Raw genomic sequence first — 112115 nt, forward strand, 5'->3', positions numbered from 1 at the left:
GCGCCGAAACCGTCAAGGCAGCCGATGCCATCCGCGAGGAACTGGCGCAGAGCTTGGCCGCCGATCCCAAGATCGCCGAGGGACTGTCGGTCGTTGCTGGGGAAAAGGGCGTCGTGATTTCCGTGACCGACCAGTTCGACTTCGGCATGTTCGAGATCGGCTCGGCCCTGCCGCGCCGGGAACTCGTGCTTGCCATGGAAAAGATCGGCAAGACGCTGGCCGAGCAGAAGGGAACGCTCACCATCAATGGCCATACCGACGCACGTCCGTTCCGCAGCGCCGACTATGACAACTGGCGGCTGTCGAGCGCGCGCGCACACTCGGCCTACTACATGCTGGTCCGCGGCGGCCTCGACGAGACACGCATCACCGAGGTGTCCGGCCATGCCGACCGCGAACTGAAAGACACGAACGATCCGTTCGGCGCCAGCAACCGCCGCATCGAGATCCTGCTGGACGTCGACGGATGAAACCGCTCCGCGCACTCTGCCGGTTGGCGGGCGCCGCGGGTTTCGTGGCCGCTTCGGCCAATGGTCTGCTGGCCGAAGAGGCCCAGCTTCAACCCTACCAGATGGTGCGGTCGCTCGAACTGGTTCAGGACCGCATTGCCGGCGGCGATCATGCCGCCATGCCCATGCAGCGCAAGCTGCTCGAGATGATCGACGCGCGCTTTGCGGCAGACGACGGAACCCGCTTCGACAACATACTGAACCGCCGCGCCCTTCTCGTCTACGCGATGAGCGGCGGCAACCCGAGAACCGTCGAGTACGCCCTGACGAAGCTTGGCCAGGACGACCCCGTCGTCCAGCTCGGCGACGGTATCCTGGCCTATATCCGGGGCGAACCGCTGGCCGCGCGCACTGCACTCGGCGGCGTCGACCCCATGGCCTACACGCCCGATCTCGGCGCCTCCCTGGCGCTGGTCAAGGCATCGGTGCTTGCCGAGCAGGAGCCGGAGGCCGCGCTCGCCCTGCTCGACAAGGCGCGCCTGCTCAGCCCCGGCACGCTTGTCGAGGAGGCGGCGCTCCGCCGGTCAATCGCCATCGCGACCGGGCTTGGCGACATCAGGCGATTCCTGTTCCTTTCTGAAGAATATGTCCGCCGCTACCTGAGATCGCCATACGCCAGCCAGTTCGCCGACACTTTCGTGGCCGGCGTCATCGCGCTCCATGTCGGGCTGGACCTTGCCGAGGTCACCACCATCGCGGGGCTGATGGAGCCCGAGCAGGAGAAGGTCATCTACCTGCGCATCGCCCGCCAAGCCGCCATCGACGGTCTGACCGAACTCTCGGCCTTCGCGTCGGGGCGCGCTGAGGGCCGCGACGAGGATGCGCGCACGCTTCTCTATTCGAGCCTGTCCGGCGTGACCTCGGGCACGGTCGGCGACGTGCTCGCCAGGCTTTCGAAGATCGATCGCGACCAGCTGTCCGAAAGCGACAGGGAACTGCTCGACGCGGCAAGTGCCATCGCCACAGGGATGACCGCGGTGCCGGAAGGCCTGCCGGAGCAGGTGATCAAGGCTCGGGCCAACCCGGTTCGCGAGGTTGGTCCTGAACCCGTTCCTGCCGCGGCTGCGCCGGCTGACGACCATAGCCAGGAACCCGTTGCGGCGCCGGCCGCGGGCCACGGCCAGGAACCTGTCCAGCAGGCTGCGGTACAATCGCATTCGCCGGCGCCGCTGAATGGTCCGGCGCGCAGCATCGATGCCGCGGCCGACGAGACAGACGCCATGATGGCCGCGACGCGTGCCAAGCTGACAGACATCGACAAGTTGCTCGGGGAGATGCCGGAATGACGAACGGGGTGGATCAGGCGCTGCCAAGGATCCTGATGCCGAGGACCGGCGCAGACCGGCAAACGTCTCGCGACGCTGAGGCTGGTCCCGGCTTCGACGAGGCGTTGGGCAACGCCTTGAAGTCGAGGCCTGGCGCCGGGGCCGAGCAGGCCGACGCCGACCGCGATGCTCCGCGTTTTGGCGCACGGTTCGGCGCTGCCATCCAGCGCATCGAAAGCTTCGGGCGCAGGTTCGAGTTCCGTTTGCCGGATCGCGGTCAGGACGATGCACCGGACGCCCCCCTGCCCGACGGGTCTGCCCCGTCCGCCGATGAAACGGCAGAAGCTGATGCACCGACTCATCCCCGCAAGACGGCGAAAGCTCCGAAGGAAGAACCCGAGGTGGATGCCTCGCCTGCGCTCGTGTCAGCTGACGTCCCTGAACAGCCCGAACCCGCCGAAGCAACTGCCGTGAAGACCGCGCCGGATGAAACCGATCCGCCACAAGCCCAGGCGGCCGCCGGTGCAATGCGCCCCGACGTCGCGGCCACCCGTAGCGGCGAGTCCGCGCGTCGCGCGGCGCCGGCTGCTCCCGTTGCCCGCACGGGAACTGATTCCGTCAGCAGCGAGGTAGCCGAGGACGGCGAGGCGGATTCGGGAACCGCCGATGGCGTCGAGCCGCGAGCCCGCACGGTACAACCGGCCGCCGCTCCGCGCCGCGAGACCGCCGAGACCGAATTGCCACCGACCGGCGTCCGCTCCCGATCGAGTTCGGCAAATGCAGACGCGTCGTCCGACAGGACGGCGCCAAAGTCGGTCAACTCTGCCGCCGACAACGGACGCTCCACGTCGCGGGTCACCGTGATTTCCGAACAGATGATGCCGGCGCCCGCCCAGTCGACGTCGCTTTCGCTCGCAACGACGCTTGCCGCGAGCGGCGTGCTAAAGCCCGAATCGATCCGGATTACAGCCGAGGCGCTGCCCATCGGCACGACACCAGCCCACTCGCTTTCCATTCAATTGCACCCGGCCGAGCTCGGCATGGTCACCGCCAGCCTCAAATTCGTGGGCGACCAGCTCTCGATCGAGCTGCAGGTCGAAAGCAACGAGGCGTATCGTGCCCTCCAGACCGACTCCGAGAGCTTGGTCAAGTCGCTGCGCGGCATGGGCTATGAGATCGACCGCGTCACGATATTGCAACCTGCAGCTGCTTCTTCAACCCAGGCGCGTCCGGACGGCGCCGGGGCCGGAGCTCAGCAATTTACTGGCAGCGGCCAGCAGTCGAACGCCGGCTCATCGGCCAGTGGCGGCGGAGGAACCAACGGTCAGCAGCCTGGAGGAGCACAGTCGCATGCCCGTCAAACCGGCCAGAAAGGCCCTGCTGGCAACAATGATCGCGGTTCTGGCGGCGTGTATATCTAGCGCCGGCAAGGCACAGGCTGTCGAACCCGAAAATCCCTGCGAACCCGAGATCCTGCGGGCGTCCGAGCACTATGACATTCCGCTCGGCATCCTCTACGCCGTCGGGCTGGCCGAGACAGGCCGAAGCGGCAGCTTGCAGCCTAACGCACTGAATATTGGAGGGAAAGTCGTCTACCCGCGAACCCGACGCGAGGCACTGAAGGCATTCGAGGCGGCCCGCGCCTCAGGCGTGAAGTGGATCGACGTCGGCTGCATGCAGGTCAACCACCACTACCACGGCCGCGAGTTCAAGAGCGTTGCGGAGATGCTCGACCCCCGCCGAAACGTCGACTATGCGGCCCGCTTTCTGCTCACCCTGCACGCCCGCCACGATACCTGGTCGATGGCCGTTGCACGCTACCATGCCGGCCCCGACAACGACCCGGCGCAGAAAAAATATGTCTGCCGCGTCATCGCCAACATGGTTGCGACCGGCTTCGGAAAATGGACCGATAACGCCAGGAATTTTTGCAACCCAGCGTAGAGTTCAGCATCATCGCCCCAGAGCCGCTCCCGCCCGCCCGCAAGCCGGGACAGCCGCGGCGCCGCCCACGGTAACGTGCCGACTCGCAAGAAATTACCTGTAAGAAATCACGGTTGTTCAGGATTAATGACAGGAGCTAACTCTTCGTAATCAGTTGAAAACTTCTGATTCGGAGGGCGGGCCGGTGATCGTAATTGTGGACGAGCGAGAGCTCGTACAAGAGGGATATCATTCACTTTTTGACAGAGAGGGCGTGGCTACGGCCTCGTTTCGATCTAACGAATTCGGCGAATGGGTTACATCGGTCGCCGATGAGGACCTGAGATCGGTCCAGGCGTTCCTGATCGGCGATTGCGGCGACAGTGCCGTATCTCCCCGCACGATCCGTGACCGGACCGGCGCGCCGGTCATCGCACTCAGCGAGCATCATTCGCTCGAAAACACCCTGATGCTTTTCGAGTCCGGCGTCGACGACGTCATCCGCAAGCCGGTTCACATCCGCGAGATACTCGCCCGCATTTCCGCGATCCGGCGCCGGGTTCAGGACGAGCAGGAGCACACCGAGATCGGTCCGATGCGCGTCTTCATGGATGGCCGCGAGCCCGAGATCAACGGCGAACCGCTTCCCCTGCCCCGGCGCGAGCGCCGCATTCTCGAATATCTTGCGAGCAATCGCGGTCGTCGCGTCACCAAGTCCCAGGTCTTCAACGCGATCTACGGCATCTTCGACGACGAGGTCGAGGAGAACGTCGTGGAGAGCCACATCAGCAAGCTGCGCAAGAAGCTGCGGGAACGGTTAGGTTTCGACCCGATCGATTCCAAGCGCTTCCTCGGCTACCGGCTGGTTGCCTGATGTTCCCCGACCGGTCGGGCTCCACCTTGCTGGACCCGATCGTCGGCGCGCCAGCTTCGCGCAAGTCCATGGGCCTATGATCGCGGTTGGTCACATGGGAACTGGGGAAACGCCTCGATGAGCCTTTATGGAATGATGCGGACCGGCGTGTCCGGAATGAACGCCCAGGCTAACCGCCTGTCCACGGTCGCCGACAACATCGCCAACTCCGGTACCACCGGCTACAAGCGGTCGAGCACCGAATTCTCCTCGCTGATCATCCCCACCACCGCCGGCAGCTACACCTCGGGCGGCGTCACCACCACGGTGCGCCACGCGGTCTCGCAGCAGGGTGACCTGAAGTACACGACATCAGGGAGCGACCTCGCGATCAACGGCGAAGGCTTCTTCGTCGTGCAGAGTCCGAGCGGCAGCCCGGTGCTGACCCGCGCCGGCTCCTTCGTTCCCGATGGCGAAGGCCGCCTGGTCAATGCGGCCGGCTTCTACCTGATGGGCTACAGCTTCGCCAACGGCATCCCGAGCGCCGTCGCCAACGGGTTTGGCGGGCTTGAGCAGATCCGCATCTCGCAGGTCGAACTGACGGCCACACCGACCACGGCCGGCTCGCTCGTCGCCAACCTGCCGAACAATTCGACGGCGCCAGCGGCCGCCAACCTGCCCTCGGCCAACGCGCCAACCGCGGAAGCCGGCGGCAAGTCCTCGCTGGTCGTTTACGACAATCTCGGCACCGAGGTGGTGCTCGACGTCTACTTTACAAAGACCGGCACCAACACCTGGGAAGTCGCCGTCTACAATCAGGCCGATGCCGCGCCGTCGACCTCGTTCCCCTATTCCTCCGGTCCGCTGCAGACGCAGTCGCTCAGCTTCGATCCGGCAACCGGCAAGCTTTCCGGCGCCAGCGCCAACAACATCGTCATCCCGGTTCCGGGCGGCGCCTCGTTCGACCTCGACCTGACCCAGACAACGCAGCTTGCGCTGAACTACACGGTGCTCGATGCCAAGGTAAACGGCGATGCGCCGAGTGCGGTCGCCGGCGTCGAAATCTCCAACGACGGCACCGTCTACGCCCAGTACGAGAACGGCAGCTACTTGGCTCTCTACAAGATCCCCATCGCTACGGTTCAGAGCCCCGACCAGCTGACCAACCTGCCTGGCAACGTGTTCACGCAGAGCGCCGATTCCGGCGGGGTCGAGATCGGCTTCGCCAACGAAGGCGGCCGCGGCAGCATCGTTGCGGGCGCACTCGAGAATTCCAACGTCGATATCGCCGAGGAACTGACCAACATGATCGAATCGCAGCGCAGCTACACTGCGAATTCGAAAGTGTTCCAGACCGGAGCCGATCTCATGGACGTCCTTGTCAACCTCAAGAGGTAGCCTGAAGCTGCCGAGATAAAGCATGTCGCTGTCATCCGCGCTGAGCACTGCACAATCGTCGATCAGGAATGTCGGGCGCCAGACCAGCATCGTTTCGCGCAATGTGCTCGAAGCCAACAACCCCGACTACAATCGCCGCACGGCGGTCGTCGCCAGCACGGCGCCGGGCGCCCACGTTGTCCAGGTCCAGCGCGCGACAAGCGACCAGCTGTTTCGCCAGAATCTCGGCGCCTTGTCGCAGTGGAGCGGCCAGAGCGCACTCTACTCCGGCATGGAACGGCTCGGCATATCGGTAAACGGCATCGACAATGCCTCGTCTCCGGCCACCGCCATCGGCCGGCTGCAGGAGGCGATGCAGCTCTATTCGTCTGCGCCTTCCAACCAGAACCTCGCCGAGAACGCGCTCGACGCGGCCCGCCAGGTGGTGCGCTCACTCAACGACGGCACCGCGGCAATCCAGTCCTTCCGCTCGCAGGCCGATGTCGAGATCGCCGGCGCGGTTGGCGAGTTGAACACCCTGCTCGCCGATTTCAAGAATTCGAACGACTTGGTGATCGCCGGCACGCGCGCCGGTCGCGACGTCTCGGACCAGCTCGACCAGCGCGATGCGACGCTGAAGAAGATCGCCGAATACCTGCCGGTGACCACCTTCACCCGCGGCGACAACGACATGGTCGTGATGACCAATGACGGCACGATGCTGTTCGAGGCCATACCGCGCGCCGTGACCTTCACGCCGTCGAGCGTGCTTGCTGCCGGCGTGCCCGGCAATTCCGTCTATGTCGACGGCGTCGCCGTCCGCGGCACCAATCCCGCGTCCGGCAAGCTCGCCGGGCTGACACAGCTGCGCGACAGCGTCACCACCACCATGCAGAGCCAGCTCGACGAAGTCGCGCGCGGCCTGATCACCGCCTTCTCCGAGACCGCGCCCGCACAGCCCGACGCGCCGGGTCTCTTCACCTGGCCCGGCGCACCCGGCATGCCGGCGGCCGGCACCCTGGTCAGCGGTCTGGCCGGCTCGATTTCGCTCAACGCCGCCATGGATTCCGCGCAGGGCGGCAACCCCAGCCTGTTGCGTGATGGCGGTGCCAATGGTGCGGCCTATGTCGTCAACACCCTCGGCGGCTCCTCCTATTCCAACCTGCTGATCGCCTACAGCGACCGAATGACCACGCCGATGGCCTTCGATCCCGCCGCCGGCATCAACCCCAACACCAGCCTGTCCGATTTTTCGACCAATGCCATCGGCTGGTTCGAGGGCTTGCGGCAGACCGCCTCGACGACGCTGCAGAACAGCGAGGCTCTGGCGGTGCGCACCGCCGAGGCGCTGTCCAACGACACCGGCGTCAATGTCGACATGGAAATGTCGCTGCTGCTCGACCTCGAACATTCCTACCAGGCCTCGGCGCGTCTGATCTCGACCATCGACGAGATGCTCACGGCTCTGCTGGCGGCGGTGAGGTAGCGCCATGAAGGCATCCTTCGTCTCGACCTCCGCTGTTTCCCAGGCCCTGCGCTATTCCATGCAGCGCACGCAGAGCAGCCTGGTCACGGCCCAGAAGGAGGTCGCATCCGGCAAGGTCGCCGACACCGGTCTGGCGCTCGGCGCCCAGACCGCTCAGGTCGTCAGCTTCGCCCGCGATTTCGACCGCCTCAACGGCATCGTCGATTCCAACTCGATGGCTTCCTCGCGCCTGTCGGCAACGCAGATGGCGCTCGGCAAGCTGTCGGAGACCGCGCAAAATTTCCTGGCCACGCTGACAGCAACGGCCAATGGCGACGCCGGGGCCACGGTCACGCGCAGCGGCGCCGACACCGCACTGCAGGAACTCAATTCGATCCTCAACACCAGCCTGAACGGCGAATACCTGTTTGCCGGCGTCAACACGGACGTCCGCCCGGTCAACGGCTTCAACGAAGCTGGCTCACCGTCCAAGGCCGCCTTCGACGCTGCTTTCCTCGGTCATTTCGGCTTCGCGCAAAACGACCCGGCCGCCGCCAACATCACGGCGGCGCAGATGGATACCTTCATCACCTCGGCCCTCGAGCCGCAATTCCTAGGCGCCGGGTGGCAGGCCAACTGGTCGAATGCCACCGACCAGAAGATCGTCAGCCGCATCGCGCTCAACCAGACGACCGAAACGTCGGTCGGCGCCAACGAGGAAGGCATGCGCAAGCTGGCGATGGCAGCCGCCACGATCAGCGACCTGTTCGACAGCAACCTCAGTGTCGCCGGCAAGAAGCAGCTGATCGAGCGCGCCGTCTCCATGGTCGGCGAGGCCATCGCCGGACTTGCCGACCTGCAATCGCAGACCGGCATCGTCGAGAAGCGCGTCTCCGACGCCAGTGAACGCATCAAGATGCAGGCCAGCCTGTTCGAGAAGAACATTCTCGATATGGAAGGCGTCGATCCCTACGAGGCTTCGACGCGCGTGGCCGACCTGCTTTCGAGCATCGAGACTTCCTACGCGCTGACCGCGCGCATCCAGCAACTGAGCCTGCTTCGATTCCTGGGCTAACGGCAACACCAGCGGCGACGCCAGACGGACACGACATGTATCAATTCTCTTACGCCGACATCCAGACCGACTCCGTCGCCGATGCCAAGGATCGCGAACGCCAGCTGCTGACGCGCTCGATCGACATGCTGATCGCCGCACGAGCCGTCGGCACGGACTCGATGGAGGCCATCGAAGCCCTCCACTTCATGAACCGCGTATGGACCTCCTTCGTCGAGGACCTCGGCAGCCCCGACAACGCACTGCCCAAGGAGCTGCGCGCCAACCTGATCTCCATCGGCCTGTGGCTGTTGCGCGAGGCCGAGGAGGTGCGCCAGGGCCGATCCGACAATTTCGAAGGCCTGATCGAGGTCTCCCAGATCATCCGGGATGGAATCCAATGAAGAACACTTTGAAGATATCGCTCAAGCCGAACGAGAAGATCTATCTCAACGGCGCCGTCATCCGCGTCGACCGCAAGGTGACGCTCGAACTGCTAAACGACGTGCAATTCCTGCTCGAGAGTCACGTGCTGCAGATCGACGAAGCGTCGACGCCGCTGCGCCAGCTCTATTTCATCCTGCAGGTCATGCTGATGAATCCGAGCGGTGCGGGCGACGCCTATGAGATGTTCCGCCGCTCGCTGCCGCTGATGCTGGCAAGCTTCAGCGATCCCGAGATCACCGGTACGCTCAAGCACATCGACCAGATGGTCGGCGAGGGCCATGTCTATGAGGCCCTGAAGGCGATCCGCTCGCTCTATCCGATCGAGAGGAAGGCCCTGAGCGACAATGACGACCAGCCATCGAGCGAGCCGAAGATGATGGCCCAGGGGGGAAAGAGATGAACGTCACCAGCGCAACCAGTGCACCGCCGACGGCAGCGACTGACGCTGCCTCCAAGACCCAGGTCGACTACCAGTCCTTCCTCAAGCTGCTGGTCGCCCAGATGAAGAACCAGGATCCGACGGATCCCATGGACTCCACCCAGTACATGGCCCAGCTTGCCGCCTTCAGCCAGGTCGAGCAGTCGGTCCAGATGAACAGCAAGCTCGACCAGATGCTGCAGTCTTCCGTGCTTGGCCAGGCCGACGCGCTCATCGGGCGCACCGTCACCTCAGCCGATGGCAAGGTCAGCGGCAAGGTCGAGGAAGTGCGCCTGACGTCCAACGGCATGGTCGCCGTGCTCGAAGGCGGCAAGGAGATCACGGTCGGCACCGGCATCACCATCTCGGGCACGCCGGCGTGAACGAGGCCGATGCCCTCGATATCGTCCAGTTCGCTATCTGGACGGTACTGACGGCATGCGGCCCCGCGGTCGCTGCGGCAATGCTCGTCGGCGTCGGCATCGCACTTGTCCAGGCGCTGACGCAGATTCAGGAAATCACGCTCACCTTCGTGCCGAAGATCATCGCCATCATGCTGGTGGTTGCCTTCACCGGCCCCTTCATGGGCAGCCAGATCTCGGCCTTCGCCAACGTCATCTTCGAGCGCATCGAAACCGGCTTCTAGACCGCCCGCAGGGCCGGCTGGCGGACACGGCTGGTTTCCGTCGCAAAGGGGCTGAGCCCCAGCCAGCTCTGCATCGCGCCGGATATTGTCGGATCGCCGTCGATCTCGAGATTGCCGTTCTCGATCTCATGGCGCAGTTTCGCTATTCCCATCCAGATCGCGGTCATCGTCCTCAGGGGCGTACGAACCAGCAGGTCGACCTCGAATCCCGGGTCGAAGGCGCACAGGTCGACTGTGCCTTCTTCGACGACCAGCCAGAAATTCTGTCTTGTCGCCGGCAATTCGGGATACTGAAACTGTATCGTGCATTTCCGGCGCGGCAACGGCTCGATGACCAGGTTGCGGCGCATGTCCCACATCAGCAGCGACGGATCGAGATTGCGCAGCGAAAGCTGCGATTCAACCCAGCGTGTGCCCCAGAAACCCAGGCCCATCACGATCTCGCGCAGGTCTTCCCCGGCCGGTGTCAGCGTGTATTCGACGCCGCTGCCATCGCGCGACACGGACACGATGCCGGCCTTTTCCAGATCCTTCAGCCGTTTCGAAAGAAGCGCCGGCGACATGCGCGGCACGCCGCGCCTGAGGTCGTTGAAACGCGTCGTGCCGGCCAGCAATTCCCGCATGACCAGCGGGGTCCAGCGCGCACAGAATATCTCCGCCGCCATGGAAACCGGGCAAAACTGCCCATAACCGCCTCGTTCCATCCTTCCGTCCCCTGCTTCTGACGTAATGCCTCCTGCCACCCGTCCGAGTGTGGACAGCCGGGGTTTCAGGACATTGTCGTCGGGGCGCTCGAGAATGTAACCGCGTCGAGCGCCAGTACAGTTCCGATACTGGACCCTACGTCATTGGAGGCTGATGGTCGAGCGATAGAAACAGGAGGACTACCATCGCCATGACCATCGCAAGCCAGATCTCGAGTCCGAAAACCAACGGATCCGAAAGCGTCGCCGCCATCGCGCGCCGCCTCGCCCCGGACTTCGCCGGGCGGGCGGCAGATTGTGACGAGAACGATCGCTTCGTGGCCGCCAACTACGAAGCTCTGAAGGCGGCAGGCCTGGTCGAGGCGGGCGTGCCCGTCGAATTCGGCGGCAAGGGCGCCGAGCTCGCAGAACTCTGCGACATGCTGCGCGAGATCGCACATGGCTGCAGCTCTACCGCACTCGCCTTTTCCATGCACACCCACCAGGTCGCCATTCCGGCCTGGCGCTGGCGCTATCAGAAGATCGCCGCCGTCGAGCCGCTACTGAAGCGGGTCGCTTCGGAAAAGCTCATCCTGCTGTCGAGCGGCGGTTCCGACTGGATCGCCGGCTCTGGCAAGGCCGTCAAGGTCGACGGCGGCTACAGGGTCACCGCGCGCAAGGTTTTCACCTCGGGCGCGGAGGCCGGCGACCTGCTGATGACGGGCGCCATTCTGGAGGGCGAGGAACCGGCAAAGGTGCTGCACTTTGCCGTGCCGATGAAGGCGCCGGAAGTGAAGGTCGTCGAGACCTGGCGCACCCTCGGCATGCGCGGCACCGGCTCCAACGACGTCGTCATCGAGGACCTCTTCATCCCCGACGCCGGGGTGGCGGTGGCGAGAAACAGCGGCGAGTGGCACCCGCTGTTCCACATCATCGCGACGATCGCCTTTCCGCTGATCTACGCGGCCTATCTCGGCGTCGCCGAGAGCGCCCGCGACATCGCCATCGGGCTGGCCGGCAGGAAGGCCCCCGACCAGCACCTGGTGTCGCTCGCCGGGCGCATGGACACCAGCCTGCGCGCCGCGCAGATGGCGCACCGCCACATGGTCGAGACCGCCAACCAGAACGCCCCCTCGGCAAACTCGATCAACGAGGTGATGATCGGCCGCTCGCTGGTTGCCGAAAACGCCATCCGCACCGTGGAACTGGCGCTGGAACTTGCGGGCGGCGCCGGATTCTACCGTTCGAACGGGCTTGAGCGGCGCTTCCGCGACATCCAGGGCGCCCGCTTCCATCCGCTGCAGCAGGGCCCGCAGGCGACCTACGCCGGCTCGATGGCGCTCGGCCTGTCCGTCGACAAAGTGTTCTGACCTGCGCGGAAGGGCGGCACCGGTCGCCCTTCCGGCCCACCTTCGCACAAGCTTGGCGGCCTAGTCTGGTCGGGCCGGATCGCGCATGGCGCGCGCCGGCTTTCGCAACCGGCCTGGGTGAACATGGCGATCGCAGAAACAATCACGCCGGATCCCGTCGCCAAGAACGCACGCGATGTGTTCTTCGCGCTCGGCATCGTCGTCATCCTTGCGGTGCTGTTCCTGCCGATTCCGGCCTTCCTGATCGACGTCGGCCTCGCCTTCTCGATCGCGCTCTCGGTCCTCATCCTGATGGTCGCGCTGTGGATCCAGCGGCCGCTCGATTTCTCGTCATTCCCCACGATCCTGCTGATCTCGACCATGTTGCGCCTGTCGCTCAACATCGCCACCACGCGCATGATCCTGTCGGAGGGCAATGACGGGACGCACGCGGCCGGCTACGTCATCAGCGGCTTCGCCCAGCTCGTCATGAGCGGCGATTTCGTCATCGGTCTGATCGTCTTCATGATCCTGGTGATCGTCAATTTCATCGTCATCACCAAGGGCGCCACGCGTATCGCCGAGGTTGGCGCGCGCTTCACGCTGGACGCCATTCCCGGCAAGCAGATGTCGATCGACGCCGATCTCTCGGCCGGCATGATCGACGACAAGCAGGCGCAGCACCGCCGCCGCGAACTCGAGGAGGAAAGCTCATTCTTCGGTTCGATGGATGGTGCTTCCAAGTTCGTGCGCGGCGACGCCATCGCCGGTCTGATCATCACCTTCATCAACATCGTCGGCGGCATCACCATCGGCTATTTCCGCCATGACATGTCCATGGGCGAGGCCTCTGACGTCTTCATCAAGCTGTCGGTCGGCGACGGCCTGGTGACGCAGATCCCCGCGCTCATCATCTCGCTTGCCGCAGGCCTGCTGGTCTCCAAGGGCGGCACGCGCGGCTCGACCGACAAGGCCGTCTTCGGCCAGCTCGGCGCCTATCCCCGCGCCCTCTACGTCGCCGGGGCGCTGCTCCTGCTGCTGTCGACCATGCCCGGCCTGCCGATGCTGCCCTTCGTATCGCTTGCCGGCGCCATGGCTGCCATCGGCTACATCATCCCGCAGCGCCGCGAGCAGCGCATCGCTGCTGCCGAGGCCGAGAAGAAGCAGGCCGAGGCCGTCAAGGCCGACGAGGACAAGAACTCGGTCAAGGCCTCCCTGGCCACCGCCGAGATCGAGCTCCTGATCGGCAAGCAGCTCTCGACGAAGCTGATCGTCGCGCACCAGGAACTTGCTTTCCGCATGAGCAAGATGCGCAAGAAGTTCGCCACCCAGTACGGCTTCGTCGTGCCCGAGGTCCGGCTGACCGACGATTTCGCGATCCCCTCGAAGAGCTACCAGATCAAGGTGCACGGCACCGTCGTCGCCGAACACTCGCTGCGCGTCGGCGAAGTGATGGTGCTGCTCGGCAACCGCGAAGTGCCGGACATTCCCGGCGAGGAAGTGCGCGAGCCCGCCTTCGGCATGCGCGCATGGTCGGTGCCCGAAATGTTCTCCGAGGACCTCAAGCGCGAGCAGTATACCTTCGCCGACAACATGTCGGTTCTGCTCACGCACCTTTCCGAGGTGATCCGCAACAACCTGCCGCAGCTCCTCTCCTACAAGGACATGAAGGCGCTGCTCGAGCGCCAGGATCCGGAATACCGCAAGCTCGCCGACGAAATCTGCACCACGCACATCTCCTATCCGGGCCTGCAGGCGGTGCTGAAGCTGCTGCTCGCCGAACGTGTCTCGATCCGCAACCTGCACCTCATCATCGAGGCCATCGCCGAGATCGCTCCGCATGTCCGTCGCACCGAGCAGATCGTCGAGCATGTCCGCGTTCGCATGGCGCAGCAGATCTGCGGCGACCTCACCGAGGGCGGCGTGTTGAAGGTACTGCGCCTCGGCAACCGCTGGGACCTCGCCTTCCACCAGAGCCTGAAGCGGGACGCCAAGGGCGAGATCCGCGAATTCGACATCGACCCGCGCCAGCTCGAGGAATTCGGCCAGGAAGCGACCAAGGCCATCCGAACCCATCTCGATGCCGGCGAGCGGTTCGTGCTGGTCACCGCGCCGGACGCGCGGCCCTATGTGCGGATGATCATCGAGCGCCTCTTCGCCACGCTTCCGGTTCTCAGCCATGTCGAGATCGCAAAGGGCGTCGAGCTGCGCATCCTCGGAACCATATCTTGAACGCAACGCTGGATGGCGTCGTCATCGCGGCGTTTCTCGCCTTCTGCCGCATCGGCGGTTGCTTCATGCTGATGCCGGGCCTGTCGAGCGCCCGCGTACCGATGCAGATAAGGCTCTATGTCGCGATCGCCGCGACCTTCGGCCTGCTCATCCATCTTTCGGACCAGATACTCCCCTTCGTCAGCCGTCGGCCGGACGAACTCGCACCGATGATCATCTCGGAGGTGCTGGTCGGCGCGCTGATTGGCGTGATGGCGAGAATCTACATCATGGCGCTGCAGTTCATGGGATCGGCCATCGCCATGCTGATCGGTTTCAGCGGCGTTGCCGGTCCGAGCATCGAGGAGGGCGAGCCACAGGCAGCCCTCGCCAGCATCATCTCGCTGTCGGCGCTGCTCTTGCTCTTCACCTTCGACTTCCACCACGAGATCATCCGGGCGCTCGTCAATTCCTACCGCGTGGCGCCTATCGACGTGCTGTTCAGGCCGCAGGGCGCGCTCGTCGACATTGCCGACACGGTGTCGGAATCCTTCTTCGTGGTGCTGCGGCTCGGCAGCCCGTTCGTTGCCTATTCGCTGCTGGTCAACCTAACCGTCGGTTTCGTCAACAAGCTGGTGCCGCAGATTCCGGTCTACTTCATCTCGCTGCCCTTCGTCATCGCGGGCGGCCTGATTCTCATCTATTTCGGCCTGGGCACCATGCTCAGCCTGTTCGCCGACGGCTTCGTCGACATCACGATTGGACGCTAGCAACATGACCTCGCGCGTCGAACGGCTGAAGAAACTCCTCGCTGTCCAGCAGCAGCTCAAGGCGCTGCACGAAGTGCGCCGCGCCGGTTTCATTGCCGAGGCCGCGACGGCCAAACAGGACGCCGCCGAACTGGTTGAACGCTTCGATGCCAACGAAACCATGTCGGCACTGTTTCCCGACATCTATCACCGCCGTATCGGCGAGGCGCTGGCGCGCGAGCAGGCGAACCGGACCATGGCCGAGAAGGAGGCAACGCGCCTCGCCACCGCGACGGCCCGCACCAACATGGTCGAGCGCTCCTACCGCGAGGTCCAGATGGAGGACGAGCGCCAGCGGAGCGACCGCGAGCGGCTCGACATCATCGGCCAGCGGCTCGTTCCCCGGGGGCACGGCAAGTAAGGTTGCCGCAAGTTTACCGGTCCATTATCGGCACCTGAAAAGAGGCAAGGAACAGCACTTCTTGGCGATCTCACCACCCAGCGATATCGTACTGGACGTCGCGCGCGCCGCCGATCCGGCCGGCGTCGAGGCGGCCCGTGCGGCGCTTGCGCAACGCGCGGCAAAGACTGGCGCCCCGGCTGAGCCCTTCGCCGTCGCCAGCCGGCACGCGCCCGCCGCGACCGGGAACGATGGCGCCAGGACGCCGACGCCGGAGAGCTTCAAGCGCTTCGAGGCGATGGTGCTGCAGACCTTCATCCAGAACATGCTGCCCCGGGACGGTGAATCCATTTACGGCAAGGGCATAGCCGGTGACATGTGGAAGTCGCAGCTTGCCGAGAAGGTCGCCGACTCGATCGCCGAGCGTGGCGGCATCGGAATCGCCGACCGCGTTCTGGGCGACCGCTACCGGCAGGCCGAAAAGGCAAAGGCCGCCGAACCGGCCACCGGTGCCACTGGCGCAGCGCCGGCGGCGCCTCCGGCTGAACTCTCCCCGGCCCTCATCGACGAAATGCTGCACAGGCTGAACGAGTCGCTCGTCCAGATCCTGTCCGGCCCGGGCCCCAACGGAACCGATCGCGGGTGAACATGATGTATCAGCAAGGCATTCCCGGCCAGGACCTGGCGGTCCGGCCCTCCCACGTAGAGCCGGCGCAGCAGCAGCCCGGCAATCTCGGCGTCCTCATCGGCCGCATCGAGGAAGCAGTGGACGAGGAGACCTCGTCGATCCGCACCGACATCAACTTCGACATCAAGGCGTCGAACGCCCGCAAGAGCCGTTTCCTCTACGAACTGACGCGCGCCCTGAAAGGCGCCGGCGGCATCGCGCCGCCGGTCGAGCACCGCGAGGATCTCGAGCGGTTGCGCGGCAAGCTGGCCACCAACGAGGCCGCCATCCGGGCGCATCTCAACGCCGTCAACGAAATCGCCACGCTGATGCAGAACGCCATCCAGCATGCCGAGACCGACGGCACCTATTCGGCCGGCGAGTTCGGCTACGCGCGATGATCAAGTTCGTCGTCGCAGCCATCTGGGTCTGCGCGGTCGCCATCGGCGCCGTATTCTACTCGTTCCAGATGGCATCGGCGAAGATCGACGCGCCGGCGCCGGCCCCGCTGCTCGGCGGTCTCGACTACGTCAAGACGGACATCGTCTCGGTGCCGGTCCTGCGCGGCGGCCGCATTGGCGGCTACTTCCTGACCCGGCTTGTCTACACCGGCGAGGCGAAGAGCCTCGCCCGGCTCTCTGTGCCGGCGGCCGCGCTCTTCACCGACGAGATCTACAGCTACGTCTACGGCAATCCGCAGCTCGATTTCGTCAACCACGAGACACTCGACCTTGACGCTTTCCGCGCGGGCCTGCGCGACAGCATCAACAAGCGCATCGGCGAGGACGTGGTCAACGAGGTGCTGATCGAGCAGGTCGACTTCCTGTCCAAGGAAGAAATCCGCGACAACACCATCCGTCGCAAGATGCAGGCCGGCGAGACCGCCCGCGAGATGTCGAAGAACTTCAAGGAACACTAGGCCGTCACGGCGCTTCCCCTGCGGACGGTTGCCGTCGTGCATCCGCCGACGCTATATGCGCGTTGACGGGCACGAGCGGCCCTTTCAAACTGCAACTTCGCCTGCGCGCAGCGCGGCAAAACCAGACAGGAGAGCGCAATGGGCATCCAGGCGATCGCGGATCAGATCAGGCCGAAAGTCGAATCCTCGGGCTTCGAGCAATCCGTCAAGTTCGACACCGGTTCGGACGGCGTCCTCGTCATCGACGGCGAGACGGTCTCCACCACCGACGCACCGACCGACTGCACCATCAAACTGTCGCTCGAAGACCTCGAGGGGCTGATCTCTGGCGACCTCAGCCCGACCACCGCCTTCATGACCGGCAAGCTCAAGGTCGAAGGCGACATGTCTGTCGCCATGGCACTCAGCCAGTTCATCGGCTGAACGCGGGGGCAGCGCTCTACGCTGCCCGGCGCATCGTACCGGCCGTCAGCACCCGCGCCTTGCGGCCGGTCGCCTTCAGCGTCCCGCTGGCCGCGCCGATGGCGCCCGGCGCAAGTTCAAGCGCCAGGAACCGCTCTCGCTCAAAGGGGCCCGGCATCGCCAGGTTGCCCGTATTCTGCGCCGAGAATCCGAAGCGCGCATAATAGGCCGCGTCGCCGACGAGCAGGATGACCCTGTGGCCGAGACGTTCCACTTCGGCCACGGCATGCTTCATCAGCGCCGAGCCGACACCGGCGCCCTTAAGCGACGGGTCTACGGCCAAGGGGCCGAGCAGCAGCGCAGCCGGACCACCCGCGCCCATCGAAACGTCCCACAGCCTGACGGTGCCGACGAGCCGGCCCTCCGCGTCACGCGCGACGAAGGACAGGCCTTCGGAGGGGCGGCGGCCGCGCCGGAGCTTCTGCGACGACTTCTTCTTCCACTTTGGGCCCATGGCGCGCGCAAGCAGCAACTCGCGGGCAGCGATGTCGCCCTCGTTTTCGATTGCGATGGTCAGTGCCGGAACGACCGCCGGCTGGCCGAATGCGATTTCCATTTGCGTGATCCTGGTCGTGCGGACACCATCCGCGAACAATGCAACCCGACGCCGGAGGTTCTGTTCCGGCGTCGCGTGACCTTTCGGGCTCTTGCGAGCCGTCAGATCACGTAGGATCGGAGCGGCTCGAAGCCGTTGAAGGCGACCGAGGCATAGGTCGTCGTGTAGGCGCCTGTGCCCTCGATCAGCACCTCGTCGCCGATCGTCAGCGACAGCGGCAGCGGATAGGGCGTCTTCTCGTACATCACGTCAGCCGAATCGCAGGTCGGGCCGGCGAGCACGCATGGCGCCTTCTCGTCCTGGTCGCGCTGCGTCACGATCGGGTAGCGGATCGCCTCGTCCATCGTCTCGGCGAGACCGCCGAACTTGCCGATGTCGAGGAACACCCAGCGCACATTGTCATTGTCGGACTTCTTCGAAATCAGCACGACTTCCGACTTGATGACGCCGGCATTGCCGACCATGCCGCGACCGGGCTCAATGATGGTCTCGGGGATCTGGTTGCCGAAGTGCTTGCGCAGCGCGCCGAAGATCGCCTGGCCATAGGCCTGGGCAACCGGCACGTCGCGCAGGTAGCGGGTCGGGAACCCACCGCCCATGTTGACCATCTTCAGCACGATGCCTTCCTCGGCGAGCGTCGCGAACACCTGCTTGGCGTCGCCGAGCGCACGGTCCCAGGCGGTCAGGTCGCACTGCTGCGAACCGACGTGGAAGGATACGCCATGGGCATCGAGGCCGAGCTTGCGGGCATGGCGCAGCACGTCGACGGCCATCGCCGGCACGCAGCCGAACTTGCGCGAAAGCGGCCACTCGGCGCCCTCGCCGTCGGTCAGCACGCGGCAGAATACGCGGGCACCCTGTGCAACGCGCGCGATCTTCTCGACCTCCTCGACGCAATCGACGGCGAACAGCCGGATGCCGAGTTCGAAGGCGCGCGCGATGTCACGCTCCTTCTTGATGGTGTTGCCGAAGGAGATGCGGTCGGCGGAGGCGCCGGCATCCATCGCCATTTCGATCTCGGCGACCGAGGCGCAGTCGAAGGACGAACCCATCGAGGCAAGAAGGCGCAGGATTTCCGGCGCCGGGTTGGCCTTCACGGCATAGTAGATCTTCGAGTCCGGCAGCGCCTTTTCAAAGGCGCGGAAATTGTCGCCCACGACGTCGAGATCGACGACGAGGCAGGGGCCGGCGGGACGTCGGGTGGCGAGGAAGTCGAGTACGCGCTGGGTGGCCATAGGTCTCTCCATCGCAGGGATTTCTCCATGCGCAATCAGGCTGCGGCGGCGTGCCCTCGGGCTACGCCTGTCCGCGGTGGACAAAGGCGCGGTCGCTTCTCATGAAACCAGCCGGTGGAGACCCCGGATTCACGAGCGCGTATCGCGCGGCGATGAACCTCGGCCTGCCCGGCTCCGGTCCGCTTTGTCTGCCTTGGCTTGGATTGGGAGACCCGTTCCGCACTGCCGGCAATGATGGTGTGCCTCTTCAGTAACCCCGGCTTTTGGACAGCCGGAAGAGAACCAGAAAGGCCCTCACCGTCGTTGCTTCAAGGTGTCCCCGGTTTGGCGGTTGGCCGTCGAACCGGCTGGAGGGGTTAGCTCCAGTTACCTTACCGATTTCCCTCACCATTCGAGGATCGGCGGACACCCACAGGCACGTGCGACTTTGGGCAAGGCGGATATAGAGTCGCTGGCATTCACAATCAATTAAAAACCGACCCTCGCTTGAAAAAAATCCAGGCGCGAACAATGCTGCCGCCATTGTATCCGGATCCTGAACAATGCAGCGCATGCGCGATCGACTGAACGCCTTTCTCAACCTGCCGGACATCGCGGTTCCGCACGCGCCGTCCGGCCCGCTCGCCGGCTTTTCGCTTGGCGTGAAGGACATCTTCGATGTTGCAGGCTACGTCACTGGCTGCGGCAACCCGCAAAAGTCCGCCGAGGCTATGCCGGCGACGGCGACTGCCCCGGCAGTGCAGATGCTGCTGGATGCGGGCGCGCGATTCGCCGGCAAGACGCAGACCGAGGAACTCGCTTTCTCGATGCTCGGCCAGAACGTTCACTTTCCGCACCCCGTGAACCCGGCAGCACCGGGCCGGGTAACCGGCGGTTCTTCGTCGGGTTCGGTCGCTGCGGTTGCCGGCGGCCTTGCCGACATCGCCACCGGTTCCGACACCGGCGGCTCGATACGCATTCCCGCGGCTTTCTGCGGCCTGATTGGGCTGCGCACCACGCAGGGCCGCATCTCGCTCGCCGGCACCATGCCCCTCGCCCCCTCCTTCGACACCTTCGGCTGGTTCGCGCGCGACGCCGCCATGTATGCCAAGGTCGGCGACGTCCTGCTGGGGCCCGACAGCCACGCGACACCGCTTACGCGGCCCCTTGCGCTGGATCGCCTTGATGAACTCGTCCAGGGCTCCGCCGAGACTGAAGAATACCGCCGGCTGACGGATGTCGTCGCCGGCGTCACCGGCCGCCCCTCGCGCCTGCCATCGCCGCCCCATTCGACCGACGAGCTTTACTGGTGCATGCGCAAGATCCAGGCAAAGGAAGCCTGGGCGGCCCATGGCGCATGGATTTCCGGCCGCGAGGACAAGCTCGGCAAGGCTACTCTGGACCGTTTCGCCTTCGGCAGGACCGTCTCGGACGACGAGGTAGCCGCCGAATCGGCGCGCCGGGACGACTTCCGCGCCACCCTGCGCGACATGCTGGGCGACGACGGCTTCATCATTCTGCCCACCGCACCCTGCGTGGCACCAAGGAGCAATGGCACGGCGGACCAGTTTCAGGATTTTCGCGAACGCGCCATCTGCCTTTTGTGCTGGTCCGGACTCTCTGGCTTTCCGCAGATCACGGTTCCGCTCGGAGAAGTGGACGCCGCACCTTTCGGCATCTCGCTGCTCGGCCCGCCCGGCAGCGACCGGGCACTGATCCGGCTGGCCTCCACCATTCTGCAATCAGTCGGGAGGGCATGAGCCGATGGATACGCTGACGCGCATGCGCGCCTTCATCGACGTCGTCGAGGCGGAGGGGTTTTCTGCGGCCGCCCGCAAGATCGGCCGCTCCAAGGCGCTGCTGTCGAAATATGTGCGCGAGCTGGAGGACGACCTCGGCGCCCTGCTGCTCAACCGCACGACGCGCCAGTTCTCGCTCACCGAGACCGGTCACACCTATTTCCAGCGTGCCACCGAGATCATCCGTGAGGTGGACAGCCTTGCCGAGACCGTCAGGGAATCTTCCGGCGACGTTCGCGGCCGCATCAAGCTGTCGGCGCCCCGCACCTTCGGCGACGCGGCGATCGGCCAGTCGCTCATCGACTTCGCTGTCGCGCATCCCGACATCGTGCTCGACATCAACCTTGACGACCGCTTCGTCGATCTGGTCGAGGAAGGCTTCGACCTTGCGATCCGCATCTCGCGGCTCGAGAACTCTTCCCTCATTGCCCGGCGGCTCTCGCCCTTCTCCGTCGGCGTCAGCGGATCGCTGGCCCTGATCGCAAGGCTCGGCACACCCACGCGGCCGCAGGACCTGGCGCACCTGCCCTGCATCGTCGATACCAACGGACGCTGGAAGTCGAACTGGCCCTTTCTCGGCGACGACGGCGACCAGGTCAGCGTCAGCGTGACCGGTCCGATCGAGGTAAACAGCCCGATGGCCGCGCGCGCCGCAGCCGTTGCCGGCCTCGGCTTCGCCATTCTGCCCGACTTCATCGCCGCCCCCGACATAGCGGCCGGAAGGCTGATTCCCCTCCTGACCGACCGCATGCTGCCGGGCGGCGGCATCTTTGCTGTCTACCCTCACCGGCGCTACCTGCCGGCCAAGGTACGGGTCTTCGTCGATTTTCTCGTGCAATGGTTCAAGGACCACGAAAAGGGGTGATTGCACCGCCGGTCCCAATTTCGCCGGGTTTGTGGTAACTGTCGGTCCCGTCCAATCCGAACTCCGTGACACGCGATGCCCTTGACCCGGAAAACCTTAGTCGGCCTGGCAGCCCTTGCTGCATTGTCGTTGCCCGGACCGGCCGGCGCCCATCCGCACGTCTTCGCGGAGGCACGGCTGGACGTCCTCGTCAACGGTGACGGGACGGTCAAGTCGCTCAGACACCTTTGGCGCTTCGACGATCTCTTCTCGAGCACGGTTCTGGTCGAGTTCGACCAGAATGGCGACCTCAAGCTCGACGATGGCGAACTGAAGGAAGTCTCCGACACGATCTTTGCGTCGCTGGCAGAGTTCAACTACTTCCAGCTCGTGTCGGTCGACGGCAAGGACGTGGCCATGAATCCGCCGCCGCAGCTCATGGCCAACTACGACAACGACCAGTTGATCGTCATGTTCGAATCCGAGCCGAAGGCGGCGCTTCCGCTCAGCGGCAAGGTCGATTTCGGCGTCTACGATCCGACCTTCTACACCGCGATCGACTTCACCGAGGACGCCAACATGGCGGTCGCCGACATGCCTGCGGGCTGCACGCGCACCGTCGTCAGGCCCGATCCCGACGAGGCCATCTCCCAGAACCAGGAAAGCCTCACCGACGCCTTCTTCAGCGACCCCTCCGGCACCGATCTCAGCAAGATCTTCGCCACCCGCCTCGAACTCAACTGCCAGGCCCAGGGCTAGCCTCCCGTGAAGAAGACCACCGTCCGTGTCACCTTCGCCATCATTGCGGTCGCCTATGTCGCATCGCACTTCCTCGGCCACGCCCACGCGGCAAGCTCGCTGGGCATCGGCAACAATGATGCGATCACAACGTCTACCGGTCCCTTTGCCCACTGGATGCAGTGGATCAACGTCAGGCAGCAGGAATTCTACCGCTCGCTGACTGACGCCTTGAAGGCGATGCGCGACGACAACGGCAGGCTGTGGCTGATTGTCGGCCTGTCCTTCGCCTACGGCATTTTCCATGCCGCAGGCCCCGGCCACGGCAAGGCGGTGATCTCTTCCTACATGCTCGCCAACGAGGTCGCGCTCCGGCGCGGCATCATGCTTTCCTTCGTCTCCGCCTTCCTGCAGGCGCTGACGGCAATCATCGTCATGGCTCTGGCTTTTTTCGTGCTGCGCGGCACCTCGGTATCGATGACCGATGCCACCGGCTTTCTCGAACTCGCCAGCTTCGCCATGATCACGCTGTTCGGCGCATGGCTGCTTTGGCGCAAGGCCGGACCGCTGGTCCTGGGGCTCTTGGGCATTGGCCCGGGCCACAGCCTGTCGGCTGCACACGCTCATGCCGCCCCTTCGCACGGCCATGACCAACATGGTCACCATGGTCACGCGCACGACCATCATGCCCACGGCCATGCGGCGGGCGAGGTCTGCGACAGCTGCGGCCACAGCCACGCTCCGGACCCGGCCTTGCTGTCGGGCGACCGCTTCAGCTGGAAGACAGCCTGGTCGGCGGTCACCGCCGTCGGGCTGCGCCCCTGCTCCGGTGCGCTGATCGTGCTGAGCTTCGCGTTCCTGAACGGCCTCTGGGCCGGTGGCGTCCTGTCGGTCTTCGCCATGGCGCTCGGCACCGCGATCACGGTTTCGACGCTCGCCACCCTTGCCGTCACCGCCAAGAACTGGGCCGTTGCCTATGCCGGTGATGGGCGTGCCGGCAACCGCGTGCACACCGTCATCGAGATCGCCGGCGCGGCCTTCGTCTTCCTGCTGGGTCTGCTGCTGCTGACGGCAAGCCTCAGCGCGTAGCGGCTCAGCCGTCGTTCCGGTCGTCGCGTCGCTTCTGGCTCCTGCCGCGCAGCCAGAAGACCAGGAAGAATGCCGCGACAAAAACCACCGCGACGACGCCTGCCGCTACGGTGGAAAGGTTGCCGACGGCGATCATGATCGTCGGCAGGAAATAGGCGCCAAAGCCGAACACGGCGAGCAGAACTGCCGCGGCAATCGCCGAACTGCGGTTTTCCGGGGTCATTGCAAAACCGCCCTCACAGCGAAAAGCCGCCATCGACGCTCATCACGGTACCCGTCGTAAAGGCCGCCTCGTCCGAGGCCAGGTAGACCACGATCGGCGCGATCTCTGCCGCGCTGGCGATGCGACCCGTCGGCTGCCGCTGCACGAACATCTCGAGCGCCTTGTCCTTGCTGCCCCATTCCTTGCCGAGCGTCTCGACGCGGTCCTCCCAGGAGGGCGAGCGGAAGGTGCCCGGCGCTACCGCGTTGCAGCGCAGGCCGTCGCGGATGAAGTCGGCAGCCACAGCCTTGGTCAGCCCGATCACCGCCGCCTTGCTGGCGCCGTAGGCATAGCGGTTGGCGATGCCGCGGATCGACGATGCGCCCGATGCGATGTTGACGATGGAACTCGTCCCGCCGCTCGCCTTGGCCCGCTCCAGCATGGCGGGCAGAAATGCCTTGATCGTCCGGTGCATGGACTTCACATTGAGGTCGAAGGAAAAATCCCAGTCCTTCTCGCTCGTGGTCAGCACCGTGCCGTGATGCACGTAGCCGGCGACGTTGACGAGGATATCCACCGCCCCGACCTTGGCCGCATAGGCCTCGACGGCCTTGGTCGACAGCACGTCGAGCTTTGCCTTTTTCGCCTTCGCCAGACCCTCGAGCTTGTCGCGCGAAACGTCGGATGCGTAGACGGTGGCGCCCTCGGCCACCAGGCATTCGGCGATTGCGCGCCCGATGCCCTGCCCCGCCGCCGTCACCACGGCAATCTTGCCCTTCAACCTGCCTGCCATTCCGTCTCCCCCCGAAAATCCCTGAAATGCCGGCCGCCAGCGCGGCCTAATGATGCTCGTGTTCCGGCTTCGCGTCCGCACAGGCGCCGAATTCCGGCTCTACCGTCGCGTGTTCGATGCCGTGGCTCTCGGCCAGCCGCCGCTTGATCGACCGCACCGCCGCGTCGGCGTCGGCGCCTTCGACCAGACAGGCATGCAGCGTTGCCATGTTCTTCGTCCCGTCCATGGACCAGACGTGCATGTGGTGCACTTCGCGCACAGTCGTTACATGCGCTTCGAGATCGCGCGCAATGCCGTCGCGGTCGAGGCTCGCCGGCACGCCCTCGAGCAGCAGATGGCCCGCCTCGCGCGTCAGCGCCCAGGCGCTGCGGAACAGCAGCAGCGCGACGAGACCCGACAGCAACGGATCGATCAGCACCCATCCCGTCGTGATGATGACGATCGCTGCCACGATCGCGGCCACCGAACCGAGCAGGTCGCCCAGCACGTGCAGGATCGCGCCGCGCATGTTGAGGTTCTCGCGGTCGCCGCCATGCAGCACGAAGAACGCCGCGATGTTGACGCCGAGCCCCACCGCGGCGATCACCATCATCGGCCCCCCGAGCACCGGCGACGGTTCGTTGATCCGGTGAAAGGCCTCGACCACGATCCAGAGGCCGATGGCAAAGACGGCGATGCCGTTGGTGTAGGCGACCAGCGTCTTCAGCCGGTCGAAGCCATAGGTCAGGCGCGAGGTCGCAGCCCGCCCGGCGAGATGGAACGCGTACCAGGCGAGCATAAGCGACACCGAATCGGTCAGCATGTGGCCGGCATCGGCCAGCAGCGCCAGCGATCCGGTCAGCAGGCCGCCGGCCGCTTCCGCGAACATGAAGCCGCCGGTCAGGACCGCGGCAATTAGCACGCGCTTCTTGTCTGTCGATCCATGACTGTGGCCTGCATGGCCGTGGCCGGCATGGTCGTGACCATGTCCGCCATGATAGGAAGAAGCTGCCACCTCGACCTCGCTTGTAACGAAATAACCTTTCACGCCAAAGACTTACGAAAGTCCTCCAGGCGCCTCTTCTGGTTTCCGTCACTATCAAAATTGCTCGGGTCGAGCCAGCCCTCATATGCTTTTCGCAGCGCCGGCCACTCGCTGTCGATGATCGAATACCATGCCGTATCGCGGTTTTCGCCCTTCGCGACCATGTGCTGGCGAAAAATCCCCTCGAACGTGAAGCCGAAGCGTTCCGCCGCGCGCTTGGAAGGCTCGTTGCGGTTGTGACACTTCCACTCGTAGCGCCGGTAGCCGAGTTCGTCGAAAACGTAGCGCGCGAAAAGGAACTGCGCCTCCGTCGCGGCCGGCCTGCGCGCCATCGCTGCGCCCCAATGGATGCTGCCGATCTCGATCACGCCATGCGCCGGCTCGATGCGCATCAGCGTCTGTCGCCCGGCGATCTGTCCGGTAGCCTTGTCGATGATGGCGAAGAACAGCGGATCTTCGCTGGCCTCGACTTTCTCGAGCCACGCGTCGAAAGCCGCACGGCTTTCCGGGCGGCTTTCGAACAACCAGAGGAAGCGCTCCTCTGCGTCCGCCGCGGTGGCCACGGCGTAGAGCCCGTCGCCATGCCGCTCGGCGCTCAGCGGCTCCAGCCGCACATGGCTACCTTCCAGAACTTTGCGTTCCGGCCGCGGCCTGGCCTGCCAGTTTTTGAGGTCCTCGCGCACGACCCGACTCCAGTGCAATTGACTTTGTGCCCGCAGGCTCACAGAAACACGCACCCGCTCTTAGCACCAGATGGGGAGGAAAAATGCTCCAAACGATTGCCGCCTTCGACCGGCTCGGCGAAGAAAACGCCTTTGCCGTGCTGGCCCGTGCCACGGCCCTGCAACAGCAGGGCAAGGACATCATCAATCTCGGCATCGGCCAGCCCGACTTCAAGACGCCGCCGCACATCGTCGAGGCCGCGATCAAGGCCCTGCGTGACGGCCATCACGGCTACACGCCAGCCAACGGCCTGCTCGCCACCCGCGAGGCAGTGGTGCGCCGCACGCTGACCACCACAGGCGTCGAGGTCTCGCCCGACTCGGTCATGATCATGCCCGGCGGCAAGCCGACCATGTTCGCCGCGATCCTGATGTTCGGCGAGCCGGGTGCCGAGATCCTCTACCCGGACCCGGGCTTCCCCATCTATCGCTCGATGATCGAGTTCACCGGTGCGGCCCCCATCCCCGTGCCGATGCGCGAGGCCAACGGCTTCGCCTTCTCCGCCGAGGAGACGCTGTCGCTGATCACGCCGAAGACCAGGCTCCTGATCCTCAACTCGCCGGCCAACCCGACCGGCGGTGTCACGCCACGCGCCGAGATCGAGAAGCTGGTTGCCGGGCTGGCGGCGCACCCGCATGTCGCCATCATGTCCGACGAGATCTACGACGTGATGACCTATGACGGCGAGACCGCCTGCTCGCTGCTGCAGTTTCCAGAAATCCGCGACCGGCTGATCGTGCTCAACGGCTGGTCGAAGACCTGGGCGATGACCGGCTGGCGCATGGGCTGGTCGATCTGGCCGAACGGCGAAGCCGGCAATCACCTTTACGACAAGGTGCGCAAGCTCGCCGTCAATTGCTGGTCCTGCGTCAACGCACCGAGCCAGTTCGCCGGCATCGCGGCCATCGACGGCCCGCAGGACGAGGTCGCGACGATGATGAAGGCGTTCGACCGCCGCCGCCAGGTCGTCGTGGAGGGACTGAACGCCCTGCCCGGCGTCTCATGCATCACGCCGAAGGGTGCCTTCTACGCCTTTCCCAACATCTCGGCGACCGGCTGGAAGGCCAAGAAGCTGGCCTCGGCCCTGCTTGAGGAGGCCGGCGTCGCGCTGATCGGCGGGCCCGATTTCGGCATTCTCGGCGAAGGCTATATCCGGCTGTCCTACGCCAATTCCGAGGAGAATATCCTGCGCGCGCTGGAGCGAATCGAGGCTTTCCTCGCCCGCTCGCAGAACCACACCGGCGAGGCTTAGGCAGACTTTAGAGCCGCGCCGTCGCCAGCTTGAAACCGGCGAACAGGAAGAAGCAGCCGAGCCCGTTCTCGATGTAGCGCCGGGCGCGGCCATAGGCGTTGCGCGCCGGGGCGGAGGACAACAGCACGGCATAGGCGCCATGGCCGACGAACGAATTGAGAAAGACAACGGCGACGAACAGCAGCACCACCGGCAGCGGCGCGTCGCCGACGCCGCCGAGGCTGGCGATCGCCAGCCAGAACATGATCGCCTTGGGGTTGGAAACCTGCAGCGCGAAGCCGGCCAGTCCGGTCCGCCAGGCGCTGACGCGCCCGACCGGCTCAACCAGGACCTTCGAGGCCGAGGCGGCGTTGCGGAACGCCTTGAAGGCGAGCCAGGCGAGATAGGCCGCGCCCAGCCAACGCAGGACCGTCATCAGTTCGGCAACCTGCGCCAGGATGGCGGTCAGCCCGATGATTGTCGCCACCGACAGCACGATCGAGCCACAAGCGACCCCGAAGGCGGTGACCAGCGAGGGCAGCCGGCCGCGGCTTGTCGCCACGCCGAGGATCAGCGCCACGCTCGGCCCCGGCGACATGATCCCCACCGCCTGGATCGACCAGGCCAGCACCAGCTGCGGCAGATAGTCGGAAAACATGGTCGTCTCGCTCCCTGACCGTCGCCCCGGTGACGTCGGCACACGTCGCTGTTAGCACGAACATCCTGCCAGCATCATGGCAGTAGCTTCGTGGTCGGCAGACAATTGTCTGGCATACAAGCACAACGCTGAAAGCGTCTTGCCGGCGGGGCAGGTTTGACTATTGATCACCTCTTGAAAAACAGAGGTGATTTCCCATGCACTACGCAATACTGGCGTATCATGTCGAGGGCGCCATTACGGCCATGACGCCCGAGGAGGATGCAGCCCTCATGGTGGAACTGCGCAAGATCGACCGCCGGCTGACCGAGGAGGGCATGCTCGGGCCGGCGGCGCGGCTCGATTTCACCCGGTCCGCCTGTACCCTGCGCGACGGGCTGGTCATCGACGGCCCCTTTGCCGAAACCAAGGAACAGCTTCTCGGCCTTTACCTCGTCGACTGTGCCACCCGCGACGATGCAATCCAGGCCGCCCGCGACCTTGCCCGCGTCAATCCCACTGCCGTCTACGAATCCGCCCGATCATGCTCTACCTGCCGGGCGCGCCCCTTTTTGCTTCGGCCGACTAGCTGCAGTCCGTAATCGGTCGATTTGGCTGGACCGCGTGGCTTCGGCCAAGCCGTCCATTTCTACCGCCCGATCCCACGCTCAGGTTGGCAGCCGCGGGTGTCGGCACTAGATAGGCCGTGCAAGCGAAACCGCCCTCTCCCGAAAAGGACCAGCCATGACCGACACGATCGCGCTCAACGACGGCAACTCGATCCCTCAGCTTGGCCTCGGCGTCTGGCAGGTGGATGCCGCCGAGACGGCGCAGGTCGTCGGATGGGCCATCGAGGCCGGCTACCGGTCCATCGACACAGCCGAGGGCTACAGGAACGAAGAAGGCGTCGGCGAGGCGATCCGAAGCGCCGGCGTGTCGAGGAGCGAACTATACATCACCTCCAAGCTGCGCAACGGCGCGCACAAGCGCGACAGGGCGCTGCGCGAATTCGACGCCACGATGCAGAAACTCGGGCTGGAACAGCTCGACCTGTTCCTGATCCACTGGCCGATGCCCAAGCGCGACGACTATGTCGAGGCCTGGAAGACGCTCATCGAACTCAGGGACGCCGGCCGCATCCGCTCCATCGGCGTGTCGAACTTCAACCAGGACCACCTCGAGCGCATCATTGGTGAAACCGGCGTGACGCCGGTGGTCAACCAGATCGAGCTGCATCCGCGCTTCCAGCAGCGCGACAAGCGCGAATTCCACGCCCGCCACGGCATCGCCATTGAAAGCTGGAGCCCGCTCGGCAGCGGTCGCCTGCTCGACGACCCGACCCTCCGCGCAATCGCAGCCAGGCACGGCAAGTCAATCGCGCAGACCATTATCCGCTGGCACCTCCAGCAGGAACTGATCGTCATCCCGAAATCGGCAAACCGCGACCGCATCGCCGCCAATTTCGATGTCTTCGACTTCGAGCTCGACGCCGAAGACCTCGGGAAGATTGCCGCGATGGATTCAAGCGACGGCCGGACCGGCTCCGATCCGGCCAGAGCGGATTTCGAATTCTGAGGACCTGGCCTAGCCTCGGCCGACAAACGGCATCTTGGTCGCCATCACGGTCATGAACAGCACATTGGTATCGAGAGGCTGGCTGGCCATGTAGGCCACCGCCTCGGCCACCCGCTGCACGTCCATGACCGGCTCGATGGCCGTCGTCAGATTGGCCTGCGGCACGCCCTTCGTCATGGCGGCCGCCATGTCGGTCAGCGCGTTGCCGATGTCGATCTGGCCGCAGGCAATGTCGTAGGGCCTCCCGTCGAGCGCCAGCGTCTTGGTCAGGCCGGTGATGGCGTGCTTCGTCGCAGTATAAGGCACCGAACGCGGCCGCGGCGCATGGGCCGAGATCGAGCCGTTGTTGATGATGCGGCCGCCCATCGGCTGCTGCTTGCGCATCGCGGCAAACGCGCCGCGCGCGACGAGGAAGGAGCCTGTCAGGTTGACGTTGACGACCTCGGTCCACACCTCGACCGGCACTTCGTCGATGGTCGCGGCCTTGAAGCCCATGCCGGCATTGTTGAACAGCAGGTCGACGCGGCCGAACACCTTGTCGATTTCGGCATAGAGGGCGTCGACCTCGGCGGGCTTGGTCACGTCGCAGGCGATGGCAAGTCCCGTGGCACCGGCGGTAGCGGATTTCTGCGCTTCGGCGACCGCCTCATCGAGCAGGTTCTTGCGTCGGCCCACGAACACGGTGTTCCAGCCCGCGGCGAGAAGCGCGCTCGCGCTCGCCTTGCCGATGCCCGTGCCTGCGCCGGTTACGATTGCAGTCTTGCCGCTGGCCATGAACTAGCTCCTCCCGTTAAGAAGCCACGCTTCGCAAATGAGGATGGAGATGGCAAGGCTCGACAAAAAGGGCGGCCATTAGCGACCGCCCCTGATCTGGACCGTGCTTGGGAGGAGGAGAGCCGATCCGACTGATTAAAATGATGCGCCCGAAGGGTTAACGAAACCTTAACGGGATCGGCGGGCTTGGAAGCCGGCCGGCATCGGCCCTACCAGACCGATCCGGCGGGACCCGCGGAGGGCGCGCGCGAGGGAACGGTCTCGACCCCGCCCTTGGCCTGGGACACCGTCGCCTCGACGTGATCGACCAGCGCGTCGGGCAGGTTCAGACGGCCGGCCAGGAGGTCGAGGTAGCCGCGCTCGGCGCGCGAGTTGGGATCGATCGTGAGGCGGGACGCCGTGTAGAGCTCGACCCGCTGTTCCTCGGTGCTGGCCGACGCGACCAGCGCATCGATGTCGAGCGGCCGCTCGAGTTCCTCGCGCAGGAAGCGCTCGGCATCGGCGTCCATGCCCGCGAGGCTCAGCCGGTCGGAAATCTTGCGCCTTTCAGCGTCGTCGATATGGCCGTCGGCCTTGGCGGCGGCTATCATGGCGCGGACGAGCGCCAGCGTGAATTCTGACTCGCCCTGCGGCGCCGCATGCGGGTCGAAAGCGCTGTCGGCCGGCGGCGCCAGCAGCTCAGGTTCGCCAGAAGAATTTGGATTCTCAGGGTTTTTTCCGTTCTGGTAATTCTGGTAGGCCTTGTAGGCGAGACCGCCGATGGCCGCGAGACCGCCCAGCTTCAGCGCCGAACCGGTCACGGCCCGGCCAGTGCCCGTACCCAGGAGTACGGCAACAAGCGCGCCGGCGGCCAGCGGATTGTCCTTCGCAAGCTGCGTCGCCTGGCCGGCCTTGTCGCGCACGGTCGATTCCGTGCCGGGGATTTTCGAGCCGAGCAGGTCGTCGAGCAGTTTCTTGGGATCGAACATGAGGCCTCCAGAAGTGCGGAAATTCAGACAGTTGCGGTCAGGAAGAGGTAGGTGCCGCTAGCGACATTGCAATGACGCGCCACGAATCCAAGCACGTTTCAGCTGCCGATGTGGCGGCCCCTGCCCCGGATTTCGGCCAGTTCCACCTGTTTCTGGCGCTCGGCAAAGCGCTGCCGGTCGGCCTCGCTGCGGCTGTCGAAGCAGCGTTCGCAGGAGATTCCTTCCTGGAATTTCAATGACTTGCGTTCCTCGGGCAGCACCGGATGGCGGCAGGCGCGGCAGAGTTCGGCCGCACCGACTTCCAGCCCGTGGCCGACCGAGACGCGCTCGTCGAAGACGAAACACTCCCCATGCCAGCGGCTCTCCTCCGGCGCAACCTCTTCAAGATACTTGAGAATTCCGCCCTTCAGATGAAACACCTCATCGATGCCGAGCGACTTCACATAGGCAGTCGCCTTTTCGCAGCGGATCCCTCCGGTGCAGAACATCGCGACCTTTTTGCCTTTGAAATCAGGTGCTTGACGCTCGACCCAGTCGGGGAACTCGCTGAAGGTCGCGGTCTGCGGGTTGATCGCCCGCTCGAAGGTGCCGAGCGAGACCTCGTAATCGTTGCGGGTGTCAATGACGATCGTGTCGGGGTCCGAGATCAGCGCGTTCCAGTCGCCGGCCTCGACATAGGCGCCGACGTCCCGCAGCGGATCGATGTCCGGCTTGCCCATGGTGACGATCTCGCGCTTCAGGCGGACCTTCATGCGATGGAACGGCATGTCGTTGGAATTGCTGTATTTTATCTCCATGCCGGCAAGCTCCGGCATGGCCTCCAGATGCGCCACGAGTGCCGCGATCGCCGCTTCCGTACCGGCGACCGTGCCGTTGATGCCCTCGCGCGCCAAGAGCAGGGTGCCCTTGATGCCGCGCGCCGAGCAGAAGGCGGCGAGCGGCTCGCGCAGTTCGGCGAAGCGCACGAGCCGGCAGAAGCGGTAGAGTGCGGCGACGCGAAACTGCGGGGTCCGGTCCATGGGATTCATGCCGGAACGGGTATAGATTCGGTCCATGGATTTCAACTGACGGAAAACTCTGTCGGATTCACAGGGACTTGCGGGCAATCGGGGCCATTCGAGGTCTGAAACTTATACACAGGACCCGTTCTCCCGCGAGAATTGGCTCGAAACAGGATGGGAGCGCCGATGTTCGATGCCAGTACCGAAAAAGAGATCGCGGCGGCTGCCGAAGCCCTCGGCATCGAGCCGGCCGCCCTCATCGCCATCGCCGAAGTGGAAAGCGGCGGACAGGTTTTTGCCGACATCGAGGGACGCGACGAACCGCTGATCCGCTTCGAGGGTCATTACTTCGACAAGCGCCTTTCGGACGCCGACCGGGCACGCGCCCGCGCCGACGGGATCGCCTCGCCGGTGGCGGGCGAGGTCGCCAACCCGGCGAGCCAGGAGGCGCGCTGGCGGCTTCTGCGGCGCGCCGCCGCGATCAACCGGCAGGCAGCCTATGAATCCGTCTCCTGGGGGCTGGGCCAGGTGATGGGCGCGCACTGGCAATGGCTGGGCTTTGCCGACATCGACGCGTTGGTGGCCGAGGCGCGCGAGGGCGCGGCCGGCCAGGCGCGGCTGATGGCCCGCTTCATCGACAAGGCCGGGCTGAAACAGGCGATCGAGCGGCACGACTGGGAGGCCTTTGCGCGCGGCTATAACGGCCCGGGCTTCCGCCGGCACGGCTACGACCAGAAGATCGCCGCGGCCTATGCCAGGCACTCGGGCGGCGCGGCGCCGGCGCCCAAGCCGCGGCGTGCGGGCGGCGGCGAGGAACTGCTCGGCCGCGGCTCGCAGGGAGCGGCGGTGGTGGATCTGCAGCAGATGCTGACGGCGCTCGGCTACCCGCTCGACGACGACGGACAGTTCGGCTCGGCGACGGAACGGGCGGTGAAGGATTTCCAGCGCGAGAAGGGACTGGCGGCCGACGGGCTGGTGGGCCCCGACACGCGGGCCGCTATCCGCAAGGCGTTGCCGCTCGGGCCGACCTTCGGCGAGATCTGGTCGGCGGCCCTCGGCTGGCTAAAGCGTCGCTTTTCGCCGCGCTGAGGCATGAAGAGCCCCGGTTTCGTGGACTTGCCGCAAGGCTTCTGCTAACCGGTCGAGACATTTTCCCGAGACCGTTTCCCGCAGAATAGAGGCGCCCCAAAATGCCAAGCAAGACCGAGAAACTCCTGTCGCTGCTGGGCGGCCAGCCGGTAATCCCGGTGCTTAAGATCGAGGACGCGGCGCATGCCGTGCCGCTGGCCCGGGCGCTGGCCGCCGGCGGGCTGCCGATGATCGAAATCACGCTGCGCACGCCGGCCGCGCTGGAGGCGATCCGCCGCGTCGCGGGGGAAGTCGAGGCGGCCGTGGTCGGCGCCGGCACCATCCTCAATGCGAAACAGTTCGAGGAGGCCGAGAAGGCTGGCTCGACCTTCATCGTCAGCCCCGGCCTGACCAAGGAACTGGTGCAGGCCAACGACGCGAGCGCGGTGCCGCTTCTGCCCGGCACGATCACGCCCGGCGAGATCATGGCCGCCCTCGAGGCGGGCATCGATTTCCTGAAATTCTTTCCGGCCGAGCAGGCCGGCGGCGCAGCTTTCCTGAAGGCCCTGTCCTCGCCCATCGCCGGCGCGAAATTCTGCCCGACGGGCGGCGTGTCGGCCAAGAACGCGATGGACTATCTCAGCCTGCCCAACGTCAATTGCGTCGGCGGCTCTTGGGTGGCGCCGGACGCGATGGTGCAGGGTGGCGACTGGGCCGGCATCGAGGCGCTGGCGCGCGAGGCAAGCAGGCTGGGCAAGGCCTGATCCCGGAGGGCGCATGGGTTCGGCTGGAGCGCGCAAGAGCGGCGGCCTCGTCATCTTCGGCGGCTGGTACCTCGGCCGGGCCGCGGCCGAAGCCGCGGAACTGGTGGGATGGACGGTCGCCGGGTTCGTCGATCCCGAGCCGATGCAACACGTCACTGCGTTGCAAGCTGTTCCGCACGACGCCTCGGTATTCGTCGCGATCGGCGACAACGCCATGCGTGGCTTCGTCTGCGAACGGCTGGCGGATCACGGACGCCGCCTCGTCTCGATCCTTCACCCGACCTGCGTGGTGAGCCCCAGCGCCACCATCGGGGCGGGCTGTTTCCTCTCCGAAAACGCCGTCGTGCGGAGCCATTCGACCGTCGGCCGCGGCGCGATCCTGAGCGCCGGGTCGGTCGTCAGCCATGACTGCCGGGTCGGCGACTTCGTCACGCTCGGACCGAACGCGGCAACGGCCGGCCATGTCATGATCGGCGACAGAACGACACTCGGCGTCGGCGCGAGCGTCCGGCCGCATGTCAGCATCGGCCGCGACTGCGATGTCGGCGCAGGCTCCGGCGTGATGCGCGACCTTGCCGACGGACAGGCCGCGATCGGCGTGCCGGCCCGGACCGTGCCGCGCGCTGCAGGCACCGGAAGGCAGTCGAACTGGAAGGAAAACCCGGTTTGGTAGACGAGTCAGGCCCGCGCGGACAAAACCCCGATTTCTCGACGCTTTTTCCCGACCGGCGGCGGGATGGCGAAACCACACTGCGGCAGTGCCAACTGGTGATGATCAGGATGCTCGGCATTCTCGACCATATCTGCAGGCAAAACGGCATCACCTACTGGCTGACGTCGGGCACGCTGATCGGAGCGCTACGCCACAAGGCCATGATCCCCTGGGATTGCGACATCGACGTCGCCATGCCTGAAGAAGCCTACCTGGCGTTCTGCGACATCGCCTGGCAGTTGCCGCCCGACATCTTCTTCCAGAACCCGCAAACCGACCCGCTGTTCACCCCGACCATCATGGGCAAGCTTCGGGACCGCTACAGCAACTACTACGAATGGGGAGCCGACAATCCGGATTGCAAATGGCACAACGGATTGCAGGTCGATCTCGTCATCTACAAGACCAACGACGAGAACCGGCTGGTGAACCCGTTTCGCGGCACGGCCTACGACCAGGACGACATCTTTCCGCTGCAGGAGGTGGAGTTCGAGAAGATGCAGCTGCTGGCGCCGCGCCGCGCCGCCAGCTACCTCTTCCGCCGCTATGGCGACTTCAGGAAGTTTCCGCCCCCGGAGGCGCGCATTCCGGGCGAAGGCAAGGCCGATCCGTTCTCGCCCTGCGATCATACAGAAAGCCGTCCCTATCCGCATCCCGCCGGGTAGCGGCGGACGGGTCCGCGCCTAGAATTCTCCGGCCCGATGCCGGGCGACGATCCGCTCGATGATGTCGCTCGAATTTACACCGGCGCGGTATGGCAGGCGGTGCATGACCCCGCGCGCCTCCGCCGGCCGGTAGAAATCGGGCGTGGCGTTGCCGGCATAGACAACGGCGCCGATGCCGTGGCGGGACATGATGTCTTCCATGGTCGAGGCAACCAGTGGCGGGCGGATGATGAACGCCTCGTCGACGCAGCGCAACGCGCTGACGACCTGCAGCCGCTCGTCCTCCGTCATCACCGGCCGGCGCTTGTATTCGAGCACGTTCTTGTCCGACACGACGCCGACCACCAGCCTTTCGCCATGGCTTCTCGCCTCTTCCAGGAAGGCGACGTGGTTGGCGTGCAGCAAGTCGAAGACGCCGTCGGTGAAAACAGCGGTGCCCTGATGTCCCGATCCGGTGCCGATGGCTGGTGTCTCCCTGTGCGACGGGTTTGAGGGACGCGTCCGGTAACGCGGCCCTTCTGCTGCATGATTGGCGCGACGGCGCCGTTGTCAATCATTGCTGCCGGACAAAGAGACCTTGGTCGCCGCGACGTCGCGGCTGAGCCCCAGCGTATGCCTCAGGGCAAGCACTGCAACCGGGGCTGATACCTCACCAGCGATCAAACCACCGACGATCTCCGAGGTCCTGCTGGTTGATCAGGAGGCCAGCAATCAAGCCCAGCACGCCGCCGAGCAGCAGCGCGGTCGATACCGTGCCGGGATTTTCCCTCACGGCGCCTGTCACGCCCCTTGCCTGATTGCCCAGCGTCGAGACCGCGCGCGACGCGCGATCTGCAGCGCTTGCGTACCATCCGCCGACCTCGTCGCCCGCCGCTTCGGCCTGCTCGGCAAGTGTCCTGTTGATCTTGCCGATCTCGCGCCGCAACTGGGCGATCTGCTTTTCCATGGCTTCGACGGCACTATCGCCCTGCGACGAAGTCCTGCCGTTGTTTGCGGTTTCGCTTCTGCTCGATGGTGTGGCCATATTCGCCTCCTTGCTGTTCGTGATTCAGCAACGACAAGGCGTTGGAGTAGGTTCCCGCAAGCATCGTACCCAGTTCCGAATGGCACGAGCATCATCCGCACCCGCGGCCGGCGAGATGCCGACGAAATGTCAGTGCAGCGGCAGAGAGTAGACGCCGATCTCTTCGCCCCTGCCGCGCAGCCTGAGGCGACGGACCCGGCAGCCGGGATAGTCGGCCGCGACTTCTGCGAAGGCTGTCTCGCTGACCAGGATTTCGCCCGACCTGGCCTCGGCCTGAAGCCGCGCCGCGACATTTACCGGGTCGCCGAGGGCGGTGAAGTCGACGAGCTGGGCGCCGCCGACATTGCCGACATAGGCGGTGCCGACATCGATGCCGATGCCGACCGGCAGCAGCGGCTCGCTGTGGCCGTCGAAGCCCAGGGCCAGCATCAGCGCCCGGCCGGCATCGACCGCCTTGCGCTTGAAATCCGGCCCGGCAAAGCCCGGCACGAAGAACGCCATCACCTCGTCACCGATCAGCTTGTCGACGGTGCCGTCGCGGCTGATGAGGGTGTCGGTGGCAATGCCGTAGAAGCGGTTGAGGAGATGGGCGTAGAGAGTGGGTCCGAGCCTTTCGGCCAGTTCAGTCGAGCCGCGGACGTCGCAGAACAGGATTGCGGTTTCGACCTCGGCGCCGCCGAGCGGCAGATCCTCGCAGCAGATCGAGCAGATCCTGGGGTTCTTGCGCGACGGGCGGAATCCGACCCAGCGGCAGATCCCGCCGCCGACGCCGCCAAAGGGATTGTTGCAGACCTTGCACCGTGGTGGTCCGGGAAGCACGCGCATTACGCGCCGCATCAGTTTCAGCGACCGAATGGAGTGGCCGCTCTGCAGTGTTTCGCGCCACTGGTCGCTATGGTCGGATGAATCTGCTTCGATGCGTTGAGCCATCGTCGCCTCACCGAGGCAGTATAGCACAAAAACGGTGCCTTGGCGCGGTTCGTCTGACGCGACCGGTCAAGCCCGCCAGGCGGAGGCAAGAGTGGCTACCGGGCGGCCCGTGCGTTTCATCGCACATGCTGACGAAGCCCACCGGCCTGAGCCAATGGGCTTCGCATTCCCTCGCCGGTCGAGGGACGCCAGATCGGCGTGGGAAACTAGCCGCCGCTGTTGGGCGTTGCGGGCGCTTCGACCGCTGGCGCGTCGATCTTGACGTTGATGTCCTTGCCGCCACCGCCGCCGAGGTCGATGACGCCGGTCATGATCAGCAATATGCCGATGCCGATGACCGCCACGACGATGGCGATAGCGGCGCCGCCGCCACCCGAATTAACGACTACCGGTCCGTCTGCCATGTTCTTCTCCATCTTCACGCTGCAATGAGGCCGAGGCCCAGGAATATGAGGCCAAGGCCGACGATGGGTGCCAGAAGCCATCTCGCTTCGAAAATGCTGTTGTCCATCACGTCCTCCCGCCTGTTTGATAGCCAACTAAACAGAATCGGATGGATTCAGTTCCGTGCCCGGAATGATAATGGTGAACGATCGCGAAAAACGTTGTCGGCCGGCGGCTGAGATGGCGTCCTTCAGGTCTGGGCGGCGAGGCTTCTTAGCCCGCGAGCAGCCGCGCGCCTTTCAGGGCGCCTTGCTTCAGCCCCTTGAATTTCGGCAGCTCGGCGAGCGTCGCGACGAGCAGTTTGTCGGGGGCGTGGCGGCGCTTGACGGCGTGGTAGAGCCTCGAGCGGGTCTGACTGCTGCTGACGAGGTAGAGGCCGTCGTCGAGCTCGACCGCGCCCGCGACGGCCGAGAGATCGGTCGAGGGACCGCGCAGATAGACGAGGTAGAGCGTCTCCCGATCGTTTTCCTGCCTGGTGGCCAAGGCTGATCTCCCGAGGTGAGGCATCCCGGTCAAGATGCGTCACGCGGGCCGGCTGGCAAGGGGCCGGAGGTTCTGCAGGCGTCGGGAGGGTCAGGCCGCTTCGGGCGGCGCGGCGATGGCGACCTCGATGGCGCAGCTGTAGGTGGGGCTGGTCTCGACACGGATGGTGCCGGCATGCTTGCGCTCGACCAGCTGGGCGATCAGCTTGCTGCCGAAGCCGGTGCCGGACGGCCGCCTGTTCTCGGCGCAGACGCTGTCGGTCCAGACGAGCGAGAGGCGGCGCGAACCGTCATCGGCCGTCTTTATCGTCCAGGCGATGGTCACCTCGCCCTCGTCCTGCGAGAAGGCGCCGTACTTGGCCGAATTGGTCGACAGCTCGTGCCAGATCAGGCCGATGTCGAAGCACAGGTCGGCCGGCAGCACGACGTCGCGGCCGGAGAGCTTTATGCGGCTCCTGAACGGCTCGAGCACGTCCTCGGCAAGCGTCGTCAGGCCGGTCTTGGCCCAGCCGCCATGCGAGACGGTCATGTTGGTGCGCGCCATCGCCGCCAGCCGCTGCCCGAAGGTCTGCTTGGCGGTCTCCATGTCGGGCGCATAGCGCAGCGTCTGCAGGAAGACAGAGTGGGCAAGCTGCAGCAGGTTGCCGGAACGGTGCGCCATTTCGCGCAGCAGCAAAGTGCGCCGCTCCGCCGCCTCCTCCTGGCGCCAGCGCGCGGCAATCACATGCGCCACCGAACAGAGGAAATCGACGTCGGCCTGCGCGAAGGCCTTCGGCCTGGAGGTGTGCACGCCCAGAACGCCGAAGGGGCGCACCGAGGAGCCGGCGATGGTGACGCTCATGCCGCTGATGACGCCGTGGTCGATGAGCAGCTGCGGGCCGTCGAAGCGCGTCTCCGTGCGCAGGTCCGCGACGACGATCGGTTCGCCGGCCTGCAGCGTGTAGCCGGCCTGCGACGCGCGCTCGATGCCTACGCTCGCCTTGCCGACGATGCCGTCATGCCAGCCGACGCCGGCCTTGAGATCGAGATGGTCGGCATTGTCGGCGAACTGCAGCACCTTGGCCATCGGGCAGCCGGTGGCTTCCGAAAGCAGCTCGACGATCTGCTGCATCGCGGTGTCGAAATCGCCTTCCGAAAGCGCGATAGCGCCGATGGTGGAAAGCGCCTTCTGCTGTGCGAGGCGGGCCGCCATCTCCTGCGCGGCGCGGTCGTGGTCTGTCAGGTCGCGCGACACGACGAGAAAACCCTCCGGCTTGCCGGCGGCGTCGGGCAGCAGGGTCAGCACCTCGTCCCAGACGGTGACGCGGCCCGAGCTGCTCTCGTAGGAGGCGGAGAAGCGCCCCGAGCCGGTGGCGCGCGCCGAAGCCGCGGCAGCGAGCGCCGCCTCGCGGTCGGCACCCTTCCAGAAGTCGAAATAGGACAGGCCGACGGCCCGGTCTGGATCGTCGATCTCAAGGCTGGTGCAGCCGCAGGCGTTGATCGAGCGCAGCCGTCCGTCGAGGCCGATCAGCTTGATGCAGTCCTGGCTGCTCTCGAGCAGATGGCGCGCGAGCACTTCGCTCTGGCTGCGCGCGCGCTCGGCCTCGCGCCGCTCGGTGACGTCGATGACGGTGTTGACGGCGCCGCGCAACTCCCCGTCGGCCGCGACCAGCGGGCGGGGATTGACGACCACCTGGCGGCGCTGGCCGTCGCGGCGCTCGACGACGATCTCGATGTCGGCCAGCGGGCGGTTCTCCAGCACGCAGACGGCCATCGGGCAGGCGTCATGCGGTACCGGCGTGCCGTCGGGCGTGAACATCTTCCAGGAGCCGCACCAGCGGGCTTCGCCGAGCACCGGCCGGTCGCCCCAGAGCGCCACGGCGGGTTCGTTGAAATAGGTGATCGCGCCTTCGGCATCGGTCGCGTAGATGGCCACCGATGCGAGATCGAGGACGGATTCGGCGGGCAGGTTGGATGCACGCCACTGGTCTACGAACGCCAATCTGTTCATGTCACGCGACTTCGATCTTGCGTTTCGTTATCCCTCGCCCAAAGCCATACGACAAAACGCCGCCCCCGCATAGAAAGATCGACTCGCCCCGCATGCCCCTGCGGCACCCGAAAGCCGCGGCAATGCGGGGTTCCCGGCGCTGCGATCGCAGGGTGGCGCGCCCTGCGCAACTGCCCGCTCGTGCGAAAGATGCGGCGCAGCGCAGATTCCAACTTGTAAATATTTGGAAACAAGCTAGAAAGCCTCCTTACAAATATGAACAACTAGGAGGAGAACATGTTTGTGACCAGATCCATTTCCATCAAGGCACTTGTCCTGGCCGTCGGCCTGGGCACCGCTGCCGCCCCCGCTCTTGCCGCCGAATGGCGCGGCTGGAACATCCACGTCGACGACTACCCGGTGTCCATCGCCATGGAATCCTTCATGAAGGAGATCACCGAGAAGACCAACGGCGAGATTTCGGGCAAGATCTACCACAATGGCGTGCTCGGCGATCAGCCCGACGCGATCGAGCAGACCCGTCTCGGCGCCATCGATTTCGGCGAGTTCAGCCTCGGGCCCATGGGCCAGTCGATCCCCGAGACCAACGTCGTTTCGCTGCCCTTCATCTTCAAGAGCATTCCTGAGATGTACAAGCTGATGGACGGCGCCGCCGGCGAAGCCATCGGCAAGGGCATGGAGGCCAAGGGCCTCGTTCCGGTCGGCTGGTACGATGCCGGCGCCCGTTCCTTCTACAACTCGATCAGGCCGATCAACACGCCCGAAGACGTCAAGGGCATGAAGGTCCGCGTGATGAACAACGACCTCTTCGTCGGCATGATCGAATCGATGGGCGGCAATGCCACGCCGATGGCGTTTGCGGAAGTGTTCCAGTCGCTGAAGACCAACGTGGTCGACGGCGCCGAGAACAACCCGCCTTCCTACGAGTCGACCAACCACTACGAGGTGGCGCAGTTCTACTCGCTGACCGAGCACCTGATCATTCCGGAGTGCCTGTGCGTCTCGAAGGTCGCTTGGGACAAGCTGACGCCGGAGCAGCAGGCGATCGTCAAGGAAGCCGGCCGCACCAGCGCCGAACTGCAGCGCAAGCTGTGGGCCGAGCGTGAGAAGGCCAGCATGGAGAAGGTCATCGCCGGCGGCGTCCAAGTCAACAAGGTCGAGGACAAGGCACCGTTCCAGGCCGCGATGGACCCGGTCTACGAGAAGTTCCTGGCCGCCAATCCCGGCCTGACGGATCTCGTCAACCTGATCCGCAACGCCGACTGACGGCCTGCCCGGCGGCCCGCCTTTCGCGCGGCCGCCGGGCACCCCTCCCCGCACAGAAAGATCCGTAGATGCCCGTCCATGCATCGACCGTCGCGCGCGTCGAGGGCGTTCTCGCCCGTGTCAGCGCCGCCTGCATCTTCCTCGCTTCCTGCGCCCTCGTGGTGCTGATCGTCAGCTTCGGCTGGCTGGTCTTCGGCCGCTACGTGCTGAATGTCACGCCGACCTGGGTCGAACAGCTCGCCCTGGTGCTGATGGGCTACATCGCCTTCCTCGGCGCCGCCGCCGGCATCTACGAAGACAACCACCTCGGCGTCACCATGTTTCGCGACGCGCTGCCCGAGCCGGGCCGCCAGGCGGTGATGATCGCCGTCGAACTGGCGCTGGCAGGCTTCGGCGCCGTCATGTTTCTCGCCGGCATCGATCTGATGCGCTTCGGCTGGGACACGCTGCTGCCGATGCTCAACGTCCCCGAGGGCATACGCACGCTGTCGGAGGTCTGCTGCGGCGGCCTGATCGTGCTGTTTGCCGGTACCCGCGCCATCCTGCGCATCGTCACCTTCCCCCGATACGTGTCGGCCGTGGCCGGCGAGGAGCGCTGATCATGGGTCTCGCAATCCTGCTCGGCGTCTTTGCCGTCGGCGTCGTGGTCGGCATGCCCGTCGCGTTTGCCATGGGCATCGCTGCGGCCTCCGCCTTCCTGTTCGAAGGCTTCCCCACGCTGATGACCTTCCAGCGCGCCATGGCCGGCGTCACGGTGTTCTCCCTGCTCGCCATCCCATTCTTCGTCTTCGCCGGCGAGATCATGCTGCATGGCGGCATCGCCGCGCGCCTGGTACGCTTCGCCTCGGCGCTGGTCGGCCACTTCAAGGGTGGCCTGGCGATGGTCAACATCTTCTCCAGCATGCTTTTCGGCGGGATTTCGGGCTCGGCCATCGCCGACATCTCCGCACTCGGCTCGCTGCTCATCCCGGTCATGAAGGAGCGCGGCTACCGGCCCGACTACGCTGTCAACGTGACGGTGACGTCGTCGATCGCCGGCATCGTCATTCCGCCGAGCCACAACATGATCATCTTCGCGGTTGCCGCCGGCGGCGGCATCTCGATCTCGAAACTGTTCCTGGCCGGCGTGGTACCGGGCGTCCTGATGTGCCTCTGCCTCGCCATCGCGGCCTACGTGCTGGCGGTGAAGCACAAATACCCGGCCGAGCCCTTTCCCGGCCGCGCCGCCCTCGGGCGCACAGCGCTCGACGCCCTGCCCGGGCTGGTCACCGCGGTAATCATCGTCGGCGGCACGCTGTCGGGCGTCTTCACCGTCACGGAGTCGGGCGCTTTCGGCGCGATCTACGCGCTGCTGCTGACCACCTTCTACTACCGCAGCCTGAGCTGGCGCGGCTTCATCATCGCGGTGACCTCGTCGGTGCGCACGACGGCCATGGTGATGATCCTGATCGCCTTCGCGAGTTCCTTCGCCTACCTGCTGGCGCTCTACCAGGTGCCGGCGAAACTCAGCGACCTGCTGATCTCGATCTCGGACAACAAGTACGTCATCCTCCTGATGATCAACCTGATCCTGCTTCTGCTCGGCATGATCATGGACATGGCGGCGCTGATCCTGATCTGCACGCCGATCTTCCTGCCGATCGCCAAGAGCCTCGGCATGGCGCCCGAGCATTTCGGCATCATGCTGCTGATCAACCTCGGGCTCGGCCTGTGCACGCCGCCGGTGGGCACCTGCCTGTTCGTCGGCTGCGCGGTCGGCAAGGTGAAGATCGAGGACGCGGTGCGCACGATCTGGCCCTTCTACCTGGCCATCCTCGCGGCCCTGCTGCTGGTGACCTACGTGCCGGGCTTCTCGATGTGGCTGCCGGGGCTGTTCTGAGCATGCAGGCGCAACAGATCAAACTGAAAGGAAACCCAGTGACAGGGCTGACGGACGAGACTCGCGAGACCCTGATGGGCGTCAGCACGGCGACGCTGACAACGGTGATGTTCAAGCGCGGCTTCAGGAACGTCTTCCTGCAGGGGCTGGGCCGACTTGGCCCCGGCCCCAACATGGTCGGCTTCGCCTATACGCTGCGCTACATACCGGCGCGCGAGGATCTCGACGTGCTGGCTTCCTTCGCCGACCGTGACAACCCGCAGCGCAAGGGCGTCGAGGAATGTCCCCCCGGCGCCGTCTTCGTCATCGATTCGCGCGGCGACGCGACCGCGGCATCGGCCGGCTGCATCCTCGCCGCCCGGCTCGAGGCGCGCGGCTGCGCCGGCATCGTTACCGATGGCGGCTTCAGGGATTCGCCGGAGATTGCGGAACTGGGAATGCCGGCCTATCACCAGAGGCCGAGCGCCCCGACCAACCTGACCAAGCACCACGCCGTCGCGGTCAACGATCCCGTGGCGTGCGGCGGCGTCTCGGTGTTCCCGGGCGACACGCTGGTCGGCGACAATGAGGGGGTCGTCTGCATCCCGGCGCAGATCACCGCCGAAGTGGCGAACGAAGCGGCCGAGATGACGGTCTTCGAGGACTATGTCATGGAGAGGGTGAAGGCGGGCGCTTCGAGCTACGGTCTCTATCCGCCTACCGGGGCCGCAACAATGGATGAATTCAAGGCATGGCGACAGGCAAGAGGCAGGTAGCCGGTGACCCCGCAACAGCAACAAGCCGGCCTGGCCGCCTGCTTCGCGACGGCACGCTGCCCGACTGGGTCTACGAGCGGATCCTGGCGATGATCGCCGAGGGCCGGATAGCGGTCGGCGACAAGATGCCGTCCGAGCACGAGCTGTGCAGCGTGCTGGAAGTCTCGCGCCCCGTGCTTCGGCAGGCACTCAAGCAATTGCGCGCCGACGAGGTGATCGTCTCGCGCCAGGGTTCGGGCTCCTACGTGCTGCGGCGACCGGAAAAGGCGGCACTCGAGTTTGCGCCGCTCGGCTCCGTCGCCGACATCCAGCGCACCTTCGAGTTCAGGGCCGCGATCGAGGGCGAGGCAGCCTACCTGGCGGCGCTGCGCCGGACCGAGCAGGACCTGGCGCGCCTGAAGGTGACGCTTCAGGAACTCGACCGCTGCATCGAGGCCGGCGAACTGGGCGTCGACGCCGACGAGGATTTCCATGTCGCCGTCTGCGAGGCCTCCGACAACCGCTACTTCACCGTCGCGCGGACCTCGATGAAGTCCAACATCCTGACCGGCATGAACATGACCAGGAACCTGTCGCTGACCAAGCCGCGCGATCGGCTGGAACTGGTTCAGCGCGAGCACTACGCCATCTTCGACGCGATCCGGGACAAGGATCCGGCGGCGGCGCGCATTGCGATGCGCAGCCATGTCGAGAACGCCCGCAAGCGCGTTTTCGAGGGCACCAACGACGCGCGCTGAGCGCGCCAGAACGACAATTCAAACCGGAGTGAGAGAATGAACCTCAAGGGAAAGACCGCGATTGTCACGGGCGGCGGACGCGATATCGGCCGGGCCTGCGTGATGCGGCTGGCGGAGGCCGGCGCGCAGGTGGCGATCAACTATCACAGCAGCAGCGAGGGCGCCGACAGCGCCGTGAAGGAAATCGTCGCGGCGGGCGGACAGGCCTTCGCCATGCAGGGCGACATGACCAAGCCGGCTGATGTCCAGGCCTTCGTCGACCGCGCTGTCGCGGAATACGGCAAGATCGACATCGTCATGCCGATCACCGGCGGCATCATCGCGCGCAAGACAATCTCCGAGATGACGCTCGAGCATTGGCAGGCGGTAATGGACCTCAACACGACGTCTGCCTTCCTGCTGATCAAGGCGGCCCTGCCGCACATTCCCGAAGGCGGGGCGATCGTCAACATGTCGTCGCAGGCCGGACGCGATGGCGGCGGCGGCGGCGCTGTCGCCTATGGCGCCTCCAAGGGCGCGGTGCTGACCATGACGCGCGGCATGGCCAAGGAACTTGGCCCGAAGATTCGCGTCAACGCGCTCTGCCCCGGTATGATCGACACCGACTTCCACAACATCTTCACCAAGCCGGAGGTGAGAAAGCACGTTGCCGGCATCACGCCGCTGAAGCGCGAAGGCACGTCCGAGGACGTCGCCAATCTTGCCGTCTACCTCGCCTCCGACCAGGCGGCCTTCATCACCGGCGCCTGCATCGACATCAATGGCGGCCTCTATTTCTCTTGAGGCCGGCAGGCCTTGCAGGCCCTGCCCCCACAGGCTGAAAACGCATGGAACTCCTGGCAGGGCTTTGAGTTGCCCCGCCAGGAAACCAACGCCAAACCGGGCGCCGGGTCTCGACCCGGCCGGACCCGCAAGGGACATACCATGCTGTCGCGCTTGCTGAACTACCACGACCCCGGACAGACCGAGCGCCGCAAGCGCATCTATGCCGCCTACGAACTCTGGTACACGGTCGTCGATGTCGGCGCGGCAATCTGCTTCCTCGCCGGCAGCCTGCTCTTCCTGTCGGAGGAGACGAAGGCTTTCGGCACCTATCTCTTCATTGCCGGCTCCGTGCTGTTCCTGATGAAGCCGGCGATCCGCCTGCTGCGCGAGGTGCGCTACGCGGCCAATGGCGAGATCGACACGCTGGCCCATCGGTCGGGCTGGAACGAGCCGCGCTCCGAGCGGTCCTGAGCGGATGCGCTCCGCCCCGGCGGTCAGTCCAGGATGGCTCCCGGACGCCCCGGAAAATTCCCCCTTTGACCGGTGACGCGAAGCTCTAAAGTCGGGCATTCATGTCAGGTGAAAAGGAGGACCGTGCGATGCCCGACCAACCCCCCTCCGAACTGATCGATGCGCGCCTCGCCGCCCTCGGCGACTGGCGCGGCGAGGCGCTTGCACGCATGCGCAGGCTGATCAGGGAGGCAGACCCGGCGGTCGAAGAGACGGTGAAGTGGCGCAAGCCCTCCAACGGCATGCTCGGCGTGCCGGTCTGGGAGCATGCCGGCATCATCTGCACCGGCGAGACCTACAAGGACAAGGTGAAGCTGACCTTTGCCAAGGGGGCGGCACTCGACGACCGGAATGGCGTCTTCAACGCCAGCCTGGACGGCGGCACGCGCCGGGCGCTGGACATATTCGAGGACGCCGAGATCGACGCGGCGGCCTTCAAGGCCCTGGTCGGGCAGGCCGTGGCGCAGAACCTCGACGCCGAGGCCGCGAGAAAGCCGAAGCGCCGCTAGGCCCGGCCCAAGCCGGGCCGGGTGCGACTAGCCGATGATGCGCAGGTTCGACAACTCGTTGGCGATTTCCTTGAACGTGTCGGCGAGATTGCCGCCCTTGGCGTTCCAGAAGAGCTTCGCCGGCTTGCCGTCGGCGCCCTTGCGGAAGCGCGATTCCGAGGCGCAGCTTTCGAGCGCGTCGATCTGCGCCTTTTCGGTGGAGTTATTGGAATCGAGGTCGAGCGCCACGGTCAGGAGCAGCACATTGCTGGCCTTGGCGTTGGAGCACACCGTGTCGAACTGGGCGTTGAGCGCCTTGGTGTAGTTGGCGTTCGAATAGTCGGTCTTGCTGATCGAGGCCGGCACGCTCTGGAAGATTCGCGGCGCGGAGTAGCCGGTCGGCGTGCGGCCGGCATAACCATAGGCCGAATAGATCGACTTGTTGGCCGCGAGGTCGTTATAGCCGAGCGATGACGGCGTGTAATAGGTGTTGGCGCCGTCGGTGAGCAGGATCACCGCCTTGTCGTTGCCCTTCTCGGTGTCCGGCCGGCCCTCGGTGAACGGTTCGCCACCCGACACGGTGCGCCAGCCCCATGCCAGCCCCTCCGGCGCGTTGGTCGCGCCGCCGGCCGCCATGTCGTCGATCGCGGCCTTGATGGCGGCGACGCCCGCCGCCGTGCCGATGTCGGTCAGCGGCGTGATCGGCTTGGTGGTGCAGCTGGCATTGGGGCCGTTGCTGCCGGTGGCAGCAGCCGTGCCAAGCGGCGCCGGCGTATAGTATTTCGGCGTGTAGGTCTGGCGCGTCGTGTTGTTGGTGCTGGTCGTCAGATCGGACCACCAGTTCGACTCGGCAGACCGGTTGCTGCTGTCCTTGAGGTCGGTCTCGTCGGGCGCGAACATCGGGACGAAGAGCGTTGCCGGCGTGCCCTTGGACGGCGTCGCGTCGTTGGCATTGTAGGGGCTCGGCCGCGCCTCGACGCAGCCGCCCCAGCTGGCATAGGAGGCGTAGGTGTAATCATAGCCGCCGGCCCAGGTCTTGCAGGACCCGTTGCTGTAGGTGGCGGTGCAGGTCTGCTGGGCATTCCAGGTCTGGGTGACGGTCCGCTTCAGGTCGTTATAGAGCTGGAAGCGGGTCACCTTCTGGTTCTCTTCGCTGCCCCAGGCGCTGCCCTTCTTGTAGAACACGCCGCCGATCTTGGTGACCAGCTTGTTGCTCGCGGTGAAGGCCGCCCAGTTGAAATTCTCGTGGTGGATCGGCGAGATGCCGTCCTGGTCCATCCACGACTTGCTGGCCTTGTCGGGTCCGATATTGACCGAGGCGGCGAAGGGCACCAGCGAGAACTGCACCGGCTTGTTGACCTGCTTCACCTGGGCCGCCTGCCCGGCGATCGTGTCGACCAGCTGCTTGGCGGCTTCCTTTAGAAGCACGATGCGCTTCTTGCCCGAACCGGTGCCGATATAGTCCATCGAGCCCGAATTATCGAGCACCATGGCCACTTCGAGCGTGTTCTTCAGCCGCACTTCCGAGGTCACCCGCACGTCCACGTTGGTCGCATGCGAACTGCGGCCGATCATCATCGCCGATGTTGGTAGGAAGATCGGATGATAGACCAGCGTTGCGGTGAGCTTCAGCGTTCCGCCACCGGTGGTGGCGCTCGGGATCTCGACCTCGAGCGTGGTGTTCAGCGGATCGATATGGCTGAGATTGGTCTGGAAGAATTCCTTCGCGTAGACCTTCAGCTGCTCGTCGGTCGCGCCTTCAACGAAGCGACGCGCGGTGGCGACGCCGGCTGTATCGAGGGCTGCGAGGACGGCCTGTTTTTCGCGAGAGAGTTCACTGTAGTCGACTGCAATCGCGAGCGCCCCCATGATCGGGACCATAGCAACGCCGGTCAGCATGAGGAAATTTCCGCGACGGTCATTCCAAAAGCGACTGAACATCTTTGCACACACGTGCTTGAGTGATGATGCTCCAGAATAAGCCGCGAGGTCAGCGAAGGCGGTTAACGGAATCCTGTACGGCGGGGATTCTTCGTAACGAAGGTTAGCAAAAGGTTACGGGCGGCCCGGCCGGTTGTGGCCGAGACCGCCCGAAAAGGGTTTGGAGCGCTCAGACGACCTTGACGGTCAGGCTGCCGAGCCCCTCGATGCTGGCTTCCATCGTGTCGCCCTTCGACACCGGGCCGACGCCCGACGGCGTGCCCGACATGATGATGTCGCCCGGCGCCAGCTCGAAATATTCCGACAGGTAGGAGATCATCTCGGGCACCTTCCAGATCATCTGGTTCATGTCGCCCTCCTGCTTCACCTCGCCATTGACCTTGAGCTCGATGCGGCCGTGGTCGGGGTGGCCGACCTCGGAGGCGGGCCTGAGCGCGCCGACGGGGCCGGAACGCTCGAAGGCCTTGCCGATCTCCCACGGGCGGCCGAGCTTCTTGGCCTCGCCCTGCAGGTCGCGGCGCGTCATGTCGAGCGACACGGCATAGCCCCAGACATGGTCGAGCGCGTTCTCGACGGGAATGTTGGTGCCGCCCGACTTCAGCGCCACCACCAGCTCGACCTCGTGATGCACGTCGGAGGAATGCGCCGGGTAGGGAAACTCTCCCGAAGGATCGAGATTGTCGGGATTCTTCTGGAAGAAGAAGGGCGATTCCCGGTTCGGATCGTGGCCCATCTCGATCGCATGGGCGGCGTAGTTGCGGCCGATGCAGTAGACGCGGCGAACCGGAAACTGGCCGCCGCCAGCCACTGGAATGGACACGACGGGTGGCGTCTGGATCACGTAGCTGGACATCGAAACCTCATGCAGGAGCCATAATTGAGGCCTTGTCATAGGCCAGTGCCGTGCTAAGATCAATCGCAGCCAATACAAAAAATGTCGGACAAAGGCATCGAATTTTCAGGTAATATCGGGTTTTCCGGCAGGTATCTGTAAAAATTGGTCAACCAATCGGAGCAAGTCGTGCTTGCAGAGCTGAAGGCAATCGACATCAACGACCCGGTCTCGCGGCTGCGCTCCTTCATTGCGGAGGGCGGCTACAAGGCCGGCGGCAGGCTGCCGCCCGAGCGCGAGCTGACCGATGAGCTCGGCATGACGCGCAGCACGCTGCGCAAGGCTCTCGACGCACTCGAGCGCGAAGGCGCCATCTGGCGCCATGTCGGCAAGGGCACCTTCGTGGCCTCCGCCGCCAATGGCCGCAGCTCGGGCGGCGCGCTGGTGGAGCTCGGCCGCCAGCTCACGCCCTTTCGCATGATGCGGGCGCGCCTCGCCATCGAGCCGGCCATCGCCAAGGAAGCCGCGATTAACGCCTCCGGCGCCGGCCTGACCCACATGAACGTCGCCATGGAGCGCGCCCATTCGGCGTCGAACTGGCAGGATTACGAGACGCAGGACGACGTCTTTCACCGCGCCATCGCCGAGGCCAGCGACAATCTGCTGCTGCTGTCGCTGTTCGACCAGTTGAACGTGGTGCGCCGCGCCGTCGCCTGGGGCAGCGTCGTGCGCCAGTCGGAGAAGCCGACCGCCGACCATTCGAGTTTTCGCGAGCACGAGGCGATCAGCGCCGCAATCGAGAAGCGCGATCCCGACCTCGCCTACGAGGCCATGCGCAGTCACCTGCGCTCGGTCGCTGCACGTCTTTTCGGGGAGGTTTGAGGCGCACAGCACGCAAATGGAGGCGGACGAACGACAAGCCGCGTCTCCAAAGGACAGACGTTTTCAACAGTGTTCTCAGGGAGGAGAAACATGAAAAACCTAGTCAAGAAGATCACCGGCCTCGCGGCCGTCATTCCGCTGGCCGTCGGCCTGACCCTGTCGACGGCCTGGGCCGAGACGCTGAAGATCGCGCTCGCCGAAACGCCGTCCGACGAGATGGCCGCTTTTTTCGTGGCGCTCGACCGCGCCAAGAAGAACGGCCTCGACTATGAATGGACCGCCTTTGCCGACGAGGAACTGGCGATCCAGGCGGTGCTGAGCGGCCAGATGAACATCGGCTTCGGCACGCCCTACGCCGCCATGCAGCGCTCCAAGGCGCCGCTTCGGATCATCTTCCAGCTGTCCAAGCTGAAGTTCTTCCCGGTGACGACGAAGAAGTACGAGAAGCTGGAGGACCTCGACGGCCAGCCGATCATGCTGCATTCGCGCGGCGGCGGCACGGACTCCATCGCCAACGTCATCGAGGAGCGCACCGGCATCAAGCTCGGCGACCGTTCCTACGTGCCGGGTTCGGCCAACCGCGTGGTGGCGATGATGGCCGGCCAGGCCGAGGCGACCATTCTCGACCTGTCCAACAAGAACAAGATCATGGCCGAGGCCTCCGACAAGTTCAACGTGCTGCCGATGTTCGACGTCGACGCCAGCGACGAGGCACTGTTCGCCAATCTCGACTGGATCAAGGAGAACGAGGACCAGGTCAACATCCTGGTCAAGGCGCTGGCCAGCGTCTGGCAGGACATGACCAAGGACCCGACCATCATCAGCCGCGAGACCGACCCGAACGGCCCGATCGGCCAGCTGCCGGCGGAAATCCTGGCCGAGCTCGACGGCTTCTACAAGGACGCGGTCGAGGGCGGCCTCTACGATGCGAATGGCGGCGGCCGCAAGGCGGCCAAGGCCGACATGGAATGGTACACCGCGGCCGGCCAGCTGGAGGGTGACCCGGCGACCCTCAACATCGAGGACTTCTGGTACCTCGCGCCGCTCGACGCGGCCGCGAAGTAACCCGATTGGCGGCCGCCCGTCGCGCAGCGACAGGCGGCCGCCATGCTTACCCCAGTACCGGACCCGTACATGCAACACAGACCCCTGCTGCTCAAGCTGCTCTCCGCCGCCATCGTGTTCGGCGCCTGGGAGATCGCCGGCCGCATACCGGTGTCCTACGCCTTCCCGACATTCCTGGAATCGATGGAGGCGCTCGTCCGGCTGACGCTCGACGGCACCATGTTCAAGGCCTATGCCGAAACGCTGAAGCCGCTTGTGCTGGGCGTCGCCATCTCCGCCGTGCTCGGCATCGGCCTCGGCCTTTGGATCGGCCTCAGCGCGCGCTTCGAGTGGCTGTTCTCGCCCATCTTCATCGTCATGCAGGCAGCACCGCTCGCCGCGCTGATCCCGCTGCTGGTGATGGCCTATGGCATCGGCCTGACCTCGAAGGTCTTCGTCGTCTGCATCATGGCCATGCCGGTGATCGTGCTCAACACGGCGGGCGCTGTGCGCAACACGCCGGTCTCTCTCAAGGAGATGGGCCGCTCCTTCCTCGCCGGCGAGCGCGCCATCATCTACAAGATCGTCATTCCGGCCGCTTCGCCGGTGATCTTCTCGGGGCTCAGGCTCGGCATCTCGGCCGGCTTCATCGGCGCCATCCTGGCCGAGCTCAAGATCACCCCGACCGGCGTCGGCGACATCATCAGCTACAGCCGCTCGGTGGCCGACTATCCGAGCATGTATGCCGCCATCTTCTCCATCATCCTGCTCGCCGTGCTGTTCCTGAACCTGCTGGAACGACTCGAGAATGTCCTGTTCGAAGGGAACAACCGTGGTTATGCCTCAGACTAAACCCGCCGCCGCATCGTCCGGCGCAGCCCCTCTCGACAGCGCCGTCTCGGTGCGCAATGTGTCGAAGAACTACGGCGCGGTCGAAGCCCTGAAGAACCTGTCGCTGGAGTTTCCGCGCGGCGAGCTTACCTCGCTGCTCGGACCCTCCGGCTGCGGCAAGACCACGCTGCTGAAGATCATCGGCGGCCTGCTCGAGCCAAGCGCCGGCGAGATCGAGGTCAACGGCAAGACGGTCAGCGGGCCCGGCCCCGACCGCGCCTTCGTGTTCCAGGATTTCGCCCTGCTGCCCTGGGCGAATGTCATCCGCAACGTCTCCTTCGGCCTCGAACTGCGCGGCGTGCCGAAATCGGAACGCGAGGCAATCGCCGAGAAATACATCGGCAATGTCGGGCTTTCCGGCTTCGAGAAGAGCTATCCGCACGAACTGTCGGGCGGCATGCGCCAGCGCGTCGGCCTGGCCCGCGCCCTGTCCGTGGATTCCAAGGTGCTGCTGCTCGACGAGCCGTTTTCGGCGGTCGACGAGCAGAACCGGAGAAAGTTCCAGGAGGATCTTCTGGCGCTGGTGCGCAACGAGAACAAGACCTTCATCTTCGTCACCCACTCGATCGAGGAAGCGGTCTATGTCTCCGACCAGATCGCCATCCTGCTGCCGCGGCCAAGCCGCGTCTCGGAGGTGATCCGCCCCTCGGGCTTTCGCGAGAAGGACGTCGAGAACATCCGCCGCGACCCCGAATATCTCGACATCGTCGACCAGATCTGGTCCTCGCTGCGCACCTATGCCGAGTAGGGCCGGGACATGACCGCATTCGGATACAGGCTTCCCGCAATGTCCTCGCTGCTGATCTGGGCGTTGCTGTGGGAGATCATCGGCCAGATGCACCTGACCTTCTTCGTGCCGCCGCTCTCGGAAGTGGTGGTGACGCTGGTCAGGATCCTGCCGACCCCGGCCTTCCTGAAGGCGCTCTACGAGACGGCCTACGCCTTCCTGGGCGGCGTCGCGGTGGCGATCCTGATCGGCATTCCCGTCGGCATCATGATGGGCAAGAGCAGGCTACTCGACGAGCTGCTGCTGCCCTGGGTCAACATCTTCCTGTCGGCACCGCTGACCGCGCTGGTGCCGGTGCTGATGGTGCTGTTCGGCTTCGGCATGACGTCGATCATCATCACCACGACGCTGTTTGCGATCTGGATCATCATCCTCAATGCGCGCGTCGGCGTGATGCAGATCAACCGCTCGCTGATCGACATGGCGCGCAGTTTCGGCGCCTCGCCGCTCGAGGCCTTCTTCAAGATCTATTTCTGGGCAGCCCTGCCCGAAATTCTCGGCGGCGTCAGGATCGGCATCATCCGCGCCGTCAAAGGCGTCATCATCGGCCAGCTGCTGATCTCGATCGTCGGCTTCGGCGCGCTGTTCGAACTCTATTCGAGCAACTTCCTCATGGGCCATTTCTGGGCCGTGCTGATCGTGCTCTTCGGGCTCGCCTTCACGATTTCGGAGTTCCTCGCCTATCTCGAGCGCCGCGTCGCCTATTACGCAGCCAAGCGCTGATCGCCCGCGACGGCCGTCAGTCGATGGCGGCGACCGCGTCCTTCAATCCGGCCAACGGCGCCTCGAAGGACGCTTTGTGGTCGGCTTCGTAGGACAGCCGCACCACGCTGCCGCGGGCGATCTGCTCGCGCAGCCCCGCGCCGAGCCGCGTTATCGCCACGCAGGTGGTCTCGTCGCAGGCCCTGACCCGGACCCTGACCGTGCGCTTGGCGCCGGCATGGCGCAGCTTGATGACACCCGACAGGCCCACCGACGGCGGCGCGCGGAAGATGAGCAGAGGCTTGCCGTCCTCGCTCGCCGCCAGCGTCCAGCTGAAGACCGGGCCGCCTTGCCTGTCCACGAAGGTCTGCGTGACGTTGCAGACCCGCGAGCGCGCCTTGAGGTTCTCGTCGCAGATCAGCGTCCAGTTCGGGAAGGACTGGATGACGCGCCTGATGTCGCCGGGCGCGGCATTGGCAGGGACCGCGACCTCGGCGTCCTTGACCGTGTAGTTCTCGTGTTCGGCAGACGCCGGCTGGGCCAGCATGAGCGCGGCCGCAGCGACCCCGGAGCGAAGGACGGGCATCACCGGTCCCTCAGTTCAGGGTCACGCTGACGCCGGCGCCGCCGCCCCAGTTGCCGTCGGCAACGGTGGTTGCGACGTTGGCGCGCACCCTGCCGGTTTCGCTCATGTAGCCGGCACCGAAGGCGGCCGCGCCCTCGCCGCGCCAGTAGCCGGCACCCATGCCGATGCTGAGCTTGCCGGGCGTGCTGTCGTAGCGGATCGAGGAGGCCGCAAGCCCGATGGCGGCCGCCTGGCGCGCCTCGCTGCGCACGTCGCCGATCTGCTGTTCCATCTGGCCGACCCGGTAGTCGGTGTAGGAGTTGGAGATGTCGACAGCTGTATTGATGACCTCGCTGTTGACGTTGAAGGCGAGCGTGTCTGCGTAAGTATTCGCCGTATTCAACGTAGTGTTCATGCCCTCTTCGAGCTGGGCGACGTTGACCGCGTCGGTCTGGTCGACGCCGGCATCGACATTCTTGACGATGATGGGGGTGGAGGGGTCGCCGCCCAGCAGCGTGACCACATTGGTCTTGTTGCCATCGCCGTCGAGATCGTAGAGCACCGCGTGATCCCGGAGCGCCGCCAGTTCGACATTGGTGTCGTGCAACTGCGAGCCATTGACCGCGTCGGTCGAGGTGGCGTCGATGAGGCCGGGGCGCAGATTGGTAATCAGGCTGCCGGAAGCTCCCTCCAGCGTGATGACATCCTTGGGAGCGCCTTCGGCGCCGTCGTAGCGCACCGCACGGTCGCTGACCTCGTTGATGGTGGTGTCGATGTTGTCGATGCGCACGTTGACGTCGCCGAGCCCCGTATCGACGGCCTCGAAGGCCTCGTAGATCGTCGTGTAGTTCGCCCCCTCGATGAGGTAGGTTGGGCCGGTCACGGTGCCGTCGATCTCGACCGTCGCGGTGCCGCCGAGATGATTGGCGATGCTCTGCGACACGCCGTAGAGCTGCGATCCGTTGACGGCGTCGCTGGAGATCGACGAGACCGTGCCGGCGGATAGGTTGCTGATCCGCGTACCCGACGCGCCCTCCAGGGTTGCGACATCCTTGGCCACCGTGTCGTAGCGCAGCACCCAGTCGCCGAGATCGGTGATCCTGTCGTCGACCGCCTTCAGCTGACCGATATTGGCGGCGTCCGTGTCTGCCGAGCCGGCGGCGAGGTTGGTGATGCGGCGAAATTCCGTGCCGTTGCCGATCGAGACTTCGCCGGCCGCAATGGCGCCGGCGATCGGATCGGTGCCAGGGTTGTAGGCCGGATCGCCAAACGAGCCGGTTGTCGTCGAATTGGCGCCGAGCGCGATGCTGTTGGCGTGCGCGGCACTGGCGCCCTGCCCGAGCGCCAGCGAACCGGTCGCCGCGCCGAGCACCGACGAGCCCTGCCCCATGGCGATGGCACCGGCGGCACCCGCCGATGTGGTCGCGCCGTTGCCGATGGCGATGGAGTCGATCTCGCCGGCATCGGCCTCCTGGCCGTTGGCGCCGAGCCCGGTGATCCGGTTGCCGCCGACGGAGACGCCCTTTTCCTCGTCGAGCGCGATGGAATCCGATGTCGCGACGCAATCGTCGCCCGGGCCGGCGACCACGCCGTTCACGTCGAGCACCGAGAGCGTGATCGGGTCGCCCGACGCCGCGCCGGCCAGGAGTCCCGAGGCATCGATGCTGAGCGGTGCCGGAAGCGGCAGCACCGATAGCAGGTCGACCGCCGAGAGCAGCGGATTGACGACGCCTTCGACCGGCACGACCACGCCCTCGATGACCGGCGTCATGATGTCGGTAACGACGGAGCGGGGAAGACTGACCCCGGAACAGGCGCTAACAACGGATTCTTGCGCATTCGCCGTGGGAACGCTGGGGGAAGAAACTACGACGCCGCAGGAAACAAGAGGCAGCAAAGCGACAGAACGAAGGCCACGCATCATCTGAAAAGCTCCATTTCAACTGAGCTAATCCAGACGATTCTGGGTTAACGATTTGTTACTCGAACCCCGTTCCTCGGATTTGACGGCAATATTGTCCTAAAGTACAAGACTAATCGATATAAATAAGACTGATTTATATATCTGATTTCTGGGTTAGTTTTGAACAAAACAATTTTATTTTGGCAAAACTGCAGGCGACTCAAACCAGCCTGACCCATCCGGTCACGCTGCATCCTGCCTGTGCAAAAGCCCCCGCCGGCCATCGACCGCCGCGCAGCGATGCGTATCGTGTCATCCGGAGACGTGACTTGCCTTATCCCGGGAGCAACGAGTTGACCCACCAAGCCAAGCATGACCCGGAACTGTCGCGGCGCGGCTTCCTGTGCGTCGCGGCCGGTGCGCTTGCCGCACCCTCGATCGCCCGGGCAGAACTCGCCGGCCGCAAGATTTCCTTCCTGATCGGCAACGAGGGATCGGGCGGCTACGAGGCCTATGCGCGGCTCTTCGCCAAACATCTCGCTCTGGCCTTGCCGGGGACGAGCGTGGTTGTCGAGGTCGTGCCGGAGGCCGACGGCCGGCTGGCCGCCAAGCGCATCGCCGAGGCCGGTCCCGACGAACTGACGGTCGGCCTGTTCGAGACGGCCATGCTCTATGCCGAGATCGAATCCGAGGCCGCCGTTCCGGTCAGCCTCGCCGCGTTCAACTGGATCGGCAAGATGGCGGTCGACGAGCGCATCCTGATCGCCAGCAGGCAGAGCGGCATCGAGACGATCAAGCAGATGAAGGAACGCAGCGAGCCGGCGATCTTCCCGGCGAGCACCATCGTTTCGCGCAGCGCCGCGGAAAGCTTCATGCTCAACGCCATGCTCGGCCTGCCGATCAAGCCGGTGCCGGGCTACGACGGCGGGCAGCGCGCGCTGGCCATGCTGAGCGGCGAGGCGCAGGTCATCCTCGGCTCCTTCCCGAGCCAGAAGAAGATGCTGGAGCGGGGCGAAGCCGTGGTGCTGCTGCGGCTGAACGATGTTCCCAACCCCTCGGTGCCGGCCGACGCGCCGCTGCTCAGAGACATCGCGCCGGAAGGCAGCGCCACGCTGGTCGAGCTGATCGACCTGTCCAACACGCTCGGCCGCTGGATCGCAGCACCCCCGGCGATCGGCGAGGACGACCTGGCCGCGCTGCGCCGGGCCTTCGACATCGTGGTCGCAAGCCCGGACTTTCTCGCCGAAGCAAAGGCGCAGGATCTCGCCATCGACCCGCTCGGGGGCGCCGAGGTGCAGCGCCGTGTGAAATCCCTCCTCGGCCGCAAGGACGAGTTGCGCGCCGCACTGGCGGCGGCGCTTTCCTGCGGCCGACGCCATGCGGCGGGCGAGACTTCCTGCTAGAAGCCTGTCCGGCCCGCCCATTCCAACGCGGCAACCGACGAGGTCGCCCCCGACATGCTGCAATCCTTGCAGTTCCTGCTTGACCCGACGCTGCTGGCGGCCCTGCTGCTCGGCGTCGCCGCCGGTTTCCTGGCCGGCGTGGTGCCCGGCATCGGCGGCCGCATCGGCCTGCTGCTCGCCCTGCCTCTGGCGCTTGTATTCGGCCAGTTCGGCGGCGCGATCTTCCTCGTCGCCCTGCACGCGGTGGTGCATACCTCGGGCTCGATCATGCCGATCGCCTACGGCCTGCCGACCTCCGCCTCCGAAGCCGCGACGGCGGTGGACGGCTTCCAACTGCAGCGCAAGGGCAAGGGCGCCGAGGCGCTCGGCGCCAGCCTGTCGGCCTCGGCCGTCGGCGGCGTGCTCGGCGCCGTCGTCTTCATCGCCGCCGTGCCGGTGGTGCGGCCGGTCATATCCAGCATCGGCGCGCCGGAATTCCTCGTGCTCTCACTGCTCGGCCTGGCGCTCGTCTCGGCGCTGTCCGACCGCCAGCCGAGCGCCGGCCTGGCGGTCGCCGCCCTCGGCGTACTCGCCTCCACCGTCGGGCTCGATGCGCTGACGGCCGAGCAGCGCTTCACCTTCGGGCAGCTGGAACTGTGGGACGGGCTGGAGACCATATCGATAATCGGCGGCCTGTTCGTCATTCCCGAGATGCTGTCGCTGGTGGTCTCAGCGCCGCGGACCGGGCTGACGCCGGGATCGGCCGAGCTGCCGCGCATGCTTGCGGGCATGGCCGAGGCGTTCCGACACCGCATGGTGATGCTGCGCAGCACCGTGATCGGCATCGTCATCGGCATGATGCCGGGCGCGGGCTCGAGCGTGGCGGTGTGGATTGCATATGCCGACGCCGCCGCGCGCGGCACGACCGGCACGCCCTTCGGCGAGGGCGCGATCGCCGGAGTGGTGGCGCCGGAAGCCGCCAACAATGCTAAGGAAGGCGGCGCGCTGATCCCGACGGTGTTCTTCGGCATTCCGGGCAGCTCGGCGATGGCGATCCTGCTCGGCGGCTTCGCCATGCTGGGCGTCGATGTCGGGCCGCAGCTTCTGACCACCGGGCTGCCGACGGCCCTGGCGTTCGGCTGGACGGTCATCCTCGCCAACCTGCTGACCATCCCGCTCTTCCTGCTGGTCGTTCCCTTCCTGATCCGCTGGACCACGCTCAGGCCGGCCTCGATCGCCGCCTTCGCGCTCGTCGCCGTGGTGACGGCCGCGCTGGGCTCCTCGTCGAGCCCGCTGGCGCTGCCGCAATTCGCGGCGGGCGGCGCGCTCGGCGTCGCGCTTTATCTGGCCGGCCTGCCCCGCGCGCCCTTCCTGCTCGGTTTCGTCATGGGGCCGTTGGTCGAGACCTCGCTCGCCAAGACGCTGCAGATCTTCGGCCCGGCAGCCATGCTGAGGCCCGGCGTGCTGCTGCTTGGCGGCGCCTTGCTGCTGGTGCTGTGGCGCCTGCGCCGGCCCAAGGAAGGCGCTTCGGCAACGCCGGCCAAGCGCTCGCGGCCGGTGGCGCTGGCGATGCTCGCCTTTATGGCCCTGCTCGGCCTCGCCGCGATGGCGGTCGCCGGCGGCTACAAGGCCACCGCATGGATCGCGCCGGTGATGGCCGCGGCCGTCATGACGGGCGCCGCGTGCTTCGCGGCATGGCGGGTCTGGCGGGAGGCGCCGGCGGCTTCTCCGGCCATCTCGCCGACGGTCGGCGCCGCACTCTTCCTCTACCTTGCCGCGGTACCGGTCGCCGGGCTAATCCCGGCCTCGCTGGGGTTCCTGCTGCTCGCGCGCAAGACATTTGCCAGCCGCTGGGTCTGGCTTCCCGCGGTGCTGCTTCTCGTGGCGCTGCTGCAGGCCCTGCTGGTCGGCGGGCTGCTGGGCAGGCCGCTCAGCTTCGGCTATCTCGACGGCTTCCTGTAGGGCGAGGCGCGGAGCGCTTCAGCTCTTCTCCAGCACGGCGAGCACACGACGGCGCGAGTAGGTCGGCTGGCCGTTGCCACCGATCTCGTTGGCGACCTCGTCGATGCCACGCAGGGCAAGACTGGAGCCTTCGAGAAGCTGCCGCAGTTCGCCGACGTTGCGGAACTCGCCGCTGCGGCTTTCGTCGGCATCGAGTGCTCGATCCAGCCGGGCCAACACTGCGGTTCGATCGGCATCCGTCAGCGGGCCCTCCGCCGCCAGCGCTGCGAAGCGCTCGTTGGCGGACCGCCGCTTGGCCAGATCGGCTGCCGTCTCCTCGCCACTCCTGGTCTTGATCCGGTTGGAGAAGATCATCGCGCCGCCCGGCCTGATCCACGCGGCGAGCCGCTCCAGCACGGCCGGCTGGCGGGCGCGGTCGATGAAGCGGAAGACGCTGTGCAGCACCACGATGTCGGCCCGAAAGTCGCGCGCCGGGTCGGTCAGGTCGCAAGTCGCCCAACTGAAGTCGAGCCCGTGCGCGCGGGCGAAATCCTCGCACAGCATGAGCGGCGTCGGGCAGAGGTCGAGCACGGTGAATCGGCAGCGCGAAAGCGCATCCGGGCCGAGCGTCGCAATGGCATGGGCGACGGTCGACAGGATGCCGGTGTCGGCCGACCCGGCGATGACGATGTCGAGCTTGCCGGTGCGTGCCGACAGGAGCCGGCCGGCGGTTTCGGCAATAGCGACGACAAGCTGCGGCCGGTCGGCATCGATGCCGAGTTGCGCGCCGGCGGCGCGGTGCGCCGCGACTCGAATGTGATAGTCGGCGCAGCCCGGGCAATGCACGGGCGCCAGCGCCAGCGCCCGGTCGAGATTGCCCTGCAGGTCCTCGCCATAGGTCTGCGGATCGAGCAGGGAGGGCGTGTCGGCGGCCGCCGAGCGTGGCGACACTGGCATCATGGTTGCTCCGAGGAACTGTCGACCTGCGGCAGCAACTTGGCATCACCCCGATCATGGCGGCGGCGCAAGAGAAAGGCTCTCGTGAGCCAGATCCAGCGTCGCAGCAATCCCCAGGAACGCGTCTCCAGGAAGCGCCGGTAGGGCTGCAGCGGCATGAAGCGGACCGGCCGCCTGGCCGCCACGCCATCGTCGATGGAGGCGAAGGCCTGGCGAAGCAGCTCGCGGATCAGGTCGCGCCGCTCCGCGCGCTCGGGCGAGCCACCGCGGAAGCGCGGGAAGGTCGGGTTGGTGTTGATCTCGTAGAGCACGAAGCGGCCGTCCATGAAGCCGAAGTCGGCACGTCCGAACTGCAGCTCGCCCGTGTCGAAGGCGTCCATGACGAGCTCCCTGTGCGGGTTTTCGCGCATGTAGGCGAGTTCCTCGGCGACGAGCTCCGGCTGGCGGCCGAGTTCGTTGGATTTCACCACCCAGTCGCGATTGTAGAGGATGTGCTGCGGGATGACGTGGTCGCCAACGCGGAAGACGCCGTATTTGCGGAAATAGCCGTCGGGCTGGGGCACCGCCTCGTAGGAGAGCGCGATGCGGCCCTTGGCCGGCTTGCCGCTGCGCTTCAGCGCGGCGACCGCCTCGACATAGCGCTCGGCATTTTCGATGAGGCCGGTCTCCGGGCCCGCGCAGCCGTCTTCGGAGCGGATGAAGACGGGGTATTTTTCGGGCATGTCCCCGCTGTCGACGCGCAGCACCGTGACCGGCGAGGCGCCCTTGAGCTGCATGCGCCGCAACAGCTCGTAGCGCTCGCAGGCATGCGCCGGATGGTTGAGCACCCGCGTGCCGGGCACGGCCTGACCGATGGTCAGAGCCATACTGGCCGCGACCTCGCGTTCGAGCGGGCTCAGGAACTCGAGATCGGTGAAGATCGCTGTGCCGACGGGCACGGACAGCGTGCGAAACACGTCCTGGTAGATGACCGGCCGCAGATTGGCGAAGGCGCCGCCGGCTTTGGCCAGCCGGCGGATCGTGCGCTGGTTGTTCTCGTGGACGAAGATATTGATCATCGGGACCGGTACTGTGGAGTGACCAGCCATAGCACAGCCGAGGCGCACATACAGGGGCATCGTCGCTGCGCGCAGGACGGCGCCCCGGGGCCAAAACGCCCGCTACCGGACGCTCCTGCATTGGAGTATCAATCGCGCATGCCCATGGCCACGCGCCCACCCGAAATCGCTTCCAGTCCGCCGGCTACGGTCGCCTTCGTCGACATTGCCGGTTTCAGCGCGATTGCCGACGTCTATGGCGACGCCTCGGCCCTCGCCGTGCTCGACATCTTCGAGGCAATGGTACGCGACGCGCTGAGCGACTACGAACCACCGATCAAGTGGATCGGCGACGAGGCGATGCTGGCCTTCCCTGCCCCGGAAACGGCCATCGAGGCCCTGGGGAAACTGCTGCCGGCCTGTCGCAGCGAAGCACGGCTGCCGCTGGTCCGCGCCGGCGTCAACCACGGCCCGGTCGTGCGCAGGGGCAGCGACCTGTTCGGCTCCACGGTCAACGTCGCGGCGCGCATTGCGGCCATCGCCGCGCCCGGCCAGCTGATCGCCACCCAGCCGGTTGCCGACGCGGCGTCGTCACGGGGCATTCTGGTGCGCGACCTCGGCATGACGGCGCTGCGCTCGGTGGCCGGCGAGATGCCGCTCTTCGCGATCGAGCTGGCGCCGGCGGCCGACCCGTCCTGGATCGACCCGGTCTGCAAGATGCACGCGCCCTATGCGCCCTACCGCCGCGCGCCCGACGAGGGCCCGTGGTTCTGCTCCGAGCGCTGCGAGACGGCCTACCACAAATCGCCCGCCACCTATCGACCGGCCGGCCGCTGAGGCTGGCCGTACGGGACTGGGGCTAGCCGTCGAAGGGCGCGTCCGCGACGAATTCGACCGAGGACGGGACGTGATAGCCCGGCACGAATCGATCGCCGAAATCGCGCACGAAATTGTCGTAGGTGGTGCCGGGCACCGTTTCGGCGATGTGGCAGAAACAGCGCGTCATCTTCTTCTTCATGCCGAGGCGCGGGAAGGCCTCGACGATGGCCGCGATCTCGGCCGGCGGGATGTCGCTGTAGCTCAAGCCGATGACATCGAGGCAGATGCCGGCGGTGCAGAGCGCCACCTCGGCCTCCTTGTAGAGGCCGATAGAAGGGGTGGAGTTGAGGGCGACGCTGTCCCAGATCAGTTGCGCCCGGCGCTCCCCGACCCCATTTTCACGCGCGAATTTGCGCGCTAGGTCGGCGCCTTCGACCTCGAAGCGGCGCGGTCCGGCAAAACGCTCGTTGAGCGTGACGTCGTGCAGCAGCGTGCCGACGGCAAGCACCTCCGCGTCGCAGTCGATGGCGCGAATCTGGCCGAGCCGCACCGCGAACAGCCAGGAGCGGACGACGTGGTTGTAGAGATAGGGCTCGCTTGTCGCGCGTGCGTACTCCAGCGCGCGGGCGACAAGCGGCGTGTCGGGTACCGAGACGCCGGCGATCATGTGGGTGGCGGTCATGTCCATGGCAGAGTTCCCATCTGGGGTTGAAGGAAGCGGGTCAGGTCAGCGCAAGGCCGCCGTCTATGGCGATCACCTGGCCGGTGACCCATTCGGTGGCCGGGTCGGCAAGCGCGACGATCCAGCGGGCGACGTCGTCCGGCTTTCCGCGCCGGCCGAGCGGGATCTGCTCGCGCTCGGCCCTCTCGATCGCCGCGGCTTCTTCGGGCGACAGGCCCATCATGCCGGTCAGCGCGCCCGACTCGGTCGGTCCAGCGGCCACTGCATTGACGCGCACGCCGCGCGGCGCAAATTCGAGCGCCCAGCAACGGGTCAGGTGTTCTAGCGCGGCCTTGCTTGCGGCGTAGTGCGACAGGCCCGCCGCCGGCTTGTGGCCGAAGGTGCTCGACACGTTGACGATCGCGCCGCGCGATGCCGCCAGATGCGGCAGGGCGGCGGCTGCAAGCAGGCTCGGGCCGACGACATTGACGGCGAAGATGCTGTCGATCCTATCGGCTGTCGCCTCCTCCAGCGACATGAGCGCGCCCGCGCCGGCATTGTTGACGAGGCAGTCGAGCCGGCCCCAGAGATCAATGGTGTGTTCGACGGTGCGACGAGCGTCCTCGGGCTTTGCCGTGTCGGCAACGAAGCCCGCTATGTTGGGGCTGAGTGCGGCGACTTCCTCGAGCGGCGCCGGACGGCGGCCGGTGACCAGCACCTTCGCTCCCCTGCCGGCGAGGTCGAGCGCGGCGGCGCGGCCGATACCCGAACTCCCGCCGGTGACGATGACGACGCTATCAACCAAACTGGGCATAATGCTTCTCCTCGGAAACGCTGATGCCGATGTCATTCTCGATCAGTGAAAGCAGGCCCTCGTGGCGCATGGCGGCCTGCACGGTCGGACGGGCGGCCATGCGGCGGCGCAATGCGGCAAGCGACGCCGGCAGTTCGATGCCGAAGCGGCGCGCCCACAGCAGCATGACGAACAGGTAGAAGTCGGCGACGCCCGGCCGGTCGCCGAACAGGTAGTCGCCCTGCGGCCAGCCGGACACCTCCTCGAACAGGCCGGAAATCGTTGCGCGCGCGCGCGCCTTCTGCGTCTCGCTGCCGGCGTGCCACATCGGCTTGAAGGCGCGGTGGATTTCGGTCGAGATGAAGGTCAGCGCCTCAAGCACCCGGGTGCGGCCGAGACGGCCAGGCTGGCCAAGCACAGGAAACTCACCGGCCAGCCAGTCGAGGATGGCAATGTTCTCGGTAATGACCTCGCCGTCATCGAGCACCAGGGCGGGCACGTAGCCCTTCGGGGTCACGGCGCGAAAGTCTCCGCCTGACGCCGTCTTCTTGGTGACGAGGTCGACGCTCTCGCGCTCGAAGGCGGCACCGGCCTCGTTGAGCGCAATGTGGTCGGCGAGGCTGCAGGCGAGCGGCGTATAGTAGAGTTTCATGGCATCGCTCCTGGGTGGGGGTGAGGATCGCGAGCAGTGGCTGCGCTAGCGGTAGCCGCAGCCGTTGACGTAGTTGGCGAGCATGCGTTCCTGCATCTCCTCCTGCGCGAACAGCGCATTCATCGCGTCGCGGATATTGAGGATGCCGATCGGGCCGTTCTCGGCATCGACGACGGGCAGGTTCTGCAGGTCGCGCGCCGTCATCACCTGCCAGGCGGCGTGGATCTCGTCCTGCGGCCGGCAGGTGACGATCTCGCGGCTCATGGCATGCGAGACCGGCGAGTCCGCCGAGGCAGAACCGGCAAAGAGCCGCACCAGGTCCGACTTGCTGAGCACGCCCTCGGCGCAGCCCCGGTGGCTGCAGACGACCAGCAGCCCGACGTCGGAGCGCGACAGCAGCGCCGCCGCCGTCTGCAGCGTGGCGTCGGAGCCGACGACGGCCAGGCGCGACGAGGTGACGGGGTAGAGGTTTTCGACAAACATGGTCTCGGTCCTTGTACGATTGGCCCCGCCGGATCCGTCGCCAGCGGGCAGCCGGGACGGCGCCGGGCGGACGGCGGTTCACTCGTCGAAGGGTGTCGTCAGTTCGGTCTCGCCGGTATCGACGACGAACACGGCGAGCAGGCGCGCGGGCTCGGTCTTGCTGGCGTTCTCGCTGACGCCGTGGCGGTCGCCCGGATATTCCGAGAAGCTCTCGCCGGCGCTGTAGGTGGTGACCGGCCCGCCATTGACCTGGCTGCGGATCGCGCCTTCCAGCACGGTGGCCCAGATGAAGGCCGAGTTCGGGTGGGTGTGGCCGGACGAGGTGCCGCCGGGCTCGTACTCGACGAGCACGCCGCGCAGGCTCTTGCCCGGCACGTTGGGCAGCGGGTGGTCGTAAACCAGCGTCACCTTGTCGCCGAAATAGTCGTTCGCCGATGCGCCGGTGGCGAGAAGGGCAGCGAGTGCGGCCGCGCGGAATATGGTCCTGATCATGATCCTGGCTCCAGTAGCGTTCGGGAAGGGAAGATCGCCGGCCGGAGGGGACGGCCGGCGATCCGGCAAGGGCTGCGAGGGGGGGGCGAGCCGATGCCATGGCTTGGAAGGCTTCCGGGAACTCAGTGCGGGGCCGGAGCCTGCTTCAGCCAGTCCTCGAAGCGGGTGGCGCCGAGGCGCGGATTGTCGCCCGGCGTCAGCGAGCGGTCGTCGAGCTCGGCGCCGAAGTAGCGGGCGTGCGTGTCGGCGGTCACCTTGCGCGGGTCCTTGCGGGCGGCGAGGAAGGTGCCGGCGAACTTGTCGAGCGGGATCGGCTTGGGCCCGGCAACCTCGACGGTGCCGTTGAGCGGCTTGCCGAGCGCCAGTTCGGCAAGCACCGCCGCGACGTCGTTGGCAGCAATCGGCTGCAGCAGGGCGGGCGAGAGGCGGATGACGTCGCCGTCGGCTGCCGTCTTGACGATGCCGTCGGCGAATTCGAAGAACTGCGTCGAACGCAGGATCGTGTAGGGGACGCCCGACGCCTTGATGAGGTTTTCCTGCGCCACCTTGGCGCGCAGGTAGCCGCTGTCGGGCAGCCGGTCGGCACCGACGACCGACAGGGCAAGATGATGCCGCACCCCGGCCACCTTTTCGGCGGCGAGCAGGTTGCGGCCCGAGGTCTCGAAGAACTCCATCACCGCCTTGTCCGAGAAGTCGGGCGAGTTGGCGACGTCAACGACGACGTTGGCGCCGACGAGCGCCTGGGCGAGGCCCTCGCGGGTGATGGTGTTGACGCCCGAATTGGGCGAGGCGGCGAGCACCGAATGGCCGGCCTCGCGCAGCAGGTTGACGACATTCGATCCGATGAGGCCAGTGCCTCCGATGACGACGAACTTCATTTCTCTCTCCATCTGGCTGCAACCGCGGTGTCGCGATCGGTGTGGAGAGAGTGGCAGCCCGGCGGCGCAAAGACCTTGTGGCGATCTTGGATTTCGGCGCAGCCTTGCCTGAAAATCCGTCCAAGCGACATGGCGTCTTGCCGATTGCTTGAAGCGGCCGTGCTATCGCGATAAATCACACGCAGCGCCGTGTTAGCCTGGCGCGAGACAAGCTGCGCTGTTCAGGACTTTCCGAAGCGCAGCAGCCACGGGAGCACCAGGGGTGCGTTTCCAGTTCGAAGACTGCCTGCTGGACAATGACCGGCGCGAACTTGTGCGCGGCGCCGAGCCGGTGCAGGTCGGGCCGCAGGTCTTCGACCTTCTCGTGCACCTGCTGCAGAACCGCGAGCACGTGGTCAGCAAGGATGCGCTGCTCGACACGGTCTGGCAGGGCCGCATCGTCTCGGAATCGACGCTGACCAGCCACATCAACGCGGCGCGCCGGGCAATCGGCGACACCGGCCGCGAGCAGCGCCTGATCCGCACCATCGCCCGCAAGGGTTTCCGCTTCGTCGGCAACGTCGTCGGACCCGATCCGGACGCCGCCATGCTGGAGCCCGGTTCGGCCGTGGCCGCCGAGCCGCGCGGCGACCCGTTGCCGCCCGACGACCGGCCGTCGATCTGTGTGCTGCCCTTCCTCAATCTCAGCGGCGACCCGGCCGAGGATTATTTCGTCGACGGCGTGGTCGAGGACATCATCACCGCCTTCTCGCGCAATCGCTGGCTCTTCGTCATCGCGCGCAACTCGAGCTTCGCCTACAAGGGACGCTCGGTCGACGTGCGCCAAGCGGGCCGCGAACTCGGCGTCCGCTACGTGCTCGAAGGCAGCGTGAGGAAGGCGGCCAACCGGGTGCGCATCACCGGGCAGCTGATCGACGCGGCGACCGGCAGGCAGCTCTGGGCCGAGCGCTTCGAGGAGGCGCTCGACGACATCTTCGCGCTGCAGGACCAGATCGCCGAGAGCGTCTCCGGCGCCATCGCGCCGCAACTCGAACGCGCCGAGATCGAGCGCGCCAAGCGGACCCCGACGGAAAGCATGCACGCCTACGACTACTATCTGCGCGGCATCGCCAACCAGCACCGCGGCGACCGCGCATCGACGACCGAGGCGATGGCGTTGTTCTGCAAGGCGACCGAACTGGACCCGAACTTCGCCTCCGCCCATGCCATGGGAGCGTGGTGCCTGTTCTGGCTGAAGGTGAACGGCTGGCTGGCCGATCCGGACAGCGAGATCGCCGAAGGCATCAGGCTGGCGCGGCTGGCGCTCGACCTCGGCCGCGACGACGCGGTGGCGATGACGCGGGCGGGCCATGTGCTCGGCCACCTCGCCCGCGACCTGCATTCGGGGATCGCCTGGCTCGACAGGGCGCTGGTGCTCAATCCGAACCTGGCGGCGGCCTGGTTCCTCGGCGGCTTCCTCAGAACCTGGGTCGGCGAACCGGACAGCGCGATAAGGCATTTCGAGCGCGCCATGCGGCTGAGCCCGCTCGATCCGGAGCTCTACCGCATGCAGGGCGGCATGGCGGCGGCGCATCTCTTCGCCGGACGTTATGACGAGGCGACCGAATGGGCCGAGAAATCCTACCGCGACCTGCCGAGCTTCCTGTTGTCGACCGGTGTGATCGCCGCCGGCCATGCCCTGGCAGGCCGGATGGAGCGCGCTCTCCCCGCCGTTGCGCAGCTGCGCGTCCTCGACCCGTTGCTCAGGACTTCGACCCTCCGCGACTGGCTGCCGATCCACCGCGAACAGGATGTTGCCGTCTTCGCCGAGGGACTGCGCCTGGCCGGCCTGCCCGAATAAGGGCCAGCAGCCTTTGCAATCTGGACATCAGCGGGGAACCTGGTCTGGACTCGGCGGTTTGGGGTCTATAACCGAAAGGCTCTTGGCCGTGTGCCGTGGTCGAATCGGAAGAATACGGGGCCTCAAGGCTTGCGAGAACAGACAAAGACACGGCGCTTCCTCCTGAGAGACAGCACTTCCGCCGCGCACGCCGCGCTCGACGCCATGGTCGGGCCGCTGCACAGCATGGCCGAATACCGGCGCTACCTCGCCGGCATCGCCGGATTTCGCCTCGCCATCGAACCCAGCCTCCGGGACAGCGGCTTCGCCGAGCGCGCCGGAGGATGGCGCCCGACAAGCATTTCCGCGGCACTGCGGGCCGATTTGGCAGACCTTGGAATGTCTGACATGGTTGCCCCCGACATGACGATGCGGATCGGCACGACGGAGGCGTTTTTCGGCTGCGCCTATGTGATCGAAGGCTCGGCGCTGGGCGCCAGGCTGCTCTACGGGCGCGCGCGCGAACTCGGTCTTGGCGCCAGTCATGGCGCTCGCCACCTTGCCGAGCAGTCGGCGACGCTCGACAACTGGCGCGCCTTCACCGAGCGGCTGGAAGCTCTGCAGCCGTTCGATATCGAGGCGGCAGGCGCTGCCGCCGTCGCAGCCTTCGGCCTTGCCGAAGACTCCTTCAGGGCCCTTGCCGATGAGTGAGCCGCTAACCGACCTGACCAATTGCGACCGCGAGCCGATCCACATTCCGGGTTCGATCCAGGCGCATGGCGCGCTTCTGGCCTGCGACGGCAACGCTGTCGCTGTGCTGCGCCATTCGGAGAATGCGGCGGCCATGCTCGGCATCGATGGCGAGATCGAGAACCGGCAGCTGTCTGATCTGGTCGGCGACAGTGTCGCGCACGACCTGCGCAATGCGCTCACCACCGCGGCCGATGCGACGCGCCCTGCCCTGCTGTTCGACCTGAAACTGCCTGGCGGCGGCATCTTCAACGTCGCAGCGCACCGCCACAAGGGCACCGCGATCATCGAGTTCGAGCCGGCCGGCATGCAGGGCCGGCCGCTGCAGCTCGCGCGCAACCTGATTAGCCGGGTCCGCGGCATCGACAGCGTCGACAGGCTGATCGCCCAGTCGGCGCGGCTACTGCGCGGCCTGCTCGGCTATGACCGGGTGATGATCTACCGCTTCGAGGCGGACGGCGCCGGCAAGGTGGTGTCGGAGTCCCGGCGCGAGGACCTCGAAAGCTTCCTCGGCCAGTATTTCCCGGCGAGCGACATCCCCAGGCAGGCGCGTGAACTCTACCTGCAGAACACCATCCGCATCATCGGCGACGCCTCCGCCCAGCGCGTGCCGATCCGGCCGGTGCTCGACAAGGCTGGCGAACCGCTCGACCTGTCCTTCGCGCATCTGCGCAGCGTTTCGCCGGTGCATCTCGAATACCTGCGCAACATGGGCGTCGCCGCCTCGATGTCGATCTCGGTGATTGTCGACGGCAAGCTGTGGGGCCTGATCGCCTGCCACCACTACCAGCTGCGCACGCTGCCGATGGCCGAACGCGTTGCCGCCGAGATGTTCGGCGAGTTCTTCTCGCTGCAGCTGAACGGCCTGAAGCAGAAGCGCAAGCTGGACACCGCCTTCGAGGCGCGCCGGGCGCTCGAGCGTTTCATGCGGCTGACCTCGCACCACGCAAACGTGCAGGAGCTGCTGACCGAAAGCCTGTCGGAGTTCGCCGGGCTGATGCCCTGCGACGGGGTGGGCGTGTGGGTCGACGGCAGCTGGAACGGCCAGGGCTTCGTGCCGCCGCCGGTGGAGATGCCGGCCCTGATGCAGGTCGTGGGCGCGCGCGCGGCGGGCCAGATCTGGTCCACCCACGCACTGGCGAAGGAGCACCCGGGCGCCGAGGCCTATGCCGACCAGGTGTCGGGCGTGCTGGCCATCCCGCTGTCGCAGACCTCGCGCGACTTCCTGCTCTTCTTCAGGCGCGAGATGGTGCAGACGCTGGACTGGGCGGGCAATCCCGAGAAGTCCTACTCGACCGGGCCGCTCGGCGACCGGCTGACGCCGCGCACGAGTTTTGCCATCTGGAAGGAAATCGTGCACCGCCAGGCGCAGCCGTGGGACGAGGCCGACCTCGAGACGGCCGAGGCCGCGCGCGGGGCGATCGTCGAGATCGTGCTGCGCCACAACGAGCTTCTCTCCGACGAGCGCGCCAAGGCGGACATGCGCCAGCGCGTGCTGAACGACGAGCTGAACCACCGCGTCAAGAACATCCTCGCCGTGATCAAGTCGCTGGTCGGGCACCCGGTCAAGGAAGGCCGCAGCCTCACCGACTACGTGACGGCGCTCAAGGGACGCATCCAGGCGCTTGCCCTGGCGCATGACCAGGTGGTGCGCGGCGATGGCGGCGGCATGCTGGCCGAGCTGATCGGCGCCGAGGTGATGCCCTATCGCGGCGGACAGCGCAGCATTACCATCGACGGCCCGGCCGTGCGCCTCGACAGCCGCGCCTTTTCCGTCATGGCGCTGGTGCTGCACGAGCTGGCGACCAATGCCGCCAAGTACGGCGCGCTGTCGGCCGATGCCGGACGGCTGGTCATCGAATGGCGGCTCGACACGGCCGGCGACTGCAGCATCGACTGGATCGAAAGCGGCGGGCCGCCGGTCAGGGCGCCGTCGCGGCGCGGCCTCGGCAGCACGCTGATCGACCGCTCGATACCCTACGACCTGGCGGGCAGCAGCAGCGTGGAGTTCCCGGTCGAGGGCGCACGCGCGCGCATGGTGCTGCCGGCCAAGCATGTCATCATCGACGAGCGCGCCTTCGGCCAGGCGGACCCCGCGGCAAAACCGTCCGATGGACAGGCGACGCAGTTGGCCGATCCGCTCGTGCTGCTGGTCGAGGACCAGATGCTGATCGCCATGGACGCGGAAGAGACGCTCGCCGACTACGGCGCCGGCCGCGTCATCGTCGCCAGTTCGTCGGCTCAGGCGCTGGCCAAGCTTGCCGGCGCTTCGCCCGACATTGCAGTGCTTGACGTCAACCTGGGACACGAGACGTCGATCCCGGTGGCGCGCGAACTGGTGCGGCGCAACATCCCCTTCGTCTTCGCCTCCGGCTATGGCGACACGGTGATGCTCCCGGAAGAGTTCCGCTCCGTGCCGCTGGTGCGCAAGCCCTATGACGGCGAAACACTTGTGCCGGTGATGGCCGAACTGCTGAAGCCCCAGGCCTAGCGTCCCAAGACACGATCCCTGAAGTTCATGACCAGGCCAGCAATGAACCTGGCCCGGCGCTGCGGGTGCCTAGCGGTTGTCGGATAAGGCGGGCCGCGTGCGGCCGGCCCGTCAGTTGGTCTGGAAGCGGGCGACCGGCATGAAGCTGACGGCCTTGCCGGTGAAGCGGCCGGCGTCGGCAACCACCGCATTGCGCTGGAAACCGGCGGCATAGACCTGCTCGGGCACGGCGGCGAGGATCAGGCGCGCCGTCGGCGAGCTTGCCCCGCCATAGGCGAGCTGGCTTTCGCCGTCGTCGAGTGCCCACCGGGCGGCCTCGGGCTGGGCGGCGACGACCAGCGGCTTAGGCGAAGGCCTGGTATCGGCAACGCGGGCGCGCGCCGACTTCTCGGTGGTGCGGACAGCACCCGAGGGGGCCGGCAGCGGACCATCGCCGAGGCGCGAATAGGCAGTCTTGGGCGATGCCGGCGGCGACAGCACGGCAAGCCTGGTGCTCTTGGCCGCAGCCCCGCCGGAATCCTCGAGGCTGGCAAGCAGCAGCTCGTCGCTCGAGGGCCGAGCCTCGGGCAGCGGCGCGGCAAGCGCCACGAGCGCAGACTGGTCGTCCTGGCCGAGATCGGGGCGGAAGGTCGGGAACGGAATGTTGCCCTCGGCAAGATCGCCCTCTTCCTCGCCGGGATCGCCTTCAAGCGGTGTCTCGGCCGCGCCGAAGCGCACGTTTGCGGCTTCAAGCGGCGCCTGGGCCATGCCGAACGGAATGTCGGCCGGTCCGACGTCGACCTGCGGCCGCGGCGCGAAGCCGGGCAGCGGAATGCTTCTGGCCGGCAGCGCGGCGATGATGGTGCCGGGCGTTTCCTCGCGTTCAATCGAGCCGCTGATGTCGGCCGGGTTGGCGAGTTCGGGCGGGACGATGGCGATACCGCCGCCGGAGCTGGCTGCCGTGGCCGTGGTCGAACGCTGCGAGAGGCTCGCCACCGCGACCTCTTCCTCGCCCGAGCTATTGTCTTCTTCCTCGTCGGCGCCGCCGCCGAACAGTGCCGAAAGCAGGCCGCCCGTACGCGTCTTGACGCTCGGGCCGGCGCTGGCGAGCGCCAGGGCGGTGGTGCCGCTCTTCTTGCGCGATTCGTAGGAGGCGACCGCCGTCTCGTAGCCGGGCAGCGGCTTGCCGTCGGAAGGCACATGCAGCGTCTTGCCGTTCGGGAACACGCTGACCAGTTCCTGGCGGCTCATGCGCGGCCAGTGGCGCACGCTGCCGACGTCGAGATGCACGAAGGGCGAGCCGGAGCGCGGATAGTAGCCGACGCCGCCGGTCTGCATCCTGAGGCCGGTATCGCGCAGCTTCTTCAGCGGCACGCCGGGGATGTAGAAGTCCATCGCCTTGCCGAGCGTGTGCTGGCTCTTCTGGGCAACGCCCTTGGAGCGCTTGCGCAGCATCGAGTTCGTGGCCGGCGAGCGGTAGGCGGAAACGACGTGGATGTAGTCACGGGCGCCGACCGACTGGTAGGTTTCCCACACCAGGTCGAGCAGGCGCGGATCCATCTTGGTCGGCTCGTTGCGGCGCCAGTCGCGCAGGAAATTGTTGATCTTCTTCAGGCCGGACTGGTCGTAGCGGCCGTTGCGCTTGAAGGTAATCTCGGCGCGTTCCTTGGTGTGAACGAAATAGAGCTTGAGCGTGCGGGTTTCCGCATTCGCCGCGGGCACCGCCAGAAGCATGGTGGCCAGCGCCAGCATCAAACCGGTCAGCCAAACAGGCCAGACTGAGGCCTTCGAGTTCCGCCGTTTTGTGGGTCGGTCGATGCTGTTCAATTCAAAGGCCTTGCAGAATACGGTGTGTCCCCGAGGACGACGCACGGATGTTTTGGAGTAGCATCCGATCATCAATCCTAATGGTTAATCCCTTCTTATTGAAGTCGAAATGCGGTAAGACCATGGCGATAATCCGGCACAAAACGAACGGTCGGTATCTTGGTAAACCACAGGTTTAAATCAAATCCTAGCCGACCGGGCTTGAGCGTGGCTGTCACTGCATGGTGCGGTCGGGTCGTCCCGTCTCGGGATCGATACCATATTCCTTGAGCTTCCTGTAGAGCGTCGAGCGCCCTATCCCCAGACGCCGGGCCACTTCGCTCATCTGACCCTGGTAGTGGTCGATGGCCAGGCGCACCATTTCCAGCTCGATATCGGCGAGCGTGCGAACATTGCCGCGTTCGTCGAGCGCCCTGAGGATGCCGAAGGACGGCGCCGCCGGCTCGGCAGCACGTGCCGGTGGCGCAACGACCGCCGGTGCTGCCGCAGCCACCGGTGCGGCGTCGAGATCGACGACGCCTTCGACCTGGGCGCGGATCTGCGGGAACTCTTCCTCGGTCAGGATATCGCCTTCGCACAGCACGCAAGCCCGGAAAACCGCGTTTTCGAGCTGCCTGATGTTGCCGGGCCAGTCATAGGCGCCGAGCATGGCGAGCGCGCTTTCCGAGATGGCGTTTATGCGCGTCGCACCCCTGCCGAGTTGCACGCGCGCCATGAAATGACGCACCAGCTGCGGGATGTCGGCGCGCCGGTCGCGCAGCGGCGGCACGACGATCGGATAGACGTTCAGCCGGTAGAACAGGTCCTCGCGGAATTTTCCGTCCTTGACCTGCTGCAGGAGATCGCGATGGGTCGCCGAGATCAGGCGGATGTCGACGCGGACGGTCGACTTGCCGCCGACCGGGTCGACCTCGCCGTCCTGCACCGCGCGCAGCAGCTTGACCTGGACGTCGAGCGGCAGGTCGCCGATCTCGTCGAGAAACAGCGTGCCCGAGTGCGCCTCGACGAACTTGCCGGTGTGCTTTTCTGTCGCGCCCGTGAATGAGCCCTTCTCGTGGCCGAACAGGATGCTCTCGACGAGATTGTCGGGGATGGCGCCACAATTGACGGTGACGAAGGGCTTCGACTTGCGGTCGCCGGCGGCCTGGATGGCGCGCGCGACCAGTTCCTTGCCGACGCCCGATTCGCCCTCGATGAGGATCGGGATGTTCGAGGCGGCCGCCTTCTGGGCGAGCCTGATGACCCGCTCCATGGCCGGGCTGCGGGTGACGATATCCTTGAAGGAGACGCTGCCGGCGCGCTTCGTGCTGCGTCGCTGTTCGACCTCGAGCGCCTCGACCTTGAGCGCGCTGGCGAGCGCCACGCGCAACCTCTCGGGCGAGGCAGGCTTGACCACGAAATCGAAGGCGCCGGCGCGCATCGCCGAGACCACGATGTCGATGCCGCCCTGCGCGGTCTGCACCACCACGGGCAGCGCCATGCCGCGCTGGTGCATGGCTTCGAGCACGCCGAGGCCGTCGAGACCGGGCATCACGAGGTCGAGAATGACAGCGCCGATTTCGCCGCCGGAGGGGCCCTCGAGCACCGCCAGCGCGGCCTCGCCGCCATCCGCCGTCACCGCCGCATAGCCGAACCGGACGACCGCCGCCTCGAGCAGGCGACGCTGCACTGGATCGTCATCGACTATGAGGATGGAAACTGCCATGAGATACTGGGAACATGCGTTGCGCGCCGTCGTTGGCGTATGGATCATCCTGGCACAGGGTTCTAAACAGGGCTTCAAGAAAGCCGGTGAATGAAGTCTTTAGGCCGGAACTGGATTTGTTGCCGAACCGGAAGGCGAGCGTGATGCGGACGATGCTGGGACACAAGACGGATGCGCCCGAGGGTGCGCAGGGCGGCGCTGCCGCGGCGCTCGGCGACCTGCCCGAATGGAACCTGACCGATCTTTATGCGGGCATTCATGCGCCGGAACTGCAGGCCGACCTCGACCGCGCGGCGCGCGATGCCTCGGCTTTCGAAAGCCGCTGGAAGGGAACGCTGGCGGCCGAGGCTGAAAAGGGCGGCGACGGCAAGCTCGGCGAGGCGCTGCGCGACTTCGAGTCGCTGGAGGAACTGATCGGCAAGATCGCTTCCTATGGCGGCCTGGTCTATGCCGGCGACACTTCCGATCCGCAGCGCGCCAAGCTCTATGGCGATATCCAGGAGAAGATGACGGACGCCAGCGCGCATCTGCTGTTCTTCGCGCTCGAGCTCAATCTGATCGACGACGACCTGATTCTCAAGGCGATGGACGCCGACCCGGCCTTCGGCCACTACCGGCCGTGGATTCTCGATCTCAGGAAGGACCGCCCCTACCAGCTCGAGGATCGCATCGAGCAACTGTTCCACGAGAAGTCGATCACTGGGCGCGGCGCCTGGAACCGGCTGTTCGACGAGACGATGACCGACCTGCGATTCGACATAGACGGCGAGCAGCTGTCGCTCGAGCCGACGCTGAACCGGTTGCAGGATGCCAATGGAGAAGTGCGCAAGCAGGCTTCCGAAGCGCTGGCCGCGACCTTCGGCGAGAATCTGCGCACCTTCACGCTGATCACCAACACGCTGGCCAAGGACAAGGAAATCTCCGACCGCTGGCGCGGATTCCAGGACATTGCCGATTCACGCCATCTCGCCAACCGCGTCGAGAAGAGCATCGTGGATGCGCTCGCCGCCGCCGTTCACGAAGCCTATCCGCGCCTGTCGCACCGCTACTATAAGATGAAGGCGCGCTGGCTCGGCATGGATGTCATGAACCACTGGGACCGCAACGCGCCGCTTGCCGAAACCCCGCAGGCGACGATCGGATGGGACCAAGCGAAGGATACGGTGCTGTCGGCCTACCAGCGCTTTTCGCCGGAAATGGCCGACATCGCGCGCACTTTCTTCGACCGCAACTGGATCGATGCGCCGGTGCGGCCGGGCAAGACGCCGGGCGCCTTCGCGCATCCGACGGTGCCCTCGGCGCATCCCTACGTGCTGCTCAACTACATGGGCAAGCCGCGCGACGTGATGACGCTGGCCCACGAACTCGGCCACGGCGTGCACCAGGTGCTGGCAGGGGCGCAGGGGCCGCTGATGGCCTCGACGCCGCTGACGCTGGCCGAGACGGCCTCGGTGTTCGGCGAGATGCTGACCTTCCGCATGCTGCTCGACCAGACCAGGGACCGGCGCGAACGCAAGGCGATGCTGGCCCAGAAGGTCGAGGACATGATCAACACGGTGGTGCGCCAGATCGCGTTTTACGAATTCGAGCGCAAGGTGCACGCCGAGCGCCGCAACGGCGAGCTGACGTCGGACCAGCTCGGCCGGTTCTGGCTGGAAGTTCAGGCCGAAAGCCTTGGGCCTGCGGTGAAGCTGCGCGACGGCTACGAGACATTCTGGACCTATATCCCGCACTTCATCCATTCGCCCTTCTACGTCTATGCCTACGCCTTCGGCGACTGCCTGGTGAACTCGCTCTACGCGGTCTACCAGAACGCCGAGCGCGGCTTTCAGGACAAGTATTTCGAGATGCTGAAGGCCGGCGGCACCAAGCATCACTCGGAGCTGCTGAAGCCGTTCGGGCTCGACGCGACGGACCCGAAATTCTGGCAGATCGGGCTTTCGGTGATCAGCGGGCTGATCGACGAGCTGGAAGCGCTGGACTGACGAGTTCGCGTCCAGCGATCTGGCAAGAATTGAGCACGGTCGCGGGCCTTTCATGATCCTCTCGCCTCCCTACATCCTGTTCCGCGACGATTTTTCGGGTGACGAGCTGCTGTTCGACCGGCCGGTCGAGATCATCACGGCCGAGACGCCGGAGGAATACGACGCGGCGCTGGAACGGGCGGAGGCGGCGCGGCGCGGCGGAAAGTGGCTCGCCGGCTATTTTTCCTACGAGGCCGGTTATCTTCTCGAGCCGAAGCTTAGGCCACTGCTCCCGGAAGGCCGGCGCGTGCCGCTCTGCCGGCTCGGCGTGTTCGATGGTCCCTCGGAGACGAGCCTGCCGGCCGACCGCGTGCCGGCGACAAACGGGCCGATTTTCGGCGTGCGCGAGACCTGGTCCTTCGAGGACTACAGAAGCCGCTTCGAGCGCGTGCACCGGCACCTGCGCGAAGGCGACTGCTACCAGGCGAACCTCACCTTCCCGGTCGAGGCGAACTGGACCGGCGACCCGCTGTCGGCCTTCGACGCGCTGGCCGCGCGCCAGCCGGTGAAATACGGCGCGCTGGCCGAGCTCGGCGGCCCGGTGATCCTGTCGCGCTCGCCCGAACTCTTCTTCGAGACCGACGAGGATGGCTGGATCGAGACCCATCCGATGAAGGGCACGGCTCCGCGCGGCGCGACGCGCGAGGAAGACGAGGAACTGAAGCGCTTCCTGCTCAACGACCCGAAGAACCAGGCCGAGAACCGGATGATCGTCGACCTGTTGCGCAACGACATCTCGCTGATTTCCGAGGTCGGCACGCTCGACGTGCCGGAGATGTTCCGCATCGAGAGCTTTGCCACCGTGCACCAGATGGTGAGCACGGTGCGGGCAAGGCTGCTGCCCGGCCTGACGATCCGCGAGATCTTTGCGGCGCTCTTTCCCTGCGGCTCGATCACCGGCGCGCCAAAGATCCGCGCCATGCAGATCCTGCGCGAGCTGGAGAGCGCGCCGCGCAACGCCTATTGCGGCGCCGTCGGCTGGGTGGAGCCCGGCGGACGGATGCGCTTCAACGTGGCAATCCGCACCATCACGCTCTTTCCCGACGGCGAGGCCGTCTACAATGTTGGCGGCGGCGTCGTCTTCGATTCGACCGCCGAGGAGGAATATGCCGAATGCCTGCTGAAGGCGCGCTACGCGACGGGACGCCCGCCAGCCTCGAACTGATCGAGACGCTGCGCTGGGAGCCGGACGAGGGATTCTTGCGGCTCGAGCGGCATCTGGCGCGGCTGCAGGACTCGGCGCGCGAACTTGGCTTTGCCTGCGACAGGACCGCGGTCCGCGCGGCGCTGGCAGGCGCGGTCAGCGACGCGGAGGCGATGAGGCGCGTGCGGCTGACAATGGCGGCAGACGGCCGGGCGCAGGCGACGGCGCAGGGCTTCAGCCTGCAACCGGACGAGACCATATGGCGACTGAAGCTGGCCGAGACGCAGCTCTGTTCCGGCGATGCGCTGCTGCGCCACAAGACGACACGGCGCGACGCCTATGACAGGGCGCGCAGCGAATTTCCGCTGGCCGAGGCTGACGAGGTACTGCTCCTGAACGAGCGGGAGGAGGCCTGCGAAGGCACGATCACCAGCCTGTTCGTGGATTTCGGCGATGGCGGCGTGCTGCGCACCCCTGCCCTGTCCTGCGGTCTGCTGGCCGGCGTGCTGCGCGGCGAGATGCTGGAGACCGGCGCGGCGGTCGAGGCCGTGCTGACAACCGACAATTTGCGCGCGGCCAAAGCCCTGTTCGTCGGCAATTCGCTGCGCGGCCTGATCCGGGCGAAGTTGGTCTGACCGCCCCTCGGCCGGGCTGAACATGGACTCTCCGCATTGTTCGGCCACATAATTGCGGCGGGTGACCGCGGTCGCCCGATCACGGTAGGGGACAGCAGCCAGATGGAAAACTACCGGCCAGAACAGGTGCTCGAGCTGTGGTTTCCCGACAACGGCCACCAGAACGATCCGCAAAAGCATGCCGCCTTCTGGGAAGAGCGCATGCAGGGCGGCATGCATGAGACGATCGAGACGCGCTTTGCCGGGCTGACCGAGGCCGCCGCAAAGGGCCTGCTCGACCATTGGGCCGGCACGCCGGACGGTCGGCTGGCCCTGCTGATCGCGCTCGACCAGTTCCCGCGCTCGCTGTGGCGCGACACGCCGGCCGCCTACGCGCAGGACATCAAGGCCGCGCGGCTGGCGCTGGAGGGAATCGAGAACGGCGATTTCGACCAGCTGGCGCCGTGGGAACAGACCTTCTTCCACATCGCCATCCTGCATTGCGAGGGACCGGACCATCTCGAGCGTGTCGACAGGATGGGCGCGATCGTCGATCGTGTGAACGCCGCCCTGCCCGAGCCGATCCGCGGCTTTGCCGAGCTGTTCAGCGGGCAGCATCAGAAGGTGCGCGAGATCATCGCGCGCTTCGGCCGGCACCCGCACCGCAACAAGGTGCTGGGACGCATCTCGACGCCGGAGGAAGAGGCCTATATCGCCGCCGGCGACTTTCCGCACCAGCGCAAGGTGAAGACGGACACGGCGGCATCCTGAGCTGCCTGTTTTCCCGGCACCAAGGGTCCGCGCCTGGCATCCGTGCCGCGTCACCGTGGCGGCTTGCGGCGGACAGGCGCCGGCGCTATCGGCGTCAGGCGATCACCCCGGAGCAGGACTTGCCGCAGCACCCGACCCACACGCCCTATGACGGCTCCTCGAAGCTTTTCACCATCGGCCTGAGGCCGCTCGACTTCGCCAACTGGATCGAGATCGACGACGCCTTCGATTTCCAGCTGGCCGAGAAGCGGCGCATCCACGCGGAGCATGCCGCGCAGGTCTTCGTCGCCGAGCCAGGCAGCGAGGACGCGCAGGACGAGGTGCTGGCGCTGCTCGAAAAGCATCTGCCGGCGCGTTTTCCGGAGCGCTACCGCGAGACGGGCGATGGCCTGACGGTGGCCGGGCATCCGGAACTTGACGGTCCGGGGGCCCTGCCCGCCCTGCACCGCGCATCGCTGCTGGTGCAGGAGGACCTCATCATCATGCGGCGCGGCAACGACGGCTGGCGGCTTGCCGCCGGCGCGCTGTGCTTTCCCTCGTCCTGGCGGCTGGTCGAAAAATTCGGCAGGCCGATGTCGGCAATCCACGAGCCGGTGCCGGGCTTCGGGCCGGGCACGCGCAATGCCGGGCTGATCGACCGCATGTTCGACATGCTGCAGCCGGGCAATCCGGTCGAGCGCTTCAACTGGTCGATCCAGGCCGGCGACGCGCTCTACCACCCGCTGTCGCATGTCGAGCGCATCGACCGCGCCACGGGGCGTCCGGTTCGCTTCGGCGACGTCGAGGCGGCGGCGCGTGCCTTCATCCGCGTCGAGCGCCAGACCCTGCGCAAGCTGCCTGCGACGGGCGACATCCTGTTCACCATCCGCATCCATCTCGACCCGATGGCGGCGCTGCGCGGCCATTCCGACCAGGAGGCACTGGCGCAAAGCTTCGCCGGACAGCTGATGGCGCTGGACGAGGCGCAGCTCGACTACAAGGGCATGACGGCCGACCGCGACAGGCTGGTCGCGGCGCTGGCGGCGATGGCGGCGAACTGACCCGACAGGGCCTCGAACAACAGGATCAGATGCCCGAGCCGAACAGTTCCTCGCCGCTTTCGGCGTCCCAGGGTTCGGGCATGGGCGCAGATCCGGCGCCGGGCAGCGGCATCCAGCATTTCAGCTCGGGATCGGCATAGGCGACGATCTGGCCGGGATGCGAGTCGGCCGAGCGCCAGCCCTCGATGCCGTACTGGTCGGCGCGCGCCCAGTAGGCGACATCGACCTCGGCCGGCCCCTGCTCCGACGAGCGGACCGTGACGAGGACCCGCGTCCCGTCCTTGGGCGCGACCTTCATGTGCCGCCAGGCAACCGCTTCGTCCATGGCCAACTCCTCCGCAAACCTATCGATTCAGGTGGAGCAGTCTGCCCGCTTCGGCAAGGCCTGAAAAGCCTAGTCTTCCGGCACCACGCGCACGGCGCCGCGCGCCGCCGAAGTGGCGAAGGCGGCATAGACTCGGAGCGCCGGGGTGACGTTGCGCTTGCGCTTGACGGCGGGCTTCCAGCCGGCGGCGTCCTGCGCGGCGCGCCGCGTTGCCAGTTCTTCGGCCGAGACGGCGAGGTTGATGGTGCGGTTCGGGATGTCGATCTCGACCGTGTCGCCCTCGCGCACCAGGCCGATAGCGCCGCCCTCGGCGGCTTCCGGCGAGGCGTGGCCGATCGACAGACCCGACGTGCCGCCCGAAAAGCGACCGTCGGTGACCAGCGCGCAGGCCTTTCCGAGGCCCTTGGCCTTCAGGTAGCTCGTCGGATAGAGCATTTCCTGCATGCCGGGGCCGCCGCGCGGTCCCTCGTAGCGGATGACGATGACGTCGCCGGGATTGATCTCGTTCGACAGGATCGCCTTGACGGTGGCGTCCTGGCTTTCGAAGACGCGCGCCGGTCCGGTGAATTTCAGGATCGACTCGTCGACGCCGGCGGTCTTCACGATGCAGCCGTCGAGCGCGATGTTGCCCTTCAGCACGGCAAGCCCGCCATCCTTGGAGAAGGCGCTTTCGGGCGCGCGGATGGCGCCGGACTGGCGGTCGAGGTCGAGCTCGGCCCAGCGGTTCGACTGGGAGAAGGCCTGCGTGGTGCGCACGCCGCCGGGCGCGGCCATGAAGAAATTGCGCACCGTGTCGGAATTGGTGCGGCTGATGTCCCACTGGTCGAGCGCGTCGCCCATGGTCAGCGCGTGCACGGTCGGCTCCTCGCGGTTGATCAGGCCGGCGCGGTCGAGCTGGCCGAGGATAGCCATGATGCCGCCGGCGCGGTGGACGTCTTCCATATGCACGTCGGCCTTGGCCGGCGCGACCTTGCACAGCACCGGAACCTTGCGCGACAGCGCGTCGATGTCGTCCATGGTGAAGTCGATGCCGCCCTCGTGTGCTGCGGCAAGGATGTGCAGCACGGTGTTTGTCGAGCCGCCCATGGCGATGTCGAGCGCCATGGCGTTCTCGAAGGCCGCCTTGGTGGCGATGGTGCGCGGCAGCGCGGTCTCGTCGTCCTGCTCGTAATAGCGGCGGGCCAGATCGACGATGGTGTGGCCGGCCTCGACGAACAGGCGCTTGCGGTCGGAATGGGTGGCGAGCGTCGAGCCGTTGCCGGGCAAGGACAGGCCGAGCGCCTCGGTCAGGCAGTTCATCGAATTGGCGGTGAACATGCCGGAGCACGAGCCGCAGGTCGGGCACGCCGCTTCCTCGACGGTTGCGATCTCCTCGTCGGAATAGCTGTCGTCGGCGGCCATCACCATGGCGTCGACGAGGTCGAGCGCCTGCAGCTTGCCCTTGAGCATCGCCTTGCCGGCCTCCATCGGGCCGCCGGAGACGAAGACGGCCGGGATGTTGAGGCGCATCGCGGCATTCAGCATGCCGGGCGTGATCTTGTCGCAGTTGGAGATGCAGACCATGGCGTCGGCGCAATGCGCGTTGACCATGTATTCGACGCTGTCGGCGATGATCTCGCGCGACGGCAGCGAATAGAGCATGCCGTCATGCCCCATGGCGATGCCGTCATCGACGGCGATGGTGTTGAATTCCTTGGCAACGCCGCCGGCCGCCTCGATCTCGCGCGCCACCAGCTGGCCGAGATCCTTGAGATGCACGTGGCCCGGCACGAACTGCGTGAAGGAGTTGACCACCGCGATGATCGGCTTGCCAAAATCGCCGTCCTTCATGCCGGTGGCGCGCCAGAGGCCGCGCGCGCCGGCCATGTTGCGGCCGTGGGTGGTGGTGCGTGAACGATAGGGAGGCATGGCGATATCCTGGAATGCAGCGGCCGCCATTCCGGTGACGGCCTTTCGTCCTTGTAACTAATACGAAAGCCGGCGGCCCGCAACAGGAAATCGTACCGTACGGTACGGTACGGTTGACAGTGCCTGTCAACGATTGACTTTGCGAAAACTTCGTCTTGAAGTTGGCCTCCCGCCAAAAGCACGACCTATCAAAACAATTGCGGGGAGACGGGGACATGAGATTCGCGGGGGTAGCAGACCCGGAAGACCAGGCAATGCTGCAAGAGATATTCGAACGCTACTGCGCCGAAAACAGCGGCCTCGATCAGGTCGAGCGCTCCGACATGGAAGCCATCATCCTGGCGCTCTATCTTGACGGCTTCACGACGCGCGAGGGCCTGCAGAATGCGCTGGCCGGCGCGCCGCGCACGAAACCCTAAGCCGCGGGCACATGGCCAGGGCGCAGCCGGCCTTTGGCCCTGCTGCTCAGATGGCCAGCAGGCCGGCGACCAGAAGCACCGACATGATGGTGAAGGCGGTGACGTTGACGTCCCACCGCCACGCTGCCGGTCCCAGTGGCGGCCGGAACGGCAGGTACCCATTGTCATCGTAGAGCACCCCGCCATAGGCCGGACGCGCCAGCACGGCGAGGAAGAAGGCGGCATAGGGAGCGGCGCCCAGCAGGCCGGCCAGATATAGCCGCTCTGTCTCCATGGGGCCACGTATCCAGATCAGTCCGAGCGCGATCAGCGCGATGCCGGCATAGCTCAGCACCTGCCAGACGACGTGAAAGCGGGCATGCGGCGTCCATAACGGATTGGTGGCATGGGTGGCATTGAAGTCGGCTTTGACGGTGACGAGGCCGTAGCCGAGCGTCGCGAGCGTCAGCAATCCCCGGGCAAGCAAATGGCTGTCATAAGCGAGTTCCATCGCATTCTCCTTCACAAGAATGGGCACGATCCAAAGATTGCGCCTGTGCCCGCAGCCGCATCGGGGCGGCAGGCCGGCGACGGGTTTCAGCCCGACGCCGCGGCCTGCAGCCGGCCCGCTGCGCGGAAAACCTGTCCGTCGGCGAGCCGCGCGTGATTGTGGACGATGCCGTTCTCATGGTCCTGCAACTGGACGATGAAATTGCCATTGTCCTCGACCCAGCTGACGACGAAGACATTGGGCCGCACCATGGCCACTTCGACCTGAACGATCTGGTCGATGCGCGTGCCGCTGATGGTCGCCTCGACCCGGATCCGGTCGTCGGGGTGAAAGGTAAGCCGCGGGGTAAACGCGTCGAAGACACAGTCGAAGGATTGCCCGACAAGCGTCGGAACCGCGTTGAGTGCATTCATAGCCTTCTCCTCAGAGAGCGGCGGCTTGGCCGCCAGCATCCAGTTTCGCATTCTCACGCAATGAAGTTCCGAGGCGCTGCAATGTCCTGAAATTGGAGTTTGGAGCGCTCCAAAGACAAGATGTGCCGTTTTCAGTTTTCTATCAAGAAAAACTTGGAGCGCTCCAAAAATTGTTCTAGGACGGGGGACAATCATGGGATGAGAGAGCAACACACGATGCCGACCCTCGACGATGTCGCCAAAGCTGCAGGCGTGTCACGTGGCACGGTCTCGAATGTATTCAACCGGCCCGAGGCGGTACGTCCGGCGTTGCGGGAACGCGTCGAGGAAGCGGCGCGGTTGCTCGGCTATGGGGGGCCGGATCCAAAGGGACGGCTCCTCAAAGAAGGCAGGTTCAACGCCATCGGCTTCATGCCCCCCGGCGCCTTTGCAATCGCCGACGTGGTGCGCAGCCCGTATGGACGGGAACTGCTATGCGGCGCCGCGCAAGCCTGCGACGCTGCCGGCGCGACGCTCAGCCTCGTCAACGGCACCGACGAGACACGCTTTGCCAGTATCCGCGAGGCCTTGGTCGACGGATTCATCCTTGGCCATGCCATGGACATCGACCTTGTCGTCTCGGCCAAGCGCCGGCGGCTGCCCTTCGTCATTCTCGAAAGCGAGGCCGGTTCGGACGTCAACTCGATCCGGATAGACGCCAGGGCCGGCGCGCTTGCCTCGATCCGCCACCTGACAGCGCTCGGCCACGGCAAATTCGCCATCCTATCAATTCGCCGCACATCCGGCCCGGCAATCATTCACCTGCCCGGCGAAACGGACCGAGCGCTGATGGAGGGCTTCGATCTCGACCAGCAGCGGCTCGACGGATTCCGCGACGCCCTGGCCGAGGCCGGACTGTCGATCGAAGCCATGCCGATCATCGAGACAACGCCCGGAGATCCGGCAGCAGGCGCTGCAGTGTTCGGGCAATGTCCGGATGCCACCGCCATCGTCACCATGTCGGACTGGCAGGCGATCACCGTTCTCGACGAGGCGGTACGGCGCGGTATCGACGTACCGGGCAGCGTGTCTGTGATCGGCTTCGACGGCACCGCCGAGGCGGCCCGCACGGTGCCGCCTCTGACGACTGTGGCGCATGATGTCGTCGGCAAAGGACGGCTGGCGGCCGAGATGGTGCTGGCGGGCGGCCCCGCGCAGCAAGTAGTCATGCCTGTCGAATTGCTCCTCCGCGGCTCGACGGCGGCGCCGCGCGGCTGAGCCCAGGAGCAGAAATGCACGCCGGCTAAGACCATTGCGGGATGGAAATCGGCGGCTCTGGCCCTTTATTATGACAAGGCCTTGTGCTTTGAGCCATGGTGAGTGCGCAACAACAGCGGAGAGTATCGCAAAATGTCGAACACCAACTGGCCCGTCTACGGCGAGATCACCGGCCCGATCGTGATGATTGGCTTCGGTTCGATCGGCCGCGGGACGCTGCCGCTCATCGAGCGCCATTTCAAGTTCGACAAGTCGCGCATGACGGTCGTCGACCCGCGCGACACCGACCGCAAGATCCTCGACGATGGCGGCATCGCCTTCGTGCAGGAGGCGGTGACCAAGAAGAACTACAAGAAGCTTCTGACGCCGCTCCTGACCAATGGCGGCGGCCAGGGCTTTTGCGTCAACCTCTCGGTCGACACGTCCTCGCTGGAACTGATGAAGCTCTGCCGCAAGCTCGGCGTGCTCTACATCGACACCGTGGTCGAGCCCTGGCTCGGCTTCTACTTCGACGACAAGGCCGACAACGCATCGCGCACCAACTACGCGCTGCGCGAGACGGTGCGCGAGGAAGTCAGGAAGAATCCCGGCGGCACGACGGCAGTGTCGTGCTGCGGCGCCAATCCCGGCATGGTCTCGTGGTTCGTCAAGCAGGCGCTGGTCAACCTCGCCAGCGACCTCGGCATGGAGTTTTCCGAGCCGGCGACCGAGGACCGCGAAGGCTGGGCCAAGCTGATGCGCAAGGCCGGCGTCAAGGGCATCCACATCGCCGAGCGCGACACGCAGCGCGCCAAGAAGCCAAAGCCTTTCAACACGTTCTGGAATACCTGGTCGGTCGAAGGCTTCATTTCCGAAGGCCTGCAGCCGGCAGAACTCGGCTGGGGCACGCACGAGAAGTGGATGCCCAAGAACGCCCAGAAGCAGAAGCATGGCTCGAAGGCGGCGATCTTCCTGGAGCAGCCCGGCGCCAACACCCGCATCCGCACATGGTGCCCGACGCTCGGCGAGCAGTACGGCTTCCTGGTCACGCATAACGAGGCGATCTCGATCGCAGACTTCTTCACCGAGCACTCCAAGAAGGGCAAGGTCCAGTTCCGGCCGACCTGCCACTATGCCTACCATCCGTGCAACGATGCGATGCTGTCGCTCGACGAGATGTTCGGCGCGGCCGGCCGCGCCCAGCCCGTGCAGCACGTGCTCGACGAGCACGAGCTGGTCGACGGCATCGACGAACTCGGCGTGCTGCTCTACGGCCACGACAAGAACGCCTACTGGTACGGCTCTCAGCTGTCGCTGGAGGAGGCACGCAAGCTCGCGCCCAACCAGAATGCCACCGGCCTGCAGGTGACGTCGGCGGTTCTGGCCGGCATGGTCTGGGCACTGGAGAACCCGGAGGCCGGCATCGTCGAGACCGACGAGATCGACTACCGCCGCTGCCTCGAGGTGCAGAAGCCCTATCTCGGCCCGGTCAAGGGCTACTACACCGACTGGACGCCTCTCGAAGGGCGGCCGGGCCTGTTCGAGGAAGACCTCGACGAAAAAGACCCCTGGCAGTTCCGCAACGTTTTGGTGCGCTGACCGTTCAGGCAGGGCGCGGCAGGCCCGCCGCGCCTTGCTTTCGCTCCAAAATCGGGCGATTGAGGTTTTGGGGCGGAACGAGGGAAGAGGGATACTCCAATGACGAATGCGCGCAGACTAGTTTCGGCCGGTGCGACGGCCCTTGTTGCGCTGGCGCTTGCCGGCTGCATGTCGGGCGGTGGCCCCAGCAACCCGCCGGTGCAGCGGGCGGCCTCCGGCGTCGAAGGCGCCTGGATCGACGCGCAGGGCACCGGCCTGTCGACCTTCTCGGGCGGCATCTTCCAGACGGTGGCCACAGATACCGGCCAGAAACTCGCCGAGGGCAGCTACTTCCTCAGCGGCTCGACCTCGGTGCAGATTTCGGGCACGTCGCTGATCCGCCAGCAGCCGATCAGCTTCAACTGCCTGCTGATCTCGACCAACCAGCTGAACTGCACCAGCTCGGGCGGCCAGAACTTCGTGCTGACCAGACGGGCCTGACGGCCCGACGCGGCCGGCGGTCACGGGCTGACGGCATCCTGAAGAGGAGCCGACCATGAGCGCTCACTTCGACGAGCTTGAAACCCGCGACCTTGCAAGCCGCGAGGCCGCGTTGTTCGGCCGCCTGCCAGGCTTTCTTGCCAAAGCAACCGCGGGAGCGCCCGGACTGGCGCGCTGGCTCGACGGTGTCGAGCTTGCGGGGGTGAAGGATCGCGCCGCGCTGGCGAGGCTGCCGGTGCTGCACAAATCCGACCTGATGGACGCACAGGCCAAGGAGCCGCCCTTCGGCGGCTTCGCCGACCTGTCCCTGCTTGCCGGCCAGCGCGTCTTCCTGTCGCCCGGACCGCTCTGGGAGCCGCAGGGTCCCGGCGCCGACCCCTGGCAGGCGGCACGCGCCTTCTTCGCCGCCGGCATTCGCGCCGGCGACATCGTCCACAATGCCTTCTCGCATCACATGACGCCGGGCGGCTTCATCCTCGACGAGGGCGCCCGCGCGCTTGGCTGTACCGTGTTTCCAGCCGGCACCGGCAGCACTGACATGCAGGTGGACGCGGCCGCGGCACTCAGGCCATCCGTCTATTGCGGCACGCCGGATTTTCTCAAGGTGATGCTCGACCGGGCGGACGAGATGGGCAAGGATCTCTCCTGCTTCACCAAGGCGCTGGTCTCGGGCGGCGCGCTGTTTCCTTCGCTGCGCAGCGAATACCAGGCACGCGGCGTCAGCGTGCTGCAGTGCTATGCGACGGCCGAATTCGGCGTCATCGCCTATGAGAGCGCAGCAAGCGACGGCACACCAAATCCCGGCATGCTGGTCAACGAAAACCTGATCGTCGAGATTGTGCGGCCGGGCACCGGCGACCCGGTGCCCGACGGCGAGGTCGGCGAAGTGGTGGTGACCGGCTTCAACCCGGCCTACCCGCTGGTAAGGCTCGGTACCGGCGACCTGTCGGCAATCATGCCGGGTGCCTCGCCCTGCGGGCGCGGCAATATCAGGATCGTCGGCTGGCGCGGCCGTGCCGACCAGCGCACCAAGGTCAAGGGCATGTTCGTCGATCCCAGGCAGGTTGCCGAGATCGTAAGCCGGCATCCGGAGATCGCGAAAGCAAGGCTGGTGGTTACCCGCGACGGCGAACGCGACGCCATGACGCTGCATGTCGAACCGGCGGGCGCGGAGCGGCCGGACCTCGCCGCCGTCGCGGCGACGCTGCGCGAAGTGACCAAGCTGTCGGGCACGGTGGAAATGGCCGAAGCCGGCGGACTGCCCAATGACGGCGCCGTCATTGCCGACCAGCGCGACTACACCAAGTAACTTCCGCAGGGCGACCGAAGAACCGGGGCCTGCGCGCGCCGTTTTTGCTTGCATCGCCGAAATTCGGGTGTGAACATTGTTCCGACCCGACTGAGACAAATCCGTCAACAAAAGCGGCTAGACGCTCGGTCGATGCATTCAACGGGAGACACGTATGAAAAAGTTCGCTGCGATCGCCGCGCTTTCGGCTTCGGCCTTTGGCTTTTCGGCGCAGGCGTCCTTCGCCGACTATGAACTGACGATCCTGCACATCAACGACTGGCACAGCCGCATCGAGTCGAACAACAAGTATGAGTCGACCTGCTCGGCCGAGGACGAGACCGAGGGCAAGTGCATCGGCGGCGCGGCACGCCTGGTGACGGCGATCGCCGACGAGCGCAAGAAGCTCGACGGCAAGAACGTGCTGCTCTTGAACGGCGGCGACAATTTCCAGGGCTCGCTCTTCTACACGACCTACAAGGGTGCTGCCGAAGCCGAGTTCCTGAACCTGATGAAGTTCGACGCCATGACCGTCGGCAACCATGAGTTCGACGATGGCGAGGAGGCGCTGGCGCCGTTCCTCGACGTCATCAAGTTCCCGGTCCTGTCGGCCAACGTGGCAGCGAGCGCCGCCTCCAAGGTCGGCGACCGCATCAAGCCGTCGCTGGTCGTCGAGGTCGGCGGCCAGAAGATCGGCATCGTCGGCGCGGTGACCACCGATACGCCCGAGATTTCCTCGCCCGGTCCCGACATCACCATCGAGGACGACATCAAGACGATCACTGCCGAGGTCGAGAAGCTGAAGGCCGAGGGCGTCAACAAGATCATCGCGCTGACCCACGTCGGCTATCCGCGCGACAAGGAAATGATCGCCAAGATCCCCGGCGTCGACGTTGTGGTGGGCGGTCATTCCCATTCGCTGCTGTCGAACACCGACGACAAGGCCGAAGGCCCCTACCCGACGATGATCGACAACCCGGACGGCTACAAGGTTCCGGTGACCCAGGCTGCGTCCTACTCGAAATATCTCGGCGAGTTCACGGTTACCTTCGACGATGACGGCGTGGTCAAGGAGGCCAAGGGCGACCCGATCTTCCTCGACGCTTCCGTGAAGCCCGACGAGACCGTGCTGGCACGCGTCAAGGAACTCGCCGGCCCGATCGAGGAACTGAAGACCCGCGAGGTCTCCGAGACAACCAAGGAGATCGACGGCAGCCGCGACAATTGCCGCGCCCGCGAATGCGAGATGGGCAACCTCGTCTCCGACGCCATCCTCGACCGCGTCAAGGACCAGGGCGTATCGATCGTGTTCCAGAACGGCGGCGGCCTGCGCGCCTCGATCGACCAGGGCGTCGTGACGATGGGCGAAGTGCTGACCGTGCTGCCCTTCCAGAACACGCTGGCCACCTTCCAGCTGACCGGCAAGGACGTCATGGACGCGCTCGAGAACGGCGCCAGCGAGATCGAGGAAGGCGGCGGCCGCTTTACCCAGGTGGCCGGCCTGAAATATTCCTTCGACAAGTCAGCACCCGCCGGCAGCCGCATCAAGTCGGTCGAGGTGATGGAGAACGGCGCCTGGGCGCCGCTCGATCCCGCCAAGACCTATCTTGCGGCGACCAACAACTTCATGCGCAAGGGCGGCGACGGCTACAAGGTCTTCGCCGAGAACGGCCAGAACGCCTATGACTACGGTCCGGGCCTCGAGCAGGTTGTCGCCGACTACCTGACCGCCAACCGGCCCTATACGCCCAAGCTCGACGGCCGCATCACCGAGATCGCCGCGGCCGAGGCAATGCCGGCAGAGGCCGCACCCGCCGAGGCGGCCCCGGCCGAACCAGCGCCGGAAGCCGCATTGCCGGAACTGCCGGCAGGCTCGGGCGACATCGCCAACACGCCGCCGGCGGTCGCCGCCGAACCGGCACCGGCCGAGGCAGCACCGGCCGAGGCTGCTGCCCCGGCTGCCGAAGCCGAGGCACCTGCTGCCGAGGCGATGGCCGGCGAAAGCCATGTCGTGGCGCCCGGCGACTCGCTGTGGAACATTTCGCTGAAATATTACGGCACGGGTACGAAGTGGAAGATGATCGCCGACGCCAACCCGGACGCCAATCCGGACGATCTCAAGATCGGCTCGACGCTGAAGATCCCGCCGGCCGGCTGAGCCGCGGCGGCAACGAACCAGAAAAGGGCCCGCCGCGAACCGGCGGGCCTTTTTCGTCGGCGGCGGGTGCGGCCAGACGCTGCATTGAAATGTGCCGCCTTATCGCTACGTTCCGGCTGTGCGGGAGACAAGCGACATGGATTACGAGACAAGACGCGCGGCGGCGAAGCAGGTCGGCCCGCTGCCGGCCGGGCATCCGCCGGTCAGCACCGGCAAGGTCGGCGTGCTGCTCGTCAACCTCGGCACGCCCGACGGCACCGACTTCAAGCCGATGTGGCGCTATTTGCGCGAGTTCCTCTCCGACAAGCGCGTCATCGAGCTGCCGCGCGCCATCTGGTACCCGATCCTCTATGGCATCGTGCTGACGGTTCGGCCGAAGAAATCCGGCGCCAATTACGCCCGCATCTGGAACCGTGAACGCGACGAGTCGCCGCTCAGGACCTTCACGCGCGCGCAGGCCGAAAAGCTCGGCGTCGCATTGGCCGACCTGCCGGACGTCGTGGTCGAATGGGGCATGCGCTACGGCAACCCGTCGACGGCAAGTGCCGTGCAACGGCTGAAGGACCAGGGCTGCGAGCGCATCGTCTCGCTGCCGCTCTACCCGCAATATTCGGCGACGACGACGGCGACGGCCAACGACCAGCTTTTCCGTGCGCTGATGAAGATGCGCCACGCGCCGGCCGTGCGCACCGTGCCGCCCTATCACGACGAGCCGGCCTATATCGACGCGCTGGCGGCCTCGGTGACGCAGCATCTCGCGACGCTCGACTTCGAGCCGGAGGTGGTCATCGCCTCCTATCACGGCATCCCGAAGGCCTATTTCGAGAAGGGCGACCCCTATCACTGCCATTGCGTGAAGACGACACGGCTCTTGCGCGAAAAGCTCGGCTGGGATGCAAAGAGGCTGATCACCACCTTTCAGTCGCGCTTCGGCGCGCAGGAGTGGCTGCAGCCCTACACGGAGCCAACGCTGGAGAAGATGGCGAAGGAAGGCGTGAAGTCGGTCGCGGTCATCAACCCGGGCTTCTCGGTCGACTGCATCGAGACGCTGGACGAAATCGGCCGCGAGGCAGCGCATGCCTTTCACGAGGCGGGCGGCGAAAATTTCTCCCATATCCCCTGCCTGAACGACAGTGCCGAAGGCATGGCGGTGATCGAGACGGTGGTGCGGCGCGAATTGCAGGGCTGGGCCTGACCGGCAAATCCGGCACGAAACGGAACCGGTCGGGCACAGGCGCGTTGAGCGCCACCCTCCGGAGAAATTCATGTCCCGCAAGCTCGACCTCAGAACCGGCCGACCCGTCTGGTTCGCCTATCGCTCGCCCAAAATTCCGACAGGCGCGCTGACGCGCGACATCAAGACCGACGTGCTAGTGATCGGCATGGGCATCAGCGGCGCGATGATGGCCGAGGCGCTGACAGCGAGCGGGCACGACGTCGTCTGCATCGACCGGCGCGGGCCCATGCAGGGCTCGACGCCGGCGACGACCGCATTGGTGCAGTTCGAGATCGACCAGCCGCTGATCGAACTGTCGAAGATGATCGGGCGCGGCAAGGCCGAGCAGGCCTGGCGGCGTTCGCGACTGGCGGTACAGAACCTGTCGGCGCGCATCGACAATCTCGACATCGACTGCCGGGCGGCCCCGCGCCAGTCGCTCTACCTCGCCGGCAACGTGCTGGGTCCGGGCGACCTTGCCGAGGAAGCGGGCCTGCGCCGCCAGGCCGGCATCCGCGCGACCTACCTGTCGTCAAAGCCGCTGGCGGAAAAATTCGGCATCGATCGCGATGGCGCGGTTGTCTGCGACGGCAACATCGCCCTCGACCCGCGCCGCCTGACCGCCGGCCTGCTCAACAAGGCGCTAGAGCGCAAGGCGCGCTTCTTCGCGCCGGTTGAAGCCGGCAAGATCGAGGATTCAAAGGACGAGGTGATCGTCGGGACCAAGGGCGGCGCGACGATCACGGCGAAGCATGTCGTGCTGGCGACCGGCTACGAACTGACCGACATGGTGCCGCAGGCCGCCCACCAGGTGATCTCCACCTGGGCGATCGCCACCAAGCCGCAGCCCAAGAAGCTGTGGCCGGGGCCGGCTTTCATCTGGGAGGCCTCCGACCCATACCTCTACATGCGCGCCACGGCGGACGGTCGGGTGATCTGCGGCGGCGAGGACGAGGAGTTCACCGACGAGACGAAGCGCGACGCGCTGATTTCCGACAAGACCGCGCGGATTTCGGAGAAGCTCGCAAAGCTGTTTCCGCAACTCGACACGACGCCGGAATTTTCCTGGGCCGGCTCCTTCGGCACCACGACGACCGGCCTGCCCTATATCGGCGCGGTGCCAAGGCATCCGCGCATCCATGCCGTGATGGGCTATGGCGGCAACGGCATCACCTTCTCGCAGATCGCGTCTGAACTGGTGTCGTCGGCGCTCGACGGGCTCGATGACGCGGATGCCGGGATTTTCGCCTTCAACCGCTGAACGGCCAGCCCCCAGAGGCAGTGTTAAGAACGATCACTAACCAATCTGCCACACTATGATTGTATAGGCGTGCTCTGATTCCTATGTGATTCCAGGCGGCCGGTGCCGCTCCAACGGGGGAGAAGCGGAATGTTCACGGGTCTAGACATCATCATACCGGTGCTTGTGGTCCTTGTGCTGCTGGTGATCTTCACCGGCATCAAGACCGTGCCCCAGGGTTTCAACTATACGGTCGAGCGCTTCGGTCGCTACACCAACACGCTGTCCCCCGGCCTCAACATCATCATCCCCTTCGTCGACCGCATCGGCGCCAGGATGAACATGATGGAGCAGGTGCTCGACGTGCCGACGCAGGAGGTCATCACCCGCGACAACGCCATCGTGGCGGTCGACGGCGTTGCCTTCTACCAGGTGCTGAACGCGCCGCAGGCGGCCTACCAGGTGTCGGGCCTCGAGAACGCCATCCTCAACCTCACCATGACCAACATCCGCTCGGTGATGGGGTCGATGGACCTCGACGAGCTGCTGTCCAACCGCGACACGATCAACGAGCGGCTGCTCAGGATCGTCGACGAGGCGGCGAGTCCGTGGGGCATAAAGATGACGCGCGTCGAGATCAAGGACATCAACCCGCCGGCCAACCTCGTCGATTCCATGGCCCGCCAGATGATGGCGGAGCGCAACAAGCGTGCCCAGATTCTCGAGGCAGAGGGCCTGAAGCAGGCGCAGGTGCTGGAAGCCGAGGGACGCCGCGAGGCCGCCTTCCGCGACGCCGAGGCGCGCGAGCGTGCCGCCGAGGCCGAGGCGCGCGCCACCCAGGTGGTGTCGGAAGCCATCGCCAAGGGCGACGTGCAGGCGATCAACTATTTCGTGGCGCAGAGATACACCGAGGCGCTGGCCAAGATCGGCTCGGCCCCCAACAGCAAGATCGTGCTGATGCCGATGGAGGCATCGTCGCTGGTCGGCTCTCTCGGCGGTATCGGCGCGATCGCCAAGGAAGTGTTTCGCGATGGAGGCACTGCCGGTTCGCAGCGGCAGGCAGCGCGCCCGCCGGTGATCCGTCCGGAAGAAAACTAGCGGAGCGCGGTGGCCATGCTGGAACGCATCTTCGGAGAGCTCGGTCCCTGGAACTGGATGGTTCTGGGCTTCGTGCTGCTGGCGCTCGAAATACTGGTGCCCGGAGTCTTCCTGCTGTGGATCGGGCTTGCAGCGCTGATCGTCGGCGCGCTGTCGCTGATGCTATGGGAAGCCAGCTTCTGGGTCTGGGAATTCCAGGTCGTGGTTTTCCTGGCTCTGTCGCTGGTATCGGCCTTTGCCGGCAAGAAGATCATGAGCGGGCGCGGCAATGACAGCGACCAGCCGTTGCTCAACAAACGCGGAGCGCAGCTGATCGGCCGCACGGCGACGCTGAGCGAGCCGATCACCAACGGGCGCGGGCGCATAAAGATTGGCGACACGATGTGGCGCGTTGCCGGGCCCGACCTGCCGGCCGGCACGACGGTGAGGGTCACCTCGGCGGCCGATCTCGATCTGGAACTGGTGGTGGAACCCGTCTGACGGAAACCGTCAGGCTGCGCCGATGCGCAGCAGGTCGTGGAAATGGACGATGCCGACCGGCCTGTCGTCCTCGACCACGACGAGCGCGCTGATATCGTTCTCGTTGAGGATGGCGAGCGCCGCGCTCGCCATGATTTGCGGCCGGACCGTCTTCGGCAGCCGTGTCATGATGTCGTCGACAATGCACTCGGCAAGATTGCGCTCGAGATTGCGCGCCAGATCGCCGTCGGTGACGATGCCGGCCAGCCTGCCCTCCCCGTCGATGACGCAGACGCAGCCGAACCGCTTGCGCGACAGGACTTTCACGGCTTCCGGCAGCATCGTGCCGAGGCCGACCAGCGGCAGGTCGTCGCCATCATGCATGATCTCGGCGACCTGGGTGAGGTTTGCGCCGAGCTGCCCGCCCGGGTGAAGGTCGCGGAAATGATCGGGCGTGAAGCCGCGCGCCTCGAGCAGCGCGACAGCAAGCGCATCGCCCACGACCAGCTGCAGCAGCGTTGAGGTGGTCGGCGCCAGGCCATGCGGGCAAGCCTCGGGCGTGCGCGGCAATTGCAGCACGACGTCGGATTCGCGCGCCAGCGCCGAAGTCTCGCCGGCGGTGATGGCAATCAGCGGAATGCCGAAGCGGCGCGCATAGGCGATGATGCCCTTCAGTTCCTGCGTCTCGCCCGACCACGACATGGCGAGAATGGCATCGTCGCGCGCGATCATGCCGAGATCGCCATGGTTGGCTTCGGCCGGATGAACGAAAAAGGCCGGCGTGCCGGTGGAGGCGAAGGTGGCGGCGATCTTGGCGCCGACATGGCCGCTCTTGCCGACGCCGGTGACGATGATGCGGCCCTTGATGGCGGCGATCAGCTCGACCGCATGGGCGAAGGGCTCGGCCATGCCGTTGCGCAGCGCCGCCTCCAGCGTCGCGACGCCTGCCTGCTCGGTGGCGACGGTGCGAAGCGCCGAGGCAATCGACGCCGCGCGGTCCGGCTTTTTCTTCAGCGATCCCGAATGCATGGCTGATGCGATTAGCGCGTCGCGGCGCGGCTGTCCAACAGTATCGCAGCGTCCTGGGCCCTCCGCTTCAACGCTCCGTTAACCATCCCGATTTACGGTTCGGTAAGCATGGCGTTTCGGCGCCTTCAATCCAGTCAGGTGACGATGTCCCGGGTACGCCCTGAAGCCAGACCACGCTGCCGCACGGGAGCGCTCCCTGCCCTGCTGCTCGCAGCCGGCGTGGCCGGCCTGACGTCGCCGGCCGCCGCACAGCTGCGCGGCACGGTCGCGGGGGACGACAGCACCATCATCTACGCAAACGGCGTCCCACAGGACGGCCAAGAGACAGGCCTGCCGCAGCCGAGTTACCAGCCATTCAGCGCCGGCGCCGTTCCGGACGAGGCGGCAGACGGCGAGAACGATCCTGCCGGCGACGTCAATGCGGAAGCGGAGCCCGCCGATCCGGCGCGGCCGCAGAATGCCGCGCCAGATGGCGAAACCGACGAAACGGTGACCGGCACGGTGCGCGAACCAACCATCGATTCGGTCGAAGACCTGCCGCTCGACGGGGGTGCTGCCCGCGCCGGGGCGATCGAGGGACTGAATGCAGAGCCCGAGGAAGCACCCTTCGAAGCGCCGGGCATCCGCATGGGCAGCTTCGTCCTGCGGCCCTCGGTCGAACAGGGCCTGACGGCCACCTCCAACGCCGATTCGAGCACCACGGGGGGCTCGGCGGTGCTGTCGGAAACGACGCTTCGGCTCAACGCGGTCTCGGACTGGACGAGCAACTCGCTGACCGTCGACGCCTATGGCGTCTATCGCGAGACGCTGTCGGGCGACGAGGTCGAGGACGGCGCGGCCGGCATCGACGCGACGCTGCAGCTCGACCTCGGCAATGACTACCGCGCGTCGGCGAAGCTGGGCTATGCAATGGCGCCGGAATCGGCGGCTTCCCCGGTCGTCATCGTCGGCGCGGCCTCGGAACCGCTGCGCCAGACGGTCACCGGCAGCCTGGCTCTGGAAAAGGATGTCGGCAAGGCGCGCTTCAGGATCACCGGCGGAATCGCGGACGACAGCTACGGCGACGCCGATCTGGAGGGCGGCGGCACGCTGTCTCAGCAGGATCGCGACGCGACGCTCTACACGCTGGCGCTGCGCGCCGGCTACGAGATTTCGCCCGCGCTGACCCCTTTCATGGAGACGGAAATCGGCAGAAATCTCTACGACCTCGAGGTCGACAGCGCCGGCTATGCCCGTTCGTCGGACCAGTTCGCGGTTCGCGGTGGCCTGGCCTTCGACCTCGGCGAAAAACTCTCCGGCGAAGTATCGGCAGGCTGGGTGTCGGAAGATTTCGACGATCCGCGCCTGCGCACCATCTCGACGCCCTCCTTCGGCGGCGAGCTTGCATGGTCGCCAATGCGCGGCACGATGGTCGGCCTGTCCGGGCTGACAACGCTCGAAGGCACGACAACGCCCGGCGAGAGCGGGTCGGTTCTCTATTCCGGCGCGCTGTCAGTGGAGCGCGAGATGCGCGCCAACCTGACAGGCAACGCGATTCTCGGCGCAGGCTTGCGCAACTATTCAGGTTCGGACGGCCGCGACCTGATCTTCAATGCCGAGGCGGGGCTGACCTGGTGGCTGAACCGCTATGCCGGCGTGACCACCCGGGTCAGGCACGAGCGGGTTGAAAGCAACCTGGGCGACCGCGATTCCCAGACCAACAGCGTCTTTCTCGGCCTGAAGGTGCAGCGCTAGACGCGCATCAGCGGGCGCCGGCGCGGCGTTCCAGCGGCTTCAGCTCGTCGAGCATGCGGCCGATGACCTCGGCCATCGAATCGTGCATGTCCGGCCGCCACAGGGCGAAGGCGACATTGGCCTCGACGAAGCCTTCCGGCGAGCCGCAGTCGAAGGTGCGCCCACGGTAGTGGTAGCCGTGGAATTTCTGCTCCTTCTCGAGCTTCAGCATGGCATCGGTCAGCTGGATCTCGTTGCCGGCGCCGCGTTCCTGGTTCTCCAGCACCTTGAAGATTTCCGGCTGCAATATGTAGCGACCGTTGATGTAGAGGTTGGACGGCGCCGTGCCCTGCTTGGGCTTTTCCACCATGCCGGTGATCTCGAAGCCGGTATGCACGCTGCGGCCCTTGCCGACGATGCCGTATTTGTGCGTCTCGGCCGGGTCGCATTCCTGCACCGCCACGATATTGCCGCCGGTCTCGTCGTAGAGCTCGACCATCTCGCGCATGCAGCTCTTTTCCGACTGCATGATCATGTCGGGCAGAAGCAGCGCGAAGGGTTCGTCGCCGACCAGTTCGCGCGCGCACCAGACAGCGTGGCCGAGGCCCAGCGGCTCCTGCTGGCGGGTGAACGAGGTTTGCCCGGCCATCGGCTGCAGCCGCTGCAGATGCGCCAGCTGGTCGTCCTTGCCGCGCTCGGCCAGCGTATGGTTGAGCTCGAACTGGATGTCGAAATGGTCCTCGATGACGCCCTTGTTGCGGCCGGTCACGAAGATGAAGTGCTCGATGCCCGCCTCGCGCGCCTCGTCGACGACATACTGGATGACCGGCCGGTCGACGACCGTCAGCATCTCCTTGGGGATCGCCTTGGTGGCCGGCAGGAAGCGCGTGCCGAGACCGGCAACCGGGAAAACTGCTTTGCGGACTTTTTTCATGCGGACCGGGTTCCGTTACGGGAGGGTGAACGATAGCATGCGCGAGGCCATGATCGCGCCGAAATCCCCAATTATCGACAAATGATAGCTTTTCGGTGCGTCACTTAAGTTTTTTGTCGGGTTTTCGTTCCCGGGACCGGACATGGTAAACTGATTCATAACCGGCATGCGCGATGAATGCTCTTCCTGAACCGAACAAGGAGGCAAAGATGCGATTCTACCGGAGCGCGACCAGACTGGCAGGTGCGGCCGCAGCCGCGGGCCTGTGCCTTGGCCTATTCCTGACACCGGCCTCCGCCGATGCGGGTTTCAAGCGCTGGGTTGCGAGCTTCCGTGCCACCGCCGCCAATGAGGGCATATCCGGCTCGACCTACGACCGCGCCTTTCGCGGCGTGACCGATATCGATCCGGAAGTGCTCGAAAAGGCGCGCTACCAGCCCGAATTTACCGCACCCGTGTGGGACTATTTCGACAACCGGGTGCACGAGGACTCGATCGCCAACGGCCGCGCCATGGCGCGCAAGTACAAGTCCACGCTCGATGCCATCGAAAGGCATTTCGGCGTCGACCGCCACATCCTGCTGGCCATCTGGTCGATGGAATCGAATTATGGCGAGATCCTCAAGAACGACAAGGTGATGCGCAACGTGGTGCGCTCGCTGGCCACGCTTGCCTATGCCGACAAGCGGCGCGCCAAGTTCGGCCGCACGCAGCTGCTCGCCGCGCTGAAGATCCTGCAGAGCGGCGACATCGACGAGAGCCACCTGACCGGCTCCTGGGCCGGCGCCATGGGCCATACGCAGTTCATTCCGACGAGCTACCAGGCCTACGCGGTGGACGCCGACGGCAACGGCAAGCGCGACATCTGGAACTCGGTTCCCGACGCGCTGGCGACCGCCGCCAACCTTCTGGCCAAGAACGGCTGGCAGTCGGGCAAGACCTGGGGCTACGAGGCGACGCTGCCGGGCGGCCGCAAGTTCCCCGGCGGCTCTATGTCGCTCGCCAAGTGGCAGGGCATCGGCGTCGTCAGGGCCAACGGCAAGGGCTTCACGCGGCCGTCGGACAATGCCGAACTGAAGGTGCTCGACGGACGCAGCGGCCCGGCCTTCCTGATGACGAAGAACTTCTTCGTGCTGAAGCGCTACAACAATTCGGACAAATATGCGCTGGCCGTCGGCCTTCTTGCCGACGAAATCGCCGGCTACGGGGGTCTGGTGCGGGACTGGAACCGGCCCTTTACCAAGCTGTCCTTTGCCGAGAAGGAGGAGTTGCAGAAGCGGCTCTTGAGCTACGGCTATTACGACGGCAAGGTGGACGGCAAGATCGGCGAAGGTTCGCGTTCCGCCATCAAGGCATTTCAGGCTCAGGTGGGATTGACGCCGGACGGTCATCCTAGCATGGAAGTGCTGAGCAAGATGAGGCAGCGCTAGGAGCTGGAATTGACGTCGAGTACGGGCCGCGGGTTCTTTGCTTACCAATTCCCGGCCCGGACTCTGGCTTCGGCCGCACTTGCCATCGTCATAGGTCTCGCGGCGCCAGCCGCGGGGCACGCCCAGGAAAGCGAAGCGCCCGCCTGGTCGCTGAAGCGCCTGTTCACCTCCCGAAAGGTAGAGCCGCCCGTCGAGGCGGCGCCCGAGCCCGAAGCCGCCGAGCCGGCCGCCGCGCGCAAGAAGGCCCGCGTGACGCGCGAGCCGATCGACCCGCAATCGACCGTCGTCGTGAAGCGCCCCGATGCCGCTGTCGTCATGGTGGTGGGCGACTTCATGGGCAGCGGCCTCGCTGAGGGGCTGGTGACCGCCTATGTCGACAATCCGCATGTCAAGGTCATCGACCGCACCAATGGTTCGTCGGGTTTCGTGCGCGACGATTTCTATGACTGGCCGGCGCGCATCGGCGAGCTGATCGACGCCGAAAAGCCCGATGCCGTGGTGATCATGCTGGGTGCCAATGACCGCCAGCAGATGAACATCGACGGGTCCCGAGAGGCGGTGCGTTCCGAGGCCTGGGTCCGTGCCTACACGGCGCGCACGCAGGCGCTGGCCAAGGCGGTCGCCGACCGCAAGGTGCCCTTCGTCTGGGTCGGCGTGCCGTCGTTCAAGCCATCGAAAATGCTGCTCGACATGCTCGCCTTCAACGAAATCTACAAGGCGGCGGCGACCGGCGCGGGCGCGGAATTCGTCGATATCTGGGACGGCTTCGTCGACGAGGACGGCGGCTACGTTGCCAACGGTCCCGACCTCAACGGCCAGCCGGCGCGGCTGCGCGCGGCCGACGGCATCAACCTGGCCCGCCCGGGCAAGCGCAAGCTCGCCTTCTACGCCGAAAAGCCGCTCGGCAAGCTGTTGGGCGACGCCGTGACGGCGCCGGCCCCGGCCGACCCGATAGCCGACCGGCGCCACGAGACGACGCCCTTCGGACCGATGATCGCGCCGCTCGCCGAGGAGGCCGAGGTGGTGATCGGGGCTTCGGATCTCGGTCCCATTGACCCGGGCCGACCGATCTCGCTGCGCAGTCCGGCACTCGACGGCGGCGCCGAGCTGCTCGGCCTGGTCGCCGAGCCGCGCCACGATGCGCGCACGCCGGGCGAGAAGCTGACCATCGAGGGCATAGCAGCGGCCGCCCCGGCCGGGCGTGCCGACGATTTCTCGTGGAACCCGCAGGGCCAGACCGAGTTCGCGGCGGCGATCGCACCGGCCCGGCCGACCACCGGCAAGACCCCGCCGCCGGTCCTGCTCTCAGCCCTTGCCGGACCTGACACGCCCGCCGCGCCGCCGGCCACGCTGGAGACCCCGGAGGAGACGGTGCCGCCGCTGCCGATGGTGCCTGGCGAACTGACCGAGGCGACGGAGCCCAAGGCCGGCGAACGGCCGCCGGTGACCGAGCTTGCGCCCGACGCCGTGCCGCAGGACGACCTCACGGCTGTCGGCAAGGGCCGCGTGACGCTGGAGCCCGGGGCGAACGCCACAGACCGGTCGCCGAACCGCGCCTCGCCGGCGGCAGCTCCTGAAATCGCACCGTCCTCTGGCCCCACGGCCGAGGGCGCGCCGACGATCCTGCCCGAGCCCGAGATCGAAGTGGCACCTGTCATCATCGAAACTCCGATTGCCGCCCTGCCGGCGCCGAGCGTGGTTGCGGCACTGCCGACGACGCTGCCGACCGGCGCAAGGACCGGCGTGCCCAACGCGCCGCAGAAGCTCGCCAGGGATGCCGCACCGCGTGCCGCGCCGGCACCGCAAGCCATCAAGCCGCCGACGAGAACGCGCACCATGGCACAGGCCGCCCCTGCCGCACCGGCCGCCCTGCCGCAGGACCGCGCCGAGCCCAAGATCCAGGTCGGCATGGCGCCGGAAATGGCCCGGGAGACCGGGGCGAGACCAGGTGCGCCGACCGACGGCGACACTTTGGCAGAGATTGCCGCGCCCGGCCGCGCAGCGCCCGCAATGGCCGACGAATTGCCGGCCGACACGCGGCCGACAGGCGAAGGCAAGCTGCCCTCCGCGCTGGTGGCCGAGGCGGGCGACGCCGCGCCACAGCAGCTGGCGCCGAGCGAACTCGCCGCGATCGTCGCGCCGGAACCATCCGAGCGGCTCTGGGCCTGGCCGGTCGAACCGGACGCCGTTCCGACGATTGTCGCTACGCCCGCCGCCCTGCCCGCGCCGACGGCGCTGAAGACCGGCGGCGAAACGACGACGCCGGCGCTGGCCCTGCCGCCCGAAACGCCGCGGCCGAAGCTCATCGCCGTGCCGGCCACAGACTTTTCCGCGCTGGTGAGCGTGCCGCCGGACCTCGTGCCCGCCGCGCCGGTCATGGCGACCGAGCCGACCGAACCCGAAACGCTTGCCGCGCTGCAGCAGGAGACGCCTGAAATCAAGCCGGCAACGCCAATGGCAGCGCCGAAAGAGGAGCCCGGCGCGCAGCCCGAGACAGCCCAGGAGCCGCTTGCGACGCCGGCGTCCGTGCCCGAACTGGCCCCCGCCGCGTCGACCGGGCTGGAGGCGGTATCGCCGCCAGAGACCACGGTCGTGGCACCCGTGGCCGCGCCGGCCCCCTCGCCCGCAACCGACCGCGTCGAAGTGCCCGCAACCGACTTTTCCGCACTCGTGAGCGTGCCGCCCGACCTCGTGCCGGCCATGCCTGCGTTGCCGGTGGAGGTGTCCGGGCCCGCGACGGCTCCGGCGAAACCCGAGGCGATCGCCTCGCTGCAGCCGGAGGCACCCGAGCCCGAAAAGCCGGCAGCACAGGCTGCCGCAACGCCCGACGCCGCCCCGTCTGCGCCCGAAACTGCATCGCCCGTGGAAGCTCCGGCCGACGCATCCCCGCCGCTGGCTGAGCAGGTGCCCGCGCCCGCACAGGCCGTCGACGCGTTCACCGCGCCCGAGACGGACATTGCAGCGCTCACCAGCGTGCCGCCGGACCTGATGCCGGCCCTGCCCGAGACTGCACCGGACAAGCCCATGATCAAGGCCGAGCCGGCAGCGACACCCGAGCCCGTAACGGCACCGGTCGCTTCGCAAGAGCCCGGGGCCGCAGTCGAGGCATCGCAAGCCGACAACAGCCCGTCCGGCGAGGAGATCGCCGCGCTGCAGCAGCAAGCGCCGGAGACTGTCGAGAAACCCGCCGCGGCGCCGACGGACGTATCGGCAGCATCCGGGGATGCCAAACCTGCCGTGACTGAAGCGGCCCCCGCCGAACCGCAACCCGCAACCGCCCCGACCCTTGTGCCGGAGACGGATTTTGCCGCGCTGCTCAGCGTGCCGCCGGACCTAGTGCCCACGATGCCGGCTGCCGACCCGGCCATCCCACCGGCCGAAGCCAAGGTGGCGCCGGCGGTTTCACCCGAGACGGAGCCTGAACCGGCCAGCGTGCCCGAACCCGAACCGGCCGTGACACCGGCCGTTGCGCCAGATGAGAAGGCTCAGCCGGAACCGGTCGCCCAGGCGCCTGTTGCCGCCCAGCCGGAACCGGCCGAGCCCGCGCCGGCACCGGAAGCGGCGACGGCGGTTTCAACCCAGACCAGGGCTCAGGCTGAAGCATCGCCAGCGGACGACGAGGCAGGCGGCAAGAAGATCGCCGCGCTGCAGCAGGAAGCGCCCGAAAGCATTGCCGCGCCCGACGCGACAACGGCCGAAAGCGCACCCGCCGCCACCGAAGACCGCGCTGCGCCTGTGGCCGCCCCTCTGGGCGCGGAGCAGGTCATCCTGCCGGAGATTGACATTTCGGCCCTGTCGAGCGTGCCGCCGGACCTGCTGGCGGCACCTCAACCGGATGCGGCCGCGCCGGCCAGCAAGCCGGGATTTCCGGTGTTCGACAGCGTCGACGAGATCCCGGCGCCGCGCCTCGATGCAGCCGGGGCTATGCCCGCCGCCCGGTAACGAGGCGTCGGGTCTGGACTACCCGGCGGAAGCTTTGGCTCAGTAGATGCTCATCAACACCGGGAGGTGGCCGCTCGCCTGCAGCTGCTCGACCAGTTCGATGACCGGGAAGATCGCCAGGAAATACAGCCCGTCGAGGAAGGTGCGCTTGAGCGCCAGCGGCGAGAAGCTGACAGCGGCCGTGTCGTGGTAGCGGCGCGGGTCGGGCCAGAAGATCGGCGTGGCCTTTGCATAGGCTTCGTAGGCGGGGCCAAAACGGCCTGCGAGGAAGGCGGCTTCGCGCGCCGCAGTGACACGGAAAATCTGGTAGGTCGCGATGCCGAGCAGCAGGGCGACGATCAGCGACCCGAACATCAGGCCGATGCCGACTGCGCCGATGGTCGAGGAGACATAGAGCGGATTGCGCGTGACGGAGAACGGACCGGTGGTGACCAGTTCGTCATTCTTGCGACCGCCGATGTAGAGCGTGCTCCACAGGCGTCCCAGGATGCACAGCAGCACCAGCCCCGCGCCGGTGAGCTCGACGAAATCATGGGTCAGGAACTGGTCGTTCCACGCCGGCCGCGTGAAGAGCAGCAGCGCCGCGGCGAGGACCGCGCCGACCTGAACGACGATCAGCCGCTTCTTCTGGTTGAAGGGCAAGGGTCGGTCAGCATAGGCCATGGTCGTGTTCCTCAAGGCACCGCGCGAGCGGTCTCGTCACTTCTTACCTGCATTTCGCCCACAGTATGGCCAAATTTTGTGAAATGTTTCGCATGCGCCTGCCTGCGCGCAGATGCCTCACCCTGTGCAAGGGCTGGCAATTGTCGGCCAGTCGTCTCTGCCGGGGGTCAGCCCGGCAGCACGCTCTCGCCCATCAGCGCCATGTCGATGGCGCGCGCGGCCTGGCGCCCCTCGCGGATCGCCCAGACCACCAGCGACTGGCCGCGGCGCACGTCGCCAGCGGCAAACAGCCTGTCGATGCTGGTGCGGTAGTCGCGGTCGTCGGCCACCACGTTGGTGGACCGGCGCGCATCGGTGGTCGTCTTCAACCGGTCCGCGAGCGAGTCGACGACGCCGCCGGCGATCGGCCCGGCAAAGCCGATGGCGATGAAGGCGAGATCGGCGCGGATGACGAATTCGGTGCCGGCGATCGGCTTGCGCTTTTCGTCGACCTCGCAGCACTTCACGCCGGTCAGCTGGCCTTCCTCGCCGATGAATTCGAGTGTTGCCACCTGGAATTCGCGCTCGGCGCCCTCGGCCTGCGAGGAAGAAGTGCGCATCTTGGTCGCCCAGTAGGGCCAGACCGACAGCTTGTCTTCCTTCTCGGGCGGCTGCGGCCGGATGTCTAGCTGGGTGACGCGCACCGCACCCTGGCGGAACGCCGTGCCAACGCAGTCGGACGCGGTGTCGCCGCCGCCGACGACGACGACGTGCTTGCCGCCGGCGAGGATCGGATCGGACGGCCAGGCAACGGACTCGATGCCCTCGCCGCCAACCCGCTTGTTCTGCTGCACGAGGTAGGGCATCGCGTCGTGAACGCCCTCGAGATCGTCGCCCGGAATGCCGGCCGGACGCGGCGTTTCGGAGCCGCCGCAATAGAGCACCGCATCATGCTCGACCAGCAGCTCGTCGACCGGCTTGTCGACGCCGACATTGACGCCGCAATGGAAGGTAACGCCCTCGCCCTTCATCTGCTCGACGCGGCGGTCGACATGATGCTTCTCGATCTTGAAGTCGGGGATGCCGAAACGCATCAGTCCGCCGGGCCGGGATTCGCGCTCGAACACATGCACATCGTGGCCGGCGCGGCCGAGCTGCTGGGCGGCCGCCATGCCGGCCGGGCCGGAGCCGATGATGGCAACGCGCTTGCCGGTCTTCTGCTCGGGCGGATAGGGCCGGATGTAGCCGGTCTCGTGCGCCTTGTCGGCAATCGCCTGCTCGATCGTCTTGATGGCGACAGGGATGTCCTCGATGTTGAGGACGCAGGCCTCCTCGCAGGGCGCCGGGCAGATGCGGCCGGTCCATTCCGGGAAATTGTTGGTCGAGTGCAGGTTGCGGATCGCGTTGTCCCAGTCGCCATTGTAGACGAGGTCGTTCCAGTCCGGGATCTGGTTGTGGATCGGGCAGCCGGTCGGACCATGGCAAAAGGGCACGCCGCAATCCATGCAGCGCGCGGCCTGTTTCTCGACCTCCTTGTCCGACATCGGCAGCGTGAATTCGCGGAAATGCCGGATGCGGTCGGAAGCCGGCTGGTACTTGTGCACCTGCCGGTCGATTTCGAGAAATCCTGTAACCTTGCCCATACGTTCACTCTCGTCAGTTCGGTTCCCGCGCCTGCTTGCCGGAACCATGTCAGTGCAGCACTTTCAGCATGAAACGGTCCTCCATCCAAGCGATGGAACCGCAACGGGAAGGGAAGCGGCGGCTTACTCCGCCGCCACGCCCATGCGCATGCGCTCCATCTCGATCAGCGCGCGGCGGTATTCGACCGGCATGACCTTGCGGAATTTCGGCCGGTAGGTCGCCCAGTCGTCGAGGATCGCCTTGCCGCGCGTCGAACCGGTGTAGTGCACGTGGTTCGCGATCAGCTGGTAGAGACGCTCCTCGTCGTGGCTGGTCATGTCGCCCGACACGTCGACGCGGCCCTTGTGGTCAATGTCGCCGCCATGGTGGTGCAGCTTCTCCAGCAGGTAGTCCTCCTCGGGAACCGGCTCGAGCTCGACCATCGCCATGTTGCAGCGCTCGGCGAAATCGCCGTCCTCGTCCAGCACATAGGCGACGCCGCCCGACATGCCGGCCGCGAAGTTGCGGCCGGTACGGCCGATGACGACGACGACGCCGCCGGTCATGTATTCGCAGCCATGGTCGCCGACGCCCTCGACGACGACGGCAGCACCGGAGTTGCGCACGGCGAAGCGCTCGCCGGCGACACCGCGGAAGTAGCATTCGCCCTCGACGGCGCCGTAGAGCACGGTGTTGCCGACGATGATGGACTCCTCGGCGACGATGCGGGCGTTTTCAGGCGGGCGGATGACGATGCGTCCGCCCGACAGGCCCTTGCCGACATAGTCGTTGCCATCGCCGACCAGCTCGAAGGAAATGCCGCGCGCCAGGAAGGCGCCGAAGGACTGGCCGGCCGTTCCGGTCAGCCTGACCGAAATCGTGTCGTCCTTCAGGCCCTTGTGCTTCCAGCGCCTGGCGACTTCGCCCGACAGCATTGCACCGACGGAGCGGTCGACGTTGCGGATGTCGGCCTCGATCTTGACCGGCAGCTTCGATTCCAGTGCCGGCATCGCCTGCTCGATCAGCTTGCGGTCCAGCACGTCGTCGATCGGGTGCTTCTGGCGCTCGGTCCAGTGGGTGGACTGGCCGCGGGCATCCGGCTTGTAGAACATGCGGCTGAAATCGAGACCCTTGGCCTTCCAGTGGTCGATCAGCTCCTTCTTCTCCAGAAGATCGGTGTTGCCGATGATCTGGTCGAGGTGGGTGTAGCCCATCTCGGCGAGCAGCTCGCGCACCTCTTCGGCGACGTAGAAGAAGAAGTTGATGACGTGCTCGGGCGTGCCCTTGAAGCGCTTGCGCAGGACCGGGTCCTGCGTCGCGACGCCGACCGGGCAGGTGTTGAGATGGCACTTGCGCATCATGATGCAGCCGGCCGCGATCAGCGGCGCGGTCGAGAAGCCGAACTCGTCGGCGCCGAGCAGCGCGCCGATGATGACGTCGCGCCCGGTGCGCAACCCGCCGTCGACCTGCAGCGCGACGCGCGATCGCAGGCCGTTGAGGACCAGCGTCTGGTGCGTCTCGGCAAGGCCCATTTCCCACGGGCTGCCGGCATGCTTGAGCGAGGTCAGCGGCGATGCGCCGGTGCCGCCGTCATAGCCGGAGATGGTGATGTGGTCGGCGCGCGCCTTGGCGACGCCCGCCGCAACCGTGCCGACGCCGACCTCCGACACCAGCTTGACCGAGACGTCGGCCGCCGGGTTGACGTTCTTCAGGTCATAGATGAGCTGCGCCAGATCCTCGATCGAGTAGATGTCGTGATGCGGCGGCGGCGAGATCAGCCCGACGCCCGGCGTCGAGTGGCGCACCTTGGCGATGGTCGCGTCGACCTTGTGGCCGGGCAACTGCCCGCCCTCGCCGGGCTTGGCGCCCTGCGCGACCTTGATCTGCATCATGTCCGAGTTGACGAGATATTCCGCCGTCACGCCGAAGCGTCCCGACGCGATCTGCTTGATGGCCGAACGCTCGGGGTTGGCGCCGCCGCCCGGCAGCGGCAGATAGCGGTCCGGCTCCTCGCCGCCCTCGCCGGTGTTGGACTTGCCGCCGATCTGGTTCATGGCACGCGCCAGCGTGGTGTGCGCCTCGCGGCTGATCGAGCCGAACGACATGGCGCCGGTCGAGAAGCGCTTGACGATCTCTGCGGCCGGCATGACCTTCTCGATCGGCACCGGCGTGCGGCGGGTCTGCCCGGCCTTGCGGATGCGGAACAGGCCGCGGATGGTCTTGGCCTGCGCGGTTTCCGAATCGATCTCCTTCGAGAACTGCTTGAAGGTCTCCCACGAGCCCTTGCGCACGGCATGCTGCAGGGTGGCCACCGCGTCGGGCGACCACATGTGGGCCTCGCCGCGCATGCGGTAGAGGTAGTCGCCGCCGACTTCCAGCGCGTTTCGCAGTACCGGGTCCGGGCCGAAGGCGTCGGCATGACGGCTGACCGTCTCGGTGGCGATCTCTTCCAGGCCGACGCCCTCGATCATCGTCGCGGTGCCGGTGAAATACTGCTGCACGAAGTCCGACTTCAGGCCGACGGCGTCGAATATCTGCGCGCCGCAATAGGACTGGTAGGTCGAGATGCCCATCTTGGACATCACCTTGAGGATGCCCTTGCCGATCGACTTGATGTAGCGCGACACGACCTCGTGCGCGTCGACCTCGTCGGGCAGGTCGCCGCGCCGGTGCATGTCGAGCAGCGTGTCGAAGGCGAGATAGGGGTTGATCGCCTCGGCGCCGTAGCCGGCGAGGCAGCAGAAATGATGGATCTCGCGCGGCTCGCCGGATTCGACGACCAGGCCGACCGAGGTGCGCAGGCCCTTGCGGATCAGGTGATGGTGCACGGCCGCTGTGGCGAGCAGCGCGGGAATGGCGATGCGGTCCGGTCCGACCTGGCGGTCGGACAGGATGATGATGTTGTAGCCGCCGGCCACGGCCGCTTCGGCGCGCTCGCACAGGCGCTCGACAGCACCGGCCATGCCGGCAGCCTGCTCGGCCGACGAGTAGGTGACGTCGATCGTCTTGGTGTCGAAGCGGTCCTCGGTATGGCCGATCGAACGGATCTTCTCGAGATCGCCATTGGTAAGGATCGGCTGGCGCACTTCGAGCCGCTTCTTGCGCGACGAACCGACGAGGTCGAAGATGTTGGGCCGCGGGCCGATGAAGGAGACGAGGCTCATCACCAGCTCCTCGCGGATCGGGTCGATCGGCGGGTTGGTGACCTGGGCGAAGTTCTGCTTGAAATAGGTGTAGAGCAGCTTGGAGCGATCCGACATCGCCGAGATCGGCGTATCGGTGCCCATCGAGCCGACGGCTTCCTGGCCGGTGGTGGCCATTGGCGACATCAGGAGCTTGGTGTCTTCCTGCGTGTAGCCGAAGGCCTGCTGGCGATCGAGCAGCGAGACGTCCTTGCGCAGCGCGCGCGGCTCCACGGGCTTCAGGTCCTCGAGGATGAGCTGCGTGTTGGCGAGCCAGTTCTTGTAGGGATGCGCCGTCGCGATTTCCGACTTGATCTCCTCGTCGGAAACGATGCGTCCCTTCTCGAGGTCGATCAGAAGCATGCGGCCGGGCTGCAGCCGCCACTTCTGGATGATCTTTTCCTCCGGAACCTTCAGCACGCCGGCCTCGGACGCCATGATGACGCGGTCGTCGTCGGTGACAATGTAGCGGGCGGGCCTGAGGCCGTTGCGGTCGAGCGTCGCGCCGATCTGGCGGCCGTCGGTGAAGGCGACCGCCGCCGGACCGTCCCACGGCTCCATGAGCGCGGCGTGATATTCGTAGAAGGCCTTGCGGTCGGCATCCATCGACTTGTTGCCGGCCCATGCTTCGGGGATCAGCATCATCATGGCGTGCGCCATGCGGTAGCCGCCCTGGAACAGGAACTCGAGCGCATTGTCGAAGCAGGCGGTGTCCGACTGCCCCTCGTAGGAGATCGGCCACAGCTTGGAAATGTCGTTGCCGAACAGCTCCGAATCGACGGACGCCTGGCGCGCCGCCATCCAGTTGTTGTTGCCACGCACCGTGTTGATCTCGCCGTTATGCGCGACCATGCGATAGGGGTGGGCCAGCTTCCACGACGGGAAGGTGTTGGTCGAAAAGCGCTGGTGGACGAGGATAAGCGCCGTCTCGAAGCGCGGATCGGTGAGGTCCTTGTAATAGGCGCCGACCTGGTAGGCCAGGAACATGCCCTTGTAGACGATGGTGCGCGCCGACAGCGACACGCAATAGGCGCCGATGTCGGAGTTGTCGTTCTCGGCGTAGATGCGGCCGGAGATGACCTTGCGCAGCAGGTAGAGCCGTGCCTCGAACTCCTCCTCGTCGGTGATTTCGGCCGGACGGCCGATGAAGACCTGGCGATGGAAGGGCTCGGCCGCCGCGATGTCGGGCGCCTTGGAGAGCGATGAGTTGTCGACCGGGACGTCGCGGAAGCCGATCAGCGGCAGGCCTTCCGAGCGCGCGCATTCGACGATGACCTCGTTGAGGTGCTCGCGCAGCGTCTCGTCCTGCGGCATGAACCAGTGGCCGACGCCATACTGGCCGACCGGCGGCAGCTCGATGCCCTGCGCGGCCATTTCCTCGCGAAACAGCCCGTCTGGAACCTGTACCAGCACGCCGGCGCCGTCGCCCATCAAGGGGTCGGCACCCACCGCGCCGCGATGCGTCAGGTTCTCGAGCATGGCAAGCCCGTCGGCGACGATCTGGTGCGACTTGACGCCCTTCATCTGGGCAATGAAGCCGACGCCGCAGGCATCGTGCTCGTTGCGCGGATCGTAGAGGCCCTGTGCGGAGGGAATGCCGGCGCGTTTGGCGGCCGCAGCGCCCGTCGGGCCGTGCAGCGCTGCCAAAGATGGCGTCAGTTCCGTCATCGCAAAATCCTCCGTTCCGTGCCCTCGCGGGCGCATGCTCTCCGCCGATACTTTTCGCACAGAAGCGGCGGAGGGGCGCGCTGAACTATACGCCACATTCCACCGTGCATCGCCAGATAAATAAGACAGTATTACTGTCCTAAAATTCTTATTGCAGAAAACTCCGGCCGGCACAAGACCGATTCACGATAAACCGGAAGCCGGCAAGCAGCAAAATTTCGCCGGGCGCGCCCGCCGGGCAACTATCTGTCGCGGGTCCGGCTGGGGCCGTCGAGCGCGGGATGACGATTTGTTTCCTGGCGACCTTGATAAGGCTACCGAAAACCGGCCAAGGTCGCGCCCTCCTCCACGCAATCTTCAGGACAAGCGACCGTGATCTTTTCCTCCGACAACTGGGCCGGCGCCCACCCGAAAATCGCCGCCGCGCTGAGCACCCACGCCTCGGGCTTCGAGCCGGCCTATGGCAACGGCGATCTCGATCAGGCCGTTACGCGCAAGTTTTCCGAGATCTTCGAGCGCGAGGTGGCGGTGTTCTTCGTCGGCACCGGCACTGCCGCCAACGCGCTGTCGCTGGTCTCCTATGACAAGCCGGGCGGACTTTCCTTCTGCCACCGCGAGTCGCACGCCATGGAGGACGAATGCGGCGCGCCGGAGTACTTCATGGGCGGCTCGAGGCTTCATGGCGTCGACGGCGCGCTCGGCCGCATGGAGCCGGCCAGGCTCGAACGCGCCATCGGCCGCTTCGTGCCGGAATTCGTCCACACCGGCAGGCC

General features: G+C 66.0%; 108 protein-coding genes and 1 pseudogene (2 of these 109 running past the window's edge). 69 read left to right on the top strand and 40 right to left on the bottom strand.

What is annotated here, in order from left to right; genetic code table 11:
• The 12 genes from ACT2BZ_RS01105 to fliQ all read left to right on the top strand — a co-directional run.
• On the top strand, positions 1-470 hold the final stretch of the coding sequence (locus ACT2BZ_RS01105; RefSeq protein WP_457938667.1) for a MotB family protein. It extends 805 nt beyond the left edge of the window; 470 of the gene's 1275 nt are visible here — the last part of the coding sequence; its start codon lies beyond the left edge, outside the window; its stop codon occupies positions 468-470.
• On the top strand, positions 467-1795 hold the full coding sequence (locus ACT2BZ_RS01110; protein WP_457938669.1) for a chemotaxis protein MotC: 1329 nt from the start codon (positions 467-469) through the stop codon (positions 1793-1795). Before ACT2BZ_RS01105 ends, ACT2BZ_RS01110 begins: the two co-directional genes overlap by 4 nt.
• Positions 1792-3195: a flagellar hook-length control protein FliK gene (fliK, locus tag ACT2BZ_RS01115; RefSeq protein WP_457938670.1), complete on the top strand. Its 1404-nt coding sequence runs from the start codon at positions 1792-1794 to the stop codon at positions 3193-3195. The genes ACT2BZ_RS01110 and fliK overlap by 4 nt, the downstream gene beginning before the upstream one ends.
• Positions 3125-3718, top strand: a complete 594-nt coding sequence (locus ACT2BZ_RS01120; RefSeq protein ID WP_457938672.1) for a transglycosylase SLT domain-containing protein — start codon at positions 3125-3127, stop codon at positions 3716-3718. Before fliK ends, ACT2BZ_RS01120 begins: the two co-directional genes overlap by 71 nt.
• A 184-nt stretch (positions 3719-3902) precedes the next feature.
• Positions 3903-4571, top strand: coding sequence for a response regulator transcription factor (locus tag ACT2BZ_RS01125; RefSeq protein ID WP_457938674.1), 669 nt, complete (start codon positions 3903-3905; stop codon positions 4569-4571).
• 117 nt (positions 4572-4688) lie between these two features.
• The gene (locus tag ACT2BZ_RS01130) at positions 4689-5948 is read left to right on the top strand and encodes a flagellar hook protein FlgE (RefSeq protein WP_457938676.1); all 1260 of its coding nucleotides are present in this window, start codon (positions 4689-4691) and stop codon (positions 5946-5948) included.
• A 22-nt stretch (positions 5949-5970) separates the two neighbouring features.
• A complete protein-coding gene (gene flgK, locus ACT2BZ_RS01135; RefSeq protein WP_457938677.1) occupies positions 5971-7413 on the top strand; it encodes a flagellar hook-associated protein FlgK in 1443 nt (480 codons plus the stop codon).
• 4 nt (positions 7414-7417) lie between these two features.
• A complete protein-coding gene (locus ACT2BZ_RS01140) occupies positions 7418-8467 on the top strand; it encodes a flagellar hook-associated family protein (RefSeq protein ID WP_457938679.1) in 1050 nt (349 codons plus the stop codon).
• Between the two features lie 35 nt (positions 8468-8502).
• A complete protein-coding gene (gene flaF, locus ACT2BZ_RS01145) occupies positions 8503-8850 on the top strand; it encodes a flagellar biosynthesis regulator FlaF (RefSeq protein ID WP_457938681.1) in 348 nt (115 codons plus the stop codon).
• Positions 8847-9293: a flagellar biosynthesis repressor FlbT gene (gene flbT, locus ACT2BZ_RS01150; RefSeq protein WP_457938683.1), complete on the top strand. Its 447-nt coding sequence runs from the start codon at positions 8847-8849 to the stop codon at positions 9291-9293. Before flaF ends, flbT begins: the two co-directional genes overlap by 4 nt.
• Positions 9290-9694: a flagellar hook assembly protein FlgD gene (gene flgD / locus ACT2BZ_RS01155; RefSeq protein WP_457938684.1), complete on the top strand. Its 405-nt coding sequence runs from the start codon at positions 9290-9292 to the stop codon at positions 9692-9694. The genes flbT and flgD overlap by 4 nt, the downstream gene beginning before the upstream one ends.
• Entirely contained in the window at positions 9691-9957 is a 267-nt protein-coding gene (fliQ, locus tag ACT2BZ_RS01160; protein WP_457938686.1) for a flagellar biosynthesis protein FliQ, read from the top strand. Before flgD ends, fliQ begins: the two co-directional genes overlap by 4 nt.
• On the opposite strand, the gene ACT2BZ_RS01165 is transcribed toward fliQ, so the two are convergent.
• A complete protein-coding gene (locus ACT2BZ_RS01165) occupies positions 9954-10661 on the bottom strand; it encodes a winged helix-turn-helix transcriptional regulator (protein ID WP_457938687.1) in 708 nt (235 codons plus the stop codon). The genes fliQ and ACT2BZ_RS01165 overlap by 4 nt on opposite strands.
• Before the next feature lie 191 nt (positions 10662-10852).
• Between ACT2BZ_RS01165 and ACT2BZ_RS01170 the strand changes: the two genes are divergently transcribed.
• The 8 genes from ACT2BZ_RS01170 (at position 10853) to ACT2BZ_RS01205 (ending at position 17358) form a co-directional block, all read left to right on the top strand.
• Complete coding sequence (locus ACT2BZ_RS01170) at positions 10853-12010, top strand: acyl-CoA dehydrogenase family protein (RefSeq protein ID WP_457938689.1); 1158 nt, start codon at positions 10853-10855, stop codon at positions 12008-12010.
• Between the two features lie 123 nt (positions 12011-12133).
• Entirely contained in the window at positions 12134-14221 is a 2088-nt protein-coding gene (gene flhA / locus ACT2BZ_RS01175) for a flagellar biosynthesis protein FlhA (RefSeq protein ID WP_457938690.1), read from the top strand.
• A gap of 65 nt (positions 14222-14286) precedes the next feature.
• Positions 14287-14970: a flagellar biosynthetic protein FliR gene (gene fliR / locus ACT2BZ_RS01180; protein ID WP_457941442.1), complete on the top strand. Its 684-nt coding sequence runs from the start codon at positions 14287-14289 to the stop codon at positions 14968-14970.
• 4 nt (positions 14971-14974) lie between these two features.
• Positions 14975-15370 carry a hypothetical protein gene (locus ACT2BZ_RS01185; RefSeq protein WP_457938691.1) on the top strand — a complete coding sequence of 132 codons (396 nt, stop codon included), beginning with the start codon at positions 14975-14977 and terminating at the stop codon, positions 15368-15370.
• 61 nt (positions 15371-15431) lie between these two features.
• Positions 15432-15995, top strand: a complete 564-nt coding sequence (locus tag ACT2BZ_RS01190) for a rod-binding protein (protein ID WP_457938693.1) — start codon at positions 15432-15434, stop codon at positions 15993-15995.
• A gap of 2 nt (positions 15996-15997) precedes the next feature.
• Positions 15998-16417: a hypothetical protein gene (locus tag ACT2BZ_RS01195; protein WP_457938695.1), complete on the top strand. Its 420-nt coding sequence runs from the start codon at positions 15998-16000 to the stop codon at positions 16415-16417.
• Complete coding sequence (locus ACT2BZ_RS01200; protein WP_457938697.1) at positions 16414-16935, top strand: hypothetical protein; 522 nt, start codon at positions 16414-16416, stop codon at positions 16933-16935. Before ACT2BZ_RS01195 ends, ACT2BZ_RS01200 begins: the two co-directional genes overlap by 4 nt.
• Positions 16936-17073: 138 nt before the next feature.
• The gene (locus tag ACT2BZ_RS01205; protein WP_457938698.1) at positions 17074-17358 is read left to right on the top strand and encodes an SCP2 sterol-binding domain-containing protein; all 285 of its coding nucleotides are present in this window, start codon (positions 17074-17076) and stop codon (positions 17356-17358) included.
• A gap of 16 nt (positions 17359-17374) precedes the next feature.
• On the opposite strand, the gene ACT2BZ_RS01210 is transcribed toward ACT2BZ_RS01205, so the two are convergent.
• The gene (locus ACT2BZ_RS01210) at positions 17375-17953 is read right to left on the bottom strand and encodes a GNAT family N-acetyltransferase (protein WP_457938700.1); all 579 of its coding nucleotides are present in this window, start codon (positions 17951-17953) and stop codon (positions 17375-17377) included.
• A gap of 101 nt (positions 17954-18054) precedes the next feature.
• Positions 18055-19188, bottom strand: coding sequence for an ornithine/lysine decarboxylase (odc2, locus tag ACT2BZ_RS01215; protein ID WP_457938701.1), 1134 nt, complete (start codon positions 19186-19188; stop codon positions 18055-18057).
• A 542-nt stretch (positions 19189-19730) separates the two neighbouring features.
• Between odc2 and ACT2BZ_RS01220 the strand changes: the two genes are divergently transcribed.
• From ACT2BZ_RS01220 to ACT2BZ_RS01235, 4 genes are all read left to right on the top strand, one after another.
• Complete coding sequence (locus tag ACT2BZ_RS01220) at positions 19731-20927, top strand: amidase (RefSeq protein ID WP_457938702.1); 1197 nt, start codon at positions 19731-19733, stop codon at positions 20925-20927.
• Positions 20928-20931: 4 nt separating this feature from the next.
• Entirely contained in the window at positions 20932-21831 is a 900-nt protein-coding gene (locus ACT2BZ_RS01225; protein WP_457938704.1) for a LysR family transcriptional regulator, read from the top strand.
• Between the two features lie 75 nt (positions 21832-21906).
• On the top strand, positions 21907-22569 hold the full coding sequence (locus ACT2BZ_RS01230; RefSeq protein WP_457938705.1) for a DUF1007 family protein: 663 nt from the start codon (positions 21907-21909) through the stop codon (positions 22567-22569).
• A gap of 6 nt (positions 22570-22575) precedes the next feature.
• A complete protein-coding gene (locus ACT2BZ_RS01235; protein WP_457938706.1) occupies positions 22576-23637 on the top strand; it encodes a nickel/cobalt transporter in 1062 nt (353 codons plus the stop codon).
• A gap of 4 nt (positions 23638-23641) precedes the next feature.
• Here ACT2BZ_RS01235 and ACT2BZ_RS01240 read toward each other — a convergent pair whose 3' ends face one another.
• From ACT2BZ_RS01240 to ACT2BZ_RS01255, 4 genes are read right to left on the bottom strand one after another with little or no spacing between them, the layout of a single operon-like run.
• Entirely contained in the window at positions 23642-23860 is a 219-nt protein-coding gene (locus ACT2BZ_RS01240) for a hypothetical protein (protein WP_457938707.1), read from the bottom strand.
• Between the two features lie 13 nt (positions 23861-23873).
• A complete protein-coding gene (locus ACT2BZ_RS01245; protein WP_457938709.1) occupies positions 23874-24632 on the bottom strand; it encodes an SDR family oxidoreductase in 759 nt (252 codons plus the stop codon).
• 46 nt (positions 24633-24678) lie between these two features.
• On the bottom strand, positions 24679-25659 hold the full coding sequence (locus tag ACT2BZ_RS01250) for a cation diffusion facilitator family transporter (RefSeq protein ID WP_457938711.1): 981 nt from the start codon (positions 25657-25659) through the stop codon (positions 24679-24681).
• Positions 25656-26339: a GNAT family N-acetyltransferase gene (locus ACT2BZ_RS01255; protein ID WP_457938713.1), complete on the bottom strand. Its 684-nt coding sequence runs from the start codon at positions 26337-26339 to the stop codon at positions 25656-25658. The genes ACT2BZ_RS01250 and ACT2BZ_RS01255 overlap by 4 nt, the downstream gene beginning before the upstream one ends.
• A gap of 83 nt (positions 26340-26422) precedes the next feature.
• Between ACT2BZ_RS01255 and ACT2BZ_RS01260 the strand changes: the two genes are divergently transcribed.
• Entirely contained in the window at positions 26423-27631 is a 1209-nt protein-coding gene (locus ACT2BZ_RS01260) for a pyridoxal phosphate-dependent aminotransferase (protein ID WP_457938714.1), read from the top strand.
• A 7-nt stretch (positions 27632-27638) separates the two neighbouring features.
• On the opposite strand, the gene ACT2BZ_RS01265 is transcribed toward ACT2BZ_RS01260, so the two are convergent.
• Positions 27639-28268: a LysE family translocator gene (locus ACT2BZ_RS01265; RefSeq protein ID WP_457938715.1), complete on the bottom strand. Its 630-nt coding sequence runs from the start codon at positions 28266-28268 to the stop codon at positions 27639-27641.
• Positions 28269-28465: 197 nt separating this feature from the next.
• On the opposite strand from ACT2BZ_RS01265, the pseudogene ACT2BZ_RS01270 reads away from it, so the two are divergent.
• Positions 28466-28836 (top strand): annotated as a pseudogene (locus tag ACT2BZ_RS01270) (YciI family protein).
• A gap of 155 nt (positions 28837-28991) precedes the next feature.
• Positions 28992-29822: an aldo/keto reductase gene (locus ACT2BZ_RS01275; RefSeq protein WP_457938717.1), complete on the top strand. Its 831-nt coding sequence runs from the start codon at positions 28992-28994 to the stop codon at positions 29820-29822.
• 9 nt (positions 29823-29831) lie between these two features.
• Here the strand turns inward: ACT2BZ_RS01275 and ACT2BZ_RS01280 are convergent, their stop codons facing one another.
• The 3 genes from ACT2BZ_RS01280 to trhO form a co-directional block, all read right to left on the bottom strand.
• Positions 29832-30596, bottom strand: a complete 765-nt coding sequence (locus ACT2BZ_RS01280; RefSeq protein ID WP_457938718.1) for an SDR family oxidoreductase — start codon at positions 30594-30596, stop codon at positions 29832-29834.
• Positions 30597-30805: 209 nt separating this feature from the next.
• Positions 30806-31564: a tellurite resistance TerB family protein gene (locus tag ACT2BZ_RS01285; RefSeq protein WP_457938719.1), complete on the bottom strand. Its 759-nt coding sequence runs from the start codon at positions 31562-31564 to the stop codon at positions 30806-30808.
• 98 nt (positions 31565-31662) lie between these two features.
• Complete coding sequence (gene trhO / locus ACT2BZ_RS01290) at positions 31663-32583, bottom strand: oxygen-dependent tRNA uridine(34) hydroxylase TrhO (protein WP_457938721.1); 921 nt, start codon at positions 32581-32583, stop codon at positions 31663-31665.
• 168 nt (positions 32584-32751) lie between these two features.
• Here trhO and ACT2BZ_RS01295 point away from each other — a divergent pair, with 168 nt between their 5' ends.
• The 4 genes from ACT2BZ_RS01295 (at position 32752) to ACT2BZ_RS01310 (ending at position 35774) form a co-directional block, all read left to right on the top strand.
• Complete coding sequence (locus ACT2BZ_RS01295; protein ID WP_457938723.1) at positions 32752-33654, top strand: N-acetylmuramidase domain-containing protein; 903 nt, start codon at positions 32752-32754, stop codon at positions 33652-33654.
• Between the two features lie 101 nt (positions 33655-33755).
• Entirely contained in the window at positions 33756-34397 is a 642-nt protein-coding gene (locus ACT2BZ_RS01300; RefSeq protein WP_457938724.1) for a 2-dehydro-3-deoxy-phosphogluconate aldolase, read from the top strand.
• Positions 34398-34410: 13 nt separating this feature from the next.
• Positions 34411-35070: an acetyltransferase gene (locus ACT2BZ_RS01305; RefSeq protein WP_457938725.1), complete on the top strand. Its 660-nt coding sequence runs from the start codon at positions 34411-34413 to the stop codon at positions 35068-35070.
• A complete protein-coding gene (locus ACT2BZ_RS01310; RefSeq protein ID WP_457938726.1) occupies positions 35064-35774 on the top strand; it encodes a LicD family protein in 711 nt (236 codons plus the stop codon). The genes ACT2BZ_RS01305 and ACT2BZ_RS01310 overlap by 7 nt, the downstream gene beginning before the upstream one ends.
• Before the next feature lie 18 nt (positions 35775-35792).
• Here ACT2BZ_RS01310 and ACT2BZ_RS01315 read toward each other — a convergent pair whose 3' ends face one another.
• The 6 genes from ACT2BZ_RS01315 to ACT2BZ_RS01340 form a co-directional block, all read right to left on the bottom strand.
• On the bottom strand, positions 35793-36236 hold the full coding sequence (locus ACT2BZ_RS01315; protein WP_457941443.1) for an adenylyltransferase/cytidyltransferase family protein: 444 nt from the start codon (positions 36234-36236) through the stop codon (positions 35793-35795).
• A 187-nt stretch (positions 36237-36423) separates the two neighbouring features.
• Positions 36424-36798, bottom strand: a complete 375-nt coding sequence (locus ACT2BZ_RS01320; RefSeq protein WP_457938727.1) for a hypothetical protein — start codon at positions 36796-36798, stop codon at positions 36424-36426.
• A 129-nt stretch (positions 36799-36927) separates the two neighbouring features.
• Positions 36928-37728, bottom strand: coding sequence for an adenylate/guanylate cyclase domain-containing protein (locus ACT2BZ_RS01325; RefSeq protein WP_457938728.1), 801 nt, complete (start codon positions 37726-37728; stop codon positions 36928-36930).
• Positions 37729-37934: 206 nt separating this feature from the next.
• Positions 37935-38132 carry a hypothetical protein gene (locus ACT2BZ_RS01330; protein ID WP_457938729.1) on the bottom strand — a complete coding sequence of 66 codons (198 nt, stop codon included), beginning with the start codon at positions 38130-38132 and terminating at the stop codon, positions 37935-37937.
• A gap of 253 nt (positions 38133-38385) precedes the next feature.
• Positions 38386-38655 carry a hypothetical protein gene (locus ACT2BZ_RS01335; protein ID WP_457938730.1) on the bottom strand — a complete coding sequence of 90 codons (270 nt, stop codon included), beginning with the start codon at positions 38653-38655 and terminating at the stop codon, positions 38386-38388.
• Positions 38656-38745: 90 nt separating this feature from the next.
• Positions 38746-40644 (bottom strand): PAS domain-containing sensor histidine kinase, encoded by a 1899-nt coding sequence (locus tag ACT2BZ_RS01340; protein ID WP_457938731.1) that lies wholly within the window; start codon positions 40642-40644, stop codon positions 38746-38748.
• Positions 40645-40920: 276 nt separating this feature from the next.
• On the opposite strand from ACT2BZ_RS01340, the gene ACT2BZ_RS01345 reads away from it, so the two are divergent.
• The 8 genes from ACT2BZ_RS01345 (at position 40921) to ACT2BZ_RS01380 (ending at position 47065) form a co-directional block, all read left to right on the top strand.
• On the top strand, positions 40921-41910 hold the full coding sequence (locus tag ACT2BZ_RS01345) for a TRAP transporter substrate-binding protein (protein WP_457938732.1): 990 nt from the start codon (positions 40921-40923) through the stop codon (positions 41908-41910).
• Positions 41911-41978: 68 nt separating this feature from the next.
• Positions 41979-42509, top strand: a complete 531-nt coding sequence (locus ACT2BZ_RS01350; RefSeq protein WP_457938733.1) for a TRAP transporter small permease — start codon at positions 41979-41981, stop codon at positions 42507-42509.
• A 2-nt stretch (positions 42510-42511) separates the two neighbouring features.
• A complete protein-coding gene (locus tag ACT2BZ_RS01355) occupies positions 42512-43789 on the top strand; it encodes a TRAP transporter large permease (protein WP_457938734.1) in 1278 nt (425 codons plus the stop codon).
• A 38-nt stretch (positions 43790-43827) separates the two neighbouring features.
• The gene (locus tag ACT2BZ_RS01360) at positions 43828-44544 is read left to right on the top strand and encodes a ribonuclease activity regulator RraA (RefSeq protein WP_457938735.1); all 717 of its coding nucleotides are present in this window, start codon (positions 43828-43830) and stop codon (positions 44542-44544) included.
• Positions 44520-45281, top strand: a complete 762-nt coding sequence (locus ACT2BZ_RS01365; protein ID WP_457938737.1) for a FadR/GntR family transcriptional regulator — start codon at positions 44520-44522, stop codon at positions 45279-45281. The genes ACT2BZ_RS01360 and ACT2BZ_RS01365 overlap by 25 nt, the downstream gene beginning before the upstream one ends.
• Before the next feature lie 36 nt (positions 45282-45317).
• On the top strand, positions 45318-46064 hold the full coding sequence (locus ACT2BZ_RS01370; RefSeq protein ID WP_457938738.1) for an SDR family NAD(P)-dependent oxidoreductase: 747 nt from the start codon (positions 45318-45320) through the stop codon (positions 46062-46064).
• Between the two features lie 141 nt (positions 46065-46205).
• Positions 46206-46517: a YrhK family protein gene (locus ACT2BZ_RS01375; RefSeq protein WP_457938739.1), complete on the top strand. Its 312-nt coding sequence runs from the start codon at positions 46206-46208 to the stop codon at positions 46515-46517.
• Positions 46518-46645: 128 nt separating this feature from the next.
• A complete protein-coding gene (locus ACT2BZ_RS01380) occupies positions 46646-47065 on the top strand; it encodes a DUF1801 domain-containing protein (RefSeq protein WP_457938740.1) in 420 nt (139 codons plus the stop codon).
• Between the two features lie 27 nt (positions 47066-47092).
• Here ACT2BZ_RS01380 and ACT2BZ_RS01385 read toward each other — a convergent pair whose 3' ends face one another.
• Positions 47093-48943, bottom strand: a complete 1851-nt coding sequence (locus ACT2BZ_RS01385; protein ID WP_457938741.1) for a hypothetical protein — start codon at positions 48941-48943, stop codon at positions 47093-47095.
• A 211-nt stretch (positions 48944-49154) separates the two neighbouring features.
• Positions 49155-49838: a fumarylacetoacetate hydrolase family protein gene (locus tag ACT2BZ_RS01390; RefSeq protein ID WP_457938742.1), complete on the bottom strand. Its 684-nt coding sequence runs from the start codon at positions 49836-49838 to the stop codon at positions 49155-49157.
• A gap of 168 nt (positions 49839-50006) precedes the next feature.
• On the opposite strand from ACT2BZ_RS01390, the gene ACT2BZ_RS01395 reads away from it, so the two are divergent.
• From ACT2BZ_RS01395 to ACT2BZ_RS01415, 5 genes are all read left to right on the top strand, one after another.
• Positions 50007-50699, top strand: a complete 693-nt coding sequence (locus ACT2BZ_RS01395) for a FadR/GntR family transcriptional regulator (protein ID WP_457938743.1) — start codon at positions 50007-50009, stop codon at positions 50697-50699.
• A gap of 90 nt (positions 50700-50789) precedes the next feature.
• Positions 50790-51764, top strand: coding sequence for an ABC transporter substrate-binding protein (locus tag ACT2BZ_RS01400; RefSeq protein WP_457938745.1), 975 nt, complete (start codon positions 50790-50792; stop codon positions 51762-51764).
• A gap of 69 nt (positions 51765-51833) precedes the next feature.
• Entirely contained in the window at positions 51834-52595 is a 762-nt protein-coding gene (locus tag ACT2BZ_RS01405; RefSeq protein ID WP_457938747.1) for an ABC transporter permease, read from the top strand.
• Entirely contained in the window at positions 52582-53382 is an 801-nt protein-coding gene (locus ACT2BZ_RS01410; RefSeq protein ID WP_457938749.1) for an ABC transporter ATP-binding protein, read from the top strand. Before ACT2BZ_RS01405 ends, ACT2BZ_RS01410 begins: the two co-directional genes overlap by 14 nt.
• 9 nt (positions 53383-53391) lie before the next feature.
• A complete protein-coding gene (locus ACT2BZ_RS01415) occupies positions 53392-54144 on the top strand; it encodes an ABC transporter permease (protein ID WP_457938750.1) in 753 nt (250 codons plus the stop codon).
• A 16-nt stretch (positions 54145-54160) separates the two neighbouring features.
• On the opposite strand, the gene ACT2BZ_RS01420 is transcribed toward ACT2BZ_RS01415, so the two are convergent.
• Positions 54161-54709 (bottom strand): invasion associated locus B family protein, encoded by a 549-nt coding sequence (locus tag ACT2BZ_RS01420; protein ID WP_457938752.1) that lies wholly within the window; start codon positions 54707-54709, stop codon positions 54161-54163.
• A gap of 10 nt (positions 54710-54719) precedes the next feature.
• Positions 54720-56459 (bottom strand): YadA-like family protein, encoded by a 1740-nt coding sequence (locus ACT2BZ_RS01425; protein WP_457938754.1) that lies wholly within the window; start codon positions 56457-56459, stop codon positions 54720-54722.
• A gap of 485 nt (positions 56460-56944) precedes the next feature.
• Between ACT2BZ_RS01425 and ACT2BZ_RS01430 the strand changes: the two genes are divergently transcribed.
• Together ACT2BZ_RS01430 and ACT2BZ_RS01435 are read left to right on the top strand one after the other, a co-directional pair.
• On the top strand, positions 56945-57994 hold the full coding sequence (locus ACT2BZ_RS01430) for a Bug family tripartite tricarboxylate transporter substrate binding protein (RefSeq protein ID WP_457938755.1): 1050 nt from the start codon (positions 56945-56947) through the stop codon (positions 57992-57994).
• A 54-nt stretch (positions 57995-58048) separates the two neighbouring features.
• Entirely contained in the window at positions 58049-59935 is a 1887-nt protein-coding gene (locus ACT2BZ_RS01435) for a tripartite tricarboxylate transporter permease (protein WP_457938756.1), read from the top strand.
• Between the two features lie 18 nt (positions 59936-59953).
• On the opposite strand, the gene ACT2BZ_RS01440 is transcribed toward ACT2BZ_RS01435, so the two are convergent.
• Positions 59954-60874 carry a methyltransferase domain-containing protein gene (locus ACT2BZ_RS01440; RefSeq protein ID WP_457938757.1) on the bottom strand — a complete coding sequence of 307 codons (921 nt, stop codon included), beginning with the start codon at positions 60872-60874 and terminating at the stop codon, positions 59954-59956.
• On the bottom strand, positions 60871-61929 hold the full coding sequence (locus tag ACT2BZ_RS01445; RefSeq protein ID WP_457938758.1) for a hypothetical protein: 1059 nt from the start codon (positions 61927-61929) through the stop codon (positions 60871-60873). The genes ACT2BZ_RS01440 and ACT2BZ_RS01445 overlap by 4 nt, the downstream gene beginning before the upstream one ends.
• A 138-nt stretch (positions 61930-62067) precedes the next feature.
• On the opposite strand from ACT2BZ_RS01445, the gene ACT2BZ_RS01450 reads away from it, so the two are divergent.
• A complete protein-coding gene (locus tag ACT2BZ_RS01450) occupies positions 62068-62745 on the top strand; it encodes an adenylate/guanylate cyclase domain-containing protein (RefSeq protein WP_457938759.1) in 678 nt (225 codons plus the stop codon).
• 22 nt (positions 62746-62767) lie between these two features.
• On the opposite strand, the gene ACT2BZ_RS01455 is transcribed toward ACT2BZ_RS01450, so the two are convergent.
• From ACT2BZ_RS01455 to ACT2BZ_RS01480, 6 genes are all read right to left on the bottom strand, one after another.
• Complete coding sequence (locus tag ACT2BZ_RS01455; protein WP_457938761.1) at positions 62768-63415, bottom strand: HD domain-containing protein; 648 nt, start codon at positions 63413-63415, stop codon at positions 62768-62770.
• Between the two features lie 34 nt (positions 63416-63449).
• Complete coding sequence (locus ACT2BZ_RS01460; protein WP_457938762.1) at positions 63450-64202, bottom strand: SDR family NAD(P)-dependent oxidoreductase; 753 nt, start codon at positions 64200-64202, stop codon at positions 63450-63452.
• Complete coding sequence (locus tag ACT2BZ_RS01465) at positions 64186-64833, bottom strand: glutathione S-transferase N-terminal domain-containing protein (RefSeq protein ID WP_457938763.1); 648 nt, start codon at positions 64831-64833, stop codon at positions 64186-64188. Before ACT2BZ_RS01465 ends, ACT2BZ_RS01460 begins: the two co-directional genes overlap by 17 nt.
• A gap of 45 nt (positions 64834-64878) precedes the next feature.
• Positions 64879-65316: a CBS domain-containing protein gene (locus ACT2BZ_RS01470; RefSeq protein ID WP_457938764.1), complete on the bottom strand. Its 438-nt coding sequence runs from the start codon at positions 65314-65316 to the stop codon at positions 64879-64881.
• 78 nt (positions 65317-65394) lie between these two features.
• Positions 65395-65808, bottom strand: coding sequence for a cupin domain-containing protein (locus ACT2BZ_RS01475; RefSeq protein WP_457938766.1), 414 nt, complete (start codon positions 65806-65808; stop codon positions 65395-65397).
• Positions 65809-65930: 122 nt separating this feature from the next.
• A complete protein-coding gene (locus ACT2BZ_RS01480) occupies positions 65931-66686 on the bottom strand; it encodes an SDR family oxidoreductase (protein WP_457938767.1) in 756 nt (251 codons plus the stop codon).
• Between the two features lie 262 nt (positions 66687-66948).
• Between ACT2BZ_RS01480 and ACT2BZ_RS01485 the strand changes: the two genes are divergently transcribed.
• The 3 genes from ACT2BZ_RS01485 (at position 66949) to ACT2BZ_RS01495 (ending at position 71746) form a co-directional block, all read left to right on the top strand.
• Positions 66949-68526: a winged helix-turn-helix domain-containing tetratricopeptide repeat protein gene (locus tag ACT2BZ_RS01485; RefSeq protein ID WP_457938768.1), complete on the top strand. Its 1578-nt coding sequence runs from the start codon at positions 66949-66951 to the stop codon at positions 68524-68526.
• A gap of 129 nt (positions 68527-68655) precedes the next feature.
• Positions 68656-69216: a biliverdin-producing heme oxygenase gene (locus tag ACT2BZ_RS01490; RefSeq protein ID WP_457938770.1), complete on the top strand. Its 561-nt coding sequence runs from the start codon at positions 68656-68658 to the stop codon at positions 69214-69216.
• Positions 69209-71746, top strand: coding sequence for an HWE histidine kinase domain-containing protein (locus tag ACT2BZ_RS01495; protein ID WP_457938771.1), 2538 nt, complete (start codon positions 69209-69211; stop codon positions 71744-71746). The genes ACT2BZ_RS01490 and ACT2BZ_RS01495 overlap by 8 nt, the downstream gene beginning before the upstream one ends.
• 111 nt (positions 71747-71857) lie before the next feature.
• Here ACT2BZ_RS01495 and ACT2BZ_RS01500 read toward each other — a convergent pair whose 3' ends face one another.
• Both ACT2BZ_RS01500 and ACT2BZ_RS01505 read right to left on the bottom strand, forming a co-directional pair.
• Positions 71858-73477 carry a DUF882 domain-containing protein gene (locus ACT2BZ_RS01500; RefSeq protein WP_457938773.1) on the bottom strand — a complete coding sequence of 540 codons (1620 nt, stop codon included), beginning with the start codon at positions 73475-73477 and terminating at the stop codon, positions 71858-71860.
• A gap of 289 nt (positions 73478-73766) precedes the next feature.
• Positions 73767-75257 carry a sigma-54-dependent transcriptional regulator gene (locus ACT2BZ_RS01505; protein WP_457938775.1) on the bottom strand — a complete coding sequence of 497 codons (1491 nt, stop codon included), beginning with the start codon at positions 75255-75257 and terminating at the stop codon, positions 73767-73769.
• 152 nt (positions 75258-75409) lie between these two features.
• Here ACT2BZ_RS01505 and ACT2BZ_RS01510 point away from each other — a divergent pair, with 152 nt between their 5' ends.
• The 5 genes from ACT2BZ_RS01510 (at position 75410) to ACT2BZ_RS01530 (ending at position 80850) form a co-directional block, all read left to right on the top strand.
• The gene (locus tag ACT2BZ_RS01510; protein ID WP_457941444.1) at positions 75410-77242 is read left to right on the top strand and encodes a M3 family oligoendopeptidase; all 1833 of its coding nucleotides are present in this window, start codon (positions 75410-75412) and stop codon (positions 77240-77242) included.
• A gap of 52 nt (positions 77243-77294) precedes the next feature.
• Positions 77295-78446, top strand: a complete 1152-nt coding sequence (locus tag ACT2BZ_RS01515; protein WP_457938777.1) for an aminodeoxychorismate synthase component I — start codon at positions 77295-77297, stop codon at positions 78444-78446.
• Complete coding sequence (locus ACT2BZ_RS01520) at positions 78395-79060, top strand: aminotransferase class IV family protein (protein WP_457938778.1); 666 nt, start codon at positions 78395-78397, stop codon at positions 79058-79060. The genes ACT2BZ_RS01515 and ACT2BZ_RS01520 overlap by 52 nt, the downstream gene beginning before the upstream one ends.
• Before the next feature lie 102 nt (positions 79061-79162).
• Positions 79163-79810: a DUF924 family protein gene (locus ACT2BZ_RS01525; protein WP_457938780.1), complete on the top strand. Its 648-nt coding sequence runs from the start codon at positions 79163-79165 to the stop codon at positions 79808-79810.
• A 119-nt stretch (positions 79811-79929) separates the two neighbouring features.
• Entirely contained in the window at positions 79930-80850 is a 921-nt protein-coding gene (locus ACT2BZ_RS01530; RefSeq protein ID WP_457938781.1) for a heme-dependent oxidative N-demethylase family protein, read from the top strand.
• A 25-nt stretch (positions 80851-80875) separates the two neighbouring features.
• On the opposite strand, the gene ACT2BZ_RS01535 is transcribed toward ACT2BZ_RS01530, so the two are convergent.
• Together ACT2BZ_RS01535 and ilvD are read right to left on the bottom strand one after the other, a co-directional pair.
• Complete coding sequence (locus ACT2BZ_RS01535) at positions 80876-81175, bottom strand: hypothetical protein (protein WP_457938782.1); 300 nt, start codon at positions 81173-81175, stop codon at positions 80876-80878.
• Positions 81176-81244: 69 nt separating this feature from the next.
• Positions 81245-83083: a dihydroxy-acid dehydratase gene (ilvD, locus tag ACT2BZ_RS01540; RefSeq protein WP_457938783.1), complete on the bottom strand. Its 1839-nt coding sequence runs from the start codon at positions 83081-83083 to the stop codon at positions 81245-81247.
• 215 nt (positions 83084-83298) lie between these two features.
• Between ilvD and ACT2BZ_RS01545 the strand changes: the two genes are divergently transcribed.
• A complete protein-coding gene (locus ACT2BZ_RS01545) occupies positions 83299-83502 on the top strand; it encodes a hypothetical protein (protein WP_457938784.1) in 204 nt (67 codons plus the stop codon).
• 46 nt (positions 83503-83548) lie between these two features.
• Here the strand turns inward: ACT2BZ_RS01545 and ACT2BZ_RS01550 are convergent, their stop codons facing one another.
• Positions 83549-83992, bottom strand: coding sequence for a hypothetical protein (locus ACT2BZ_RS01550; protein WP_457938786.1), 444 nt, complete (start codon positions 83990-83992; stop codon positions 83549-83551).
• A gap of 86 nt (positions 83993-84078) precedes the next feature.
• The gene (locus ACT2BZ_RS01555; RefSeq protein WP_457938787.1) at positions 84079-84405 is read right to left on the bottom strand and encodes a MoaF-related domain-containing protein; all 327 of its coding nucleotides are present in this window, start codon (positions 84403-84405) and stop codon (positions 84079-84081) included.
• A 216-nt stretch (positions 84406-84621) separates the two neighbouring features.
• Here ACT2BZ_RS01555 and ACT2BZ_RS01560 point away from each other — a divergent pair, with 216 nt between their 5' ends.
• From ACT2BZ_RS01560 to ACT2BZ_RS01600, 9 genes are all read left to right on the top strand, one after another.
• Positions 84622-85662, top strand: coding sequence for a LacI family DNA-binding transcriptional regulator (locus tag ACT2BZ_RS01560; RefSeq protein ID WP_457938789.1), 1041 nt, complete (start codon positions 84622-84624; stop codon positions 85660-85662).
• Between the two features lie 132 nt (positions 85663-85794).
• A complete protein-coding gene (locus ACT2BZ_RS01565; RefSeq protein ID WP_457938791.1) occupies positions 85795-87240 on the top strand; it encodes a homospermidine synthase in 1446 nt (481 codons plus the stop codon).
• A 99-nt stretch (positions 87241-87339) separates the two neighbouring features.
• Positions 87340-87720 carry a hypothetical protein gene (locus ACT2BZ_RS01570; protein WP_457938792.1) on the top strand — a complete coding sequence of 127 codons (381 nt, stop codon included), beginning with the start codon at positions 87340-87342 and terminating at the stop codon, positions 87718-87720.
• Positions 87721-87775: 55 nt separating this feature from the next.
• Positions 87776-89029: a phenylacetate--CoA ligase family protein gene (locus tag ACT2BZ_RS01575; protein ID WP_457938793.1), complete on the top strand. Its 1254-nt coding sequence runs from the start codon at positions 87776-87778 to the stop codon at positions 89027-89029.
• A 154-nt stretch (positions 89030-89183) separates the two neighbouring features.
• On the top strand, positions 89184-91166 hold the full coding sequence (locus ACT2BZ_RS01580) for a 5'-nucleotidase C-terminal domain-containing protein (RefSeq protein WP_457938794.1): 1983 nt from the start codon (positions 89184-89186) through the stop codon (positions 91164-91166).
• A 136-nt stretch (positions 91167-91302) separates the two neighbouring features.
• A complete protein-coding gene (gene hemH / locus ACT2BZ_RS01585; protein WP_457938795.1) occupies positions 91303-92361 on the top strand; it encodes a ferrochelatase in 1059 nt (352 codons plus the stop codon).
• Between the two features lie 70 nt (positions 92362-92431).
• Entirely contained in the window at positions 92432-93643 is a 1212-nt protein-coding gene (locus tag ACT2BZ_RS01590) for an NAD(P)/FAD-dependent oxidoreductase (protein WP_457938797.1), read from the top strand.
• Between the two features lie 129 nt (positions 93644-93772).
• Entirely contained in the window at positions 93773-94720 is a 948-nt protein-coding gene (locus tag ACT2BZ_RS01595) for an SPFH domain-containing protein (protein WP_457938799.1), read from the top strand.
• A gap of 15 nt (positions 94721-94735) precedes the next feature.
• The gene (locus tag ACT2BZ_RS01600) at positions 94736-95200 is read left to right on the top strand and encodes an NfeD family protein (RefSeq protein ID WP_457938801.1); all 465 of its coding nucleotides are present in this window, start codon (positions 94736-94738) and stop codon (positions 95198-95200) included.
• A gap of 9 nt (positions 95201-95209) precedes the next feature.
• Here the strand turns inward: ACT2BZ_RS01600 and ACT2BZ_RS01605 are convergent, their stop codons facing one another.
• Positions 95210-96208, bottom strand: coding sequence for a KpsF/GutQ family sugar-phosphate isomerase (locus ACT2BZ_RS01605; protein WP_457938802.1), 999 nt, complete (start codon positions 96206-96208; stop codon positions 95210-95212).
• Between the two features lie 144 nt (positions 96209-96352).
• Between ACT2BZ_RS01605 and ACT2BZ_RS01610 the strand changes: the two genes are divergently transcribed.
• Positions 96353-97942, top strand: a complete 1590-nt coding sequence (locus ACT2BZ_RS01610) for an outer membrane beta-barrel protein (RefSeq protein ID WP_457938804.1) — start codon at positions 96353-96355, stop codon at positions 97940-97942.
• Between the two features lie 7 nt (positions 97943-97949).
• Here ACT2BZ_RS01610 and galU read toward each other — a convergent pair whose 3' ends face one another.
• On the bottom strand, positions 97950-98855 hold the full coding sequence (galU, locus tag ACT2BZ_RS01615; protein ID WP_457938805.1) for a UTP--glucose-1-phosphate uridylyltransferase GalU: 906 nt from the start codon (positions 98853-98855) through the stop codon (positions 97950-97952).
• Positions 98856-99064: 209 nt separating this feature from the next.
• On the opposite strand from galU, the gene ACT2BZ_RS01620 reads away from it, so the two are divergent.
• Together ACT2BZ_RS01620 and ACT2BZ_RS01625 are read left to right on the top strand one after the other, a co-directional pair.
• Positions 99065-100285, top strand: a complete 1221-nt coding sequence (locus ACT2BZ_RS01620; protein ID WP_457938807.1) for a lytic murein transglycosylase — start codon at positions 99065-99067, stop codon at positions 100283-100285.
• Positions 100286-100294: 9 nt separating this feature from the next.
• Positions 100295-104227, top strand: coding sequence for a DUF459 domain-containing protein (locus ACT2BZ_RS01625; protein ID WP_457938809.1), 3933 nt, complete (start codon positions 100295-100297; stop codon positions 104225-104227).
• A 39-nt stretch (positions 104228-104266) separates the two neighbouring features.
• On the opposite strand, the gene ACT2BZ_RS01630 is transcribed toward ACT2BZ_RS01625, so the two are convergent.
• The 3 genes from ACT2BZ_RS01630 to gltB form a co-directional block, all read right to left on the bottom strand.
• Complete coding sequence (locus ACT2BZ_RS01630; protein ID WP_457938810.1) at positions 104267-104890, bottom strand: methyltransferase family protein; 624 nt, start codon at positions 104888-104890, stop codon at positions 104267-104269.
• A gap of 167 nt (positions 104891-105057) precedes the next feature.
• Positions 105058-106512 (bottom strand): glutamate synthase subunit beta, encoded by a 1455-nt coding sequence (locus ACT2BZ_RS01635; protein ID WP_457938812.1) that lies wholly within the window; start codon positions 106510-106512, stop codon positions 105058-105060.
• A gap of 123 nt (positions 106513-106635) precedes the next feature.
• Complete coding sequence (gene gltB / locus ACT2BZ_RS01640) at positions 106636-111342, bottom strand: glutamate synthase large subunit (protein ID WP_457938813.1); 4707 nt, start codon at positions 111340-111342, stop codon at positions 106636-106638.
• Between the two features lie 372 nt (positions 111343-111714).
• Here gltB and ACT2BZ_RS01645 point away from each other — a divergent pair, with 372 nt between their 5' ends.
• Positions 111715-112115, top strand: the start of a protein-coding gene (locus ACT2BZ_RS01645; RefSeq protein WP_457938815.1) for a threonine aldolase family protein. The gene runs 649 nt beyond the window's last position; 401 of the gene's 1050 nt are visible here — the first part of the coding sequence; it begins with the start codon at positions 111715-111717; its stop codon lies off the right edge, out of view.

Source organism: Mesorhizobium sp. 10J20-29 (genome assembly GCF_054130485.1).

Excerpts from the sequence above, each read along its gene's own strand:
- odc2 (WP_457938701.1), bottom strand. The coding sequence starts at position 19,188 with ATGGCCACCCAGCGCGTACTCGACTTCCTCGCCACCCGACGTCCCGCC.
- ACT2BZ_RS01410 (WP_457938749.1), top strand. The coding sequence starts at position 52,582 with ATGCCTCAGACTAAACCCGCCGCCGCATCGTCCGGCGCAGCCCCTCTC.
- flaF (WP_457938681.1), top strand. The coding sequence starts at position 8,503 with ATGTATCAATTCTCTTACGCCGACATCCAGACCGACTCCGTCGCCGAT.
- ACT2BZ_RS01560 (WP_457938789.1), top strand. The coding sequence starts at position 84,622 with ATGCCGACCCTCGACGATGTCGCCAAAGCTGCAGGCGTGTCACGTGGC.
- ACT2BZ_RS01505 (WP_457938775.1), bottom strand. The coding sequence starts at position 75,257 with ATGGCAGTTTCCATCCTCATAGTCGATGACGATCCAGTGCAGCGTCGC.
- ACT2BZ_RS01340 (WP_457938731.1), bottom strand. The coding sequence starts at position 40,644 with ATGAACAGATTGGCGTTCGTAGACCAGTGGCGTGCATCCAACCTGCCC.
- ACT2BZ_RS01295 (WP_457938723.1), top strand. The coding sequence starts at position 32,752 with ATGTTCGATGCCAGTACCGAAAAAGAGATCGCGGCGGCTGCCGAAGCC.
- ACT2BZ_RS01400 (WP_457938745.1), top strand. The coding sequence starts at position 50,790 with ATGAAAAACCTAGTCAAGAAGATCACCGGCCTCGCGGCCGTCATTCCG.
- ACT2BZ_RS01575 (WP_457938793.1), top strand. The coding sequence starts at position 87,776 with ATGAGCGCTCACTTCGACGAGCTTGAAACCCGCGACCTTGCAAGCCGC.
- ACT2BZ_RS01535 (WP_457938782.1), bottom strand. The coding sequence starts at position 81,175 with ATGGACGAAGCGGTTGCCTGGCGGCACATGAAGGTCGCGCCCAAGGAC.
- ACT2BZ_RS01520 (WP_457938778.1), top strand. The coding sequence starts at position 78,395 with ATGCCTGCTGAAGGCGCGCTACGCGACGGGACGCCCGCCAGCCTCGAA.
- flbT (WP_457938683.1), top strand. The coding sequence starts at position 8,847 with ATGAAGAACACTTTGAAGATATCGCTCAAGCCGAACGAGAAGATCTAT.
- ACT2BZ_RS01260 (WP_457938714.1), top strand. The coding sequence starts at position 26,423 with ATGCTCCAAACGATTGCCGCCTTCGACCGGCTCGGCGAAGAAAACGCC.
- ACT2BZ_RS01170 (WP_457938689.1), top strand. The coding sequence starts at position 10,853 with ATGACCATCGCAAGCCAGATCTCGAGTCCGAAAACCAACGGATCCGAA.
- ACT2BZ_RS01390 (WP_457938742.1), bottom strand. The coding sequence starts at position 49,838 with ATGTCCAGCTACGTGATCCAGACGCCACCCGTCGTGTCCATTCCAGTG.
- ACT2BZ_RS01225 (WP_457938704.1), top strand. The coding sequence starts at position 20,932 with ATGGATACGCTGACGCGCATGCGCGCCTTCATCGACGTCGTCGAGGCG.
- ACT2BZ_RS01525 (WP_457938780.1), top strand. The coding sequence starts at position 79,163 with ATGGAAAACTACCGGCCAGAACAGGTGCTCGAGCTGTGGTTTCCCGAC.
- ACT2BZ_RS01480 (WP_457938767.1), bottom strand. The coding sequence starts at position 66,686 with ATGAAGTTCGTCGTCATCGGAGGCACTGGCCTCATCGGATCGAATGTC.
- ACT2BZ_RS01375 (WP_457938739.1), top strand. The coding sequence starts at position 46,206 with ATGCTGTCGCGCTTGCTGAACTACCACGACCCCGGACAGACCGAGCGC.
- ACT2BZ_RS01285 (WP_457938719.1), bottom strand. The coding sequence starts at position 31,564 with ATGTTCGATCCCAAGAAACTGCTCGACGACCTGCTCGGCTCGAAAATC.
- ACT2BZ_RS01475 (WP_457938766.1), bottom strand. The coding sequence starts at position 65,808 with ATGATCAGGACCATATTCCGCGCGGCCGCACTCGCTGCCCTTCTCGCC.
- ACT2BZ_RS01415 (WP_457938750.1), top strand. The coding sequence starts at position 53,392 with ATGACCGCATTCGGATACAGGCTTCCCGCAATGTCCTCGCTGCTGATC.
- ACT2BZ_RS01355 (WP_457938734.1), top strand. The coding sequence starts at position 42,512 with ATGGGTCTCGCAATCCTGCTCGGCGTCTTTGCCGTCGGCGTCGTGGTC.
- ACT2BZ_RS01590 (WP_457938797.1), top strand. The coding sequence starts at position 92,432 with ATGTCCCGCAAGCTCGACCTCAGAACCGGCCGACCCGTCTGGTTCGCC.
- ACT2BZ_RS01300 (WP_457938724.1), top strand. The coding sequence starts at position 33,756 with ATGCCAAGCAAGACCGAGAAACTCCTGTCGCTGCTGGGCGGCCAGCCG.
- ACT2BZ_RS01440 (WP_457938757.1), bottom strand. The coding sequence starts at position 60,874 with ATGATGCCAGTGTCGCCACGCTCGGCGGCCGCCGACACGCCCTCCCTG.
- ACT2BZ_RS01425 (WP_457938754.1), bottom strand. The coding sequence starts at position 56,459 with ATGACGCCGGTCATCGAGGGCGTGGTCGTGCCGGTCGAAGGCGTCGTC.
- ACT2BZ_RS01450 (WP_457938759.1), top strand. The coding sequence starts at position 62,068 with ATGCCCATGGCCACGCGCCCACCCGAAATCGCTTCCAGTCCGCCGGCT.
- ACT2BZ_RS01465 (WP_457938763.1), bottom strand. The coding sequence starts at position 64,833 with ATGAAACTCTACTATACGCCGCTCGCCTGCAGCCTCGCCGACCACATT.
- ACT2BZ_RS01330 (WP_457938729.1), bottom strand. The coding sequence starts at position 38,132 with ATGGCAGACGGACCGGTAGTCGTTAATTCGGGTGGCGGCGGCGCCGCT.
- ACT2BZ_RS01630 (WP_457938810.1), bottom strand. The coding sequence starts at position 104,890 with ATGGCCTATGCTGACCGACCCTTGCCCTTCAACCAGAAGAAGCGGCTG.
- ACT2BZ_RS01635 (WP_457938812.1), bottom strand. The coding sequence starts at position 106,512 with ATGGGCAAGGTTACAGGATTTCTCGAAATCGACCGGCAGGTGCACAAG.
- ACT2BZ_RS01185 (WP_457938691.1), top strand. The coding sequence starts at position 14,975 with ATGACCTCGCGCGTCGAACGGCTGAAGAAACTCCTCGCTGTCCAGCAG.
- ACT2BZ_RS01265 (WP_457938715.1), bottom strand. The coding sequence starts at position 28,268 with ATGTTTTCCGACTATCTGCCGCAGCTGGTGCTGGCCTGGTCGATCCAG.
- ACT2BZ_RS01405 (WP_457938747.1), top strand. The coding sequence starts at position 51,834 with ATGCAACACAGACCCCTGCTGCTCAAGCTGCTCTCCGCCGCCATCGTG.
- ACT2BZ_RS01515 (WP_457938777.1), top strand. The coding sequence starts at position 77,295 with ATGATCCTCTCGCCTCCCTACATCCTGTTCCGCGACGATTTTTCGGGT.
- ACT2BZ_RS01555 (WP_457938787.1), bottom strand. The coding sequence starts at position 84,405 with ATGAATGCACTCAACGCGGTTCCGACGCTTGTCGGGCAATCCTTCGAC.
- ilvD (WP_457938783.1), bottom strand. The coding sequence starts at position 83,083 with ATGCCTCCCTATCGTTCACGCACCACCACCCACGGCCGCAACATGGCC.
- ACT2BZ_RS01350 (WP_457938733.1), top strand. The coding sequence starts at position 41,979 with ATGCCCGTCCATGCATCGACCGTCGCGCGCGTCGAGGGCGTTCTCGCC.
- trhO (WP_457938721.1), bottom strand. The coding sequence starts at position 32,583 with ATGGACCGGACCCCGCAGTTTCGCGTCGCCGCACTCTACCGCTTCTGC.
- ACT2BZ_RS01435 (WP_457938756.1), top strand. The coding sequence starts at position 58,049 with ATGCTGCAATCCTTGCAGTTCCTGCTTGACCCGACGCTGCTGGCGGCC.
- ACT2BZ_RS01210 (WP_457938700.1), bottom strand. The coding sequence starts at position 17,953 with ATGGAAATCGCATTCGGCCAGCCGGCGGTCGTTCCGGCACTGACCATC.
- ACT2BZ_RS01610 (WP_457938804.1), top strand. The coding sequence starts at position 96,353 with ATGTCCCGGGTACGCCCTGAAGCCAGACCACGCTGCCGCACGGGAGCG.
- ACT2BZ_RS01230 (WP_457938705.1), top strand. The coding sequence starts at position 21,907 with ATGCCCTTGACCCGGAAAACCTTAGTCGGCCTGGCAGCCCTTGCTGCA.
- ACT2BZ_RS01495 (WP_457938771.1), top strand. The coding sequence starts at position 69,209 with ATGAGTGAGCCGCTAACCGACCTGACCAATTGCGACCGCGAGCCGATC.
- ACT2BZ_RS01280 (WP_457938718.1), bottom strand. The coding sequence starts at position 30,596 with ATGGCCAGCGGCAAGACTGCAATCGTAACCGGCGCAGGCACGGGCATC.
- ACT2BZ_RS01200 (WP_457938697.1), top strand. The coding sequence starts at position 16,414 with ATGATCAAGTTCGTCGTCGCAGCCATCTGGGTCTGCGCGGTCGCCATC.
- ACT2BZ_RS01305 (WP_457938725.1), top strand. The coding sequence starts at position 34,411 with ATGGGTTCGGCTGGAGCGCGCAAGAGCGGCGGCCTCGTCATCTTCGGC.
- ACT2BZ_RS01345 (WP_457938732.1), top strand. The coding sequence starts at position 40,921 with ATGTTTGTGACCAGATCCATTTCCATCAAGGCACTTGTCCTGGCCGTC.
- fliR (WP_457941442.1), top strand. The coding sequence starts at position 14,287 with ATGCTGATGCCGGGCCTGTCGAGCGCCCGCGTACCGATGCAGATAAGG.
- galU (WP_457938805.1), bottom strand. The coding sequence starts at position 98,855 with ATGAAAAAAGTCCGCAAAGCAGTTTTCCCGGTTGCCGGTCTCGGCACG.
- ACT2BZ_RS01595 (WP_457938799.1), top strand. The coding sequence starts at position 93,773 with ATGTTCACGGGTCTAGACATCATCATACCGGTGCTTGTGGTCCTTGTG.
- ACT2BZ_RS01545 (WP_457938784.1), top strand. The coding sequence starts at position 83,299 with ATGAGATTCGCGGGGGTAGCAGACCCGGAAGACCAGGCAATGCTGCAA.
- flhA (WP_457938690.1), top strand. The coding sequence starts at position 12,134 with ATGGCGATCGCAGAAACAATCACGCCGGATCCCGTCGCCAAGAACGCA.
- flgK (WP_457938677.1), top strand. The coding sequence starts at position 5,971 with ATGTCGCTGTCATCCGCGCTGAGCACTGCACAATCGTCGATCAGGAAT.
- ACT2BZ_RS01570 (WP_457938792.1), top strand. The coding sequence starts at position 87,340 with ATGACGAATGCGCGCAGACTAGTTTCGGCCGGTGCGACGGCCCTTGTT.
- ACT2BZ_RS01275 (WP_457938717.1), top strand. The coding sequence starts at position 28,992 with ATGACCGACACGATCGCGCTCAACGACGGCAACTCGATCCCTCAGCTT.
- ACT2BZ_RS01320 (WP_457938727.1), bottom strand. The coding sequence starts at position 36,798 with ATGGCCACACCATCGAGCAGAAGCGAAACCGCAAACAACGGCAGGACT.
- ACT2BZ_RS01245 (WP_457938709.1), bottom strand. The coding sequence starts at position 24,632 with ATGGCAGGCAGGTTGAAGGGCAAGATTGCCGTGGTGACGGCGGCGGGG.
- ACT2BZ_RS01580 (WP_457938794.1), top strand. The coding sequence starts at position 89,184 with ATGAAAAAGTTCGCTGCGATCGCCGCGCTTTCGGCTTCGGCCTTTGGC.
- flgD (WP_457938684.1), top strand. The coding sequence starts at position 9,290 with ATGAACGTCACCAGCGCAACCAGTGCACCGCCGACGGCAGCGACTGAC.
- ACT2BZ_RS01370 (WP_457938738.1), top strand. The coding sequence starts at position 45,318 with ATGAACCTCAAGGGAAAGACCGCGATTGTCACGGGCGGCGGACGCGAT.
- ACT2BZ_RS01140 (WP_457938679.1), top strand. The coding sequence starts at position 7,418 with ATGAAGGCATCCTTCGTCTCGACCTCCGCTGTTTCCCAGGCCCTGCGC.
- ACT2BZ_RS01195 (WP_457938695.1), top strand. The coding sequence starts at position 15,998 with ATGATGTATCAGCAAGGCATTCCCGGCCAGGACCTGGCGGTCCGGCCC.
- ACT2BZ_RS01205 (WP_457938698.1), top strand. The coding sequence starts at position 17,074 with ATGGGCATCCAGGCGATCGCGGATCAGATCAGGCCGAAAGTCGAATCC.
- ACT2BZ_RS01365 (WP_457938737.1), top strand. The coding sequence starts at position 44,520 with ATGGCGACAGGCAAGAGGCAGGTAGCCGGTGACCCCGCAACAGCAACA.
- ACT2BZ_RS01605 (WP_457938802.1), bottom strand. The coding sequence starts at position 96,208 with ATGCATTCGGGATCGCTGAAGAAAAAGCCGGACCGCGCGGCGTCGATT.
- ACT2BZ_RS01565 (WP_457938791.1), top strand. The coding sequence starts at position 85,795 with ATGTCGAACACCAACTGGCCCGTCTACGGCGAGATCACCGGCCCGATC.
- ACT2BZ_RS01385 (WP_457938741.1), bottom strand. The coding sequence starts at position 48,943 with ATGCTGACCGGCGTTGCTATGGTCCCGATCATGGGGGCGCTCGCGATT.
- ACT2BZ_RS01380 (WP_457938740.1), top strand. The coding sequence starts at position 46,646 with ATGCCCGACCAACCCCCCTCCGAACTGATCGATGCGCGCCTCGCCGCC.
- ACT2BZ_RS01420 (WP_457938752.1), bottom strand. The coding sequence starts at position 54,709 with ATGCCCGTCCTTCGCTCCGGGGTCGCTGCGGCCGCGCTCATGCTGGCC.
- ACT2BZ_RS01470 (WP_457938764.1), bottom strand. The coding sequence starts at position 65,316 with ATGTTTGTCGAAAACCTCTACCCCGTCACCTCGTCGCGCCTGGCCGTC.
- ACT2BZ_RS01620 (WP_457938807.1), top strand. The coding sequence starts at position 99,065 with ATGCGATTCTACCGGAGCGCGACCAGACTGGCAGGTGCGGCCGCAGCC.
- ACT2BZ_RS01110 (WP_457938669.1), top strand. The coding sequence starts at position 467 with ATGAAACCGCTCCGCGCACTCTGCCGGTTGGCGGGCGCCGCGGGTTTC.
- ACT2BZ_RS01510 (WP_457941444.1), top strand. The coding sequence starts at position 75,410 with ATGCTGGGACACAAGACGGATGCGCCCGAGGGTGCGCAGGGCGGCGCT.
- ACT2BZ_RS01240 (WP_457938707.1), bottom strand. The coding sequence starts at position 23,860 with ATGACCCCGGAAAACCGCAGTTCGGCGATTGCCGCGGCAGTTCTGCTC.
- ACT2BZ_RS01325 (WP_457938728.1), bottom strand. The coding sequence starts at position 37,728 with ATGGCTCAACGCATCGAAGCAGATTCATCCGACCATAGCGACCAGTGG.
- fliK (WP_457938670.1), top strand. The coding sequence starts at position 1,792 with ATGACGAACGGGGTGGATCAGGCGCTGCCAAGGATCCTGATGCCGAGG.
- ACT2BZ_RS01120 (WP_457938672.1), top strand. The coding sequence starts at position 3,125 with ATGCCCGTCAAACCGGCCAGAAAGGCCCTGCTGGCAACAATGATCGCG.
- ACT2BZ_RS01130 (WP_457938676.1), top strand. The coding sequence starts at position 4,689 with ATGAGCCTTTATGGAATGATGCGGACCGGCGTGTCCGGAATGAACGCC.
- ACT2BZ_RS01600 (WP_457938801.1), top strand. The coding sequence starts at position 94,736 with ATGCTGGAACGCATCTTCGGAGAGCTCGGTCCCTGGAACTGGATGGTT.
- ACT2BZ_RS01455 (WP_457938761.1), bottom strand. The coding sequence starts at position 63,415 with ATGGACATGACCGCCACCCACATGATCGCCGGCGTCTCGGTACCCGAC.
- ACT2BZ_RS01550 (WP_457938786.1), bottom strand. The coding sequence starts at position 83,992 with ATGGAACTCGCTTATGACAGCCATTTGCTTGCCCGGGGATTGCTGACG.
- hemH (WP_457938795.1), top strand. The coding sequence starts at position 91,303 with ATGGATTACGAGACAAGACGCGCGGCGGCGAAGCAGGTCGGCCCGCTG.
- ACT2BZ_RS01460 (WP_457938762.1), bottom strand. The coding sequence starts at position 64,202 with ATGCCCAGTTTGGTTGATAGCGTCGTCATCGTCACCGGCGGGAGTTCG.
- ACT2BZ_RS01220 (WP_457938702.1), top strand. The coding sequence starts at position 19,731 with ATGCAGCGCATGCGCGATCGACTGAACGCCTTTCTCAACCTGCCGGAC.
- gltB (WP_457938813.1), bottom strand. The coding sequence starts at position 111,342 with ATGACGGAACTGACGCCATCTTTGGCAGCGCTGCACGGCCCGACGGGC.
- ACT2BZ_RS01165 (WP_457938687.1), bottom strand. The coding sequence starts at position 10,661 with ATGGAACGAGGCGGTTATGGGCAGTTTTGCCCGGTTTCCATGGCGGCG.
- ACT2BZ_RS01445 (WP_457938758.1), bottom strand. The coding sequence starts at position 61,929 with ATGATCAATATCTTCGTCCACGAGAACAACCAGCGCACGATCCGCCGG.
- ACT2BZ_RS01500 (WP_457938773.1), bottom strand. The coding sequence starts at position 73,477 with ATGCTGGCGCTGGCCACCATGCTTCTGGCGGTGCCCGCGGCGAATGCG.